The sequence below is a fragment of the Streptomyces sp. NPDC001852 genome, from assembly GCF_042891825.1.
In the GTDB taxonomy this organism is placed as follows: domain Bacteria; phylum Actinomycetota; class Actinomycetes; order Streptomycetales; family Streptomycetaceae; genus Streptomyces.
Window position 1 is genome coordinate 248,805 of sequence record NZ_JBIATN010000001.1, and the last position, 114,047, is coordinate 362,851.

Below are 114,047 nucleotides of genomic sequence, written 5' to 3' on the forward strand. Positions count from 1 at the left end.
GATTCGACGCCTGCAACCAGATCCTGCGCGACCGGAACTGGCTCGTGCCGGACTTCGCCTGGCAGCAGCGTCGGCCCGACACGGCGCGCTGGCAGGACCCGGCGACCCAGGAGATGACACGGACGCTGTCCCGCCTCAACCCGCCCGAGCACACCCTCCGGCGCCGGGCCCTGGGCAACCTCTTCGACCGCGGCACCCTCGAGGCCATGCGGCCCCGGATCGCCGCCCATGTCACCGAGCTCCTGGACCGTCTCGAGGCAACGCTGCGCGCCCACGGCGAGGCCGACTTCGTCACCACGGTCGGCGACCGGCTGCCCATCCACACCGTCGGCCACTGGCTCGGCATCCCGGCCGAGGACTACCCGCACATCCTGGACTTCACCCACCGGCAGGTGCACGCCCAGGAACTGATCCCCACCAGGAGCGAACTGGCCGTATCGGGCCAGGCCACCGTGGAGATGCGGGCCTACTTCACCGGCCTCGTCGCCCACCGGCGCGCCCACCCGGGCGACGACGTCCTCAGCGGCTGGATCCGCTACTGGGACGCCCAGTACCCCGACGACCGCGCGGCGGCCGACCAGATGCTGTACGACCTGACGATGTTCCTCACCATCGCCTCCCTGGAGACCACCGCGACCCTGCTGACCAACGCGGTGTGGTTCCTGACCCAGGACCCCGCCCGGGCCGACTGGCTGCGCCGGCACCCCGAGCACGTCGACGACGCGATCGACGAGGCGCTGCGCTACGACCCGCCGATCCACCTCAACTCCCGCTTCGCCGCCGACGACACCGTCCTCGCCGGTGTTCCCATCGCCAGGGACACCACCGTCCACGTCCTGTACGGCGCCGCCAACCACGACCCGCGCCGCAACCCGGACCCCCACCTCTTCGACATCCGCCGCAAGGGCGCCCACCTCACCTTCGGCGGCGGCGTCCACTACTGCCTCGGCTCGGGCCTGGCCCGGCTGGAGGCCCGCCTCCTGCTCACCCACCTGCTGGAACGATTCCCCACCCTGCGGCCGGCCGCGGGCCCGACCTATGCGAACCGGATGGTCTTCCGGCGCATCACCTCCCTGAAAGTGACGACATGACCGCCCTCCCCCTCACGACCCTCCCGGCCGGCGCCGTACGGCGGACCCTGCGGACCCACCGGGAGGGGCCGGTCCTCACCGTCGAGCTGGACAACCCCGAGCAGGGCAACGCCGTCACCGACGCCCTGCTGGACGACCTGCTGGCGGTCCTGCAGAACCAGGACCCGGCGGTCCGGGTGCTGGTGCTCACCGGGAGCGGCGACGACTTCTGCCTGGGCGGGGACCGCGAGGAGTCCGCCCGGCAGCTCGCCCACGACCCCGCGGGCGGCGGCATCCGCCTGTCGGGGACCAAGGCGCGGCGCGTCTGCGAGGCCCTGACCACGAACCCGGCCGTCACCATCGCGCGCGTCCACGGCAAGGCCATCGGGGCGGGCTTCGCCCTCGCGCTCGCCTGCGATCTGCGGGTCGGATCCGAGGACGCGACGTTCCGGCTGCCCGAACTCGCGCTCGGGCTGCCCACCGCGTGGGGCGGCCTCCTGCCCCGCCTCATCAGCGAGGTCGGCGCCGCCCGGGTCCGAGAGATCGTCCTCACCGGCCGGGTCGTCACCGCGGCGGAGGCCCAGTCCCTGTCCATCCTGCAGAAGGTCGTCCCCGCGTCCGAGCTGGACGCGGCCGTCGCCGCCTGGGCCAGGCCCGTCGTCCGCCGTCCCCAGGCGGCCCTGCGCGTCACCAAGACCCTGTTCAACTCGCTGTCCGCGGCCTCGCGGCTGGCCGACGTCTCCGCACTGGACGCGGAACTGATGGCAGCGGTCGTGACCGAGTCGCAGCTCGCCCGTGGCGCCGGTTGATCAGCGCCCGGCCACGTAACGGTCCAAGGAGGTGACCGCGGCCCGGAAGGCGCGCCCCAGGCCCGGCCGGGCCAGCCCGAGGGCGAACCGGAACGGCGCCGTCCCGTCGGCGGCGAAGGTCCACTGCACCCGGGTGCCCGTGCCCCGGGGAGTCAGGCGCCACTCCTCGACCAGGGCGCGCAGGCCCGGCGCGTTGGTGGCGTCGACGCGGTAGGCGTACACCTCGGGCGCCTTCGCCGCGAGCACCGTCTCCTCGAACCGCGTCCCGCCCCTGAGCCGGATCTCACGCCCGGCGCCACCGTCGGTGGCCCGGGCGAGCGTCACCGCCGAGAACCACTGCGGCCAGCCGGTCACGTCCTCCGCGAGCGTGCGGAAGACCTGCTCGGGGGAGGCGGAGACCTCCCGCGCGAAGACCAGACGTACCGGCGCGGCCCCGACGAAGCCGAGGTCCACCGGGCGCAGACGACGAGCCATGGACGTAACCCCCTTGTGCCACTCCCGCAGGGCGGTCGACCGGGCGGCCCACCATAGCTGACGGTCCCTCAGATGTCTGCGTCGTCTTCCCCTGGCTCGCCCGCCACCACCACCCGCAGGTGCTCGGAGATCTCCGCGCGTGCCTCGGCGGGCAGGCCCGCGTCGGTCACCAGCGTGTCCACCTGCTCCAGCGCGGCGAAGGAACTCAGGCCCACCGTGCCCCACTTGGTGTGGTCGGCGACCACCACCACCCGGCGCGCGGAGTGCACCAGCCTCCGGTTCGTCTCCGCCTCGGCGAGGTTCGGCGTGGACAGACCGGCCTCGACCGATATGCCGTGCACCCCGAGGAAGAGCAGATCGAAGTGGAGGGCGGCGATCGCCTGGTCGGCCACCGGCCCCACCAGCGAGTCCGACGGGGTGCGCACGCCGCCGGTCAGCACCACCGTGGCCGCGCCCTGCCGCTGGCCCGAGGTGCGCTGGGCGGCGTGGAAGACGTCGGCGACCCGCACCGAGTTCGTCACCACGGTCAGGTCGGGCACCTCCAGCAGCTGCTGGGCGAGCGCGTACGTCGTCGTGCCGCCGGACAGGGCGATCGCCGTGCCCGGGGTGACCAGCTTGGCGGCGGCGCGCGCGATGTCCTCCTTGGCGGTCAGCTCCAGACCCGACTTCGCCTCGAAGCCGGGCTCGTGCGTGCTGGCCTCGACCACCGGCACCGCGCCGCCGTGCACCTTCTCCAGCACGCCCTGGCGGGCGAGGGCGTCCAGGTCACGGCGGACGGTCATGTCCGACACACCCAGCTTGCGGGTCAGTTCGTTGACCCGTACGCCGCCCCGGCGCCGGACCTCGTCCAGGATCAGGGCGCGGCGCTGCTCCGCGAGGAGGTTCTGATTCTCGCTCACGTACGCTCCGGTCCTTTCGCCGTCATCCGTCCGACACGCCCGGCACACCACCCCCGACCAGGAGATTCCGGTCGGCCGGAGATACGCGGGCGTCCCATCCTTTCACGGGTCCGTACCGGTTGCGCCACCACGTGTCACGACGCGCACATGCCACGGCCGCCACGGCCACCCCGGCGACCGTCACACGGACCGGTGGGATTCCGCGACAAGAGGTGTACGGCCGCCCCGGACCGGAGATCCTGAGGCCCGCGTCGACACAGTCCTTCGGGTGCGTCACGGGGGGTGCGAGCACAGTGGACCGCGCACAGGAACGCCGCAGCAAGCGGCAGCCGGACAGCCGGGCCGGGGCGGACGCGGAGCTGGAGTTGCTGGTGCACGGGGTGGGCGGGACCACCCCCGAGAAGATGCTCGGCGACCCGCGCACCGTCCGGGTCACCGGCGACGACACGGCCGCCGTGTTCCGGCGCGCCGGGGACGCCGAGGCCGGGAGGGAACCCGGGGACGGGCCGGTCCGGGAGGCGTACGTCTGGTGCAACCTCACCTCCGGCGACAGCAGCCGGGCCCTGTGGCTGTTGCTGCTGCCGTTCATGGTGGTCAACCTCGCCCACTGGATGCGCCCCGCAGCGGCCGGCCGGCACCGCACGGTCCGCCTGTACGGCCTCCTCGTACGGCTGGCCGCCCTCAGCCTGACCGTGCTGCTGGTGGCCGCCGCCTGCGAGGTGGCCCTGGACCTGGTGGCCTGGCAGTGCGCCGGCGTCCGTCCTTGCGTCCGCCGTCACAGCTGGCTCAGCTTCCTCGCGCCCGGAGCGGTCGGCGCCCCCGACGCCTGGTGGAGCCTGCCCGGCCGCCGGCTCGCGCTCGCCGCACTGGTGCCGACCGCACTGACGGTCCTGCTCTGGTACCTCTCCCGCCGGACCTGGAGCGCGTACGAGTCCCACCGGCCGATGTCCCACGACCACGAGCCGGACACCGACCACAGCGCGCTGACCAGGCCCGGCTTCTGGTACGGCCGTCGCCTCGTGGCCCGGCTGCGTGCCGCGCACACCGCGGCGGCCCTGCTGACCGTGGCCGCTGCCGTCGCCGCCCCGGCGGTCCGCTTCGACCACCGGCCCGGCGGACCCGCCGCCCTGGACATCCTCGGCCGGCTGCTCGCCGCGGCCCTGTCGGCCTGGGCGGCGACGGCCGTGGGTGTCGTCTGCCGCCGGGGCCGCAGCGAGAACCGTCTCGACCAGCGGCTCGACCGGCACCTGCGCCTCCTGCCGCTCGGCGCGCTCGGCCTGCTGATGCTCACCCTGGTCTACGCCGGCTGGGCCCGGCCCGGCTGGCGGTCCGCCGGGCGGCTGCCGGGCGACCCGGCCTTCGGCGCGCTCATGCTGGCCCAGGGGCTGCTGGTCGTCGCGCTCGCCGTCGTGGCCGGGTGTCTGCACCGCCGCAGCCCCGATCCGCGCGCCGGCATGCGCGGCCTGGGCGGACCGGCCGTCGCGCTGCTCGCCTGCGCGCTGGGCGGGGTGATGTCCGGCGGGGTCGCCCAGCGCGTCGCCGACTGGCTCGACGGCACCCACGCCGCGCTCCCCGGGCCGCCGGTCCTGCTGACCTGGCAGGCGTCCACCATCCCGCCGGTCCTCGCGGTCCTGCTGCTCCTCGCCGCCCGGCTCGGGCTCGGCACCGCCCGGCTGGCCCGCGCCGAACGCGACCGGATCCGCCACGAGCATCCCGGCGAACCCGAGGATCCGGGCCGGACCCGCGACATCGCCCACGTCCGCGCCATGGCCACGCTCACCGACCGGGCCCCCCTCGTCGTCGCCGTGCTCACCGCGACCACCCTGATGCTCGGCGCCGTGGCGCTGGCCGGTGCGCTGGCCACCGGAAAGACCCCCGACGGAGCTGCCCGCCGTACCCACGACGCCGTACAGGCCGTCGCCGAGACCTCGCAGGCGCTGGGCTCCTGGCTGGTCGGCCTCGGCTTCGTGCTGTTCGTGACCTGGGGCAGGCGCGCCTACAAGGACGCCTCGGCACGGCGCACCATCGGCATCCTCTGGGACGTCGGCACCTTCTGGCCGCGCGCCGCGCACCCCTTCGCACCGCCGTGCTACGCCGAGCGGGCGGTGCCGGACCTGACCTGGCGCATGGCCACGTGGACCCGGCGCACCGGGGGCCGCCTGGTCCTCTCCGGCCACTCCCAGGGCAGTGTGCTGGCGGCGGCCGCCGCCTGGCAGCTGCCGCCGTCCGTCCGCGGCCGGATCGCGCTGCTGACCTACGGCTGCCCGCTGCAGCGCCTGTACGGCCGCTGGTTCCCGGCCCACTTCGGACCGCCCGCGCTGGCCGCCCTGCACCGCGACATCGCCTGCTGGGGCAACCTCTACCGCAGCACCGACCCCATCGGCGGCCCCGTCCGCCTCCCCGACGACGCCACGCCCGAGGTGGACCACGGCCCCCTGCAGGACCCGCTCGCCTACGGCCGCACGCCCGAGCATCCTCTCCCGGCGCCCATCCTCGGCCACTCCGACTACCAGGCGGACCCCGTCTTCGCCCAGGAACGCGCACGCCTGCTGCGCCGACTGCGCCCGCAACTTCCCGGACCGCGACCCGAACGCCGGGCCCCGCGGTGAGTCCTGGCTAGGCCGAGTGCTCGACGTACTCGATGACGACCCCGCCCGCGTGCCGCACGGTCGCGTTGCGGCCCGTGGGCACCCTGTTCGGGCCGTCGACGATCTTCCCGCCGTGGGCGGTCAGGAGCGCCTGCAGCCCGTCCAGGTCGTCCACGAGCACCGTGCTCTGCACATCACGGAACGGGGCGAGAGCCTGCTCGTCCCCCGCGACGAGCAGGAAGCCGCCGATGCTCGCGACCTCCACACCACCGTGCGAGAACCGGGTGCGGACGTCCTGGCCCGTCAGCGCGCGCAGTGCGGGCAGCGCCTCGTCCAGGTCGTCCACGTGGAGCCGGGCGAGCGTCGCCAGCGCCTTCATGACGGAATCCTCCAGGAAGTGGGTGCGGCACGTGGGTGCGACCGGGCGCTCAGGACAGCTCCGGAAGATCCTCCGCGTACAGCAGGGTCAGATCGTCGGTGCTGGGGTCCGCCAGATGGGCGACGCGGCCCGCGTGCCGCTCCACCATCGCCTCGAAGGTCTGGCGGGCGGTGCGGCCGTTGCCGAACGCCGGACCCTTCGGGATGGCCGTGAAGTACTTCAGCAGCGCCTCGGACGCGCCCGGCGTCAGCCGGTACTCGTGCTCGTCGGCCTGCTGTTCCACGATCCGCAGCAGTTCCTCGGGGCCGTAGTCGCCGAAGGTGATGGTGCGGGAGAAACGGGAGGCGACACCGGGGTTGACGGAGAGGAAGCGCTCCATCTCCGCCGTGTAACCGGCGACGATCACCACCACCGCGTCCCGGTGATCCTCCATCAGCTTCACCAGCGTGTCGATGGCCTCCTTGCCGAAGTCACGCCCGGCGTCCTGTGGGGAGAGCGCGTACGCCTCGTCGATGAACAGGACACCCCCGCGCGCCTTCTCGAACGCCTCCTGGGTGCGGATCGCCGTGGAACCGATGTGCTCGCCCACCAGGTCGACCCGGGACACCTCCACCAGGTGCCCCTTCTCCAACACGCCGAGCGAGGCGAGGATCTCGCCGTAGAGGCGGGCCACCGTCGTCTTGCCCGTGCCCGGTGAGCCGGTGAAGACCAGATGCCGTTTGACCGAGGCCGCCTTCAGGCCCGCCTGCTGCCGGCGCCGGCCCACCTCGATCATGTCGGTCAGCGCCCGCACCTCGCGCTTGACACTCTCCAGGCCCACCAGCGCGTCCAGTTCACCGAGCACGTCCTTCGACGTCCGCGCCGGTTGCACCGGCTCGGCGGCGGCGATCAGCGGCTCCTGCTCCGTGCTGCGCTGCCCGGGGATCGAGCCGAGCAGCCCGGGGGAGTGCGACACCGTCTGGACGGCGGTCTCCCGGACCGCGGGCGGCCGCATGCCGCCGCTCTCGTCGCTGGTGCAGTCCTCCACCACCGGACCCGCCCCGGACGCGGCGTCGGGGCCCCCGTCCGCGAACTCGTAACCGCCGCGTGCGCAGCGCTCCGTACGGCACTTGCGCAGGGTCGCCCGGCAGCCGTCGATCACGTGGAAGCCGTAACCGGCGCTGCCGCTGACCCGGCAGTCGAGGAAGCTGCCGCGGCCGCCCGCCGAGACGTAGAAACCCGCCTCTGCGGGGGAGTCGACCGTACAACGCTCGATGGTCGGGTCGGCGCCCTTGGTGACGATCACACCGGTCTGGGTGCCGTCCAGGGTGCAGTTGTTCAGCGTGCCGCCGCTGCCGTGGTCGCGGAACCACGCGCCGGTCGCCGCCTCCCGGATCCGGCAGTCGTCGAGCTGCGCGGTCGCCCCGTCGCTCACCGACACCGCCGTGTTGCGCACCTGGGACAGATCGCTGTCCACGACGTCCGCGCGCGAACCGCGGTCCAGCACGAACAGCGCGTCCGGTACGTCGTGCACACGGCAGGAGTCGAGGACGGCGGTGGCGCCGTCGCTGACCCACACCGCCGGATAGTCGCCGGTGCTGTCGAAGAACTCGCACTGGTGGGCGTCCACCCGGGTCCCCGGATCCCACACCGACAGGCCGTTGCGCCCGAACTGACGGACCGTCGTCCGGGTCAGCGTGAGCACCGACCGGGAGCGCAGGTCGACCGCGTTCTCCGGGATGTCGTGGATGTGGCAGTCGGCGAGCGTGAGCACCGCGTCGGTGTCCAGGGTGACCCCGTCGGCGGTGGTGCGGTGCACCTCGCAGTCGGTCAGCTGCGCCGTCGCCCGCTGGGTGACCTGCACTCCGGAGCCGCGGACCTCGTAGATCTCACAACCCACCGCTTCCAGCGCGGAGTTCTCGCCGGTCGCGGTCACCCCGGCGCCCGAGGCGTGGTGCACCCGGCAGCGCTCCAGGCGCGGATGGGCGCCGCCGCGGACGGCCACGCCCGACTGTCCGGCGGCGACGACCTCGCACTCCTCGAACACCCCGCCGCCGCCGTCGAGTACGGCGATGCCGATGCCGGCCGGGTTGTCGACGGTGCACCGGCGTACGGTCGGGCGGGCGCCGCCGCGCACCTCGATGCCCGCGGCGGACCGGGTCACGATCCGCACGTCCATCAGCTCGGGCGTGCCCTCCTCGACCAGCAGCGCGGGCGACGCCGCGTCCTGGCCCTCCACGTGCAGGTCCTGCACCACGGCCGAGGCGCGCACGGTGAGCGGCACACCGTCCGCGGGTGCGATCCGCACCGAGCCGGGGGAGCCCTCGGGGCCACGGAGCGTCACCGCCCGCTGGACCACGAGATTTTCCCGGTAGGTGCCCGGGGCGATGGTGAGGACGTCGCCGTCGGCGGCGGCCTCCAGGGCGGCGGCGAGCGATGCGTACTCGCCTGTGCGGCGCCGCCACCGCGACGTACCGGTGTGCGTCACCTGGACCGTGCCCTGTGCCATGGCGTTGCTGTGCCCCCACCTCGTCGTACTGATGGCTCGCTCCCTCGGGGGACCCGCCGCCGGTGCCGGGACCGCGACCGCGCTCAGCCCCTGGGGCTGGTGCGCGTTCGCGCTCCCGAAAACCTGCGCGGGCCCCTGCGGTTCGCTCACCCGCGGGTTGTCGCCGAAAGCGCTTCGGCCGGTCCACCGTAGCGTGTGCGTGCACGGTGGATTGACCAGAGCCGGAAGGCCGTCAGCAGCCGGTGCCCGCCTTGCCCCAGTCCGGGCCCGCCCGGTCCCAGGCCTGGTCCCAGCGTGCGTACCGTCTGCGGACCAGGCGCCACACGGCCAGCCGCCTGCCGCCTTCGACCAGGCCCGTGAGCAGAAGGGCCGCGCCGATTCCGGCGAGTACGGCGTGCGTCGTGGCGGTGGGGGAGTCCAGCGGGCGCGTCGTTATTCGGCCGTGCGGGTCCGTCCAGAGCCCGAAGTGGTCGCCCGTGCGCGGGGACTTGAGGTTCGCGAGGGCCGGGCCGTGCTGCTGGGTGCCGTCCGGCGCGGTCCAGTCCGCGAGGACACGGCTGCGGGATTCGCGCGCCGCCGTGGTGTCGGGGTCGGTCTCCAGTGGGACCTCGCCCAGGTCACGCACGACCGTGGCCGTGACGAGGTGGCGCGTGTGCCGCTGTTCGCGCACGGAGCGCTGGAGCGAGTCCTGGGCGGCGGCGCCGACCAGGCAGCCGACCAGGGGCGCGGCCAGGGCGATCAGCACCATGGCGACGAGGGCCACCCACGCCTCGGCCAGATCGGTTGCGCGGCGCAGCGGATTGTGCCGCCAGCGCCACAGACCGCTGATCGCCCGCATCTCCCCCACCCCCTTCCGCTCCGTCATAACCCCCGGCGCGGTAGTGCATCCGCAACCCGGAGCAAGAGAGAGCGACATCACGTCCACCGCGGACGGTCACGCACGCGGCTTCTCATGAACCTCTCACGCCCTCACAACGAGCGGGACCCGCCTCCGGTTCCCCGTCGCCGCGCCTTTGTCGCGCGCTAGTCCAGCACCCGCACCGGGTCCCCGACCCTGATCGTGCCGCGCGTGAGGGGCACGAGGTTCTGGCCGAAGAGCAGCCTCGATCCGGCCCTGCGGTGGCGTGCCAGGGTGCGCAGGGGCTCCCGGCCGCGTATGGCGGTGTCCTGGTCGGTGGTGGTGACGACGCAGCGTCCGCTCGCCTTCGCGACGCGGAAGACCACCTCGCCCAGGGAGATCCGTGACCAGTGGTCCTCGGCCCAGGCCTCGGTGCCGGCGACGACGGCGTTCGGCCGGAAGCGGTTCATGGGCAGCGGGCCCTCGGCGGCGTGCGCGCCCTCGGCGATCAGGGAGTTCAGGGCGTCGAGGGAGGCCGTGGTGACGACCAGCAGGGGGTAGCCGTCGGCGAAGCTGACTGTCTCGCCGGGCAGGGCGTACTCGGGATCGACGGGGCGGCGGATGGCCGGATCGTCCATGTGGACCAGGCGGACGTCGGCCTGCAGATAGGCGCTGCACCAGGCGTGCGCGGCCTCGGCGGCCGGGACCGCATCGACCTTCGTGCCGAAGATGTTCACGGGCACCGTCCCGGCCGGCTCGGGCACGGACACCGTCAAGGGAGCCCGGTCCGGTGCAGACAGACGAACGCCGCCGCCGGCTCGGGGCTCGGCGGCGGCCAGCGCGAGGCGCGGCTGTTCGCGCTGTGTGACGACCTTTCCCCCGTCGTCGATCAGCGTCCAGCGCCGGTCTCCGGCCAGGCCCCAGGGCTCCACCACAGCCTCCCGGGGCGCGTGACCCCGGAACGCCTTGACCGGATGGACGTGGATCGACTGCAGTACGGCATTTCCCATGCCGTCATGGTGCCAGCAGGCACCGACATCGACCGGTGCGCCGGTCAGTAGCCGCGGTACTGCTGGTTGTTGTACGGGTCCTGGTAGGGAGCCGGCGCGGGCCGCGGCGCGGCCGGTCGCATGGCCTCGTAACCCGTGCCCATACCCATCGGGCGCTGCTGCTGCGGGGCCTGCTGGCCGGGGTAGCCCCGCGGGGCGGCGGCCTGCTGCGGGATGTACGCCGTGGGCGCCTGCTGCAGCGGAGCGGGCTGCGGCACCTGCGGGTACCCGTAGGCCGGGGCCTGCGGGGAGGGCGCCGCCGGGAGGGCGGGCAGGGCCGACGGCAGAGCGGGCAGGCTGCTGCCCGTGTCGTAGGCGGCGGGGACCCGGATCGGGGCGATCTGCGGGGTACCGCGCTCGGCGACGAGCGAGTCGTAGATCGGGGTGTCCGGGAAGGAGGCGGAGTAGTAGCCGCCACCATAAGTGGAGCGGGGGGAGGTCATGGCACATAAGTTAAGCCCACGATGTGCTCGTTGGGGAGACCGATAAGAGGGTTGTTTTCCGTGCCCGCAGTGACTGGGGATCCCCAATCCGAGCGAACTTGGCAAAAAGGGACGTCGGGTCGCGCTTTAATCGTGTAAAGGGCGAGTTCCTGCGGGGTTACCGGCAGTTGGCCGGTGATCTTCCTGCGCCGGTCACGGGGTTCGCCATACCGGAGGACGGGCTGTGTGGGTAGAGAAGATCCGGACGACGAGGGTGTACGGAAGCCGACGCGAATGGGGGCGGGCATGTCCATGCTGAAGGGGTCGAACACGCCGGTACCGACCACGGCGCTGCGCGTCGAACTGGGCCGGCGCTCCGGACCCGGCGTGCCCGACGCGGACGCCTCCGCGCTGCTGCTCGCCACCGGCAAGGTCCGCTCCGACGACGACTTCGTCTTCTACAACCAGCCCGCCCATCCCTCCGGCGCGGTGCGGCACGAGGGCAAGAGGACGGTCGGCGCGGGCGTGGCCGACACCCTCTTCGTCGACCTCGCGCGCGTGGAGGGCGCGATCGAGCGGATCGTCCTCGCCGCCTCCGCCGACGGCGGGACCTTCGGGCAGGTCCCCGGCCTCTACATCGAGGTGACCGACGTCGCGAGCGGCCGGGTGGTCGCCCGCTTCGACAGCACCGGCGCGACCGTGGAGACGGCCTTCGTGCTCGGTGAGTTCTACCGCCGTCAAGGCGGCTGGAAGTTCCGTGCCGTCGGTCAGGGCTACGGCAGCGGACTCGAGGGCCTGGCTACGGACTTCGGCATCACGGTGGACGAACCCCGGCACGCAGCACCGCCCGCCGCGCCGCGCCCGGTGACCCCGCCCCCGCCACCCGCACCGGCCCCGGTGACAACGCCCCCGCCCTCCGCCCCGGCCCCCGCACCGCCACGCTCGACCACGGCGCCCCCGACCATGCCGCCCGCGCCTGCCTCGCCCCCGGCCATTTCGTCCGCGCCGGCGACCCCTCCGCAAGCCCGGCCCGTCCGCCTGTCCAAGGTCACCCTCACCAAGGCGGCACCCTCCGTCTCGCTCGCCAAGCAGGGCGGCACCTCCGGCGCCATGCGGGTCAACCTCAACTGGCAGATGCGCAGGCAGCTTTCCGGCTGGGGCAGCCGGTGGGGAGCCGGGCGAGGAGAGATCGACCTCGACCTGTGCGCCCTGTACGAACTCGCTGACGGCCGCAAAGGGGTCGTACAGGCCCTCGGCAACGCCTTCGGTTCGCTGCACCGCCCGCCGTACATCCACCTCGACGGCGACGACCGCACCGGTGCCGTGGCGAGCGGCGAGAACCTCACGATCAACCTGGACCACACGCGGGACTTCCGGCGCATCCTCGTCTTCGTCACCATCTACGAAGGCGCGGACTCCTTCGCCGACCTGCACGCGACCGTCACCCTCCAGCCGCAGCACGGCGCCCCGATCGACTTCTCGCTCGACGAGTGCACCGTGCCGTCCACGGTGTGCGCGCTCGCCCTGATCACCAACACCGGCGGCGATCTCCTGGTGCAGCGCGAGGCGCGGTATCTGGTGCCGGAGCGCGGGGTGAGCCCGCAGCGGACCATAGACCGCGCCTACGGATGGGGCATGAACTGGACACCCGGCCGCAAGTGACCGGGCTCAGCCCTCGTCGGGCACGGCATCGGGGCGCGCGTACGTCCGGCCCTTCCAGGCTGCCCCGCGCCCCCGGTAGTGCTGCACGGCCGAGTCGACCGTCATCAGCAGATAGAGCGACGCGGTCAACGGCAGCAGCGGAGCGAGCCACAGCGGCTGCCGGTAGTAGCGCAGCATCGGCACGTACGTCCCCGCCATCACGGACCACGCCAGGGCGCCGAGGACCGCCGTCGCCGCACCGGCGCCCGCCGCTCCGACGACCACCGCGGCGGGCGGCACCAGGTACACCAGCGCCAGCCCGGCGACCGTACCGAGGAGCAGCAGCGGGTTGTGCCGCAACTGGGCGTAGGCGCTGCGCGAGACCATCTGCCACAGGTCGTGCAGCCGCGGATACGGCCGCACGCTGTCCACCCGGTCGGCCAGCCCCAGCCAGACGTGCCCGCCGGCGCCCTTCACCGCACGCGCGAGCGCCACGTCGTCGATGACGGCGTGCCGGATGCCGTCCGGGATGCGGGCCTTCTCGGCCATCCCGGTGCGCAGCAGGACACAGCCGCCCGCCGCCGCGGCGGTCCGCGACCCCTTCCGGCCGATCCACCGGAAGGGATAGAGCTGCGCGAAGAAGTAGACGAACGCCGGGACCACCAGCCGCTCCCACACGCTCTCCACCCGCAGCCGCGCCATCTGCGACACGACGTCGAAGCCCCCGGCACGGGCCGCCGCCACCAGCGTGCGCAGGCTGTCCGGCGCGTGCGCGATGTCCGCGTCCGTCAGCAGCAGGTATTCGGGGTCACGCGCGCGTGCCAGGCCGATGCCGTGCCGGACCGCCCACAGCTTGCCCGTCCAGCCCGCCGGCGGTTCACCCGGCGCGCTCACCGTCAGCGGCAGCCCGCCGTGCCGCCGGGACAGCTCACGGGCCAGCGCCCCGGTGCCGTCGGTGCTCCCGTCGTCCACGACGAAGACCTCCGCCCGCCCCGGATAGTCCTGCGCCAGCAACGACGGCAGGCTCGCGGGCAGCACCGCTGCCTCGTCCCGGGCCGGTACGACCACACAGACCGACGGCCATGCGTCCGGTTCCCGGCGCGGCGGCAGCCGGATGTCCGTGCGCCAGAAGAAGCCCTGGCACAGCAGCAGCCAGCACCACGCGGCCAGCGACGCGACGGTGATCCACAGCAGGGCGCTCACGCCCGCAGTCTGCCCCACCGGACCGGCCCGCAAGGCCCCATCGTCTATCGTGGCCGGGTGAAGATCGCGCTCATGGACTCCGGAATCGGTCTGCTCCCCGCCGCCGCCGCGGTACGGCGGCTGCGGCCCGACGCGGATCTCGTGCTCTCCTGGGACCCGGACGGGATGCCCTGGGGGCCGCGCACCCCGGAGGACATCACCGAGCGGGCCCTCGCCGTGTGCGAGGCCGCCGCCGGCCACGGGCCCGATGTCCTGATCGTCGCCTGCAACACCGCGTCCGTGCACTCCCTGCCGGTGCTGCGGGCCCGCTTCGAACCGGATCTGCCGATCATCGGCACCGTCCCGGCGATCAAGCCGGCCGCGGCGGGCGGCGGGCACGTCGCGATCTGGGCGACCCCCGCCACCACCGGAAGCGCCTACCAGCGCAATCTGATCGAGCAGTTCGCGGACGGCGTGGCCGTCACCGAGGTGCCCTGCCCCGGCCTCGCGGACGCGGTGCACCACGCGGACGAGAGCGCGATCGACGCCGCGATCGACGCGGCCGCCGCCCGCACCCCCGAGGACGTGACCACCGTCGTCCTGGGCTGCACCAACTACGAGCTGGTCGGCGAGCGCATCCGGGCAGCCGTCCAGCGGCCCGGCCGTCCGCCGCTCGCGCTGCACGGCTCCGCCGGGGCGGTGGCCGCGCAGGCCCTGCGCCGGATCGGCGCGCAGCCGGCCCCGGCCGCCGCCGCCGACACCACCCTCACGGTGCTGCTCAGCGGCCGCGAGGCCACGCTCCCGGACACGGCGCTGTCCTACGAGGAGGGCCGTTTCCTGCAGGCGGTCAGCCCCGTCCGCTGACCGGTCGGGGGTGGCGGCCCGCCGTGGTCCACCCGGGTCAGTCACCCTCTGCCACGACCTACCCGCGCAGCGAAACCTGAGTAATCTCATAGACATGAGGGACCACCGCCACGCCGACGACGGCCCCGAGGTCTGGACGGGGCGCGCCACGAACCGGGTCCAGTGGCTGCTGGCGCTGGTCGGCGCGGCCTGCATGGCGCTCGGTATCGAGCTGGCCGTGGACTCGGCCTGGACCTCCGGCGTCGCCCCGCTGGCGATGTCCGTCGTGGGCTGCATCGCCGCCGGTCTGCTGGTCCTCTTCGGCACGCTCGCCTTCGTGCACGTCGACCTCAGGCTCGACGAGGAGTGCGTGGAGGTCCGCTGCGGTCACATGGGGCTGCCGCGCCGGCGCATCCCGCTCTCCCACGTCGCCGGTGCCGACTTCACCGCCCTCGTCACGCCCCGGCACTGGGGCGGCTGGGGCTACCGCTGGCGCCCCGAGAAGGGCACGGCCGTGGTCGTACGCCGTGGCGAGGGCATCGTGCTGCGCCTGTGGGACGGCCACACCTTCACGATCACCGTGGACAACGCCGAGTCGGCGGTCCGGGTCATCAGGGGCCGGCTGCGGACGATCACCCCGGGGTCGGGCCGCTGAGGCAGCGGGGCGCGCAGCGGCACAGGGGGAACACCTCCGCTCGCAGGGAACACGCCGGTCAGGGCCGGAGTTCCGCGCCCGCGCGCGCCCAGGGACGGGCCGTCGCCCACCCGGCCAGCAGCCCGGCGCCCACGGTCACCGCGGTGAAGCTGAGCGCGTTGCTCACCGCGGCGAACACCGTCAGTGCCGTCAGGGCCGCCCCGGCGGTCAGGGCGATCGGAGTGGAGCGGGGAGAGCGCCACAGCGAGTGCAGCAGCCAGCAGAACGCGGCGACGAACAGGAACACCCCGACGACGCCCTGCTCCGCCGCGAGCTGGAGCAGGGCGGAGTGCGGCCTGCCGTCCGGGGACAGCTGCGCGGCCGTGCCGCCCAGCTCGCCGAACCGTCCCGGGCCGATGCCCAGTCCGCGGTTGCGGGCCGACAGGTGCAGGGCGTCCTGCCACAGTGCGACCCGGTGTGCGCCCAGCCGGCCTTCGAGGACCCGGGCGAGCCCGCCCGGCAGTACGCCGGCGGCGAGAGCCCAGGCCGTGCCGGCCGCCGGCGCCGCCGACACGGCCAGGCCCAGCAGACAGACGCCCCGGCGGGACACCGAGCCCGCGGCGAGCGAACACAGCAGTACGGCAGCGCTCGCCACGCTCCCGGCCACCGACCCCAGCACGGCCGCGGTCAGCACGATCCCGACGGCCGGCAGCCGCAGCACCAGCCTCAGCTCCGGTACGGGCGTCGCCCAGGCGGCGCAGCACGCGGCAGCCGTGGCCAGCGTCAGCAGGGCCGCCGTGCCACCGGCGTGACCGAGCGGGGCGGCGTACCGGGGACCCGCGGAGAGACCGGGCAGGGCCAGGGCCAGCGCCAGTCCGGCCGCCGCGCCGGCGCACGGCGCGGCCACCGGCAGCAGTGCCCCCGAGACCCGGCCGACGGCATGACCGGCGGCCATGGCGAGCACCGCGAGCAGCATGCCCTCCGGCCGACCGTCATGCGCCGCCGCGGTGATCAGCGACCAGCCGGCGCAGGCGCCCAGCAGGACCATGCCCGCCCCGTCAGAAACGTTTCGCCTGACGTCGGCCGCGCCCGCGTCCACCCCGGCCGCGAACCCCGTCCCCCCGGCCGCAGATCTCGTCCCCGTCGACCCCACCGCTGCCCCTCGTTCCCGGTCCCCGACCCCGCGCCAGGCCACGGCCGGGTACGGCGCCGGATCCGGCCGCACTGCCGAGGCTGGGCTCACCGTAGCGGCTGATGACCGGTTTGGGCACGAGATGCGGCGGAACGTCGCGGTCGTGCGGTGGCGACGTCGTGCGCGAGGACGCGGCGTCGGGGCATTGCGCCGGCCCCGAGGACCGGGCCAGGCGCGCCGGCCGACCGGGATGCGCGGCGACCAGGGACGACCGTGCTCCGCGGTGCCGGTCCGGCCCGCGAACCGCGCTGTCGGCGGCCAGGGCAGCCGCCGTACACTCACCCGGGTGACCGTCACCGCAACTTCCGTGGACCAGCCGGACCAGCTCCAGCCGTCCCCCGCGCCCAGCGTGTTCCGCGGCCGCCTGCTGCGCCTGGTCCCGGCCGTCGCCTCCGCGCTCTGCGGAGTGCTGCTCTACGTCAGCTTCCCGCCGCGCACCCTGTGGTGGCTGGCACTGCCCGCCTTCGCCGGTTTCGGCTGGGTGCTGCGCGGCCGTGACTGGAAGGCGGCCCTCGGCCTCGGCTACCTCTTCGGGCTCGGCTTCCTGCTGCCGCTGCTGGTGTGGACCGGCGTGGAGGTCGGTGCCGGTCCCTGGCTGGCCCTCGTCGCCATCGAGGCGGTCTTCATCGCCCTCGTCGGCGTCGGCGTGGCCGCCGTCTCGAGGCTGCCGGCCTGGCCGGTGTGGGCGGCCGCCGTCTGGATCGCGGGAGAGGCGGTACGCGCGCGTGTGCCCTTCCGGGGCTTCCCCTGGGGCAAGATCGCGTTCGGGCAGGCGGACGGCGTCTTCCTGCCGCTCGCCGCGGTGGGCGGCACACCCGTGCTCGGCTTCGCGGTCGTGTTGTGCGGATTCGGCCTGTACGAGGCCGGCCGGCTGGTCGCCGAGCGGGGCCGGAGCCGGACCGTGCGGCGTGGCGCGGCGGCCGCCGCGCTGCTGAGCGTGGCCGTTCCGGTGGCGGGCGCGGTCGCCGCCCGGCCGCTGGTGAGCGACAAGGCCGAGGGCGGCACCAGGACCGTCGCGGTCATCCAGGGCAACGTGCCCCGCTCCGGGCTGGAGTTCAGTGCCCAGCGCCGGGCCGTGCTCGACTACCACGTGCGCGAGACGCTCAGGCTCGCCGCCGACATCAAGGCGGGCAGGACCCCGAAGCCCGACTACGTGCTGTGGCCGGAGAACTCCTCCGACATCGACCCCTTCGCCAACCCGGACGCGGCCGCCGTCATCGACGGGGCGGCCAAGGCGGTCGGCGTGCCCATCTCGGTCGGCGGCGTCGTGGAGCGCGACGGCAAGCTGCTCAACGAGCAGATCCTGTGGGACCCGGCCAAGGGACCGACGCAGACCTACGACAAGCGGCAGATCCAGCCGTTCGGCGAGTACCTCCCGCTGCGCGGGCTCGTCGGTGCGGTCAACAAGAACTGGACCGGTATGGTCCGCCAGGACTTCAGCCGCGGCAGCACTCCGGGCGTCTTCGACATCGACGGCGCCAAGGTCGGCCTCGCCACCTGCTACGAGGCCGCCTTCGACTGGGCCGTGCGGGACACGGTCACCCACGGCGCGGAGATGATCTCCGTGCCGAGCAACAACGCGACCTTCGACCGCAGCGAGATGACCTACCAGCAGCTCGCCATGTCCCGGATCCGCGCCGTCGAGCACAGCCGCACCGTCACCGTGCCGGTGACCAGCGGTGTCAGCGCGGTCATCATGCCGGACGGGAAGATCACCCAGCGGACCGGCATGTTCGTGCCCGCCTACCTCGTCCAGAAGGTGCCGCTGCGCACCTCCAGGACCCCCGCGACCGACCTCGGCATCCTCCCGGAGATCGCCCTGGTGCTGGTCGCCGCGGGCGGCGTCGGCTGGGCGGTCGGCTCCGGGCTGCGCCGTCGGCGCGCCGGTGGCGCATAGCCGTACGACCGGCGTACGCCCCCTGAACCGGTGCGTGCACCCGCTGAACCGACCGGAGGTCATGGGTCCGGCCCGTTAGGGTCGGGCCCATGGCTACTCCTGACTTCATCCGCACCCTCCGGGCCTCCGCCGGCCGGCAACTGCTCTGGCTCCCCGGCATCACCGCGATCGTCTTCGACGACGAGGGCAGAGTGCTCCTGGGCCGGCGGACCGACACCCGCCAGTGGTCGGTGATCGGGGGCATCCCGGAGCCAGGTGAGCAGCCCGCGGCCTGTGCCGTGCGCGAGGTCTTCGAGGAGACGGCGGTGCACTGCGTGGCCGAGCGTGTCGTCCTCGTCCAGGCCCTGGAGCCGGTCACCTACCCCAACGGCGACCAGTGCCAGTACATGGACATCACCATCCGCTGCCGCGCCGTGGGCGGCGAGGCCCGGGTCAACGACGACGAGTCCCTGGAAGTGGGCTGGTTCACGGTGGACGCGCTGCCCGAGCTCAACGATTTCGGGCGCTTCCGGATCAAGCAGGCCATGACTGAGGCACCCACATGGTTTGACCCGACGACTGTGGGCTGAAGTATGGGCGGCCACCACATGTGGTGACGAGTGGGTTCCGCTCAGGGTCGGCACATGACCTCGTCCAGCGTGCCGCCCACCGCTCACCCCGGGCCCCTCGACCTCGGCGGCCGCACCGCCCTCGTCACCGGTGCCGCGAGCGGCATCGGCCGCGCCTGCGTGCTGGGGCTGGCGGCCGCCGGAGCGAAGGTGCGGGCCGTCGACCGCGACACGGCCGGCCAGGCCGAGCCGGCCCAGCAGGCGGACCGCGCCGGTGATCTGCCGGGGGCCGTCGCACCGCAGGTCGTGGACCCACCGACCTCGACGCCGCCGGCGCCGATGCGTATGTGTCCGCCAAACACGGTCTGGAGGGCCTGTCGAAGACGGCCGCTCTGGAAGGGGCGGCCCATGGGGTGACCTCGAACTGTGTGAACCCGGCCTATGTGCGCACGCCCCTGGTGGAGAAGCAGATCGCCGACCAGGCGCAGGCGCACGGCATCCCCGAGGAACGCGTGCTGTCCGAGACCCTGCTGAAAGACAGCCCGGTCCTGCGGCTCATCGAACCGGAGGAGGTCGCCGAGGCCGTGGCCTGCCCGTGCAGCCCGCAGGCGTCCTTCGTCACCGGCACCTCACTGGTGCTCGACGGCGGGTGGACGGCCCACTGAAGCGTCCGGCGGCGCCCGGCCGCGGAGTTTTCCACAGGCCTGACGGGCCGGGCCCGCGATGCGGAATCCTGTGACCATGTCTCGCGATCACGTTCAGTCGGCACCCAGCGGCAGCGCCGAGGCCGCCTACCTCGAGCTGCTGGCCCGCGACGCCTCCGCGGAGGCGTACGAGCAGCCGGTGCTGCTCGCCCGTGCCGAGGGCCGACGGGCCGACCGGATCGCCGCGCTGGAGCGGGCCAAGCTGCTCGCCCTGCGGGTCCGGGCCGAGCTGGAAGGGCGCCGGCGCCGTGAGGCGGAGCTGTCCGCGCTGTTCGAGACCGCCCACGACCTCGCGGGACTGCGCGATCTCGACGCCGTCCTGCAGGCCATCGTGCAGCGCGCCCGCTCCCTGCTCGGCACGGACGTCGCCTACCTCACCCTGAACGACCCGGCGCGCGGCGACACCTACATGCGGGTCACGGAGGGCTCGGTCTCCGCCCGCTTCCAGCAGCTGCGCCTCGGCATGGGCGAGGGCCTCGGCGGCCTGGTCGCCCAGACGACCCGGCCGTACGTCACGGACGACTACTTCGAGGACGCCCGCTTCCAGCACACCCTCACCATCGACTCCGGCGTCCGCGACGAGGGCCTGGTCGCCATCCTCGGCGTCCCCCTCATGCTCGGCCCGCACGTCATCGGCGTCCTCTTCGCCGCCGACCGCAGGGCACGCGTCTTCGAACGCGAGCAGATCGCCCTGCTCGGCTCCTTCGCCGCGCTCGCGGCGGCCGCGATCGACTCCGCCAACCTGCTCACCGAGACCCGCGCCGCCCTGGCCGGTCTGGAGCGCGCCAACGAGATCATCCGGGACCGCAGCGCGGTCATCGAGCGCGCCTCCGACGTCCACGACCGGCTCGCCGAACTCGTCCTGCGCGGCGGCGGGGTGCACGACGTGGCCGCCGCCGTCTCCGAAGTCCTCGACGGCACCGTGGAGTTCGGCGAGGCCGACGCGGCACCGGCCGAGGCGCTCGAGGCGTCCCGCGCCGAGGGACACGCCGTACGGCACGGCGACGACTGGATCGCCGCGGTCGCCGCGGGCGGCGAACTCCTCGGCGCGCTGGTCCTGCGCGGACACCCCGGCCTGGACCCCGTCGACCAGCGCACCCTGGAGCGCGCGGCGATGGTCACCTCGCTCCTCCTGCTCGCCCGCCGCTCGGCGGCCGAGGCCGAGCAACGGGTGCGGGGCGAGCTGCTGGACGACCTGCTCGACGCGCGCGACCGCGATCCTCGCCTGCTGCGCGAACGCGCCGCCCGGCTGCGCGCCGACCTCGACGCCACCCAGGTCGTGCTCGCCGCACGCCTCGACGGCCCGGCCGCCGACGCCGACGAGGAGGCCGCGGCCCGCCGCCGGCTCTGGTCGGCCTCCTCCCACCTCGCCGCGACCCGGCACGGTCTGGCTGCGGCACGCGACGGCGGCGCCGTCCTGCTGCTGCCGCTCACCGCCGGCGACACCGCCACGGACCTGGCCCGGCGCACCGCCCGCCAGCTGGGTACGGCCGTCCACCAATCCGTCACGGTCGGCGCCTCGGCCCCGGTCACCGAGCTCACCACCCGTCCCGAGACCGTCGCCACCGCCTACGCCGAGGGCCGCCGCTGCCTGGAGGCGCTGCACCTGCTCGGCCGGGCCGGGGACGGCGCGGCGGCCGAGGACTTCGGCTTCCTCGGCCTGCTCCTCGCGGGCGAACGGGACATCGCCGGCTTCGTCGACCGCACCATCGGCCCGGTCGTGACCTACGACGAGCGACGCGGTACGGAACTGCTGCGCACCCTCGACGCCTACTTCGCCTGCGGGATGAGCCCCGCACGGACCAAGGACGCGCTGCACGTCCACGTGAACACGGTCGCCCAACGGCTGGAGCGGGTGGGCCGGCTGCTGGGCGAGGACTGGCAGACCCCGGCCCGCGCCCTGGAAATCCAACTGGCGCTGCGGCTGCACCGGTTGGCGGCCCCGGACAGACGCTGACCCCCGTACGGACGTGCCGTACGGGGGCCGGGCGTGCAGGCTCCTCTTCAGAGGCCCGTCAGACCGTCCGTGCCTCGGCGGCAGCACCCACGCCTGCGGACTCGCCGCCTTCGGCCTCGACATGGGCGAGAACCCGGTGCCGCGTCTCCCGGGCCACGCCCACCGCGACCAGGGTGAGCACCGCGGCGGCGATCACACGCGGGGCGATCGGGGTGGAGCTGCCGTGGTCGTCGAGCAGCGCGGTGGCGATGAGCGGGGCCGGCGCGCCGGCCGCCACGGAGGCGAACCGGGCGCCGATGGACGCGCCCGAGTACCGCATCCTCGCGGCGAACATCTCGGCGAAGAAGGCGGCATGGGGCGCGTACATCGCACCGTGGAACACGAGCCCGACGGTCACAGTCAGGACCAGATCGCCCAACGACCCGTGTCCACGAGGGAGAAGAAGGGGACCACCGCCCTGTGCTCCACGCGTCCCACGCCCGGCCGACGCCGGACCCACCCGGCGCAGAGCCAGCCGGTGGGCGTGCGAGTCGTGATGCTCAGGCCGGCCAACCACGGAGTCACACGCCGGCGTACGGAAGGTCGCCGGGAACCACTGACCGCGCTTGCCGCAGGCCCTCGCCGCAGTGTGTCGTCCAGCCAGTCGTGGGACCCTGGTCGATCGCTTCGAGGGCGCCGACGTGCACCGGAGCCCAGATACGGGCATTGGTAAATGGAACGGAGGAGATGCTCACGTGCACCACCAGGATTCGGCGCAGATTTATGCAACAGTGAGATGCACCCGCCTACCCCAACCTCATACGTAACATCGGAATTTCCTCTTGCGGCCCCTGCCCGGCTAACTGTAGCCTGCGGTACGCAAAGATGAGGGGCATGCCAGATGGCACACCCATCGCGTTGGAACGGTCTCGTCTCAGGCTGCTTCAAAATTTCTCGATGACGTTCAGCGAAAAGCTGCCATGAGGACTGCTGCCGAAAATTCTCTGCATCGCGCGCTTTCTTGAGAAAACGGGGGGACGAACGGATGTATTCCCTATTGACGCGATTATGGGAATGGCATCGACTCGAACATGTGATGCAGAGTGTCAGCGCAGGTCTGACGGTATTGTCGTGCGTCGCTCTCCTCGCCGCGTCCCCAGGGCGAAAAGTTGAGTCCGAGGCGATCGGTTCGCCTGCCCTCCCCGGCATGCGTGTGGCACGGACGCAGCCCCGCGGCACCGCGCGTCGCCGCGGAAGTTGCGTACAGGCACGGGTTCTGATGCTCATTCAGATCACTGCAACCGGTCGGGTCAGTGGAAGTCCCGTCGACCGGAGCGCGCCCGCGGCCCACTCAGAGGTACCGATAATTCCCGCATATCGTCCGTGTCACGGCCGTAATCTGCGCGCCAGGGGCTACCGGCAGCGATACCAACTCGCAGCCTGACACCATCGAAGTCCCCATGAACAATCTGCACCCAGGCAACTCATGGGCGCACACGGTTTCAAGCCTTTTGGGTCACACCACCAGGGCACCGACCGGATCCGATAGTCCCGTTCGAAAGACATCGGGGGAGTTCAGCATGTCCGAGCCCAACACCACGCCCGCCCGCACGAACCGGCCGGCCGACACTTCCCGAGCGCGGTCGAACATCCAGATCTCCTTTTCTCCAGAAGCGGTAGATCTGCCGTCGCTCGTGCCGACCATGTACACCTTCATGTTCCGGAACATCGCCAGTGACGGCTTCGTCTTCAGTGATCCGGAGTCGCCGGGCGACATCTCCCGGGACTCGAAGCCGGGTTGCATCATCGCCGCCCCGTCCTTCCCGGCCGACACCCCCGGCATCGACGAGGACTACGTCTTCAACTGGGTGCGTGACGGGGCCATCACGGCCATGGAGGTGGCCAAGGCCGGCTTGCCCACCCGCCCGGGCGGGACGGTGCAGACGCTCAACGACTACGTGCAGTTCGCCGACCTCTGCCACTCCAACGCCCAGCCGCCGTTGACCAAGGGTCACGCCTGCTTCAAGATCGCCGGCGACGCGCGCCCGTGGACCGAGCAGAACGACGGTCCGGCCCTGCAGACGATCACCATCCTGGCCGCCTACGACCAGCTCGATGTCGGCACCCAGAAGCGGGCGGTCGACCTGGTCAACTCGAACGTGGCCTACCTCCTCGGCGTCTACCAGGGCCCCACCACGAACCTGTGGGAGGAGCACAGCGGGTACAGCTTCTTCGCCCGCTCCGCCCAGCTGCGCTGCTTCGAGGAGATCCAGGCCTCGACCGTCGTCGGCATCGCCAAGCCGACCGGACTGCGGCCCGCCATCAAGTGGCTGCGCCAGGCCCTCGCAGGCCACTGGGACGGGAGCAAGTACGTGAGCATGCTGGCCGACCCCGGTGACGGGACCCAGCCCTCGCCCCAGAATCCGGTCGTCAGCGGTTACGACCCGAACATCGACATCGTCCAGTCGGCCGTCTACGGTGCCGTTCCCGTCACCGACACCAAGCTGCTGGCCACGGCGGCCCAGCTGCGCTCGCAGTGGGAGGAGGGCGGCATCGCCTTCTACCCGGTCAACAAGGCCGACAAGGAAGCGTTCGGTATCGGGCCGCTGTTCGGCCGCTACCCGGGTGACGTCTACGACGGTGACACCGCGCACCCGGTGCTCGGCGGCCACCCCTGGGCCCTCTCCACGTGCAACGTCGCCGAGCTGCACTACAAGCTGGCCGCCGGGATCAAGTCGAGCGGCAAGGTGCCCATGGACGACCTGTCCGCACCCTTCTTCGCCCAGTCCGGCATCGACGCCTCGACGGCCCCGGCGGCAGCCGCCGCCGCTTTGACGGCGACCGGTGACGCCATGGTGCGGGCCGTCGTCTACCACAGCGACAACTTGGAGCTCTCCGAGCAGTTCGACGGCACCACCGGCTTCGAGCGCAGTGTGCACAACCTGACGTGGAGCTATGCCGCCTTCCTGTCCGCCATGCGGGCCCGGGCCGAGGCCGAGTGACCCGTGGCCGACCGACTCGAACCACCCCCACCACGCCGGTCTGGGCCGCGCCTGGCAGCGGAGGAGTGACTGCCCCATGTACGCGAAGTTCCCCGAGGGGGCTGCGAAGCGCACCGACCCCGCGGCGGCGGCCGGGATTCTCTACGACGCCGTCATCGTCGGCGGCGGAATCGCCGGCGCCCTCATCGCCTCGCGGCTGAGCGACGCCGGCAAGAGGGTACTGATACTCGAAGCGGGCCCCGCCGAGGACCTCACCCTCAGGGGCTACGAGAGCTACCTCGACCGCTTCTACTCGGCCACCACCAAGGACAACCAGTCCCCCTACCCGGTCGTCGCCAACGCTCCGATGCCCCGCGGCACCGACGCCCGGCGCGTCTTCCCGGGCGCGCCCGACGCCTCGGCCTACATCGTCCAGAGCGGGCTCTTCGCCACCGACACCACCTATACCCGGGTCCTCGGCGGCACCACCATGCACTGGGAGGCCAAGACGCTGCGGATGCTCCCGGAGGACTTCCGTCTGCGTACGCTCTACGGCGAGGGGACCGACTGGCCCCTCACCTACGAGGACCTCGCCCCGTACTACAACGAGGCCGAACGCGAGATCGGTGTCTCCGCCGACGTGGAGGACCAGGCCTACCTCGGAATCACCTTCGACGAGGGCTACGTGTTCCCCATGAAGGGGCTGCCCCTGTCGTACCTGGACCGGATGGTCGCCAAGGACCTCGACGGGATGCCGGTCGAGCTCGACGGGGAGCGGTGCGAGCTGCGGGTCCGGCCGTTCCCGCAGGGGCGGAACGGAATACCGAACCCGGCCTTCGACGGTGGGAAGGGCTACGTGCCGCGAGGGGCGGTGAGCACGTACCAGGTCGAGGTCGGCGGGCGGTGCCAGGGCAACAACAACTGCGTGCCCATCTGCCCGGTGCAGGCCAAGTACCACGCCGGGAAGACCCTCGCGGTGGCCCTCCAGAGCGGCCGGGTCGACCTGGTGGCCCAGGCGGTGGCCCACAAGGTGCACGTCGACGAGCGGACCCGCCGGGTGACCGAGATCGAGTACCGCCGCTACGACCGGCCCGACAGCCCCGGCTTCAGCACCATGAGGGCACGGGGCCGGCTGTTCATCCTGGCGGCCAACGCGGTGGAGAACCCCCGGCTGATGCTGGCCTCCGGCCTGCGCGGCTCGAGCGGCCTGATGGGGCGGAACTTCATGGACCACGCCTACCTGCTGGCGTGGGCCCTGCTACCGGAGGTGGCCGGCACCTTCCGGGGCACGAACTGCACGGGCGGCATCACCGACCTGCGCGGCGGCCGCTTCCGACGCCACCAGGCGGCATTCAGCGTCGACATCCACAACGACGGCTGGGGCTGGGCCCGGGGGGCGCCGATGACCGACCTGATCGACCTGGTGGACGCCGGTGGCCGCTACGGCGAGTCCCTCCGCCAGGGCCTGGTGGACCAGGTGTCCCGCCAGCTGCAGTTCGCGTTCATGGTCGAGGTCCCCGCCAACCCGAGCAACCGGATCACCGTGGACCCGGCCTACACCGACCACCTGGGGAACATGCGGCCCATCCTCACCTACGACATCCCCGACTACACGATGCGGGGGGTGGCGTACGCCCGGCAGCTGTCGAAACGGATCTTCGCCCGCCTCGGAGCCGAGGACCACACCGAGTACGACCCGGACTTCTGGGGCTACGCCGTCCACGCCGGCGAGGGGTACGAGATCCGAGGGGGCAACCATCTCGCCGGCACCCACATGATGGGCCGCGACCCGTCGACCTCGGTGGTCAACCCGGATCAGCGGTGCTGGGATCACGAGAACCTCTACCTGGTCGGCGGGGGAAGCATGCCCACCGTGGGCACGTCGAACGTGACGCTCACCATCGCCGCCCTGTGCCTGCGCAGCAGCCGCGCCATGCTGGCCCAGCTCGACTCCGAGACAGCACCGATCGCCGTCACCTCGACCGGAGCCGGCCTGCGCCGCACTCAGGAGGTGGCCCGGTGACCGCGTCGACCATCAACAACCGTGACGACCTGATCAGCTATCTGCACGTGGCGATGGCGCTCGAGCACGCAACCATCCCGCCTTACCTGACCGCGTACTACTCCATCCGGTCCACCACCAACTCCGACGCCGCCCACATCATCCGGGTGGTCGCGGTGGAGGAGATGCTGCACCTGACGCTCGTCGCCAACGTCCTGAACGCCATCGGGGGGACGCCCGATCTGACCCGCCCCGGTTTCGTGCCGTCCTACCCGGCCTACCTGCCCGACGGGGAGAACGACTTCACCGTCGACCTGCGGCCCTTGTCCCCCGAGGCGGTGGAGACGTTCTGCAAGATCGAGCGGCCGGGCCAGGCCCCCAGTGCCGACGCACGGCTGCTGCGCACACCGGACAGCGGCAGTCGGGTACTGGCCTTCAGCCCGACGGCCGAGGGGATGCGCTTCTACAGCATCGGCGAGTTCTACGCAGAGATCATCGAAGGGCTCGAGAAGGTGGCGGCCGGCGACCCCAAGCTCTTCTGCGGAGATCCGGCCCTGCAGGTGGGGGCCGAGTACTTCTACTCCGGCGGCGGAGGGGTGATCGTCGTCTCAGACCTGGACTCGGCCTGCCGGGCGCTGCGCTTCATCGCCGCTCAGGGCGAGGGCCTCGATTCCGGCATCTACGACGCGGACGGGGAGCTGGCCCACTACTACCGGTTCCGGCAGCTGCAGCTCGGCCGCTATTACCAGGTGGGCGACGACCCCGATGCGCCTTCGGGGCCGCCGCTCGGCATCAGCTGGGACGATGTGTACAAGGTGAAGGTGAGCGCCCGGCTGGCCGACTTCCCGGCGGGTTCGGAACTCGCCCGTGCCGCCCGGGACTTCAACGCCCAGTACGGGGCCTTCCTCGCCCTGCTCACCAGAGCGTTCAACGGGCAGCCAGACCTTCTGCAGGACGCCGTCTGCGACATGTTCCGCCTGCGCGACGGGTTCAACCGGCTGGTACGCAACCCCCTGCCGGGCAGCGACGGCCTCCACGCCGCTCCTACCTTCGAGATCCCGACCGCGGTCGGCTCCGATCCGGAGGTCTCCCGGTCCGCCGGTGGGACAGCGCAGGCGGTGACACGGTGACCGCCCCGTCGTTCGAGGAGTTCCTCCGCCTGTCGGTCGACCTGACCGCCTTCGAGGAGACCGACCTGCTCGGCACCGGTCTGGCCCACCAGTACTGGGCCAAAGTGCGGGCCGCCTGCGGCGACGAGACCGTCACCGCCCTCCTGGACGCCCACCGGGCGGCCCGGGCCGACGCAGCCGGTGATACCGGTGGCCATGACCGGATCCCGCTCGACCGGGACCTGTTCGACCGGGCCCTGCGCCACCGGATCCTCAGCGACGAGCGCCTCGGCCCGGTGGCCCGCAACGTGATCAAACTCTGGTACGCCGGGATGTGGTACGCGCTGCCACCCGAGTGGACCGACTGCTACGGGGCTCATGCCGCGGGCGAATCCTCCACAGTCACCGCCGCTTCCTACCAGGAGGGGCTGCTGTGGCGGGCCATCGGGGCCAATCCTCCAGGCGCCAAGGGGCCCGGCTACGGCTCCTGGGCTCAGCCGCCCCGGATCGAGGACCGCTACCTGAAAGGGGCGACGAAATGACGGGATTGGCCGACCGCCTCGGCCCGGACAAGGTGAAGCTCGGCGTCTGCTGCACCCTGTGGTGGAACGACGACTTCCCCGCGATCGACGCCGACATCTCCTTCGGCCAGGCGGTGAGCGAGATGGCGCTCGCCGGCTTCCAGGGCTGCAGCATCGGGCACAAGTACCCCTCGGACGCCGCCGTTCTGAAGGCCGCCCTCGATCTCCGCGGCCTTCAGGTGTCCGAGCCCTGGACGAGCACGTACTTCACGATCAGCAAGATGCGGCAGAAGACGATCGCCGCCTTCGAGGAGACGCTGGCCCATATCAAGGCGCTGGGCGGGACCGAGCTGGTCGTGGCCGAGTTCGGAGCCTCGTCGCATCTGCTGCCCGTCGACGTGTTCGCCAACCGCCCGGTTTTCACCAACGCCCAGTGGGACGCCTTGACTTCGGGCCTGGACGAGCTCGGCAAGATCGCCGGCTCGGCCGGGATGAGGCTCAGCTATCACCATCACATGGGCACTGGCGTGATGACGCGGGCCGACATCGACCGGCTGATGGCTTCGACCGACCCGGACCTGGTCCACCTGCTGCTCGACACCGGCCACATGGCCTTTGCCGGCGACGATCCGCTGGACCTGGCCCGGACCTACGCCGACCGCATCGGCCACGTCCACATGAAGAGCGTCCGGCCCGAGGTCGTGAGCCGGGTGCGGGAAGAAGGCCTGTCGTTCCAGGAGGGCGTCGAGCTCGGCGTCTTCACCGTGCCCGGAGACGGCGCGATCGACTTCCGGCCCATCCTCGAGGCGCTGGCCGACGCCGACTACCGGGGGTGGCTGGTCGTGGAAGCCGAGCAGGATCCGAACAAGGCCACCCCGCTGGAGTACGCCAAGAAGGCCCGCGCCTACCTCGCCGACGTCTTGGGCTGGTAGTGAACGGAGGACACCGGGAATGAACGCGACATTCAAACGGGACGTGTTCTTCAGCTTCTTCATGTTCACGGCCGACTTGAGGCCGCAGGACTCACGTTACACAGCCGTCCTGATCAATCATCTGAAGGCCCTCACCGACATGGGCTACGACGGCTTCGACCTGCACATCGCCTCCCGGCCCGCGACCGTCGACCACAAGCTCGAGACCGACAGCTATGTCGCCCTCAAGAAGGCATTCGACCAGGCAGGGCTGAAGGACGTGAAGTTCACGACCAATGTCGGGACCACGCGGACCTTCGACCCGACTTCACCTTACGAGGAGCAGCGCCGGCAGGCTCTGTCCTACCTCAAGTCACGCGTCGACATCACGCGGGTCCTGGGCGGCGACTCGATCATGTCAGGGCCGTTCCTCTACCCCTACGGCGTCTTTCCGGTCACGGACGCTGACGAGCCGATATGGAGCGATGCCCTCCAAGACTGGATGGAGTCGCGCTACCACGCGGCGCGCTCCGTCTTCGAGGATCTGGCGGAGTACGCCGCCGCGCGAGACGTGAAGCTCGCCATCGAGCCCGTCAAGAGCTGGGAGACGCCCCCACCCAACATGGTGTCGGAGGCACTGGATTTCCTCGACGGCCTCGAGTACTCGCAGGCCGGCGTGACGATCGACATCGCGCAAGTCCTGATGGAAAGCCAGGGCCCGTCGGTCTTCAAGGAAAATGTCGCCAAAGCAGCCCGGCAGGATCGGCTCCACTACGTACACATATCCGCGCCCGACCGGGGTGCGGTGAAAGACAGCTGGATCCCGTGGGACATCATCCTGAACGAGATCGAGCCGGTGTATCGCGGGCCGTACCTGATCGAGGTGTTCAACGCGATCCCGCCGTTCGTCAGCTCCATGCGCATGGCACGCAGGCGCTTCTGGCGGCCAGGTGAGGACGACCCGGTGCCCGACGTCGACAGCGCCTACGACATCGCGAGGGCCGCATTGGAGGAACTGCGAGAGCAGATCATCGCTCCTTCCGCCCGAGTACCTCGGAAAGGTCCCGAATGCTAGCCCAGGTGTCAGATCCCATCATCATGGTCGTGAAGCGGACAGGCGATGTCCGTATTCACACGTTCGTGTCGTCCTTCGCATACAGCAATATTGCGAACGCCACGCACATCATCGAGACCAGGAACCAGCTCGTCCTCGTCGACGGGCAGTTTCTCGTTCCTTATGCAAGGGCGTTCAGGGACTACGCGGACAGCCTTGGCAAGCCGATCGAGAGGCTGTACCTGTCCCACCGGCACCCCGACCACTGGTTCGGTTTGGGGACGGCGTTCAGCGACATCGCGATCTACGCGCTGCCCGAGACCATGAGCTTCATCCAAGAGCACGGAGAAGCCTCGAGAAGTGACCACTGGAAACTCGGCGACCTCGCTCCGGACCAGATAGTCGTGCCCAAGCAGGCCGTCGGCCCCGGCACCGAGACGATCGACGGGGTCAGGTACGTATTCGATCGGGTGACAGAAACCGAAATCGACTTCCACCTGACCATCAGGCTTCCTGAGCTGGGTGTGTATTTCGCTCAGGACCTGATCTACAGCGGCACCCATCTGTACCTGACGACGCATATGGGCCACTGGATCAGGGTGCTCCAGGAAATGCTGCTGTCGGACTGCGATCTGTTCATGCCGGGCCACGGCCTGCCGGCCGACAAAAATGAAGTCGCTCGCAACATCGAGTACCTCTCGGCCGCTCGGCAGGCAATCGGCAACGGGCTGGCAGGCGACGCCTTCAAGGACTTCATGCTCCAGCGGTATCCCGAACGCAAGTGCCCGGGGATATTCGACATATACATGCCCCGGCTGTTCGGCGGCGCGAGCGACTACTGACCGCGGAGGTTTTCACGCCATGAACGAGACCTGCACCGTGGGACAGTACCTGGTGGACCGGCTCCGCCAACTGGGCCTGGAGCATCTGTTCGCCATCGCGGGCGACTACTCGATAGACTGGTTGAACCGCTACGTCACGCCGAGCAGCATCGAAATCATAGAAGAAGTCAACGAGGTGAATGCCGGTTATGCGGCGGACGGATACGCGAGACTGAAGGGCATCGGGGCCCTCTGTGTCACCTACTCCGCAGGTGCATTGTGTGCCGTGAACGCCGTCGCCGGTGCCTACGTCGAGAAGGTGCCGCTCGTACTGATCAACGGCACACCGAGCATAAAGAAGACCATCACCTTCGAGCAGACCGGCTTCAGCGCGCACCACTTCATCAGCGGACGCGAAACGGACATGCAGTCGTTCGAGCACATTACGGCCGCCACCGTACGCATCGACAACCCGGACCTTGCGCCGGCGCTGATGGATTATGCACTCACCCAGTGCATCACCGAACGGCGCCCGATTTACATCGAGCTGCTCCAGGACATGGTCGACATGGAATGCGAGCCGCCGAGGGGCGTTCTGAAGCCGGCCAGGACCTTGTCGGACGAGACCAGTCTGGAACAGTCGGTCGAACAGATCCGCGCAAAGCTTGAAAGCGCAGAGAACCCGCTCATCTGGGTGGGTGTGGAGGTCGACCGGCTCGGCCTGCAGGACAAGGTCATGAGTCTGATACAGCAGCTGAACATCCCGTTCGTCACGGAACTCCTCAGTAAGTCCGTGCTGTCCGAGGATGATCCGCTGTTCGTCGGCGTACTAGACGGCCAGGCATCAGCGCCGGCCGTTACAGATCTGGCCAGGACGGCTGATTTCGTCCTGGCCCTCGGCGTGTGGCTGACGGACATCAATTCGTTGGGCTGGGACCCGGACTACGACAAGACCGCATTTGCGTCGTTCGACGCGGTCAAGTTCGGAACCTACTTCGGCGCACAGGTCGCGTTGGAGCATCTGATCGACCGCATACTGGCGGAAAAGCTCACGCTCAAGGTGCGGGAGATGCCGCAGAAGCCGGCACATGACGCGCCGGTCGTACGCCCGTCGGATGTGATCACGTACCAGGGGTTCTACAACTTCATCCAGCAGTACATCGACAGGAAAACCATCGTCGGTGCCGATGCGAGCATGAACTACTTCGGGAGCCTGCTGCTGGACGTGCCGGGACCGGGCGGCTTCGTCGTTCAGTCGTCGTACTCATCGATCGGCTACAGCGCGCCGGCTGCGACGGGTATCTGCCTGGCGAAGCGGGCCGACCAGAGGGTAGTGGTCTTCACCGGTGACGGCGGCTTCCAGATGACCGCCCAATGCCTCTCGACGCAGACTCGCTTCAAGCTCAATCCGATCATCTTCGTCATCGACAACGGCGTCTACGCCGTGGAGCAGTGGCTCGCTGATGCATCGGTTTTCCATGCCGACAAACCGTTCTACAAGCCGTGCGTCCTGCACCGGTGGAATTACAGCCGTCTGGCGGAGGTGTTCGGTTGTCGGGGGTGGGAGGTCGGTACGTACGGAGAGCTGGGTGATGCCGTGATGGGTGCTCTGAAGAACTTGGACAGCCCGTCCGTCATCCAGGTCCGAGTGCCGGACAAATCGATTCCCGACAATGCGAAGTGGAAAGCGCAGTAGCGCATTCGACACAAGGAGAGAATGATGCCGACGAAGATCACTGCGATCTACGAGAACCCGAAATCTCCCGAGGCCTTCGAGGCGGGGCACCTGGAGCAGGTGGATCTGGCGCGGAAGATCCCCGGAGTCCAGCGGATCGAGAGCGCGAAGGTCTGGCCGAAGGAGGACGGCAGCGCGACCCCGGCCTATCGCGTACTCGACATGTACTTCGCCGACTACGACACGGCCAGCAGGGCCGTGACGACCGAAGAGGCATCGGCGTTCGTCGCCAAGGCTTTCGAACTGGCGACTGGCGGTGTGCGGCTCCTCTTCACAGATGTCGAGGAGGTCTGACCGCGGGCATCGCATGATGCTGCGGGGGCGTCGGGTGCCACGGGCCCGAACTGCCCTCAGAGGCCTCGGAGCGGTCGTGTAGCCCGGCGGGAGCCCGCTCTCGGACAGCCACGGCATCGCCGGCTCCAAGCCGTCCCCGTCGTCGGTGGACAGCCGCATCCGCTCGGCGGCCGTCAGTGTCCCCAGCGCGCTCTCGCCTGTCCGCCCGACGCGGGTGACCTTCCGCACCGCGCACAGACCGGGCAACGGCTGATGGAAGCAACCCGCCCCAGCCCGGTCCACCGCACGAGCGCGCGTACTCACCGTGTGGTCCTCGATCCGCTGGAGCCGGATGACCGGCGTCGAGGACGTGTCCGACGCGCGCTTGGCGGCGGCCTGGCCGACGCTGCCCGCGCAGGAGTTCCGCTGCCCCCGCGGCGGGACTTCCCGGGCCGGCAGCCTTCCACCCTCTCGGCGTCGCAGGCCGCAGGAGTACAGGAGAGGCGAGGATGGCGGGTGCGCCGCATGGCCGGCCCGCGCACTGTGGTGTCCCACCACATGTGCCCTGACCTGATTCTTCCTGCCTGTGCCGACACGTTGATCCGACGGTGCCGCTCCGGCTGACGAACTCCATTACGTTCCGGGGTGAGTCGGCTACTTTCAGTTGCCCTCGGCCGGGCCGTCGTCCGCATGCCGCGATAAGCTGTGGAAAAGTCTCTGTGCCCGCCTGCCCCTCGAGGCTCAGCCGCCCCGACGCGGCATGGCGGACAACACCTGCTGGGTCAGCGGGATCCAACAGCGCCAGGGGGCAGTTGCCTTCCCGTAGGTCCGTTCTCCCGTAGGTGGGTATTCATGGACCTGAACACCATCACCGAAGTGGTCCGGCGACCGTCCGAGCGGCCAGGCATGGACTGGCACGAAGGCGATGCCTGGCTCGCAGGTGGAACGTGGCTCTACTCCACGGAGCAGCCGGACCTGCGACGGCTGATCGACCTGACGGCGTTGCCTTGGGAGCCTCTTGTTCCGACGGACGAGGGCCTGGAGATCAGCGCCACATGCACCATTCGCGACCTGTACGCCTTCCCATGGCCGGAGAGCTGGACCGCCGGAATCCTCTTCCGGAGAAGCTGTGAGGCATTCCTGTCCTCGTTCAAGGTCTGGAACGCGGCGACCGTCGGCGGAAACATCTGCATGTCCTTGCCCGCAGGCCCGATGATCACGTTGACCGTCGCGCTGGAGGCGCAGTACGAGCTGTGGGCGCCCGACGGCTCCGTGCGCTTCGTCGACGCCCTCGATTTCGTCACGGGCGACCACCGCAACGTTCTCGTCCCCGGGGAGATCCTTCGGCGCATCACCATTCCGGAGCGCGCGCTGCGCAAACGCACCGCGCACCGTCGCTTCACGCTGACCCGCCTCGGCCGTTCGACGGTGTTCCTCGTCGGCACACAACGGCCGGGAGGGAACGACCTGGTGCTCACCGTCACCGCCGGCACCACGCGGCCGGTCCGCATCGCCTTCGACTCCCTGCCCGATGTGCGGACCCTGCGGCAGAGCATCGACGCCGTACCGGCCGACGTCTGGTTCGCCGATCCCAACGGAACCCCTGACCACCGTCGGCATCTGACACGGTACTTCGCCGAAGAGATCTGCCGCGAACTCAACGCTGGGGACCTGGCATGAGCTACATCGTCAACGGCAGGGCATTCGACCGGGAACCGGCCCCCGGCCAGTGCCTGCGCACCTTCCTGCGCGAACTCGGGCACTTCGGTGTCAAGAAGGGGTGCGACGCGGGCGACTGCGGCGCCTGCACGGTGTGGCTGGACGGCACACCGGTCCACAGCTGCATCACTCCCGCGTTCCGCGCGGACAGCCGGGAGGTGACCACCATCGAGGGCCTCGGGCGGCCCGGCGCCCCGCATCCCGTGCAGCGGCAGTTCGAGGACGCCCCGGGGTTCCAGTGCGGATTCTGCACCGCAGGGATGATCATGACGTCGGCCACCTTCACCGAGGACCAGAAGGCGGACCTGCCACGGGCGTTGAAGGGCAACCTCTGCCGCTGCACCGGATACCGGGCGATCGAGGACGCCGTGAAGGGTGTCAGTGCGGTGGAGACGGCAGCACCGGGCAAGGCCGTCGGGACGAGCGTCGGCGCGCCCGCGGGCCACGACGTGGTGACGGGTCACGCCGAGTTCACCATGGACACGCGGATCGAGGGCATGCTCCACCTCAAGGTGCTGCACTCACCCCACGCGCACGCCCGGATCCTCTCGATCGACAAGCGCGCCGCCCTCGCGGTGCCCGGCGTGCACCGGGTCTACACCTGGGAAGACGTACCCCGCAGACGCTTCACCACGGCGATCCACACCGACCACCTGGTCGACCCGGACGACACCTACATCCTCGACGACACGGTCCGCTTCGCCGGCCAGCGCGTCGCCGCGGTCCTGGCCGACACGGTCGGGGCGGCCGAGGAAGGGTGCCGGCGTCTCGCGGTCGAGTACGAGGTGCTGCCGGCGGTGTTCGATCCAGAGGCGGCGATGGCCGACGGCGCACCCCAGCTGCACGGCTCCCACGATCCGTTCATCCGCGATCCCGCCCACAACATCCTGGTCGAAATCCACTCGCGCATCGGCGACATCGACGCGGGATTCGCCGCGGCCGACGTGATCCACGAAGGCACGTACTTCTCACCGCGGGTGCAGCACGCCCATCTGGAGACCCATGGTTCCATCGCCTGGATGGAGGACGGCCGGCTGAACGTCCGTACCAGTTCGCAGTCACCGTCGATCGCGAAGGTCAAACTGGAGTACCTGTTCGCGCTGCGCCCGGACCAGGTGAGGGTGTTCTGCAAGCGCGTCGGCGGGGGCTTCGGCGGCAAGCAGGAGGTGATCGCGGAGGACCTGGTCGCGCTCGCCACCCTGGACACCGGGCGGCCCACCTGTCTCGAGTACACCCGTGAGGAGGAGTTCACCACGGCCTCGCCGCGGCATCCGATGACCCTGACGATCAAGCTAGGCGCGAAGGCCGACGGAACGCTCACCGCGTTCCAGGTCCGCAACGTGTCGAACACGGGCGCCTACGGCAACCACGGCGGCGAGACGCTGTACGCGGGCGGGGCCGCCGTCATGATCTACCGCTGCCCCAACAAGAGGTACGACGCGTACTCCGTCTACACGAACACCGTGCCGAGCGGGGCGCTGCGCGGTTACGGGATGACACAGCCGGCGTTCGCCGTGGAGTCGGCGATGGACGAACTGGCCCGCGCCCTGCACCTCGACCCGCTGGAACTGCGCCGACGCAACATCGTGCGGCCGGGTGAGCCCCTGGTCGCCATGGACGACGGCCCCGACGACGTGATCTTCACCGAGGACGGGCTCGCCCAGTGCATCGACCTGGTGGCCGACGCCCTGGCGCGTACGGCCGGCGGGCCGCCTCCCGGCCCCGAGTGGCTGGTCGGCACCGGCGTGGCGAGTTCCCTGCACGAGACCGCGCCCCCGACGGAGCACATCTCCGAGGCCTGGGTCACGCTGGGCGACGATCTCATCTACGAACTGGCCGTCGGGACCCCCGAGTTCGGGGAGGGAACCTCCACGGCACACGTCCAGATCGCGGCCAACCAGTTGGGCACGACGCCGTCGCGGATCCGTCTGGTGCAGTCCGACACGGACCGCACGGGATTCGACACGGGTGCCTTCGCGAGCGCGGGCCTCTTCGTGGCGGGCAACGCGGTCCTGCGGGCGGCCAATGCCGTGCGCGACCGCATCCTGGACTTCGCCGCGGCACATACGGGCGTCCATGTCGTGATGTGCACGATGGACGACGACGGTGTCGTCTGCGGGGACCGGCGGGTGTCGCTGGCCGAACTCGTCGCGCTCGCCCGGGCGCGTGGGATCCGTTTCACCGCCGCACGCAAGGCGTACGGCTCGCCCCGCAGCGTCACCTCCAACACGCAGGGGTTCCGGGTCGCCGTGCACCGGGTGACGGGTGAGATACGGATCCTGTACAGCGTGCAGGCGGCGGACGCCGGCGTGATCATCAACCCGGCGCAGGTCCGAGGACAGGTGGAGGGGGGTGTCGCCCAGGGAATCGGCTTCGCGCTGACCGAGAATCACCACGTCGACGACAGCGGCGTCATGGTCAACCCGAACCTCCGGAACTACCGCATCCCCACCTACGCCGACATCCCCCGTACCGAGGTCCTCCTGGTGGGTTCGGCGGATTCGGTGGGACCCATGAGGGCGAAGGGGATGGCCGAGTGCTGCATCAATCCGGTGGCCCCCGCGCTCGCGAACGCGGTGCATGACGCCACGGGCGTCTGCTACCGTGCGTTGCCGCTGACTCCGGAACGCATTTACGGCCGGCTCCCTGCGGAGCAGTCGGTGTCGACAGGTTGAGTCACCATGAACACCGCAAAGAACGTAGCCGCCGCGGCGACGGCGATCATCGGCCAGAAGGTCCTGCCCGGGATGGAGCGGGAGTTCGAGACATGGCAGGAGGACCTCAACGCCGCGGCCGCCTACTACCCAGGTTTCCTCGGCGCCGAGATCTCCCCGCCGACACCGCTGCAACCCGACTGGGTCGTCGTGTACCGCTTCGACTCGGTGGCGCATCTGCAGGCGTGGATCAACAGCGCGACCAGGCAGACGTATCTCGACGCCGGCGCCAAGTACTTCGACGGTCCGGCGACCCAGCAGGTGGTCAGCAGTGGCACGCAGTCACTGGATCCGCTGGTCACGGTGGTGGTCACCCACCGCGTCTCCCCGGACCAGGTCGACGACTTCCTCGCCTGGCAGCACCGCATGGTCCAGGAGGAGAGCAAGTTCGAGGGGTTTCGCGGTACCGAGCTCTTCCGCCCCATCGCCGGGCTTCAGGAGGAATGGACCACGCTGTACCGCTACGACAGCGCCGAGCACCTCGACGCCTGGCTGACGTCGCCCCAACGGCAGGCGATCCTGGCCGAGGGCGACAAGTTCAGCGACTTCAAACTGCGTACGATCGACAACTCGTTCGGCAGCTGGTTCGCCTTCGAGGGCAACGGGAAGGAGGCACCGCCGCCGCCCTCCGAGACCAGGACCTCCCTCGCGGTCTGGGTCGGCCTGTACCCGACTGTCGTGCTGCTGACGCTCGCTCTGTCCCCGCTGCACATGCCGCTCTGGATCGGCCTGCTCGTGGGCAACCTGCTGTCGAGTTTCCTCATGAGCTTCCTGACCATGCCCTACTACGTGAACCCGTTGCTCGGGCGATGGCTGCGGCCGTCGCCGGACGAACCGGCGGCAAGGACCAACCTCCGTGGCCTCGGTGTCGTCGCGGTGGCGATGGCCTTCTGGGCTGCCGTCTTCTACCTGGTCACGGTCCGGTTCTGGACGCTGCCGTGACCGGTGACCGCCCGGACGGTCGAAGGTCACCTGCTGCCGCAGTCGCGGCCGGTTCGAGACCGACTCCGCCGCGGCCGGCCACGGACAGCGGGGCATGACCCTGTCCGGGCCGTCACCGTCATTCGGTCCGCCCTCCCTTCGCACGCACCCCCACGAACGTCGAGACCTCTTTCCGCCACCTCCCACAACCTCACCGCGCCGTGCGCTGGAGCGTGCCTGTGCCCAGAACGTGGCGCGGTGTGCCCGTCGTACCCTCTCGTCGGCCCCGGAGACGGCACGGCGCCGCACGAGCACCACATGAGTGTGGCCGAATCGGCCATCTGACGTCTGTTCGGACACGGCCATACTCAGGGCTGGGCAATCCGCCCCATCCCTATGTCCGGAGGCCATCCATGCCCCAGACCCGTGTGTCCCACACCGCCGTGATCGAGGCCTGGCTGTCGGGCGCCGAGAGCGCGTACGGCCGGTCCAACCCCGCAGGGCCCCTGTATGTCGGCGGCACGGCTGCCGAGGCCGCACTCACCGACCCGAGCGACTCCCTCTACGGCTTCTGTTCCAGCCCGAGCGGTTCGCACGGCAGTTGGTGCTGCTGACAAGCCCGCCTCGCCCCTCGAGGCATGCGGTGCCCTGTGAGGGACTCCGATTGCGGAGAGCCTTCGCGGAGTGAGGATCTACGAGCAGGAGCGTGGGGAACCGGCCTGGTGAAACGATTCCCCATGCTCCGTCCGGGCGCCTTCGACGGCGCGACGCGGTGGGACGGGAAAGGTGGACGGTGGGCGGTTCGGGGCTGGAGACGCGAGACCAGGCGGAATGGTTCATCCAACCGGTACGGGGCATCGCCCGGCCCTGGCGGGACGAGCTGGCCCGGCGGCTGGCCGACGTGGACTCACTTGGCCGGGAAGAACGGGACGCCGTGGTGGAGGCCGGGCACACCGCCCTGCTCAGGTCCTTGCACGCCAAGCTCTCCCGCCTGTTCCTGATCGAGTTGCACGCACTGCGCCTGACGGCAGGTGAGGTGGGAACCGCGGGTGGCGGGGAAGCCGCCGCCGACAGGGAGACATGGTCCGCGTTCATCGAGCAGGCCGGCGAACCGGGCTACCTCGACCGGCTGGCCGGCCGGTACCCGAGCCTCGGCCGGCGGATCGCGTGCGTGGCGCGGCTCTCGGTGGCGGCAACGGCGGCGTTCGCGACACGGCTCGCCGCGGACCGTGCGTCGCTGGCGCCGTTGCTGGGCCGAGAGCCGGGAGAGATGCGCGCCGTCACCTTCGGTGCGGGGGACAGCCACCGGGGCGGACTGAGCGTCAGCCGGGTCGACTTCGCGGGTGGAAGGGTCATGTACAAGCCCCGGGCGTCCGGGATCGACGTGGCACTGGGCGCCCTGCTGGACGAGCTGTTCGCGGACTTCCCCGGTGCCCCGGCGGCGGACGAGCGCATCCGTGTGCCGCGAACCCTGACGCGTGAGGGCTACGGCTGGGCCGAGTTCGTCCCCCACCGGTACTGCGTGGACGACACCGAACTCGCCGCGTTCTACCGCGGGGTCGGACACTGGCTGGCCGTCCTCCGGTTCACCGGCGGCACCGACATGCACGCCGAGAACATGATCGCCGCCGGTCCGGTGCCGGTGATCGTGGACGCCGAGACACTCTTCGACGCCCCGGCGCCGTTCCCGCCCGGTGACCGGGGCGACGCGGTGGACGTGGCCGCGGCGGCGATCCGCCGTACGGTGCTGCGGACCGGACTGCTGCCCGTGCGCGGCACCGGTTTCGCCCTCGGCGGAGTGGACATCTCCGGAGTCGGGGCGCTGCCCGGTCAGCAGCCGCTGATCCCGAACCCGGTGATCGCGGACGGCGGCACCGCGGCGGCCCGCTTCCAGGTGGACCTGGTGGCAGTGCCCGCCACCGGCAACCACCCCAGCCCCACACCGGTCCTGAGCACGTACTGGGACCGGATCCTGGCCGGCTTCCGCGAGATGACCGCGCACCTGCACCGGCCCGGCCGGGACCCCTACCGGCTGCTGCACCGCTTCGAGGGCACCCAGGCGCGGCGTATCCGGCGGCCGACGCAGGCGTACGTCGACATCGGGCGGATGCTGTGGCATCCGGCGTCGTTGCACGACGAGGCGGCTGCCGTGGAGCGGGCCAGGGACATCCTGCGGCGCAACGCCGAGGTGCTGCCCGGCGCGCCCACCGACCGTGCGACCATCGACGGCGAGATCGCGGACCTGCTGGCCGGCGACGTACCGATGTTCACCTTCGCCGTGGACGAGACCGCCGTACGCGAAACGGTCGGGGACTGGCGCACCGCCGATCTGGCGCTCGAGGAGGCGGTGATCCAGGACGCGCTGGTGGGCGCCTACCTCAACGAGCGTTCGCTGCCCGCCCGGGTGCAGGCCGCCGCCCGCGACCCGCACGCCCACGACCGGGAGCGGCGCCGCCGGGACCTGGCCGCGCAGATGGTACGGCGGCTGTGCGACGGTGCGGTGCGCGGCGCGGACGGCACGGTCACCTGGATCAGCCCGGTCTTCACTCCCGCCGGATGGTCCATCCGGGTGCTGCCCGCCGACCTCTACACCGGGCAGGGCGGGGTCGTGCTGACGCTCGCGGAGTACCTGACCGAGGTACGGGCGGGCCGGGCCGACGCCGTGCCGGGCGTGGCCGAGACGTTCGAGGGCGCCCTGCGCGTGCTGCTCGGCACCGAGGACCTCACGCCGACACCGTCGGCCGGGGCGTTCAGCGGTGCCGCTTCCCAGGTGTGGACGTGGCTGGCACTGCACCGGGTGCTCGGCGAGGACTGGCTGCTGGAGCGGGCCGGCGAGCGGGCCCGGCTGCTCGCCGAGGACGCTCCACTTATCGAGGAGGACATCGAGGTGGACCTCCTCAACGGGGCCGCCGGCGCGATCGTCCCCCTGCTCGACCTGGCCACCGCGACCGGGCAGGACCGGTGGCTCGGCGCCGCCGCGCACATCGGGCGCCGGCTGGCCGGGCTGGCCACGCCCGACGCGAGCGGCGCCCGCTGGACGACCCGGCTCAACCCCGAGGGCATCGGAGGCTTCGCCCACGGCGCCACCGGCATCGGCTGGGCGCTGGCCCGGCTCGCCCTCAGCGATGCCGGCTCGATGGCCGAACGCTGCGGCTGGAGGCGCCTTTCTCAGCAGGCCTTCGCCTTCCAGGAATCCCTCTGGCAGCCCGGACAGGGCAACTGGCTCGACGCCCGGATCGGCGCCGAGGAGGACTTCTTCACCAGTTGGTGCCACGGCAGCGCGGGGATCGGCATCGGCATGTTCGACCTGCACCGGCGCACCGGCGATCCCGACCAGCTCGACATGGCCCAGCGCGCCGCACGAGCCTGTGCCGCCGAGGGCTTCGGCTGGAGCCACACCCTCTGCCACGGCGACCTCGGCCTCTGGGAGTTCCTCACCTCCCTGGGCTTCGGCGACCCGATGGACCTCGACGCGGAGATCCTCACCGGTCTCGAACAGCGCGGCCCCGTCGGCGGCCTGGCCCGTGAGGCGTTCTCACCCAGCCTCATGTCCGGTCTCGCCGGCGTCCTGCACACGCTCCTGCGCATGGATCCCGCGGCGGACCTGCCCAATCCGTTGCTCCTGGACTGAAGCCGGAACAGCCGCCAGGGACCGGGCGGTTCGACAGCGCGTTCCTCGGCCGGTCCGGGCGGCGGGGGCCGGGCGGCCCTCCGTGCAAATCCTGGAGTGATATCGGGCGCAAAGCTCAGCATCGGCGTCCACGACGGCCACGACACCTCCGGATTTTCGCGTCTCTCCGTGATTGGGTGTGAGCGCAGCGCGATCGAAGTGACGCGAAGTCCTCTTGAGGCGACCCGGGACCGGGAAAGACTGCTGCGGCAGCAAGGCCGCGCTTGCTTCGCGGGACCCGCGGCACAGCAGTCACGATCGCAATGTGAGGAGAACGTCGATGCCCGACGCCCGCCGTCGAGACGACGCACACTCGATCACACTGACCGACGGAACCGCCACCAGGACCCGGCAGGCGGCTCCCGTCGACCTGGTGCCGGTCCAGGAACTGCACCGCCGTTGCTCGCCGGGCAGCCGAGCCCTGCGATACCACGCGGGCAAGTCCGGCCTGACGCCCGCCGAATGGCGCCGGTTGTCCAGCCCGGAGCGCGGCACCACGCTGGTGACCGCTCCGGCCGGGCGTGCGGACCACATCATCGCCATGACGAACGTCATGCGCACCGATCAGCAAGGGGTGGGGGAACTCGCGATCCTGGTCGAGGACGGGTGGCAGGCCAGGGGGCTCGGCGCAGCGCTGGCCGAGCATGCGGCGGCTGTTGCCCGCCGCGAGGGACACCACGCGCTGGCCGCCGTGGTGACGGCGGGCAACAGGTCGATGCTCCATGTCCTGGAGAAACTGGACGCGAGGCCGGTCGCAGCCACCGGGTCCGTGGTCGACCTCCGCATTCTGCTCTAGATCCGGCCCGCTGGTGGGGATTCCTGTGTGAACCATCGAGATATTGAAGGCTCTACAGCGGCCGAAATACGCCCGCTGCGGGCGCACACGATGTTTTGACGGGCAGTGCTGTGAAACAGTCGGGCGAGGTCGACTCATACCCGTGAGTAACACCTTTGAAAGGGAAACGAGTTGTCGCCCAGTACGACGCCCGGACACCGACCCCTGAACGTTCTCACACCGGCCAGTGACCATTCCCTGATGGCCGCATGGGCCGGCGGAAAGGGGAAGAACCTCCACACCCTGACCACGTCCGGCTTTCACGTACCGAGCTGGTCCGTACTCGGCTTGGACGTCTTCGCGGAATTCCGCCGTGCCAGTGGACTGGACGAGCGGATGACACGACTGCTCACCGACGGCTGGCAGTCGAAGGCCAGGCAGGTCGCCGAGGAGATCGCGCTCCTGATCGAGGCCGCGCCGCTTCCCGGGCGCATCGCCGAGGTCATCGCCCGGGCCTATCGGCACGCCGGCGGCGGCGCGGTGGCCGTCCGTTCCTCCGGCGCGGAGGAGGACGGCGCCCGGCACTCCTTCGCCGGCCAGTTCGACAGCTTCCTCAACATCCGCGGCCTCGACGAGGTCACCGCCCATGTCCGCCGCTGCTGGGCCTCCGGGTTCTCCGAGCGGTCCCTGTGCTACCGCGCCCAGCGCCGGCTGCCACCCGGTGCCGGGGGCGTCGCCGTGATCGTCCAGCGCATGGTCCCGGCCGAGTGCAGCGGCGTGCTGTTCAGTGCCGACCCGGCGACCGGCCGTACCGACCGCCATGTGGTCAGCGCGGTGTACGGGCTGGGGGAGGGGCTGGTCTCAGGCGCGGTCGACGCGGACACCGTCGTCCTGGACGCGGCCACCGGCGAGCCGCTCACCACGGTGATCGGCGACAAGCGGGAACGCTACGAGGCCGGACCCGGACCCGGCTGCCGGGTGCGGCCCGTCGCCGGCGAGCACCGGTCGGCGCCGGTTCTGACCGCCGCCGGTCTGGCCCGGCTGCACGAGGCGGGGGTTCGCATCACCGCGTGCTACGGCACCCCTCAGGACATCGAGTGGGCCACGGCCGAGGGCACCCTGTGGATTCTGCAGAGCCGCCCGGTCACCGCCCCGGCCCCCGTGCCCGAACCCGAGGGCGAACTGCGGGTCTGGGACAACTCCAACATCATCGAGAGCTTCAGCGGCGTCGTCTCCCCGCTCACCTTCAGTTTCGCCGCCGACACCTACGCCAAGGTGTACGACAGCTACGCCCGCGCCCTGGGCGTCCGCGGCGAGCAACTGCGCGAGGTGCGCGAGTGGACCCCGCACCTGCTCGGCTATGTCCACGGACGGGTCTACTACAACCTGTTCCACTGGTACCGAATGGTGCGCCTCGCCCCGCTGTACCCGCTCAGCCGGCGGGTATTGGAGAAATCGCTCGGGGTCGCGGAGAGCATTCCGGACGAGATCGCCGACACACTCCATCCGTTCACACCGCGACCGGGGCTGCGCGGCCGGCTCTCGCGCATGGCCCGCACGACGATCTTCGCCACGAGGTTCCTGACCATCCGGAAATCCGTGGAGACCTTCCACCGGGATTTCTACCGGGCATACGCGATGTTCAACAATGTCGACTACGACAGCCTGCCCGGTGAGGAGACCTACCGCCGTTTCCGCCGGCTGCAGCGCGAACTCATCGAAAAATGGGGCCCGATGCAGGCCCTGGACGCCACGATCCTGCTCTCGGTGGGGCTGCTGGCGCTGCTCACCCGCAGCTGGCTGCCGGAGGCACCCGAATGGTTCACCTGGGCCGCCGCCGCCCCCGGCGGCACGGTGGAGTCCGCCGAACCGGTGCGGGCACTGCGCGAGCTGGCCGACCGGGCACGCGCCGACAAAGAGGTCCTGCACGTGCTGGAACACACACCCGATCCCGATTCCTACCGGGCGCTGCGCGAGGCCGGGCACCCCCGGTTCCTGGCCGCCGTCGACGCGTACATCGCCGACTACGGCTACCGCAGCCCCGACGAACTCAAGCTGGAGGTCCCCGACCTGTACGAGAACCCGGCAGGGCTGTTCGCCCTGCTGCGTGACGCGCTGTCGGACACCGGGGGAGACGGCGCGCCGGAGCGTGGCGGCGAGGCCGACGCCTATCTCGACGAGCACCTGCGCGGCCCGCGCCGCGTGCTGTACGAGCGGGTGCGGCACAAGGCCCGGACGGCGCTCGCCGACCGGGAACGGCTCAGGTTCTGCCGCACCCGGGCCTTCGGCGCGGCCAAGCGCATGCTGCGCGCCCTGGGCCGCGACCTGGCGCGCGCCGGCGCCATCGACGCCTGGGACGACGTGTTCCTGCTGCGCCTGGAGGAGATCAGCGGCGCGTACGAGGGAATGATCGTCCACACCGAGCTGCGGGAGCTGGTCGCGCTGCGTCGCAGGCAACTGGCCGTCGACACCGGCCTGCACGCCCCGTCCCGCTTCACCACCCGTGGCGCCCCGTACTGGTCGGGCAACCTGGACCGGGCGGGCTGGACCTGCGGCCCGGCCGCCCGCAGCGGCACCCGGGAACTGCGCGGCACCGCCTGCTGCCCCGGCGTCGCCGAAGGGCCCGCCGTGGTCACCGACAGCCCCCGCGACATCGGCGGCGGCATCCTGGTCACCTACCGCACCGACCCCGGCTGGGTCGCCGCACTGCCCTCGGCCGCCGCCCTCGTCATCGAGCGCGGCAGCCCGCTCACCCATGTCGCCGTCGTGGCACGCGAGTTGGGAATTCCGACAGTGGTCCAGGTCAGTAACCTGACCACCGAGATCCGCACCGGCACCCGCCTCCGCGTCGACGGCGCCGCCGGGACGGTCACCGTACTCGCCGACCCTCCCGACGACGGTACGACCGCCACGCAGGACGGCCCCGGAACGGAGACCCACCCGTGATCCTCACCGAGGAGCAGCTGCAGGACCTGCTCGACACGTCCCTCGACTCCCTCGCCGAACCGCCCCACGGCACCGAGTGGGCCGTAGTCCTCGAAGGCTCCATCGCGGAAGGGTTCGGCAACCCGTCCTCCGACATCGACTTCCTGCTCATCGGCCGCACCGAGGACGACCTGCCGACCATGCCGTCGCTGCTGTTCCTGGAGGGCCGGCGGGTGGAGATCCGCACCCGGTCGGTGCGCCAACTCACCGGCCAGTTCCAGGCGCTGGAGGAGGGAGCCGAGCGGCCCGGCCGGCTGTCCGAGGACCTCCTCAACCGCTGCCAGCGGCTGCTGCACAGCCACCCGCTGCGCGGCCACGCCCTGGTGGAGGAGGTGAAGGCGGTGCTGCCCGTCGAGCGGTTCCGCCGGATCACCGCCGACTGGTGGGCGCACCGGGCCCGCCAGTCCCTGCGGCATGCGATGGCGCTGCTGTGCCTCGGCGAGAGCGACGAGGCGGTCGACTGGACCCGCGCCGGACTCGTCCAGACCGTCAAGTCCTGGGCGGCCGGCCTGGGCGAGACCTACCTCGAACCCAAGTGGCTGTCCCTGCAACTGGACCGGGCCGGGCGGCCGGACGTACGTGACCGCTACTGGGAGCTGGAGGCCACGGCCCCCGCGTCCGCGGACGCCGACGCCGCCCGCGGCCACCTGACCGCCTGTCTCGCCTTCGCCATGGATCTCGGGCTGACCGGCGTCCCCTGGCGGCCCGAGCGGCTCACCGTCGAACGCGTGGCCGGGGTGACCACCTGGCAGACCGGCGAACGGGTCCACGTCGTCCGCGCCCGGCGGGAGCTGTTCGCCCTGGGCGACGACGCCGGTGCCCTGTGGCGCTCCCTCGTCCTCGGGCGGCCGTTGCCCCGCGTGCTGGAGGCGGCCGCGGACACCGGTGTCACCGGCCCCGGCCCGCTGCTGGCCGTCTTCCTGCGCTACGGGCTGATCCGCCTCGCCTGGAAGGGCGGCGGCACCGTCACCCCGTCGCTGCCGCTCGCCGCGCCGCCCGGCCCCGTCACCCCGCCGCCCTCCACCGCACAGCCGGTGCTGTCGGTGCGCGGCGCCGCTGTCACCGGCCCCCGAGCCGTCGATCTGATGCCCTTGCCCGCCGACCGGTTCGCCGCCGCTGCCATGGCCCTGGTGTGGTCCAACGTGGTCGTCGAGAACGCCGTCGAGGATCTGACCGGCGCCGTGCGACGCGGCCAGTGGCGGGTCGCCGAACTCAGCGTGCGGCGCGCCGTGCACGCCGCACTGCGCGGACTGTTCAGCTCCCACGGCGTGCATCCGCTGCCCGCCGACTGCGACCTCGTACGCCGCCTCGACCTGCTGCCGTCCGGCACCCGGCCGATCGGGGCACACGCCGGCGAACTGCTGCAGTGCACCGCCGGCCCGACGACGAACGGCGATGCCCTGCTCGCCGAGCTGCGTGGCTTCGTCGCCCAGGTCCGCGCCGCCGTGGGCGCCCACACCTTCCCGCTCTCCTTCGACTCCGCGGACACCTGGCGGGCCACCCTGCAACTCGGCCACGACTGGCTGCGCATCGGCGCCCACCTCGACGCGCAACTTCCCATAGAGGAAGCCCGCGACCTGCTGGCCGGCAACGGTGCCCAGCCCCACCAGGCCCGGTGACCGCACCAGGCCCCCTGCACGCACTCCCACCGACCCACCGCCCGGAGGACCCACCGATGCCCGACCCGATGACGGTGCTCGTGACCGGCGCCGGCGGTTTCGTGGGCGCGGAGGTGACCGCCCGGCTCACCACCGCGGGCCACACCGTGCTGGCACTGCTGCACCGCACGCCCGAGATCGTCCGCAACGACGGCAGCGAACTCACCCCCGGACCGGGCGTGTTGACCCCGCTCACCGGCGACATCACCCGCCCCGGCCTCGGCCTCACCCAGGAAGGCCGGCGGCTCGCCGCCACCGCCGACCGGATCGTGCACTGCGCCGCCGTCACCGACTTCGGACTGCCGGACGACCGCTACGACCGCATCAACGTGGCCGGCACCCGGCACGTCCTGGACCTCGCCCTGGCCGGCCGCATCCCGCTCGTGCACGTCAGCACCGCCTATGTGTGCGGGGAACGCGACGGCACCGCCCGGGAGGACGAACTCGACGTCGGCCAGCGTCCCGGCAACGGCTACGAGAGGAGCAAGCTCACCGCCGAGACCATGGTCCGCAAGGCCGCGGCGGACGGCCTGCCGGCGACCGTGGTGCGCCCCAGCATCGTCACCGGGGCCACCCGCACCGGCCGCATCCGCGACTTCAAGACCATCTACCCCGTGCTCCGGGTCCTCACCAGGGGCCTGGTGCGGACCGTGCCCGGCCACTACGACGGCGTCCTCGACCTGGTCCCGGTCGACCGCGTCGCCGACCTGGTCACCGAGGCCGCCCTCCGCTTCGAGGAGGCCCAGGGCAGCACCCTGCACGCCGTCGGCCACGAGCTGACCCTGCGGGACTTCTCCGACGTCCTGGCCGAGTACCCCTGCTTCCACGTACCCCGGTTCGTTCCGCCGTCCGCGTTCTGCGCCGGGTCCCTGACCGACCGCGAGCGCCCCTACTACGACCGCGTCGTCTCCCTGTACGACACCTACTTCCGGCGGCGCGTCCACTTCGACGACGCCCACGCGGCGGTCCTCCGGGGCCGTCCCGCAGCCACGGGCGCACGGCCGTACCTGCGCCGCCTCCTCGACCACTGCCTCACGACCGGCTACCTGGGCCCGGCACCGCGCCGGGAGCCGGCCACCGCCCGACCCGACGGGAGCCCACACCGATGACCCCCGACCATCTCGCGGACCCCTCGCTCGGCATACCCGTCTCCCCGCGGCTGACGTGCCACCCCGCCAAACAGCGGCTGTACGGCGCGGACACCTACTACCAGGAGGCCCACGAACAACTCGCCTCCCTCACCGACGACGTCACCGGCTTCGCCCACCGGCACGCCGCGCTGCTGCTCAAGCCCGACGCCGTGGTGTCCCGCAGGCTCGAGGCGGCGGTGGACTGGCTGACCGGGCTGGGGTTCGGGATCGTCGGCGCGGCGGTCACCCGGCTGACCCGCACCATGATCCGCTCCCTCTGGTACTTCCAGTGGAACCTCGCCACCCCCTACCGCAGGAAGCTCGCCGCCCTGTTCCTGGAGGACGCCGACGCCCTCGTCCTGCTCGTCCGCCACGCCCACGACACGGGCGTCCCGGCATCGGTCGAACTCACCCGGCTCAAGGGGCCCACGGACCCCGACGCCCGGCGGCCGGGCCAGCTGCGCCATCTCCTCGGTCGCCACAGCTATCTGCTGAACCTCGTGCACACCCCCGACGAACCCGCCGACGTCCTGCGGGAGCTGGCCGTCCACTTCGACGAGACCACGCGCGGCCGCCTCTTGCGCTCCGCCCTCGCCGACGAGGACCGCACCGTGGACGCCCTGGAGCTGACCGGCCGGCTGTACGCGGCCACCAAGCCACGGGACCTGGACTTCGAACCCGCCGTCGGCCGGCTGCGCGACGCGGTCTCCCGGCACACCGGCACCGACCCGACGGCCACCGCGCGCACGCTGCTGGAGACCGCGTGGGAGGAGGGGATCGCCCTCGACCCGTGGGACACCGTCATCGTCGGCTCGAAGGTGCTCCCCATGCGCGTGCCCGGCCGCGCCCCCGTGCTCGACGGGGCCGACGCCGGGACCTGGCGCCGCCACCTGGACACCCTCCGCGCCAACCCGACCTGAGGAGCGGCCCATGCAGTTCAGCCGGACACTCCCGAAGGAGCTGGTGCACCGCGCCGCGGTCGCCGAGGTCTTCCTGACCGACGCGGAGCGGCACAGCGAGGACGAACTGCTGCTCGCCGCGCAGCTTCCCCGCCGCCACGCCTTCTACCACGACACCCTCGGCCCCCGCACCCACCACGATCCACTGCTGCTCCTGGAAGCGTGCAGGCAGGGCATCTTCGTCGTGGCCCATCGGTATCTGGACGTCCCGACGGGATGGAAGTTCCTGCTCCGCGCGGTCGAGTTCAAGGTGCTGGACCACGCGGCCCTGACCTGCGACGACCGTCCCACCGAGGCCGTGATCACCACCCGGATCGAGCACCGGTTCCGCAGCCGGGCCACGGTGACGGGCCTGCGGCTGCGCTGCACCGTGACCATCGGCACCGGGGAAGCACTGCTGGCCCGCATCACCTACTGCTGGATGCCCCACGGGGACTGGACGCGGCTGCGGGCCGGACAGCGCGGTGCGCTGGGCCTGTCCGATGTGCCCGTCGCCCTGCCCGGAGCAGGCGTCGACCCCGCCCTCGTCGGCCGGCGCGACCCGGCCAACACCGTCATCTCCCCACCGCGCACCACCGGCGACGGCACGCGCACGGCACGGCTGATCGTCGACACCGCGCATCCGACCCTGTACGACCACTGGGTCGACCACGTCCCCGGCATGCTGGAGCTGGAGGCCTTCCGTCAACTCGCCCTCACCGCGGCCGTCTCCGCCGGCGCCGTCCGCACACCCACGGCGCTGCCCGTCGGCCTGGCCGCACGGTTCCGCTGCTTCGCGGAGATGGACCTTCCGCTGCGCTGCCGGACCGCCCCGGTCCTGCCCGGCGCCGACATCGAGTGCACCCTGCACCAGCCGGGCGCCGTCGCCGCCGAGGCCCGGATCAGGCTCGCCGACCCCGACCCGGAGGCCACGGCGGCCGCTCCCGGGACCTTCGCGGCCCACGGAGCCGCATGACCCCGGCCGCACTCATCCGAACAGGAGAGCCCCGCAGTGACCACCGTCGCCGTCCCTCAGGTACCCGCCCGACTGGGCCGATTCGTGCTGCGCATGTTCCGGCCGCACATCTACGTCACCTACGGAGTGCTGTGGGTGCTCGCCCTGGAGAGTTCGGCGGTCGCCGCCACCGGCGCGGCCTGGCGGCCGTCCGGCGCCACCTGGCTGCGGGCCGCGAGTGTCGTACTGGCGCTGCTGTTCCTGCGGATGCTGGACGAGCAGAAGGACCTCGCCCACGACCGTGTGCACCATCCGGACCGGCCGCTCGTCACCGGCGCGATCACCAAGGCCGAACTGCGCGGCGCCATGGCGGCGATCACCGTCGTGGCGACCGCCCTGAACGCCACCCTCTCGGCCACGGCCACCCTGCTGTTGCTCGCGACGCTCGGGTACGCGCTGCTCCTCGCCGCGCCGGCACGGCCGGCACCCGCGCTCCGCGACCGCCGGCTGCTCGAACTCGCGGTCACCTACCCGGTGCAGGTGCTGCTCGGCATCTACGTGTACGGCTCGCTCGTCGCCGCCGGGAACGTCACCGCCGACTGGCGCGGCGCGGCGCTGCTCGCGCTGTCCGCCTGCGTCTTCCTGCACTTCGAGTTCGCCCGCAAGACGACCTGGGAGCCGCAGCCCGGTGAACGCCTGTACTCGGCGGACCTCGGCCCCCGGCGCAGCGCGGTGGTCACCGCGGGCTGTGCGGCCGGTGCGGTCGGCTGCCAGGTGCTGCTGTTCGCGCCGGCCGGCCTGCTCGGACTGTCGCCCTGTCTGGCGGCGGTTCTGCCCGCATGGGGCACATGGCGGTTCCTGGCCGTCCGCCGCGGCGGGTGGCCGATGCCGGCCGCGACGGGATTCGTCGTGGCCACCTACCTCGCGCTGGTCGTCCGGGCGGTGCTGGGACCATGACGCATGGACCTGGGCTGTCGTGCACGGAGTTGCTGACCACCACGCGGAGCGTGCGGCGGGGCCTGGACCTGGATCGGGTGGTGGACCCGGAACTGGTCAAGGACTGCCTGCGCATCGCCCTGCAGGCGCCCAACGGCAACAACCGGCAGAGCTGGCGCTGGATCCTGCTCACCGACCCGCGGATCCGCGCCGACGTCGCCGAGGTGTACCGGGCCGCCTTCTACGACCGCAACGCCGACGCGCTCGACCGCCCGGCGGAGCTTCCCGAGGCCACGCGCTCCGTGCTCACCGCCGCCCGGGCGCTGGCCGACCGGCTGCACCGGGTACCCGTCCTGGTCCTCCCGTGCCTCGAAGTGGCCGACGGGCGGCTGCCGGAGGGCAACCAGGCCGGCCTGTGGGCCTCGTTGCTGCCCGCGGCCTGGAGTTATGCGCTGGCGGCCCGCAGCCGCGGTCTGGTCACCGCCTGGACGGCGGTCCATCTGGACCGTGAGCAGGAGGTCGCCGACCTGCTGGGCCTGCCGCCCACCGTCCGCCAGGGCGCACTGCTGCCGACGGCGTACCCCGTGCGCGACACGTTCCGGCCGGGCCCGCGGCTGCCGCTGGAGCAGGTCCTGCACCACAACGGCTGGCATGACGCCTGACCGGCGTACGGGATGCAGCGGGCCGCGCGCCACGGGCTTCCCCGGTTCCGGCTTCCTGCGGAGCGGTTGCTCCCCTGCAGGTCCTCGGGAGCCCGGCCCGCCCCGGAGGGCCCGCGGGCGGCGGAGCCGGCCGGCGCCACGTGCTCAGACGGCGCTCAGGCCTCCGTCGACCACCAAGCTCTGTCCGGTGATGTAGGAGGCGCGATCGGAGAGCAGGAAGGCGACGGCTTCGGCCACCTCCCAGGCGGTGCCCTGGCGCCCGAGCGGTATGCGGGCGAACGAGGTGGTGCGCGATGCCCGCCGGGCCGAGGCCTCGCGGCCCATCGGGGTGTCGACGAGACCCGGCACGACCAGGTTGGCGCGGATCCCGCGCGGCGCGCCCTCCTTGGCGACATGGCGGGTGAGACCGAACAGGCCGGCCTTGGAACTGTCGTAGGCGGGCGAGTCGGTGGCCGCGCGCAGTCCCGCGACGGAACCGACGAAGACGATCGATCCTCCGCCGGCGATCGCGGGCAGCCCGTACTTGGCGGCGAGGAAGGGAGCGCTCAGGTTGAGCGACAGCACGCGGTCCCACTGCTCCGGTGAGGTGTCCGCCAGGCCCGCGCCGAGTCCGATGCCGACGTTGACCACCAACGCGTCGAGCGAGCCGAGTCGGTGAACGGCCTCGGCGACCATGGCCGAGGACTGGCCGGGATCCGTGGCGTCACCCACCACGGGCACACCACGGGTACCCGACTCATCGACCAGGTCGGCGGTGGCCGCCGCGGCGGAGGGGGAGACGTCGGCGCAGGCCACGCAGGCCCCCTCGCGGGCGGCGAGCACAGCGACCGCCCGCCCGTTGCCGACCGGGGCCTTCGGATCGTCGCTGGGGCGGGTGCCCGCGCCGATGACCAGTACGTTCCGGCCGGTGAGGAGGCCGACCGGGCGGGTCGCGGGGTGCCGGGTCTCAGGCATCGCCGTGTGTCCCTTCCGCCGTGTCCGCGCCGGCTCGGGTGGGCGCGGGCAGGGTCTCGGTGTCGTAGCCGGGCTCGAGCGGGGTAGCGGCGGAATTCAGGAAGAACGCGACCATGTGGTACTGACCGACGAGCATGGTGATCTCGATCAGCTGTGCCTCGTCGTGGTCGGTGGCGAGCGCGGACCAGGTGGCAGCGGACAGGCGTGCGTTCCGGTGCAGTTCGTCGGCGGCACGCAGCAGGTGGGCGTCGGCCGGCGCCCACGCGGGGTCGTCCGGGCCCGCGCCGACCCGCCGGATCTCCTGATCGGTGACCCCGGCCGCCCTGGCCAGCGGTACGTGCCGTCCCCATTCGTAACCGGCCCGAGTGTTGTACGCGGTACGCAGGATCAGCAGTTCCCGGGTCCGGTCCGGAAGACGGCCGTCGCGCAGCAGATGGCTGCCGAACGGCAGGAAGTGCCGGAAGAGACCGGGGTGCCGCACCAAGGTGGTGAAGACGTTGGCGAGACGGCCGTCGGCGTCCCGGGGGATCGCGGCGAGCAACTCCCGGGTGGACGGGTCCCACTCGTGCTCGGGCAGTGGCGCGAGGCGCGGGCCGGTGTCGTCGGCGGCGTGGTGGGGTCGGTGATGGTGCTCGTCGGTCATGGCGGTCTCCGCACGGTGCGTCAGGGTGGTGGACGGTACGAGGGCGGGGCTGAGCACCGCCGATCGGCGCCTTGCCGGGTGCGCGCCGCTGTGCTCCCTCCGCCGCCGCATGCCACTGTGCTTTCGGCGGCGGGGTGTTGTCGACGGCCCGTCGGCCAAGGCCGGAACGCGGCATATTGTTCAGTCGTACAACGGCCGGCGCCAGGAGGGGCGGAGGTGAGGACCATGCCCGGACAGCCGTGCGCGGCGGCGCCTCTCGAACGGGTCATCGCCGCGATGGCCGCGCAGCAGGGACAGGTCGGCGGGCGGTTGCACGCGGAACTGACGGACCACATCCCGTCCTACCGCGCGGTCCCGCGGGAACTCCTGGACCAGATCTGGCGCCGGCACTTCCAGCGGGCTCTCGGCGTGGTGCGCGAGGGGGCGGTGCCCGCGCCGGAGGACTTCGGCGAGGCCGAGGTGGCCCGGGACCGGGTCGCCCGGGGCGTGCCGCTCGCCGACGGGCTCCGCGCCTTCCGCCGGGCACTGAGCGCGATACGGGATCTGTTCATCGCCGAGGCGACCGAACGCGGCCTGGATCCCCGCCTCATCGTCGACCGCACCACGTGCCTGTGGGAGCTGGCGGACGTCGCGAGCCTGCGGATCGCCGCCGTCCACCGGCAGGCGGAGGTCGAGTCCGCCCTGTTCGACGCCCGCCGCCGCGCCGACTTCCTGCGCGGACTGCTCCACGGAACCCTGAGCGCCGCGGCGATCCACAGCGGCGCGGCGATCTACGGGCTGGACCCCTCGTGGCCGTACCGGGCCATCAGAGCCGTCCCGCAGGGCAACGTCGGTCCGGACGCCCTGGAACGCTCCCTTGAGGCCCACGGCCGCAGGAACGGCCGAGCCGCGCTGTTCGCCGTGCTGGACGAGGCTGTCGCAGGAGTCGTCGAGGCCAAGCCGGAGACCGGTGACCTGGAGGTGACGGCGGGGCTCGGCCCGCCGACGGACCTGGCCGCGGTGCACCGCTCCTTCCGCACCGCCGGCCGGATGCTGGAGGCCGCCCGTGCGTACGGTCTGCGCGGCGTGTACGACCTGGGCGACCTGTCCTGGCGGGTGGCGGTCGTCGCCGAACCGGAACTCGCCGAGCTGCTGCTCGACCGCTATCTGCGCCCGCTGGAGGCGGAGGGGGAGTTCGGCGCGCTCATCGAGGAGTCGGTGCGGGCATACCTGGCGACGGGACGGCACATCCGCGAGGTCGCCCGCAGCGCACACGTCCACGTCAACACCGTCCGCTACCGTCTGCGCCGTTTCGAGGAGCTCACCGGCACGAGCCTGGACGCCCCGGACACCGCGGTGGAACTCAGCTGGGCTCTGGCCGCACGCGAGTCGAGGACACCAGGGCGGGCTACGGCGGCGGCACCGAGGCCGCTCGCGTAACCCGCCCGCGACGCAGTGGTCACTCGGCTGCGGCGAGGAGCCGTGCCTCGCTCTCCTCGTACATCCGACGGCTCTCGAGGCCGTCGGCGGCGCGGCGCCGGTGCTCCCAGCGGCTGCCGAGCCAGCCCGCCAGGTAGCCGAACGGAACGGAGACCAGTCCGGTGGACTGCATGGGGAACCAGTGGAAGTCCGCGTTCGGGAAGACCGCCGACGGCGTGCCCGAGACGGCCTTGGAGAAGACCATCAGCACCAGCGCACAGGCCGCACCACCGTAGAGGCTCGCGAGCAGGCCCGTGCGCGTGAAGCCTCGCCAGAACAGGGAGTACGTCAACGCCGGGGCCACGGCCGAGGCCCCGATGCAGATCGCCAGCGTGGTCAGTACGGCGACGTCCCAGTTCTGGACCAGGGTGGAGAGTGCGATGGCCACGATTCCCACGGCCACGCTCGTCCACGCCGCCACCGTCATCTCCGTACGCGGCGCCGCCCGTCCCCGCCGCACGGCGTGGGCGAACAGGTCGTGGGCGAGCGACGAGGCCGCGGCCAGGGTCATTCCCGCGACCGACGACAGCAGCGTGATGAACACCGTGCCCGCCATGGCCGCGTAGAGAACCGTGGTGCCCACCGAGCCGGTGCCACCGCCGAGCACCCGGGACAGCATCAGCACCGACGTCCTTCCGTGGGGGTCGGCCGCGGTGATGTACTGCGATCCCACCAGCGCCGCCGCACCCGTGCCCATGATGATCACGAGCAGGCAGAAGGTCGTGACCGTACCGACCGCCCACGACATGGAGCGACGAATGGCGGGCACGTCCTGCGCGGAGTACAGACGCATCGTGATGTGGGGCAGACAGGCGGCGCCGAGGATCACGGTGATCTGGAGACTGGCGAAGTCCAGCCGGTCGAGGGCCGAGGTGCCCAGCTGAAGGCCCTGCCGGAAGAAGGCGGGGCCCGCTCCGCTGCCGTGCCGGGCGGCCTGGAGCACGGCGTCGGGGCTCCAGTCGAAGCGGTTCAGGACGAGGACGGCGACGGTGGCGCTGGTACCGAGCAGGAACACGATCTTGATCATCTGGATGAGCGCGGTTCCCCTCATACCGCCGAGCGCCGCGTAGATGATCATCAGGCTGCCGACGAGGACGATGCACGTCGTCCTCGCGCCGGCCACGTGCGGGATGCCCAGGATGAAGGTGAGGAGCGACCCGGCTCCGGACAGTTGGACGACCAGGAAGGGCAGGGTCGCGCTGAGCGTCACCGCACAGGAGGCGATACGGGTCGCACGCCCCGGCATGTTGCGGGCCAGAACGTCGCCCATGGTGAAACTGCCGGCGTTGCGCAACGGTTCGGCCAGCAGGAACATCAGCAGCACCAGCGACAGGGCGGTGCTGACCGCCAGGACGTATCCGTCGTACCCGGCGAGCGCGATGATGCCGGTGGTGCTCAGTACCGTGGCCGCCGAGATGTAGTCGCCCGCGATCGCCAGGCCGTTCTTGAGGGGCGTGAGCGAGCGGTAGCCGGTGTAGAAGTTCGTCAGATCGTCGCGGTCCGGTCCCGCCATCACGCACATCAGCAGGGTGAGGGTCACCAGGGTGGTGAACAGGACCAGGACGACGGCCTGGGTCCCCGTACCGAAGTCGTTCATCTCGCCACCCCGGCATCCTGGGCCGGCCGCCGGACCGCCCGCTCTCGCACGGCCTGCGCCAGCGGGTCCACGGAGCGTTGGGCGCTGCGTCCGTACCAGAGGACCGCCGCGAAGGTGACGACCAGTTGGAGGACCCCCAGGGCCATGCCCAGGCTCAGTTCACCGGTGATCTTGGATCCCATCAGGTCCGGCACACAGCAGGACAGCACGACGTACACCACGAAGGAGCCGAGCGCGGTGAGCGTGGAGACCCGGCGGAGCACGCGGTAGGCCGAGCGCAGGGCGGCCAGGTCGCCACCGTGCCGGTCGGTCTCGGGCGCGGACGGTTCGTGCCGGGCCATCCGGCCGTACGGCTCGTACGGCTCGTACGAGAAGACATGGGGCTCGGCATGCTGCTGCGGCCACCCGGAGAGCACGGGTGGCGGGGGCGGGTACGGGGTGTCGTCGGGGAGTGTCATCGCCTGGCCTTCCGGTGCGGCTCGGATGCTGGGACGTGGGTGGTGAAGGTCGGGTGAGCGGCGCACGATACCGACTGGTTGGAATGCCTGATAAGCCCGCTGAGCGTCACGTTTCGAGTTCGATGTGGCATCCGATCAGTGACCGCTCGACGGGTGGCGACCTCCGGACCGTAGCCCCCCGGGCGCGTGGATAACCTGTGGGGAATGTCACACCTGCAGGCGTACCTACTGGTCGGTATGGTCACGGGGAGCCGTGAACGACAGGAGGCGCGATGTCCGCGACCAACCGGCAGATCCGTCTGGCAGCCCGTCCCGTGGGCGAAGTGAAACCCGAAGACTGGGAGCACCATGGCGAGCCCCTCGAGGAACCGGGCCCGGGCCGGTTCGTGGGCCGGACGCGCGTCATCTCCCTGGATCCGGCCATGCGGGGCTGGCTGGACGACCGGCCCTCCTATCTGCCGCCGGTGGGCATCGGGGAGGTGATGCGCGCCGGGTCGGTCGTCGAGGTCACCGCCTCCGACCACCCCGGCTTTCAACCGGGTGATCACGTGGTCGGCACCTTCGGCGTCCAGGAGTACGTGGTCTCCGACGGCCGGGGAGCCATGAAGATCGACACTTCGCTCGCCCCGCCCTCCACGTATCTGGGAGCGCTGGGCATGCCCGGCATGACCGCCTACTTCGGTCTCCTGGACGTCGGGGCGCTGAAGGACGGCGAGACCGTTGTGGTGTCCGGGGCCGCCGGCGCCGTCGGCAGCATCGCGGGGCAGATCGCGAAGGCCAAGGGCTGCCGGGTCGTCGGCATCGCCGGGGGGCCGGAGAAGTGCGCGTTGCTCACCGGTGAACTCGGATTCGACGCGGCGATCGACTACCGGGCCGACGACGTCAGAAAGGCGCTGCGCGAGCACGCGCCCGACGGCATCGACGTCTACTTCGACAACGTCGGAGGGGACGTCCTCGACGCCGCGCTGACCCGGCTGGCGATGCACGCGCGCGTCGTGGTCTGCGGGGCGATCAGTCAGTACAACAACGCCACGCCGGTCAAGGGCCCGTCGAACTACCTCTCGCTGCTGGTGCGCCGCGCCCGCATGGAGGGCTTCGTCGTCTTCGACTACGCCAAGCGCTACGCGGAGGCGGCACAGCAGATCTCCGCCTGGATCGGTGCCGGCCGCATCAAGGTCAAGGAACACGTGGTGAGGGGCACCGTGGACGACTTCCCCGAGACGTTTCAGATGCTCTTCCGGGGCGAGAACGTCGGCAAGCTCGTGCTGGAGCTGGCGTGACCGCCGCCGAGGGCGGGGCCGCCGCCCCGCAGGAGGAACAGAACACCGCGCTCCAGGGGAAGGTGGCGATCGTCACCGGCGCCGCCAGCGGGCTGGGCCGGGCCACGGCGCTGGCACTGGCGCGGGCGGGGGCGCGTGTGGTCGTCGCGGACCTCGACGCGCGGGGCGGCCGGGACGTGGCCGACATGGCCGGCGGCCACTTCCGTGCCTGCGACGTCTCCGACCTCGAAGCCAACCGCGCGCTGGTGGAGTTCACCCAGGAGACGTACGGCGGGGTCGACATCGCGCTGCTCAACGCGGGGGTGGCGACCGGATGCGGCGTCGGTGAGGACTTCGACCCCGCGCGCTACCGCCGGGCCATGGGCGCCAACCTCGACGGCGTGGTCTTCGGCACCCACGCGGTGCTGCCCGCGCTGCGGGCCCGCGGCGGAGGATCGATCGTGGCGACCGCGTCCCTGGCGGGCCTGGCGGCCGTGCCACTCGATCCGCTGTACGGCGCCAACAAGCACGCGGTCGTGGGACTCGCACGCTCCCTGGGGCCGGCGCTCGCGCCGGAGAACGTGCGCTTCAACGCGGTCTGCCCGGGATTCGCCGAATCGCGGATCATCGACCCCCTGCGCGGCATGCTCTCCGAGCAGGGCCTGCCGGTCATCCCGGCCGAGACCGTCGCCGACACGGTGCTGCGGATCCTCACCGGCGACGGCACCGGGGAGTGCTGGTTCATCCAGGCCGGCCGCGAACCGGAGCCGTTCCGCTTCCGCAACGTTCCCGGGCCGGGCAGACCCGTCGGCGTCTGAGGCGTTTTTGGGGGTGGGTCCTGAGGACGATCGGGCCCACCTCGTCGCCGTGAGGAACCGACTCGGCCCACTACGCTGCTCGGTACACGTTGTGCGTAGTGGAGCACGGTCGGTTCCCGGCGCTTCGGCGGTCGGCCGGTGAGGGGCGATGCATGGACTATTACGATCTCGGCACCTACAGCCGCTCCGTGACGACGTCCTCGCCCGAGGCGCAACTCTGGTTCGACCGCGGACTGGTCTGGACGTACGCCTTCAACCACGAGGAAGCCGTCTCCTGCTTCGAAGCCGCCGCGGCGGCCGACCCCGGCTGTGCCATGGCCTACTGGGGCATCGCGTACGCACTCGGCCCCAACTACAACAAGCCGTGGGAGTTCTTCGACGAGCAGGACCTCGCCAGTACCGTCCGACGCACCCACGCCGCCGTGGAACTCGCCCACGAGAAGGGGCAAGCCCGCGCCACCGCCGTCGAGCGAGCCCTGATCGGCGCGTTGCGTGCCCGCTATCCGCAGACGCAGGCCGTCGAGAACTGTTCCGTGTGGAACGGGGCTTACGCGGACAGCATGCGCGCCGTCTACGAACTGGCCCCGGACGACCCCGACATCGCCACCCTGTACGCCGACGCGCTGATGAACCTCACTCCTTGGCGGCTGTGGAACCTGCGGACCGGTGAGCCGGCCGAAGGCGCCCGTACGCTGGAGGCCAAGGCGGTCCTGGACCGGGCGGTCGTGAGCGATGCCGGGGCCGGACACGTCGGCGTCCTGCACATGTACATCCACCTGATGGAGATGTCCCCGACGCCCGAGGTCGCCCTGCCCGTCGCCGACCGGCTGCGCGGCCTGGTGCCCGACGCCGGCCACCTGCAGCACATGCCCTCACACATCGAGGTGCTCTGCGGCGACTACCGGCGCGTGGTGTCGGACAACGCCGAAGCGATCGTCGCCGACGAGAAGTTCCACGCGCGGGCCGGAGCCATGAACTTCTACACGCTGTACCGGTCGCACAACCACCACTTCAAGATCTACGGCGCGATGTTCCTCGGCCGGTTCCGGACCGCTCTGGAGGCCGCCGCCCAGCTGGAGGCCTCGATCCCCGAGGAACTGCTGCGCGTGCAGAGCCCGCCCATGGCCGACTGGCTGGAGGGCTTCCTCGCCATGCGGGTCCACGTACTGATCCGCTTCGGCCGCTGGAGCGACATCCTGCGCATGCCCATGCCCGCCGACCCGGAGCTCTACAGCGTGAGCACGGCGATGCTGCACTACGCCCGAGGCGTCGCGTTCGCGGCCACCGGCCGCGTCTGCGAGGCCGAGGCCGAACGACGGCTGTTCGGCCGGGCGGTCACCCGGGTGCCGGAGACGCGCATGCTGTTCAACAACACCTGTGCCGACATCCTGGCGATCGCGTCGGCCATGCTCGACGGTGAACTCGCCTACCGCAAGGGCGACCATGACGCCGCCTTCGCCGCGCTCGAGCGGTCGATCGAACTGGACGACAACCTCCCCTACGACGAGCCGTGGGGATGGATGCAGCCCACCCGCCATGCGTACGGCGCCCTGCTCCTGGAACGGGGGCGTGTCGCGGAGGCCGAGGCGGTCTACCGGGCCGACCTGGGACTCGACGACACCCTTCCACGCGCTGGGCAGCACCCCGGCAATGTCTGGGCCCTGCACGGGCTGCACGAGTGTCTGGTCCGGCGGGGCAGGACGGGGGAGGCGCAGATCGTGGCTCAGCAGTTGAAGATCGCCGTCGCGATGGCGGACGTGCCGGTCCGGGCGTCCTGCTTCTGTCGCCTCGACGCCCTCTCGGACGCCGCCGGCGGAGACGGTTGCTGCACAGGAAGTGCGGTCGGCTCTGATACCGGTGCGAGTGGCGCCTCAGCGCAACACTGCCCTCCAGGATGAGGCAGGAGATCGAACTTGGCATATTCTGGGACGAGTTGGGACAGCTGCTGATCCGGCCCGGCTGGGCGCGGGCGGCGTGGCTCTGTGCGGGAGCCGAGTTCCACCGTCGAGGACCTGCCGACTTCGGGCCGCCCACCGGTCCAGGACTCAGGTCGGCTCACCCGGCCGGCAGGTTGACGGTGAAGCGTGCCCCGGGGGTGTGGACGGGGTCGTAGGACACCTCACCGCCGACGGCGCGGGCCAGGCGGCGTGCGAGTGGCAGCCCGAGGCCCGCGCCGTCGTGTCCGTCACCGGGGTCCGCGCGGCGGCCGGGCTGGAACAGTTCGGCGGCGAACGCGCCCGGCACGCCGGCACCGTCGTCGACGACGTCGATCCGCACGGCTCCGGGCAGGCGCCGAGCCGACACGGTCACGCTGGAGCGTGCGTAACGGGCCGCGTTGGTGAGGAGGGGACTGATGATGCGTTCGAGGAGAGCGGGCGCGGCTCCGGTCTCCAGCGTCGGCGCTTCGCTCTCGACCGTGGCCTCGACCCCCTGCGGTGTGTCGAGGTGGTGGATCAGCCGATCGAGGACGGGCACGACGTCGGTCGTCCCGGGTGCGGTGGCCGGCGGGTGGAGCGCGTTGTCCCGGGCGTCGTTCAGCAGCGTGTCGCAGATGGTGCGCATGGACTGGGCGGCCTCGCTGATCACCTCGTGGGTGGCGCGGGTCTCGGCCTCCGAGCGGGGGCGGGCACGCCACCAGTCCAGCTCGATGATGATCCGGGTGAGGGGGGTGCGCAGTTCGTGGGACAGTTCGCCGGTCAGCTGCTGTTCGTGGCGCAGTACCGTGCGGATGCGGTCCAGGAGCGCGTCCAGGGAGGTGCCGAGGCGTGCGAGCTCGGCCGGGTGCTCCTCGTCCCCGAAGCGGTCGTCGGAGCCCACGGCGCTCCACTCGGTGGCCTGGTCGGTCATCGTCCGCACCGGCCGCAGGGCCCGGCCGACGGCCAGACGCGTGAGCACGTACGTGCAGCCGAGCATGACCGCGTCCAGGATCAGCGATCCCAGGAGCAGGGTGCCGGCCGAACTGCGGTAGGGGCTGAGATCCAGTGCGGTGACGACGGTGGCGTTGACATGGCGGCCGCGCTCAGGCCGTGAGCACAGCCGGACGGGTTCGTCACCGTCGGCGTGGACGGTGGCGCAGGCATGCCGGTGCCGCGCGGCCAGCCGGTCGGCGGCCCGGGTCAGCGGGCTGTCGGCCGTGGCCGACGGGGGCTTTTCGAGCAGCCGAGTGCCGGCGTAGATCCACACGTTCGCATCGAGGAAACGGTCGTTGACGGTCTCCAGGACGCGCACTCGTGGCCCGCTGGTGTCGACGGTCGTGGCGACCGCGGCGGCCCGGTTGCGCAGTTCGTCGTCCGCCTGATGTTGCAGATGGCGGTCCATCACGGCGTTGAAGACGACGGTCAGCACGGTCATCAGCAGAGCCGCGGTGGTCACTGCCACGAGGGAGAGCCGACCGCGCAGGGTGCGGGGGGCCGGACGGCGCAGGACACGGCGAAGGTTCATGACATGTGCGGTCCGTCACGCAGAGGGCGGTCCTCGCCGGACAGGATCGTGTGACGCTTGGTTCTCCAGCAGCGCTCCGACCCCGGCACGCCGAGCGCGACCGGCCGTGACTGGGCGTCCAGTACGTCGACGGCCGACTGAGCGGCGAGGTGCAGCGGTGCGCTCATCGGGCTCGGGCCTTCCTGGAGAGTGACTACAGACATGTCGACGAGTCACGAACTCTAGACGAATGGCCGACGCGGTGGCTTCCCGGTGGTCCCACTGCAGGTCAGCGCACTGGCGCCAGAGGTGGGTCGTGGCGGTGCCGGCGGAACCGTTCCTCAGTAGCCGCCCAGGAGGGCCCGTACCCGGCGCAGGGTCTCCGGTCCGGCGGAGCTGTGCCACCGGTTCGGGTCGGCGGGGCGCCGTCCCCACAGCAGCAGCACTCGTACGGCCGCGTCGCTCTCGATCGTCGCGGGCCCCTCGGGGGCGGCGAGCCGGATGCTGCCGCCGCCGGCGTCGGCGGACACCACGACGTCGTCCATGCCCGGCGTGCGCAAGCGGCCCTCGACCCGTCCGTCGGGGCCCAGTTCCAGCCCGGAGCGTCCCTTTTCCAGCAGGGGGCGGCCGACCGACACCACGCTGTGCTCGGTCATCCACGGCTCGTTGAGGGCCTGCACCGCGGTCCGGTCGTCACCGGTCAGGTCCCAGCGGTGCAGGATCAGCTCCTCACGCATGTGCTCGGCGAAGAACGGGACCGTCACGGACCGGCCGGTCCACATCACCTCCGTGTCCGGTGCCAGGTCCTGCTCGGCGGCCGCGGCGACCTCCGTGAGCTGCTCGCAGCGGTTCAGGAACGTCGCCCACAGCTCGGAGTCGGACATCCGCCGGAAGGGCGTCTCACGGTCGAAACCCCTGGTCTCCACCGGCGCTCCCGCGTGGAACGCGCGGAGCACGCGGGCGAGTTCCTCGGCGTTGCCCGTCTGGTGGATCAGGACGTCCCGTACCGTCCACGCCTCACACCACGTGCCGTCGTCGCGCCTCCGCCCCTGCACCGCGTGCACGAAGGGCGCCAGCTCCGGCAGGGTCTCTTCGACCTTGGAGGGAATCATGCGGCATGGGTAGCCCGAACGGGGCATCGGTCAAACCAGCGTACGTCCGACAGTGGCCACGCAGGCCGAGCCGGCCGCAAGGAGCAACCGCAGCGCCACCATCCGGCGCGGGAACACCGGGTGACGCAACGTGGCGGGGCCCGGGAGTCGTATCCAGCTCCCGGGCCCCTGGGGATGCCACCCAATTGCGCACGCCGGCGGCGTTTAAGAGGACGGATCAGTCATCATGCCGTCGTGTTCTTCCTTTGAACTACCGCAGCACGAAAGAGCTGCAGGCGAGAGTCGAACTCGCATCCGACGGCGTTCGTCCGTCCTCGGTCGATCCGGCGATCGGCGGCGATGCTGAGACTGGAGCGAGAGTCTGAGACTGACCGCGGCTGCCTCTGCCATGTTGGGCTACCCCGGCCCGTTGCGAATGTGTGCCGGGGGAAGGACTCGAACCTTCACTGTCACCGTGTCTTCAGGCTGAACTTCAGTGTCAGCTTGCGCTCATCGCGCGAACCGGTCCTCAATCCGGCCCGCGCCTGTTGCGCACCCCCGCGCTCGCACGCGGGGGCGATCGTGGATGCTACCCGTGGCCGGCGTCAGCCGAGCAGGTAGCCGAACACCGCCTCGCCGACCCGCTGGTCGGTGACCTCCGCGCCGTTGGCCTCCTCGCGGGCGAACTTCACCGCCTGCTGGAGCTTCTCGACCCGCTCCACCAGCTCGTTCACCCGCCGCGCGGGGAGCGCTCCGGAGAACTTCACGGTCGTCCAGTACCCGATGGGCACGTCCTCGTAGTACACCTCGACCTGCGCCGGGTGCTTCTCGGTCGCCTCCGCCTTGACATGGTTGCGCGGGACCTTCTTCGTGCGGATCGTACGCACGGGGTCCGTCTTCCACCAGTCCGTGGACGGGTCGTGCGACCAGGACTCGGCGGCGTCGAGGGTGGGGAGCTTCCTGACGAACGTGTGCAGGTCGGTGAGCTGCTTCTCCAGGAAGAGCAGATAGCTGACCGGGACGTCGGTGAGGATCGTCCGGCCGTCGACCGTGACGTCCGCGCGGGCCGCGCAGTTAGCCCAGTCCTTGGTGGCGGTCACGTCGAAGAGCCGGGTGAGCGACGCGGACATCTCCCGCAGCACGTCCTCGGCCTGCACCTGTACCCGCGTGGACTCGGGCGGCAGTTGCTCGCCCTCCTCGTCCTTCGGCTGGTACGTACGCGAGATGCCGGCCAGCAGCGCCGGCTTCTGCACCTTGTGGTGCGCCGCGGTGATGTCCTGGAGCGACTTGCTCTTGACACCCTTCTCGACAGCGATGATCTGGTTCAGTTTCGCCACTTCGGGTCCCCCTTCGAACAGGCAGGAACGTACCTCGCCGGCTCGAACACGCGCACTTCCTTTTCCGGCGCGGCCCCGCCCGCGTCAGAGGTCCGCGCCGGTGCGTGGTGCGATGCGGAAGTCGAACGCGAGGGTTCCGGGATCCAGGGCCGTCGCCCCGCCGTCGACCGTGAGCACCGCACCGTTGACATAGGACGCCGCCGGGGAGATCAACCAGCCGATCGTCTCGGCCACTTCACGCGGGTCGCCCGGCCGGCCCATGGGCAGCGGCCTGGTCGCCTCCGCGTAGGCGGACTCCACACCGCCGCCCTCCAGGTCCGCCTCCCGGGCGAAACGCGCCATGCGCCGGTCGGCCATCTCGGTCCTCACCCAGCCGGGGCACACGACGTTGGCGCGCACCCCCGCGCGGCCGTAGTCGACGGCCACGGAACGGCACAGCGACAGCAGGGCGGCCTTGGACACGGCGTACGGGGCGTTGCCCGGGCCGGCCAGCAGGGCGGAGACCGACGCGACGGCCACGACCGCTCCGCGGGCCCGGACCAGGTGGGGGATCGCGGCACGCAGGAGCAGCAGCGGACCGGTGAGGTTGGTGCGCATCACCTCGTCCCAGTCCGCCGGCGACAGGTCCCCGACCGTGCCGCCGCGTCCGATGCCCGCGTTGAGCACGACACCGTCCAGCCGGCCGTGGGCGTCCAGGGCCGCACGGACAAGGCCTTCGGCGGCGTCGGGGTCGCCCGCATCGGACGGATACGCCAGTACGCCGGTCTCCTGCTCCAGCCGCCGCAGCGGTTCCACCCGGCGACCGGAGACCACCACCTGGTGCCCCTGCTCGCGCAGCAGCCGGGCGGTGGCCTCGCCGATGCCGGAGCCGGCGCCGGTCACGATGACAACTCGCTTGTCCATCACAGCGGTTCAGCTTTCTGTTCCGGGAAGGTGCGGAAAGCCGATCGTAGAAGGGGCCGCGCGCGGGACGTCCGGCCACCGGCGATCTTGAGACACCTTGGCCGCGGAACTCGGCCCCGGTGTGGGCGCGGTGGCGGAGGCCGGCTCAGTCCGGCGTGCCGTGCGCGGCGTACGAGCCCGGCCGCCCGCTCAGGCGTACGGCCTCCAGGGCGATGTAGAGCTCGGCGGAGGCCTCCGCGTCGGTGGTGCGGCGGCCGGTCAGTTCCGCGATGCGGTTGAGGCGGTACAGGACCGTGTTCCGGTGGCAGTGCAGCCGGCCCGCGGCCGCCGTCGTCGATCCGCCGCCGGCGAACCAGGCGTGCAGGGTCTCCAGCAGGGTGGCCTGTTCCTGCGGGGGCAGGGCGAGGAGGGGCCCGAGGACGGTCCGGGCGACTTCCTGCGCCGTGTCGGGGGAGGCGGCCGCCAGGAGCGACACCGGCGCGCTGCCGTACAGGTGGGTGCCGCCCGCGCCGTGGGGCAGGCACTGCAGGGCCAGTTGGGCCTGCCGCCAGGCCGCCGGGGCGTTCACGGGCGAGGTGAAGGCGCGGCTGACCCCGACCCGGGACAGCGCGATGTCGGACAGCCGGCCGACCGCATGCGCGATGGCCTGTTCGTCGGGGAGGGACAGCAGGCCCACCCAGGCTCCTATCGGCTGGATCCACTCGGAGCCGATTCCGGCGGCCCGCAGGCGGCCGCGCACGCTGGGCAGTGGCTCGACCTCGTCGTGGACCTCGGCGCAGACCACCAGAAAGGGGCCCTGCCGGTCGAGGTCCAGGACCCGTGCGATCTCCCATGCGCTCGCACTGGTGCCGGCCCTGCCGTCGAGCAGGGTGGTGAGCATCATGCTGCGGGCCGTGGTGTCGCGACGCGACTGTTCCTCGACGGTGGACCGGTAGGCGTCGGCGGCCGCGCTGGAGTAGTCGTCGATGGCCACCCAGATGTCGGAGGCCATGTGCAGCAGCTGGACGGTGCTCTCCTCGGCCACGGCGGTCGCGAGCAGCCGGTCCCAGACGAAGCGGCCGGCCAGCCGGTAGGCGTGCAGGAGCGCGGCCAGCGGGATGCCCTGTGCGGCCTTCAGCCGCCCGGCCGCCCGGGGCGCCTCGAGCGTCGTGGGCCGCCCCTGCAGCGCCGCGAACATCGTGGTCAGGTTGTCGCGCACCATGGCGCGCAGCTGCTCCCGGCCGAGCAGTGTGTTCTCGGCGTACGAGTGCTCGCCGCCGAGGATCTCGTCGGTGAGGTCCTCCGCGAGCCGGTCCACCTCGGTCAGCAGGCGGCCGACCAGTTCGACGACCCGGTCGGCGGCCATCGGCTGCGTCGTCACGGGCGCAGTGTAGTGCGGCGCGACTGTGCGCCGGCACAGTCCCGCGTCGCCTTTTCCCGCCCCCTGCCTATGGCCGAAACCGGTGGTGAGCGGTGGAATCACCGGCGATGTGTCTTGCCGTGGTCGCACGGGTCGGGCATGTGCACAAGTCGTGGCGGATCGAAGGAGATCGCATGGACAGCTGGGGACACGTACCCGGGACGGCCGGGATGGGGCGGCGCCGATTCCTCGGGTATGTGCTGGCCGCCTCGACGCTGACCGTGGCCGCCGAACTCGGCGAGGCCGTGCTCGCGCCGGAGGAGGCGGCGGCCGTCGTCCCCTCCGCGCCGGGTCCGGCGGAGATCTACGACCTCAACGACATGCTCACCGACGCGGCACTGCCGACCGCGAACCTGATCACGATCCGGATCGACTCCGACGGCACGGCCTCCTTCGCGCTGCCCCGGGCGGAGGTCGGGCAGGGCATCACGACGTCCAGCGCCATGCTGATCGCCGAGGAACTGGACCTGCCGCTGGAGCGGATCCGGGTCACGCTCGCGGACGCGCGGCCCGAGCTGCTGTTCAACCAGCTCACCGGTGGATCCAACACCACGATCTCGACCTTCACACCGATCCGGGTGGCCGCCGCGGTGGCGCGGGGCCGGCTGCTCAGGGCGGCGGCCCTGGAACTCGGGGCGGCCGTGGACACCCTGACCACCAGGGCCGGGGTCATCACCTCGACGGCCACCGGCCGCAGTCTCACCTATGGCGAACTCGCCGAAAAGGCAGCGTCGGTGACCACGGGTCAGGTGTCCGTCGCGCTCAAGGCGGCCGCGGAGTTCGAGGTCATCGGCACTGCGCAGCCGCGTATCGACGCCCGGGAAGCGGTGACGGGACGCAAGAAGTTCGCGATGGACCTGCACATCCCCGACGCCCTGCCGACGATGGTGTGCCGGCCGCCCACCGTCAACGGCACCGTGCGCTCGGTGGAGAACCTCGCCGAGGTGCGGGCGATGCCCGGCGTCACGGACGTCGTGGCCGTCTCCACCGGCGTCGCCGTCCGCGGCCGTACCTTCGGGCAGTGCATCGACGCCGTGCGCGCACTGAAGGTGTCCTGGGGCCCCGGAACGGCCGATGCGAAGAGCGACGACACCGTCCGCGACGAACTGAACAGGGCGGAACTCCCGCTCCCCGCACTGGACTTGCTGACCAAGTCGGTCGACACCCGGTTCACCTTCCACTTCGCGAGCAACAGCGCACTGGAGACCAACTGCGCCATCGCCGACGTACGGGACGACTCGGCCGAGATCTGGGGAAGCCTGAAGTCCCCGATCGTCGCCCAGGAGCAGATCGCGCTGAAACTGGGGCTGCCGGTGGCCGCGGTGAAGGTCCATGTCACGGAGGGCGGTGGCTCCTTCGGGCGGAAGCTCTTCTACGACGCCGCCGCCGAGGCCGCCGAGATCTCCAGGGCCATGGGCAAACCGGTCAAGCTGATGTGGCACCGCACCGACGACTTCCGGCAAGGCCGCACCCACCCGATGGCCACCTCGCGCGTGCGCGCCACGTACGCGCTCGGCCAGGTGCTCACCTACGACCAGCGGCACACCTCCGTCGCCACCGACTTCGGCCACGGCGTCGGTGAGATCATCACCGCACAGGCCGCCCGGCTGCCCGTCGGCGACCTGACCTTCTCCGAGACGATCTTCGCGCTCAGCCAGCAGACCCCGTACGACTTCGGTGTCGTCACCCAGTTGCTCGGCGAGGCCGACAAGGGCTTCAACACCGGCTCCATGCGCAACATCTACTCGCCCAATGTGCGCTGTGCCCAGGAGCTGGTCGTGGACGAGCTGGCCGGGCGGATGGGCAAGGACCCGTACCGGTTCCGCCGGGAGTTCCTGAAGGACGAGCGGGCGCGGGCCGTTCTCGACAAGGTGGCCGCCGTCGGGGCATGGGGCCGGAGCATGCCCGCCGGGACCGCCCAGGGCATCGCGCTCCATCCCGAATACCACGCGTACGTCGCCGTCCTCGCCGAGATCGACTGCCGGCCGGAGACCACCGGACGCACGGTCCGCGACGCCTACACCGGCCCCCGCGTCACCAAGGTGGTGTGCGCCGTCGACGTGGGTCTCGCGGTCAACCCGCGGGGCCTCGAGGCGCAGATGATGGGCGGCATCATGGACGGCATCGCGATCACCCTCAGCTCCGGCCTCCATCTGGACAACGGCCACTTCCTGGAAGGAAGTTGGGACAACTACTTCTACACCCGGCAGTGGAACACCCCGCCGGAGCTGGAGATCGTCGTCATGCCGCCCACCAGCGGGCAGCCCGGCGGTGCGGGCGAGCTGGCCGTGGCGGGTGCGGCCGCCGCCGTGGCCTGCGCCTACGGCCGCGCCACCGGCACCATGCCGACCAGCTTCCCGCTCAACCACGCCGGACCGCTCGGCTTCGAGCCGCTGCCCACCTCGCCGCCCATCCCCGCGTCCCCCACCGACGGACTCGACCGCACCTACTAGGAGACCACGTGCCCGAACACACCTTCATCCTCAACGGCAACCGGGTCACCGTCGACATCGAGGACGACGTCCGGCTGCTGTGGGTGCTCAGAGACGTCCTCGGCGTCACCGGACCGAAGTACGGCTGCGGTCTCGGCGTGTGCCAGGCCTGCACGAGCCACATCAACGGCAAGGCGTTCAATCCGTGTTCGGTGCCGGTGAAGGACGTCGGTGCCGACGACGAGATCACCACCATCGAGGGCCTGCCCGGCACCGTCGGCCGTGACCTGCATCCGATGCAGGAGGCCTGGCTGGAGTACGACGTCGCGCAGTGCGGCTACTGCCAGCCCGGCCAGATCATGGCCGCCGTCGCGAAGGTCCGCCAGGCCCGCGAGGAGGGCCGGGAGATCACCGAGGCCGACCTCGACGAGATCCGCAACGTGTGCCGGTGCGGCACCTACCACCGCATCCGGCAGGCCATCACGGCGGGCGCGAAGAAGTACTGACCGGCCGCGACGGCGCTATGCGTCACCGGCGGGCTTCAGCTGCAGTGCGTTCTCCCAGAGCTTGTTGAGTGTGGTCACCAGCCGTTCGAAGGGTATGCGCTGACCGAGCACGAACACGCCGTAGGCCATGCGGCTCACCATGCCGGACAGGGCGTGGGCCGTCACGAGCGGATCGAGCGTGGGGTCGGCCTCGCCGTTGTCCTGCAGAGTGCGGATCATCCTGGCGTTGCGTCGCGCGAAGGCGTTGCCGCGTTCGAGGCGCAGGGCCAGGAAGGTGTCGTCGATGTGGGCGACCTGCTCGAAGAGGGCCATCAGGCGCGCGTTCTTCTTGTACGAGCGCAGATAGTCACGGTTGGCCGCGTCGATGAGCTGCCGGGTGTCGGTGATGCCGGTGCGCCGGCGCAGGTGCGGGTGGAGCATCTCCTCCTGCACCATGTCCACCAGCGCCCGGAAGACATCCTCCTTGTCGTTGAAGTAGGTGTAGAACGAGCCCGACGCGACATGGGCGGCCGCGGTGATGTCGGTGATCCGGGCGTCGAGATAGCCATCCCGCTCGAAGACCTCGCGCGCCGCGGCGATGAGCGCGTTGCGCGTGCGCTCGCCCCGCGGGCTGCGCGGGGCGAGCGGCTGCCGGGAACCGCCATGAGCCGGGGCCTGGCGGCCCGTGCCCGTGCGTGGCGCCGGGTTCATCGTCCCAGACCGAGGGAGCCGAGGAAGCGGAGGAGCGCGGCGTTGACCTCCTCGGGGCGCTCCTGCTGGACCCAGTGGCCGGCGCCGTCCAGGACGACGTGCTCGCGCAGGTCGGTGAGGACGTCACCGAGGTTCTCGGCGGGCATGAACATGGCCACGGGATCCCTGGAGCCGGTGAGGAAGAGGGACGGCTGCGTGATGGGGCGGCCTTCGAGCTCGCGGGTGAGCTCCCAGTTGCGGTCCATGTTGCGGTAGTAGTTGAGCCCGCCCGTGAAGCCGGTCTCCTCGAACGTCTTGACGTAATGGGCCAGTTCGGCCTCGCCGAGCCAGGGCGGGGGCGCGAGTTCCGCCTCGTCGCGGGAGGCCCACTCGGCGGAGTAGATCTCCCGTGCCACCAGTGTCCTGCGCACGTTGCGGGCCAGCGCCTCGTCCGCGACTCCGGGCTCCTGGAACCACACGATGTAGAAGTCGTCGCCCAGACGCGAACGAAGGACGGGCAGCGGCGGGGCGGGGGAGCGCGGGGTGACGGGGACGCTCAGGCCGGCCACGGCGCGCACCCGTTCGGGGTGCAGCCAGGCCATGTGCCACACGACGTTCGCTCCCCAGTCGTGCCCCACGAAGACCGCGTCCTCGGCGCCCACGTCGTCCAGGAGGCCCGCGAGGTCCGCGCACAGGCTCAGTACGTCGTAGGCCTCGACGTCCCGCGGCCGTGAGCTGCCTCCGTAACCGCGCATGTCGGGCGCGAGGACCCGGTGTCCGGCCTCGGCCAGGGCGAAGACCTGGTGCCGCCAGGAGAAGGCGAGCTCGGGAAAACCATGGCACAGCACGACCGGCGGTGTGCCGGGCCTGTGCTCGCCGTGCTCGAAGACGCGCAGAGTGATGCCGTTCGTCGCGACGTCACGCGCCTCCAGGCGCTCCCAGCCCGCGAGTGAACCCTTCGTCGTCATGTGCCACCGCACCGCCCATCGGCCGGTCCCTTCGACCAACGCACCTGGTCGACGGGCCTTCTGAGTATTGAACTTGACGTTGGATTCAACTATACAGGGGCTGTGGCCCGCCCAGCGCGCCGACGCGCCGACGCCACGAGGAGGTCACTCAGGTGATGCGAACCACCCCGCCCGGGACCCGTGGTGCCGTCCTGTTCGACTTCGGAGGGGTGCTCACCACCAGCGTCCTCGCGGCCTTCGAGCAGCTGGGGTCCGACCTGGGCTGCGATCCACGGCTGCCGCTGCGGCTCCTGGCCGGGGACAGGGCGAGCGGCGCCCTGCTCGTGGCACACGAGGAAGGCAGGATCGGCGAGTTGCAGTTCGAACAGGGCTTCGCCGAGCGGCTCCGTGCCCACGGAGTGGACATCGACCCTGCCCGGCCGGGCATCGTGCGCCGCATACAGAGCGCGCTGGAACCGGACCGCGCCATGGTCGACCTGGTCGCCCGGGTGCGCGCGGCCGGGTACCGCGTCGGGCTGCTGTCCAACTCGCTCGGCGACGACTGCTACGCCGGGTTCGACCTGCCGGCCATGTTCGACGCCGTCACCATCTCCGCAGAGGTGGGCGTCCGCAAGCCCGCCCGCCGGGCCTACGAGATCGCCTGCGAACGGCTGGGTGTCCGCCCGCAGGACGCGGTGATGGTGGACGACCTGCAGCAGAACATCACCGCGGCCGAACGCGCGGGTCTCGCGGGCATCGTGCACACCCACGCGCCCGCGACGGCCGCGGCACTGAAGTCCGTACTCGACCCTCGCGCACAGCGTGAGGGCCCGGGCACGCCGGAGCCCACCGGGTGAGGGGCATCGCCGGGTACGGACGGTTCGGCCCAGCGTTCGCGATTCCGGCCGGACGGGGATCTTGATCTCGTGCCGGACCTGCGCGGGGTGAAGGCCGAGGTCGCGGCCGGCGCCGGCTTCGCCGTGCTGCCCCGCTGTCCGTGGTCCGCCGAGCCGGCCTCCGCGCCCTCGTTCCGCGACCACTGCCGCAGGCCCTCCGCGGCACCGGCACGCCTACCGGGGCAGGGCAGGACGGGTGCTTCCGCCGGGGGTCTCCTCGGCGACCGGGACCGGCTGCCGGTAGCGCGTGGAGGTGTCGATCCTCGGGGAGCTCCGGATGAGCCGCTGGGCCGTGGCCCGCGCCTCGGCGTCGTCCGGCACGGACACGGCGAGGAGCCGGAAGGGAGCCGAGGGCCGCAGCTCGACGACCACGACGGGCCTGCCGGGCCGCAGCGCCACGAAGTCCGTGCCGCCGGGGTGGCCGCGCGTGCCGACGGACCAGCCGCCCGGAATCCAGACGCCGCGCCGTCGCACTCCGCGCAGGGCCCGCCACCAGGCCGCTTCCACCGTCACCCGGCACACCGCCGTCAGCGGTGCACGCACGTCACTCCGGCTCGCGGCCGCCCTCTGCCACCACGACAGGCGGACGACCACGTCGTCCCCGTCGACGAGAATGCGTGCCATCGCCCAGTTCCTCCGTTCCATACTCCTCGCTCCCCGGGCGGCTGCCCGTGTCGCGGAGGTGTTGACCGGGTACCCGGCCGGGGCGCCGGAGGGAGGTGCCGTCACGTCCGTCCGGATCGTCCGAGTGCGCGCAGGCGCATCCGCCGGGCGCGAGGCGTCGTACGACCGCACGCCGTGGCCCGGTGACGGGCGCGGCGGAGGTGTGGGAAGGAGTCGACTGGGCATGCGGTTTCATGATCGCGTCCACGCCGGCCGGGAGCTGGCCGAGCGGCTGCGCATCCGGCAGGAGGCGGGGGCGCTGACGCATCCGGTCGTGCTGGCCCTGCCGCGCGGCGGGGTGACGGTGGCCCGCGAGGTCGCGCGGGCGCTGGAGGCACCGCTCGACGTGCTGGTCGCACGCAAGATCGGCGCGCCCTTCCAGGAGGAGCTCGGCGTCGGGGCGCTCGCGGGTGACGATCCTCCGCTCTTCGACGAGCGGACCCTGGACGAACTCGGTCTGGACGAGGCGGCCCTGGACGACGTGGTGGAACGGGAGCGGGCGGAGCTGCACCGCCGTGAGGAGCGGTACCGGGAGGGCCGTCCCGCGCCCGAGCTGCGGGACCGTACCGTCATCCTGGTGGACGACGGGGTGGCCACCGGGGCGACCGCGCGGGCGGCGCTGCGCTGGCTGCGCCGGCAGGCGCCGGAGCGGCTGGTGCTGGCGGTGCCGGTGTGCTCTCCGCAGGCGGCCGACCTGCTGCGCGGCGAGGCCGACGAGGTGCTCTGCCTGCAACGGCCGACCGTCTTCCTGGCCGTGGGGGAGTGGTACGAGGACTTCGAGCAGCTGACGGACGACGACGTGCTCGCCGCGCTGCACGGGCAGTGAGCCCCGGGCGCGCCGGGCCGGAGCGGAGGCCGCGATGGAGTTGGTCGAGGAACGTTCCTTCCGCTACCGCATCGAGCCGCACGCGGGCATGCGCGTGCCCGGGGTCGTCTTCGCGTCCCGGGATCTGCTCCGGGACGCCGAGCAGTCCCTGGAACAGGTCGTGCACGTGGCCACGCTGCCCGGCATCGTCGCCGCCTCGTACGCCATGCCGGACATCCACTGGGGGTACGGCTTCCCCATCGGCGGAGTCGCCGCCACCGACGTGGACGCCGGCGGGGTGGTCTCGCCGGGCGGCGTCGGCTTCGACATCTCCTGCGGGGTGCGGCTGCTGGCCGCCGACTGCGACGGCGACACCTTCCGGCCCGCGCTGACGGCGGTGATGGACGGCCTGGACCGGGCGATACCGCGGGGCGCCGGGCCCGGTGGCGTATGGCGGCCGGACGGCCCGGGCGAGCTGGAACGGCTGCTGGCCGAGGGCTCCCGCTACGCCGTGGAGCGGGGCCACGGGGAGGAACGCGACCTGCTGCGCTGCGAGGACGGCGGCGCCGTCGCCGACGCGGACGTGACCCAGGTCGGGCAGCGGGCCCGGGAGCGGGGCCTGGGCCAGGTGGGCAGCCTCGGCTCCGCCAACCACTTCCTGGAGGTGCAACAGGTCGCCGAGGTGTACGACGGCCCGGCCGCCACCGCCTTCGGGATCGGGCCGGGCCAGGTCTGCGTGATGATCCACTGCGGCTCGCGCGGCCTGGGACACCAGATCTGCACCGACCACGTACGGCTCATGGACCGTGCGATGGCCCGCTACGGCATCTCCGTGCCCGACCGACAGCTCGCCTGCACACCGGTCGACTCGCCCGAGGGGCAGGCCTATCTCGGGGCCATGGCCGCCGCCGCCAACTACGGCCGGGCGAACCGTCAGCTGCTGTCCGACGCGGCCCGCCGCGTGTTCCGGCGCACCGCCGGTAGCGGGCTGGCGCTGGTGTACGACGTCTCGCACAACCTCGCCAAGATCGAGACCCATCCGGTGGACGGTCAGCGGCGGCGGCTGTGCGTGCACCGCAAGGGCGCCACCCGTGCCTTCCCGCCCGGACATCCCGAACTGCCCGACGACATCAGCGAGTTCGGGCAGCCGGTGCTGATCCCCGGCACCCTGGGGACGGCGTCGTACGTGCTGGCCGGCGTGTCCCGGGGCGACGCCTTCCACTCCACCTGCCATGGTGCGGGCCGCACCATGAGCCGCCACCAGGCCGCGCGCAGCATCACCGGCAGCGAGCTGCGGGCGCGGCTGCGGCACGCCGGCATCGCCGCCCGCCCGAAGTCCTGGCGCGGCCTGACGGAGGAGACGCCGGAGGCGTACAAGGACGTGGACGCCGTCGTCGCCGCGAGCGAGGGGGCGGGGCTGTGCCGGAAGGTCGCCCGGCTGGTGCCGCTCGGGGTGGTGAAGGGATGACGCGGGCGCGGGCCCGCGCCGGCCCTGCCCGCACGGTCACACATCCATGATCCGGATGTCACACATCCACGATCACCGAGCAGGACCAGCCGTACGCGTCCGGGCCGATGTGCAGGTCCTGCCAGGAGACACCCTTGGGCACGGCACCGACGACGGCGACGTCGGCGAGGTCCGTGAGCGACAGCCGTACCGCCAGCCCACCGTCGTCGGCGGGCTCCGCCTCCACGTCGACGGGGATCCGGCCCGCCACCTCGAGCCGGTAGACCACCTCGTCCAGCAGCGCGACCAGCAGGTCCGCGTCGTCGCCGGGGGCGAGACGGATCCGTTCCATGGTGGTGGGGTGTGCCTCGGACGCGTCGGCGAAGGCCTCGACCATGGCGCGCACGGCCTCGGCCAGGCACTGCTCCCGGGTGGTGCCCCAGGCCTGCAGACGCGTGTCGGCCGTGTGCGGCATCGACCGGTGGCCGTTCTCGCCCTCGCGCCGTGCGCGTAGCTCGTCGCTGATGTCACCGACCATGGCTGCCCTGATCCCTTCTCCGGGCCCCCTTCGCTTCCGATTGTCCCGCCTCGGGCCCGATGGCGCCGACCGGATCGATAGCATGGCGGCGGTGGCGGATCGGGGGGAGTCCAGTGGAACCGTTGGCAGGCATGGTGCTCACCGCTGTCGGTACGGTCGCCTCCGGGGCCTTGTCCGGAGCGGGCGGCGAGATGGGCCGCCGCACCTCGGAGAGGCTGTGCGGGCTCCTCGGCCGCGCACGCGCCGAGCAGCAGGACGCGAGCGGCGACGCCGACGGGGGCGGCCGGCAGGCTCCCACCTTGCCGGGGACCGACTCCGAGCGCAGGCAGGCCGCGTTATGGCTGACCGAAGTGGCCGAACGCTCCCCCGGCTTCGCGCAGGAGCTCCAGGACTGGCTCCGTGAGGCGTCCTGGCTGGCACCGCGCGCCGTGCCCGCTGTGGCGCACGACGCCGCTCGTCCGCGGATGCTGCCGGCGACGACCGGCCTGTTCACCGACCGCGAGGACGTGACGGCCGCGGTCGTCGCCCTGCTGGACGAGCGGGGCCGCGCACCGGGCGCACCGGCCGTCGTCGCACTCACCGGGCCCGGCGGCATCGGCAAGACCGCCACCGCCGTCCACACCGCCCATGTGCTGCGGGAGCGGTTCCCGGACGGGACGCTGTACGTGGATCTGGCCGGAGCGTCCGCCGCCACGGCACTGTCGCCTTCCGAGGCGCTCGTGCGTTTCCTGGAGCGCCTCGGGGTCCGGCCGGCCGCGGTGCCGGGCGACGAGAGACGCCAGCGGGATCTCTACCTCGACTGCACGGCCGACCGGCGCATGGTGATCGTGCTGGACAACGCTCATTCCGACGCCCAGATCATGCCGCTGCTCCCGGCGGCGCCGCACTCCCTCGTGCTGGTGACGAGCCGGCACCGGCTCGACCGGCTCGTGGCCGAGACGGGGGCCCGGCACCACACCCTGCCGCCGCTGTCCACCGCCGACTCCGTCGTGCTGCTCAAACGCGTCGTGGGGCGCGGACGCGGGCGCCCGGAGGCACCCGAGGACGTCGTCCGCGCCGTGGCCGAAGCGACCGGCGGCATCCCGCTCGCCGTGTGCACCACGGGCGCGGGCCTCGCCGTGCGCGAGCATCTGCCTTGGCAGCGGGTGGCGGAACAACTGGCCGAACGGGTCCGTGCCCACGGGCGGGAAGGGGCCGGCGTGCCGGACGAAAACCGCGTCACCCCGGCAGGCGCGGACGACCCCGTGCACCGCGCGTACGACGTCTCGTACCGCGAACTGACCCCGCAGTGCGCCGCGTTCTACCGCTCGCTCGCGGTCTGGCCATGGCCGACCCTCACCGTCATGAGCGCGGCGCACGCCGCCGACGTGAGCCGGGAAGCATCCCGTGCGCTGCTCGAAGAGCTGGCCCGGGTGCACCTGTTGGAGGAGGTCGGCGAGGAGCGGTACCGGCTGCACGACCTCTCGCGCGCGTACGCCCACGAACTCGCGGTCACCGAGGACGGACACGGGCGCATGGCCGCCGCCGTCCGCCGGGTCGCCGTCGGGTATCTGCGCTTCGGTGCGGCCGCCGACTTCCGGGTGATGCCGCTGCGCTGGCGACTCGGTCCCGCCTACGCCGGCCTCCGCCTGCCGGAGCACCGCGCCGCTTCGGACGGCAAGGACGCGCTGGAGGACCTGCGCCGGGAACGCGAGAACCTGGCAGCGGTCGTCCGGGCGGCCGAGCACCACGGCTTCGACGACCTCGTGTGGCAGCTCTGCGAGGCGATGTGGGGTCTGCATCTGCTGCTCGGCTTTCACGTCCAGTGGATCGAAACCCACCGGCGGGGAGCCGAGGCCGCCCGCCGGAGCGCGGCCGAGTTCGGCGACCCCCGGTCCGTGGGCCGCATGCTGGTCCAGCTGGCCTTCGGCCACATGGGCGCGGGGCAGGCGGAGGACGCCGCTGCCGCCCTGGCCGGGGCCGCGGCCGCGGACGAGGCGTGCGGTCACCACCGCGGGCACGCCAGCGCGGTCGAGGCGCTCGGCCTGCTCCGCCTGAAGCAGTGGAGATACGCCGAGGCGGAGCGCTGCTTCGAGGAGGTACGGGAGATCCTCGAACGCATCGGGCCGGGCGACGACGGATGGGACGACCTGCCCCGGGCCCGCGCGCTGGTGGAACACCACGTCGGACGCGCGCTGGGGCGCCGGCAGCACGTCGCCGCCGCCCTGGAGCGGCTCAACGACGCGCTGGCACGCTTCCGTGCCCTCCCCGGCGGCGACCCCTACAACGTGGGCCGCGTCTACATGAGCCTGGGCGAGACCCATCTGGAGGCGGCGGACCCGGACCTCGCCCGGGTGTGCCTGGACCAGGCCGTCGAGGCCATGGAGACCGCCGGAGCCGGCCTCCAGCTCGCCGACGCCCTGGAACTGCGGGCCCGCTGTCACCGTTCGGCGGACCGCGCCGCGGACGAGGCGGCCGATCTGCGCACCGCCGCCCTCTGCCACGAGCGGAACGGGGACGCCTCAGGAGCGGCGCGGGTACGCGCCCGGCTGGCGGAACTGGAGCCGTGAGCGGTCCTCACCGTGGTGCGAGGTGCTCGACGGTGACGCGGTGCACGGCGGTTCCCGTGCGCACGGTCAGCTCGCGGCCGGCCTGGCGCAGGGGCCGTCCGGCGGAGACCCAGGCGTGGACGGCGGAGGCGTAGGCGGCGGGATCGCACAGGTCGGGCCGCCCGCTCGCATCCGGGGCCGCGGCAAGCCGTACCAGGTCTCCGGCCCGGGTGCGCACGACGCAGCGGTCCGGCCCGTCGACGTAGGCGGCCAGCCCGCAGTACGGATACCTGTCGAGCGTCTCCGCCGTCCAGGCACCCGGCGGACCGACCCGCGGGTCGTCCTCGGAGCCGTACCGGATGACGACGTCCGCGATGTGCAGCCGGTCGAGCTCCCCGGTGTCCTCGTTCACCGCCGTGTGGCACGCCTCGGCGTCGCCCTGGCTGCCGCCCGGCGGCCCGGGTTCGCCCGCGTCGGCGTACCGGACCACCGAGACCTCCGGCCGGTCCACGCCGACCACGCGGGTCAGGGCACGGACCGGCGCCGTACGGCGGGCCGGCTCGAAGCGCGGCAGCGGCAGCGGATCGAGCCGGGCCCGTCCGCCCGTGGGCTCGGCGATTCCCATGAGCCGGTAGAACAGGCGGCGCAGGAGTACGGCCGACTCGCCCGGGGACGAACTGGTCTGCTCCGCCAGTTCCTTGTACCGCTCGGGCCGATGCGCCGCGATCGCGTGGTCGATCTGGGCCCGGAGGCTGCCCCTGGCGGCGAGGACGGGCGCGGTACGGCCGAGGGACGCGACGGGGGAGAGCGGGTCGAGGTCCTGCTGCGGGAAGCCGCGGACGAGGACCGGGACGCCGATGGACGCCGCGTAGTAGGTGACGCTGCCGTGGTCCCCCACCACACAGTCCGCCGCGACCAGGGCCTGCCGCCAGCCGTCGAGCGGCGGGATCAGAGTGAGTCCGGCGCGTCGGGCGCCGTCCAGCCAGGCCCGGACCTGACCGGGACCGTGGCCGTGCCAGATGTTGGGATGCAGGACGGCGGCGGTCCGGTACTCGTCGGCGGGAAGCTCGGCGGCCAGGCGGGACAGCAGCCAGGTCAGCAGCTCACCGGCGCCGTCGTCCTGCTCGGTGGCATCGCCGCCGAAGAGCGAGCGCGGGGACCAGGTCGAGCTGATGACGATCAGCCGCCGGTCCGGCCCGACACCCAGGGCGCGCCGGAAGCGGTCGCGATGGGGCAGCGCCGCGAGGATCCGGTCGTAGCAGGGATCTCCGGCGAGGACGGCGGTGGGTACCGCCTCCGGGCAGGACGCGCGCAGCCTGCCCAGCTGTTCGGGGTGGGACAGCACGGTGGCGGCCGCGAGCGGCCGACCGTCCTCGAGGAGCCATTCCGGCGACATCCCGAAAACGGGTGTCCGGGTGTCCGGGTGTCCGGGTGTCCGGGTGTCCGGGTGTCCGGGTGTCCAGGTGTCCGGTCGCGAGCCTTTTATTGTAGCCGACGCCGTGCGACAAGATCGCCAAGTCGCCCTGGAGCCTTCCCAGTTCACCGCCGTAGCTCGCGGCGATCACCAGGTCGAACTCGAGCTCCCTGGCCTGTTCCCAGGGCAGTACCGGAAGGCCTGCCTGCGCCAGCAGCTCGGGCACCCCGGCCAGGAACGGGGACGACCCGGTGCACGTGGCGAACGACTGGACCCGCAGATCGCCGTGCAGCAGGGGCAGCACATCCAGCAGGCGCGTCGCGGAGGTCACGTTGTGCACGACGAACAGGACACGGCGGCAGCCGGCCCGCGTGACCCAGCGCTCGGCGTCCACCCCCGCCGGTACCCGCAAGCGCGTCGCCCCGCCCATAACCGCCGCCCCGTTTCCCCTGCTTGACCGACCCCGTGTGCCATTGCCGCAGGTCGATGCTATCGAGGCGGCCGCCGTGGCCGCGGGGACGGGGCGGGACCCGGTCAGGGCGCGAGCACCCGGGCGCGGCAGGCCGACGGTGTGCCCCAGGAGGAGCGCAGGGCGCGGGCCTTGCGGATCCAGAGGGACAGGTCCAGTTCCCCGGTGTAGCCGAGGGCGCCGTGCAGCTGCAGGGCGGTGCGCGCGGCGCCGTACGCGGCCTCGCAGGCGGTGACCTTCGCCGCGGCGATCTCGCGCCCGGACCCGGCGTCACCTCGCTCCAGCGCCAACGCGGCGGCGTGGACCAGCGGTTGGGTGAACTCCAGCGCGATCAGCGTGTCGGCCAGCCGGTGCTTGACCGCCTGGAAGGAGCCGATGGCAACCCCGAACTGCCTCCGGCGCCGGACGTGTTCGACGGTCCGGTCCAGCAGGGCGCGGCCCAGCCCGAGGGCCTGCGCGGCGGTGGCCAGCGCCGCGACCTCGGCGGCGTGCGCCGCCGCGGCGGCGACGGCCGGACCCTGGGCCAGGACGGTGCCCCCGAGCGGGCGGGCCGGCCGCCGGGCCGGGTCGAACGAGTGCTGCACGGGGCCGTGTGTCCGGGCCAGGCGCAGGGTGTCGCCCTCGACGGCGAACACCGCGTCGGCGGTGTCCGCGTCCAGGGCGTAGGGGCTGTCTGGGGAGAGCAGGCACACCGAGGCGACGACCTTGCCCGCGGCGATCCCCGGCAGCCAGGCCGCGGCCGTCGTCGCATCGCCCAGACGGTCCAGGAGGGCCGCCGCCGCGGCCGTCTCCGCCAGCGGTCCCGGCACCGCGTGACGGCCCAACTCCGCGAAGGCCACGGTCAGTTCGACCGGCCGTGCGCCCAGGCCGGCGTACCGCTCCGGTATCCCGAGCGCGAACACCCCGGCCTCGGCCAGCCTGGTCCACAGCGCGCGGCCGGGCCCGGTGTCCCCGGCTGCCCAGGACCGTACGACGCCCGGTGTGCCCGCCGCCGTCAGCATGGCGTCCAGGGAGCGGGCGAAGTCGCGCTGCTCGGCGTCGAGGAGGAAGCGCATCACCGGCGTCCCTTCGGCAGGCCGAGCAGCCGCTCGGCGATGATGTCGCGCTGGATCTCGTTGGTGCCCGCGTAGACGGGCCCGGCCAGGGAGAAGACGTATCCCTCGGCCCAGCCCCCGTGCGCGGGTGCGTCCGTGGCGTCGTCGGCGAGGTCGCCGTAGGGGCCGAGGAGATCGAGGGCGGTCTCGTGCAGGGCGATGTCCAGCTCGGACCAGAAGACCTTGTTGAGGCTCGACTCCGCGCCGATCGACCCCCCTGCCGCCAGGCGCGAGGCGGCCGCGTAGGCGAACAGCTGGTAGGCGCGGGCGCCGATCACCGCGTCGGCGACCCGGTCGCGCAGGGAGGTGTCGGAGGGGTCCGCGGCGGAGCGCCACAGCGCGGTGAGCCGGTCGGCGGCGGCCGTGAACCGGCCGGGGCTGCGCAGGGTGAGCCCGCGCTCGTTGCCCGCCGTGCTCATCGCCACCTGCCAGCCCTGCCCGGGCTCGCCGATGACGTCCTCGTCGGGCACGAACACCTCGTCGAGGAAGATCTCGGCGAAGGCGGGCTTGCCGTCGAGCCGCCCGATGGGCCGAACCGTCACCCCTTCGGCGTCCAGCGGGAACATCAGGTAGGTCAGGCCCTGGTGGGGCCGTCCGGCGTCCGGGTCGCTGCGGAACAGTCCGAAGGCGCGGTCGGCGAACGCCGCCCGCGACGACCAGGTCTTCTGGCCGTTCAGGCGCCAGCCGCCGGAGGTGCGTACGGCCGTGGAGCGCAGCGAGGCGAGGTCGGAGCCCGACTCCGGCTCGGACCAGGCCTGGGCCCAGATCACCTCGCCGCTCGCCATGTCCGGCAGGACGCGGGCGCGCTGTTCCGGCGTGCCGTGCTCGAAGAGGGTGGGCGCGAGGAGGCTGATGCCGTTCTGGCCGACCCGGCCGGGCGCACCGGCCGCGTAGTACTCCTCCTCGAAGATCAGCCACCGGAGGAGCGAGGCGCCCCGGCCGCCGTACACCTCGGGCCAGGAGACCACCGACCAGCGGTCGGCGAACAGGGTGCGTTCCCAGTCCCGGTGGGCCGCGAACCCCTCCGCCGTCTCCAGTGACGGCAAGGGGGAGCCGGGCACATGGCCGCAGAGCCAGGCGCGGGCCTCGGTGCGGAAGGCGTCGTCCGCGGCGGAGAGGTCGAGGTCCATCAGGTGCCCTCCTTGGCGCCCGTCCCGGTTCCCTAACAAGTGTTTGGTAGGCTACCGTGACGGACCGTCAGCCGTCGAGAGCCGTCCGGAGTCGCCCATGCCCGGGACCACGCCCCCGCCGCCCTACGTCCCCGGGCACGCCCTTCTCCAGGGCCGTACCGCCGTGGTCACCGCCGCCGCGGGCGCCGGCATCGGCGGGGCGACCGCCCGCCGGATGCTGGAGGAAGGCGCCCGCGTCGTGCTCTCCGACGCCCACGCACGCCGGCTCAAGGAGTCCGAGGCGGCGCTGGCCGCGGAGTTCGGCGCGGACCGGGTCGCGGCACTGCCCTGCGACGTCACCGACGGGGACCAGATCGCCGCGCTCCTCGACTTCGTGGCGGAGCGGCACGGACGCCTGGACGTCGTCGTCAACAACGCCGGACTGGGTGGCACCGCCGACCTGGTCGAGATGACCGACGCACAGTGGGACAAGGTCCTCGACGTCACCCTGGGCGGCACCTTCCGCTGCACCCGCGCCGCCCTGCGCCGGATGAAGGCGGCGGGCACCGGGGGCGTCGTCGTGAACAACGCCTCGGTGATCGGCTGGCGGGCACAGCATGGCCAGGCACACTACGCCGCCGCCAAGGCCGGGGTCATGGCCCTCACCCGCTGCGCCGCCGTGGAGGCCGCGGAGTACGGGGTGCGGGTGAACGCCGTCTCGCCCAGCCTCGCCATGCACCCGCACCTGGTGAAGGTCACCACGCCGGAACTGCTGGAGGAACTGACCGCACGCGAGGCCTTCGGCCGCTGGGCCGAGCCGTGGGAGGTGGCCAACGTCATCGTCTTCCTGGCCAGCGGCTACTCCTCGTACCTGACGGGCGAGGTCCTGTCCGTCAGCAGCCAGCACGCCTGAGCCGGGACCGCCCCGGGTGCCGCAGGGGGCCCCAGCATGAAGACGACGGCTCCCAGGAGGAGCAGCATGAAGACGACCGGGGGTCGAACCCGTAGTCGGATGCGGCCGCTGCCCGCGCGCATCAGGCGTCGCCCGGGATCCGGCGCCGCCCGTGCGCCACTCCTCGGAAGCCGCCGACGGCAAGCAACCATCAGCCACAACCGGCCCTCCCGGGCCGCCTGACAACGTACGGAGGGGCCATGGCCGAGGCATACATCGTCGAAGCGGTTCGCACCCCGGTCGGCAGGCGCGGCGGCGGGCTCGCCGCCGTCCACCCGGCCGATCTGGGCGCCCATGTACTGACGGCACTGATGGAGCGCTCGGGCGTCGACCCGGCCGCCGTCGAGGACGTCGTCCTCGGCTGCCTGGACACCGTCGGCCCGCAGGCCGGCGACATCGCCCGAACCTGCTGGCTCGCCGCCGGGCTGCCCGAGGAGGTGCCCGGGGTGACGGTGGACCGCCAGTGCGGCTCCTCCCAGCAGGCCCTGCACTTCGCCGCGCAGGGAGTGCTCTCCGGCACCCAGGACCTGGTGGTCGCGGGCGGCGTGCAGAACATGTCGATGATCCCGATCGCCTTCGCCACCCGCCAGGCCGCCGAACCCCTCGGGCTCACCCAGGGCCCCTACGCCGGCTCCGAGGGCTGGCGGGCCCGCTATGGCGACCGGCCGGTCAACCAGTTCACCGGCGCCGAGATGATCGCCGAGAAGTGGGGCATCTCCCGGCGGGACATGGAGGAGTTCGCGCTGCACTCCCACCAGCGGGCCGTCCGGGCCGTCGACGAGGGCCGCTTCGAGCGCGAACTCGTCCCCTACGGCGAGGTGACCTGCGACGAGGGCCCGCGCCGCGACACCACGCTGGAGAAGATGGCGGGGCTGAAGCCGGTGGTCGAGGGCGGCCGGATCACCGCCGCCGTCTCCTCCCAGGTCTCCGACGGCGCCTCCGCCCTGCTGATCGCGAGCGAACGGGCCGTACGGGAGCACGGTCTCACGCCCCGCGCCCGCATCCACCATCTCTCGGTGCGCGGCGAGGACCCCATCCGCATGCTGTCCGCAGTGATCCCGGCCACGGCCTACGCCCTGAAGAAGGCCGGGATGACCCTCGACGAGATCGACCTCGTGGAGATCAACGAGGCCTTCGCCTCCGTGGTGCTCGCCTGGCTGAAGGAGACCGGGGCCGATCCGGAGAAGGTCAACGTCAATGGCGGCGCCATCGCCCTCGGCCACCCCCTGGGCGCCACCGGCACCCGGCTCATGACCACCCTGCTGCACGAACTGGAGCGCACCGGCGGACGCTACGGCCTGCAGACCATGTGCGAGGGCGGCGGCCAGGCCAACGTCACCGTCGTCGAGCGCCTCTGACCGTTGCCGAGACCGTAGTCAGGTCTCAGCAATCCGGACGTTTCCGCCCGGAAGGTCCGTCTCGTCACCAGAGCGTGAGGGCTTCGGCTTGAGTACGGTCTCTCGCTTCCGTCTGCCGCTGGTGCGGCAGGGTTGCGCCACCAGCCCGCCCCGCCTCCGCCTTGCGGCGGGGGCGGGTGGTGCGGGTCTTGTGGTCGGCTCCACGAGGCTTCGACACCGCTTGGGTGTCCTGGTCTCCGGCCACTCCGGTACCAGTTGTTGCGGCTGCCGCGAGCGCGGCGAGGTTGAGTGCGGCGTTGTCGTCCCGGTCGATGACCAGGCCGCAGGCATCGCACTGGTAGGTCCTCACGTGCAGCGGCAGTTTGGCTTTCACCGCGCCGCACCCGGAACAGGTCTTCGAGGAGGGGTACCAGCGGTCCGCCGCGATGGTGCGGGTGGCGTGGCGCTGGCGGGTCTTGCAGGTGAGCTGGCGGCGGATCTCCCCGAGGCCGGCGTCGGCGATCCTTCGCGCGAGACGCCGGTTACGGAGCATCCCGGCGACATTGAGGTCTTCGACCACGACCGTGCCGTACTCGGCCGCCACGGCGGTGGTGAGCTTGTGCAGAGCGTCCGCGCGGAGGTTGGCCACCCGGTGATGCACCTTGTTGCGGGCGGCGTTGGCCTTCTCCCACCGCTTCGACGACTTCTGCCCGGTCCGCCGGTCGGGGCCCTGGCGTCGGGAGACGACGCGGGAGGCGCGGCGCAGCTGCTTGCGTGCACGGTCGTAGTGCCCGGGATTCGCGATGGTGCGGATCTCGCCGGTGCTGTCGGCCATGACCGCGAGGGTCTTCACCCCCAGGTCGATGCCGACCGCCACCTTAGGCCGCGCCACGCGTTCGAGGTCCCGCTTGACCTCGGCCTGGAACGAGACGAACCAGCGTCCGTGCTCGTGCCGCACGGTCGCGGACAGGATCCGGGCCGTCCCGGCCTGGGCGCGGGCGAGGAGTTTCACCGTGGGCTCGTGGGTGCGGAGCGTGCCCAGCCGGGGCAGGGTGACGTGACGGCCGTCAGCGTCCACGCGGATCACGCCGGTGGTGAACCGGCAGGCAAGGCGCGCCTTGCGCTTCGACCTGAACTGCGGCGCACCCATCCGCTTGCCGCGCCGCTTGCCGTTCTTGGACTTCGCGTAGTTGTCGAACGCGGCCGACGCGTTCGCCAGGCCGGTGGAGTACGCCTCCTTGGAGTTCTCCTCCCACCAGGCGGCGAACCTCGGATCGGTTTGCTTGGCCTCGTTGAACGCCTTCCGCAGCGCAGGCAGCGACCACGGCCGCCACTTGGTCAGCCCGGCCTCGCCGATGCCGTAGGACTCCTCCGCGCGGCGCTGCCACCAGGAGGCGGTCACCCAGCCGACGGCCCAGTTGTAGGCGGCACGCGCCGCGCCGCAGTGCGAGCGCAGAGCATGCTCCTGGGTGGCGTTCGGGTCCAGTGCGAAGCGATACGCCTGCACCACGAACCCGGGCTGCGGCTGAAACTTCTTCACTCGGCGGCCTCGCCGGTCGCCACGGCCACCGCGCGGGCGGCCCGGTTCTTCGCCGCCCGCCGCCCGTACAGGCGGGCGCACATGGAGGTGAGCACCTCGGTGATGTCGCGTACCAGGTCATCGGTGGTCTCGGTGGGGTCGAGGACGACCAGGCGCCGCCCGGATGCCGACAGCGCGGCTTCCAGGTGCTCGACGCCGAACCGGGCCAACCGGTGGCGGTGCTCGACCACGATCACCGCCGACTGCGGGTCGGACAGCAGCCGGTGCAGCTTGCGGCGGCGCCCGTTCAACCCGGATCCCACCTCGGTGACGACCTCCGCGACGGCCAGGCCCAGCCCGTTCGCGCCGGACACGACCCGGGCGGCCTGCCGCTCAAGATCGGCTTTCTGGTCAACGGACGACACACGGCAGTACGCCACCACACGCCCGGACGGCTGGATGGCGACCTCGTCGACCAACCACGTCCCGGACGGCGCCTGGCGAACGCGGACGGGCATCTTCCCGTCCTTCACCCACCGCCAGGCGGTCTGGTAGCTCACACCCTGCTGACGGGCCCACCCCGAAAGCTTCACGAGACCAAGGTACGTGAGACACACGACTAGGAATGACTATAAATGACCAGAAAATCTGTAGCAGCTTTCACCCCACTCGTGCGTTACTCGGCCGCGGGCAGCCCCCGGAGCGTGGCCCGGGCCTCCGTCATGATCCGGTCGACGAGCTCGGCGCAGGACGGCAGATCGTCGATCAGTCCGGCGACCTGACCGGAGGCCATCACACCGAGGTCGGTCCGCCCCTCGACCATGGACGCCCGCAGCAGCATGGGGGTGTTGGCGGCCAGCAGGACCTGACTCCACGACAAGTCCCTGCCGTGCCGCATGGCCAGGCCGTCGCGGACCATCCCTGCCCAACTCGTGCCGGACAGCGCTCGGAAGGACGCCGCATGACGTACGGCGCGCAGCAGCGCCCCCGCCCGGCCCGAGCGTTCGAGGGAGTCGACGAGTTCGGTGCGCAGCATGCGGTGGGGCAGCCCGTCGACCTTGGTCGTGACGGTGACGTCGTCCACCGTGGCGGCCAGGTACCGGGCCTTGACCGCGTCGGGGACGGTGCTGTCGGAGGTGAGCAGGAAGCGGGTGCCCATGGCGATCCCGGCGGCACCGTAGGCGAGCGCGGCGACCAGGCCGCGGCCGTCGTGGAAGCCGCCGGCCGCGACGACCGGGATGCCGACCGTGTCGACCACCTGCGGGAGCAGGACGGTGGTGGCGACCTTCCCGGTGTGTCCGCCGCCCTCCCCGCCCTGCACCACCACCGCGTCGGCGCCCCACGCGGCGACCTTCTCGGCGTGCCGCCGGGCGCCGATGGACGGGACGACGACCACGCCCGCGTCCTTGAGCCGGGCGATCAGCTCCCGGGAGGGCGCGAGGGCGAACGAGGCGACCCTCACCCCCTCCTCGATGATGATCCGCACCCGCTCGGCCGCGTCCGAGGCGTCCGCCCGCAGATTGACCCCGAAGGGCGCGTCGGTATGGGACCTGACCTCGCGGACGGCCGCGCGGAGCTGCTCGGTCGTCATGGTGGCCGAGGCGAGGATCCCGAGCGCTCCGGCGTTGGCGGTGGCCGACACCAGTCGGGGACCGGCCACCCAGCCCATCCCGGTCTGCACGATGGGGTGCCGTACCCCGACGAGTTCGGTCAGCGGGGTCGCGATCGCGATGTCGCTCACGCGGGCACCTCGCGGTCGCGCAGCGCCCCGGGGTCGATGACCTCGCGGATCAGCCGCAGCTCCACGGCGCTGGGTTCCCGGGTGTACGGCACCTCGTCCGGGACCGCGAGCGGGAAGCCGGTGGCCTCGAGGACCTGCCCGAGCGTGACCCCCGGGTGCAGCGAGCGCAGTCGCATCGTCCGGTCGGGCGTCCGGAAGTCGAAGACGCCCAGGTCGCTGACGACGTCCGCGATCCGGTGGTGGCGGGACGCGGAGGGGCCGGCCGCGGCGGCACGGTCGTAGCCGACGCCGCAGACCATGTCCACCCGCTCGACGAACACCCGCTTCGAGTGCCGCGGCACCCAGTAACTGGTCGGATGGTTGAGGGTGTTGGCGGGGGCACCGCGCACCCCCAGCAGCTGACGGGTGGGCCGGGCCCAGTCGCCGATGCAGGAGATGTTCTGGTTGCCGTACCGGTCGAGCTGGCTCGCGCCCATCATCACGTGCCGCCGCCCGGTCGCGACCAGGGCCAGGTGCTGCCGGAACGGCAGCCAGCCCTCGATCACCCCGGGGCCGGCGCCGAGGGCCGGGACGTCACGGATCAGCAGTGCCTCGCCGTCGGTCAGCAGCAGGTCGGGGGAGAAGGCCAGCTTCGCCAGCCGGGCCCCGATCGTCGGGACGGTGCCCATCGGGCTCGCCAGGACCTCCCCCGCACCCCGCCAGACCTCGGCGCAGGCCACCACGCAGTACTCGGCGCGCGTCGCCGCCGTGGTCGTACGAGTGTCATTCATGCGCCGCTTCCTCCTCGTGGAACGCCGCCACCGCCGCCTGGTACGCGTTCTCGTCGCCGGACAGGAACCGCTCGGCGAAGGCCCGCCAGGACTCCGGCTCCCGGGCGGCCCGGACGTAGGCCCGCTGGAACGCCTCGTCACGGTCGTGGTCGGGGGCGCAGGAGGTGAAGTGGGCGCCGTTCGGCGTCTCCACGACGCCGTTCACGAACGCGCGCTTGACCAGGAGGGTCTGCGGCCCGGCATCCTTGAGCAGGTCGGCGCTGTCCACGATCCGCTCGCAGGAGACGTACGCGGCGTCGGCGGCCTCGCAGAACAGGTCGTCGAAGTAGGGGTCCGGGCCCAGGTACTGGGCGTTGCCGTGCACGTCCGCCCGGTTGAGGTGCACCAGCGCGGCGTCCAGGCGCAGGGCCGGTACGGCGACGAGCTCCTCGCCGTCCTCGTACGGCGAACGCACCGTGCGCAGACGGGGGTTGACCCTCATCACGTCGGATCCGAGACCGGCCCGGACCGGCATGAAGGGCAGCCGGTGCGCGGCCGCCGTCAGCCCCCACATGAACATGGCCTCGTCCAGCTCGACCAGTTCCAGCGCGCCCCGCTGCCGGGCTGCCGTGAAGTGCGGCTCCAGGGGGACGGAGTCGAGGGTGGCGAAGGCCGCGACCAGCGTGCGGATCCTTCCCGCCGCCGCGAGCAGGCCGACGTCCGGGCCGCCGTAGGACACCACGGTCAGATCGGTGACGTCCGAGCGCAGCAGCGCCCGCACCAGTGCCATCGGCTTGCGCCGCGAACCCCAGCCGCCGATGCCGATCGTCATGCCGCTGTCCAGCCGGCCGACGACCTCCTCGGCGGTCATCGTCTTGTCCCTGCTCATGCCGCTCACGACCGCCGCTCCCGGTCCGTGCCGACGGATTCCCGGTCCTTGCCGAAGCTGTCGCGGACCCGGTCTGCGACGCCGCTGAGATTGGCCTCGAAGGTGAAGCCCTGCTCGAAGCGGTAGCTGCGGCGCACGTCGACCGGGTCGATGCCGTTGATCGCCGCCTTGGCCAGACGGATCAGGGACCCGTCCTTGGCGGCGATCTCCCGCGCCAACTCCACGGCTGCACGGGGGAGTTGATCACGCGGGACCACGCGCCACACCGAGCCGTGCCGGTGCAGCTCCGCGGCGGTGACGGTGCGCGAGGTGTAGTACAGGGTGCGCATCAGGTGCTGGGGCACCAGCCGGGCGAGATGGGTGGCCGCGCCCAGGGCCCCGCGGTCCAGCTCGGGCAGGCCGAAGACCGCGTCGTCGGCGGCGACGATCGCGTCGGCGTTCCCGGCCAGCCCGATGCCGCCGCCCAGACAGAAGCCCTGTACGGCGGCGACCACCGGGACCTCGCAGTCGTACACCGCGGCGAACGCCTCGTAGCAGCCGCGGTTGGCGCCGATGAGCGCCTCGTGCCCGGCCGTGCGCTGCATCTCCTTGATGTCGACGCCGGCGTTGAAGCCGCGGCCCTCGGCTGCGAGCACCACGCACCGGACCTTCGGGTCGGCGCCGGCGGCGCGCACCCGGGCGGCCAGTTCGTACCAGCCCCGCACGGGAAGGGCGTTGACCGGCGGGAAGTCCACGGTGACGACGGCGACGCCCTCTTCGGGGACGGAGGTGGAGACACCCATGAGCAGATCAGCTACCTTTCCACCAAACGTTTGTTAGGCGACGGTAGCAGCGGAGTGCGCGCTGCGGGAGGTGTCCTTTGGCGGCGGTTATCGATCTCACCGGGCGCGTCACGGTGGTCACCGGCGGAACCCGGGGCGTCGGCGCCGGTATCGCCCGGGCGTTCCTTCAGGCCGGCGCGGACGTCGTGACCTGCGCCCGCCGGCCCCCGGAGCAACCCGTCGGGGCGGCCGGCCGCACCGCCCGCTTCATCCCCGTGGACCTGCGCGACACCGACGCGGTGGACGCCTTCTTCGAGCGGGTGCGCAGGGAGTACGGCCGCCTCGACACCCTCGTCAACAACGCCGGGGGCACCCCCTTCCGGATGCTCGGCGAGGGCGGAGCCGGACGGCACGCCCGGGTCGTGGAGCTGAACCTGCTCACCCCCCTCACCGCGTCGCTCGCCGGGTACGAGGTGATGCGAGGTCAGCAGGGCGGCGGGTCGATCGTGATGATCGGCAGCGTCAGCGGGACGCGCCCCTCACCGGGAACCGCCGCGTACGGCGCGGCCAAGGCCGGCCTGGACAGCCTCGCCCGCTGCATGGCCGTGGAATGGGCGCCGCTGGTGCGGGTCAACACGGTCGTCCCCGGCATGGTCCGCACCGAACTGTCGCACCTGCACTACGGGGACGAGGACGGCATCGCCGCCGTCGGCCGCACCGTCCCGCTCGGTCGCCTCGCCGCACCCGCCGACATCGGCGACGCCTGCGTCTTCCTCGCCTCCGACCGGGCCGCCTACATCAGCGGGGCGAGCCTGCACGTCCACGGCGGAGGGGAGCGCCCCGCCTTCCTCGATGCGGCAGGCGTCAACAAGTGACCCGCTCCCGACCCGCTCTTCGACCCCACGAGAGGACTCTTCCCATGACCGGACTGTGCACCGGACGCGTGGCCGTCGTCACCGGCGCGGGCCGCGGCCTGGGCCGCGCCCACGCGCTCGCCTTCGCCGCCGAGGGAGCCAGGGTCGTCGTCAACGACCTCGGCGTCGGCCTCGACGGCACGGGCGGGACCGCCGGACCGGCTCAGCGGGTCGCCGACGAGATCCGCGCGCTCGGCGGCGAGGCGGTGGCGCACGGAGGCGACATCACCACCGACGCGGGCGCGGCCTCCCTCGTCACCACCGCGCTGGAGACGTACGGCCGCCTGGACGCCCTCGTCAACAACGCCGGGTTCCTGCGGGACCGCATGCTCGTCAACCTGGAGGAGGACGCCTGGGACACGGTCGTGCGCGTCCACCTCAAGGGCCACTTCCTGCCGCTCAAGCACGCCGCCGCACACTGGCGTGCCGAGGCGAAGGAGGGCCGTGTGCCCGAGGCCCGCGTGATCAACACCAGCTCCGGAGCGGGCCTGCTGGGCAGCGTCGGCCAGGGCAACTACTCCGCCGCCAAGGCCGGGATCATCGCGTTGACCCTCGTCGCCGCCGCCGAACTGGGCCGCTACGGCGTTCAGGTCAACGCCATCGCCCCGGCCGCCCGGACCCGGATGACCGAGCGGACCTTCGCCGAGACCATGAGCGCCCCGGAGGACGGCGGCTTCGACGCGATGGCCCCGGAGAACGTATCCCCGCTCGTGGTCTGGCTCGGCTCCGCCGCCTCCGCGGGGGTCACGGGCCGGGTCTTCGCGTCCGAGGGCGGCCGCATCACCGTCATGGAGGGCTGGCGCCCGGGACCCACCATCGACAAGGGCGCCCGCTGGACCCCGGCGGAGGCGGGCGAGGCAGCCCTGAAACTGCTCGCCGCGGCAGCGGCCCCACAGCCGGTCTACGGCGCGCGGTAGCACCCCGCCGGTCCGAAATTCCCATGGTGCCGGTCCGCGGCGTGACGGCGCGAGCGCGGCGCACCACCCGGGGAGGAGAGGTGCGCCGCGCGCGGTGGGCCCGGGTGCTGCCTAGCCCAGGGTGAAGTCGTCCGCGTGGACGTCGGACTGGCCGTACCAGCCGTGGACGTAGACGGTGACGGTTCCACTGCTTCCCGTGGTGAAGTTGACCGTCAGCTGGTTCCAACTCGTGTTGTCGGACCACGTACTGGCGGTGGCACCGCCGCTGACCCCGATGTAGGCGTAGGGGCCCTGGACCCAACCGGTGAGCGAGTAGCTGTGGTTGGGGGACAGGGTGACGGTCTGGTCGCATTCGCCGGTGCTGCTGGAGCTCGGGGTGACCTGGAGGGCGTGGCTGCCGCTGTGGACCGGGCTGGAGACCACCGAGCTGCCGCCCGCGCAGGTCCAGGGGGTCAGGCCGCCGGTTTCGAAGCCGGCGTTGGTCAGCGACCCCCCGCCGCCTCCGCCTCCGCCGCCACTGGAGGTGACGGTGAGCGTGTAGGTGGCGCTGTGCCTGCCACCGGCCGCGGTGCCGGTGACCGTGATCGGATAGGTGCCCGCGGCGACGGAGGAGCCGACCGTCGCCGTCAGTGTCGAGGTGCCGCCGGACGTCACGGAGCCGGGGCTGAAGGAGACGCTGACGCCGGAGGGCGCGCCGGAGGCGGCGAGGGCGACGGACTCGGCGCTGCCGGAGGTGACGGCCGTGGCGACGGTCGCGGTCGCGGAACCACCCTGGGCGACCGAGGCCGAGCCCGGTGACAGGGACAGGGAGAAGTCGCTCGTCGTGCCTCCGCCTCCGCCGCCCGAACTGCCCTCGTACGGCACGAACGCATCGGTGAACGCCAGGCTGTTCTGGCTGATCTCGCTGCACGTGGGCAGCGAGTTGGCGCTTCCGCTGCACGGCTGGTCCCGGGTGACGGCCCAGAAGGCGAGCCGTCCGACGCCGTTCTGCGCGGCGAAGTTCTCCACGGCCTGGGCGTCGGCCAGGGTGAACGTCGAACCGTCGTCGTTCTTGCCGATCATCGGGGTGATCCCGAGGTTGGCGTAGGAATATCCGGAGTCGACCGACTGCATCTGCGCCAGTGTGGCCTTGGCCGCGTCGACCGCGCCCTGGCCCATCTCGGTGCCCGTGCCGGCGTAGTAGTCCATGGCCATGATGTTGACCACGTCGATCCTGATGCCCGCGTTCTTGGCGGCCTTGAGGATGTTGACGCCGTCGTTGGTCAGGCCGCTGGTCAGGACCGGCAGGGTCATGGAGAACTGCAGGCCGGGATCGGCCGCCTTGAGGTCCTTCATCGCCTGCATCTGGCGGGCCGCGGCCGCGGTGTCCGCGACGGCGGCGCCCTCCACGTCGAAGTCGAGCTGCGTGACGCCGTAGTCGTTGATGATCGCCTGGTATCCGGCGTCGATGCTGCTCTGGGCGGAGCAGGTCCAGGCGAGCGGTTCGCCGCTCGCACCGCCGGAGGAAATGATGACGGAGGCGCCCTCGGACTTCGCCTTGGCGATCTCCGGGTCGGTGTAGGAGTCGTTGCCGATGGGGAGCGTGTCGCCCCAGATCTGGTTGCAGCCTTCGCCGAGCACGAACGCCGCGGTGTAGGCCTTGAGTTGGTGTCCGGTGACGGCGGTGTCGAGCAGTCCTTCCTGACTGTTGGACATGTCGACGTAGGGAGCGACGGAGTAGACGCTGCTCGCCGCCGCGGCGCTGCCGGACGGTGCCAGGGCGACGACGGCGCCGGTGGCCGCGAGCGCGAGCGCGCATGCGGAAGCCGCAAATCTTGCCAGGTGCATGACAGTGCCCCTTCTGGGGATGCCTCGGGCGTGGAGTGGTGGGGTGGTGCCGTGCGAGCCGAGTTGGTACATACCAAAGCGCCGGCGCGTCGGTCCGTCAAGAGGACTAGACCAAGGAGATCCATCCGGATCTCCGATGCCCGCAACCGCGTGAACCGCGTGCGGAGCCGGCCGAAGTCCGGTCGCCTGCGGGCCGTATTAGGCTGGGTGACCGATCAACCGGCACGTCGACGAGCGCGCCGGGCCCGAGCTTCAGGGAGTACCGATGACCGTGGGAACCGAGCGGGCCGTCCTGGCGGGCGGTTGTTTCTGGGGCATGCAGGATCTGATCCGCAAGCAGCCGGGTGTGGTGTCCACGCGCGTCGGCTACAGCGGCGGTGACACGCCGAACGCCACGTACCGCAACCACGGCGACCACGCCGAGGCGATCGAGATCCTCTTCGATCCCACGGTGACGAGCTACCGCGACATCCTGGAGTTCTTCTTCCAGATCCACGATCCGACCACGCGCGACCGCCAGGGCAACGACATCGGACGCAGCTACCGGTCCGCCATCTTCTACGCCGACGCGGAGCAGCACCGCGTCGCCGTGGACACCATCGCCGACGTCGAGGCGAGCGGGCTGTGGCCGGGGAAGGTGGTCACGGAGGTGGAGCCCGTGGGCGACTTCTGGGAGGCGGAGCCCGAGCACCAGGACTACCTGGAGCGCTACCCCAACGGCTACACGTGCCACTTCCCCCGGCCGAACTGGAAGCTGCCGAAGCGGGACTCGTCCACGACGGACTGAGGCGGCGGGTGACGACAGCGCCGGTGCTGACGGGTTGACCGGCGATCGGACACGGCAGCGCGGCGAGCACGGGGCGGCCGACGGACTGCCCATGGCTCTCAGGACAGCCGGTGCCCGACCTCGGGAGCCGGAGGCAGCGCGAGGTGGGCCAGGTCGTCCGGGCGGGGCGTGGTCACCGGCCACAGGGGAGGGGCCGCCCCGTCGGCGAGCGCGGCGGGCGCGTCGGTGAGGTTCATCCGCTCGCGCAGCCGGCCGTAGAAGTCCGTCGGGCCCAGCCGGACGGCCTTCAGCCGGCGGGGTGCGGCGTACACGCCGATCCAGTCCCCGGGGCTCAGCACTCCGCGCAGCTGGCCGTCGATGCTGACGGCAGCCTGGCCCGACCCTTCGAGGATCCGCAGCGCGACGGGCTCGTCCGGGGCGGCCACGACCGAGCGGTTGAACACCATGTGGGGCGCGACCGGCGTGAAGACCAGGGCCTCCGCGCGCGGCGAGACCACCGGGCCGCCGGCGGCGAAGCTGTACGCGGTGGAACCCGTGGGCGTGGCCACCAGCAGTGCGTCGGCCGAGTAGCAGGCCAGGAGCCGGCCGGCCAGATAGACACCGACCGACACCTGCCGGTCCCTGGCGAGCTTCTCCACGACGACGTCGTTCAGGGCGGTGACGTTCAGCGCCACGCCCCAGTCGTCGCCGACCTCGCACTCCGCCCGCACCCGGGGCGGCGGCAGCATGGGCCCGCGGCCGTACCGCAACAGTGCCTCCATCTGCGCGGGTACCTCCAGCCGGCACGATGCCCGCATGGTGAGGAGCATCCTGCTCTCCACGGTGATCCGCTCGGACCGGACCGCGTCCAGCGCCGCGCGCACGGCCGAGGCCGGGACCTCGGTGAGGAAGCCGACGCGGCCGAGGTCGACGCCGAGGACCAGGGCGTCGTGCACGGCCGCCAGCCGGGCGCCGCGCAGAAAGGTGCCGTCCCCGCCGAGGGTGACGATGAGGTCGGGATCGCCCGCCGCGTCGACCTCCTCCCGAGCACTGTGCCGCGCCCCTTCCTGCCACACGTCGATGTCCGTGCATCCCACGGCGTGCTCCGCGCACCACTCGCGCACGACACGCGCGGTGGCCACGGCCTCGGCACGGCCGCCGTGCACCACCAGGCCGATACGGCTCACCGTCATACCCACCTCCCAGCCGGCTGCTCCCGTTCGCCATCCTCACCACGAACCGCTCCGGAGCCGCACGCGCCACGCCGCCGACGCGGCTCTCCGGGCGGGCGTGCGGGGGAACGTGGAGCACGGCGCTCCCACGGCGCGTCGGTCCGCCGGCACCTGCTCGACCCCGATGCGCCACCGTCGTGACCGGTGTTCCCTCCGCCGGCAGGACCAGGGCGTGGTACAGCCGCACACGTCGGCTCCGCTCCCGTGACCAGCGGCGATCGACCGCATCCTGTCAGTCGTCGTAAAGGAGGCGAAACAGCGGAGCAATGACGTGGCGCGAACCTTCCCTGCAACGCCCCGGGACCCACCGAGGCGGACCACAGGAAGAGGGAGCAGCCGTGACGGAGACCGTCGACAAGCAGGCGCCGCCGGCCCCGCCGTCCTCCTCGGGCGGCCGGACGCACAACGGCCGTACCTACAACGGGTGGACGCGCAACGACACGCTGGAGGACTACTCGCTGCGCTACGCGCCCAAGTCCTTCCGCCGCTGGACGCCGTACGTCGTGGCCACCACCGCACTCGGCGGCATCGCCTACCTCGCGGACTTCGCCATCGGCGGCTCGATCGCCGTCTCCCACGGCTTCTCCAGCGCCATGGTGGCGATCCTGACCGCCGCGGTGGTCATCTTCCTCACCGGCATCCCGATCTCGTACTACTCGGCGAAGTACTCCATCGACATGGACCTGCTGACCCGCGGCGCCGGATTCGGGTATCTGGGCTCGACGCTGACCTCGGTGATCTACGCGAGCTTCACCTTCATCTTCTTCGCCCTCGAAGGCTCGATCATGGCCCAGGCCCTCGAACTGGGCCTGCACATACCGCTCGCGGTCGGCTACCTCATCTGCTCCCTGATCATCCTGCCGCTCGTCGTGTACGGCATGACCGCGCTGTCCAGGCTGCAGGTGTGGACCCAGCCGGTCTGGCTGGTCCTGATGGTCGCGCCGTTCGTGTCCATCGCGGTCCAGGATCCCGGGAAGTTCGGGGAGTTCACGCACTTCGCGGGTGACTCGCCCAGCGGATCGAGCATCAGCATGCTGGGGGTCGGGGCCGGCGCGGGTGTCGCCCTGTCGCTGATCGCGCAGATCGGGGAGCAGGTCGACTATCTGCGGTTCATGCCCGACAGGACGGACGGTAACGGCAGGCGGTGGTGGGCCGCGGTCCTCGGCGCCGGACCGGGCTGGGTGGTCCTGGGCGCGCTGAAGCAGATGGGCGGCGCCTTCCTCGCCTTCTGCATCGCGGCAAGTGTGGGACTGGCCAAGGCCGACGAGCCGATCCAGCAGTACGTCCACGGGTTCCGGACCTTCGCCGCGCCCGTCGCCCTGGGACTGGCCACCTTCTTCGTCATCCTGTCCCAGGTGAAGATCAACTCGACGAACGCGTACTCCGGTTCGCTGTCCTGGTCGAACTTCTTCTCCCGGCTGACCCACCGTCACCCCGGCCGCGTCGTCTACATCTTCCTCAACGTGGGCATCGCCCTCGCCCTGATGGAGGGCGGCGTCTTCGGCTTCCTCAACACCGTCCTCGGGTTCTACTCCAACGTGGCGATCGCCTGGATCGGCGCGGTCGTCGCCGACCTGGTCGTCAACAAGCCGCTGAGGCTGAGCCCGTCGTACATCGAGTTCAAGCGGGCCCATCTCCACCACTTCAACCCCGTCGGTTTCGGCTCCATGCTGATCGCGTCGGCGGTCTCCATCGCCGCGTACTTCGACGCATTCGGCGCCTACGGCAAGGCGTTCTCCCCCTTCATCGCGCTGTTCCTGGCCATGGTGCTCTCGCCGCTGTTCGCCGTGCTCACGAAGGGCAGGTACTACATCGCCCGCGTGGACGCCCTGGACGAGCCGCTGCTCGGACCCGACGGCCTGCCCTCGGCGGTCACCCTGACCTGCTCGGTGTGCACGACCGACTTCGAACGGCCCGACATGGCCGGCTGCTCCTTCCACCAGGGCGCGATCTGCTCGCTGTGCTGCAGCCTGGAGAGGGACTGCCACGACACGTGCAAGAAGGGCGGCCCCGTCGAGCTGGGCCTGCCCGCCGTTCGCACCGCGGAATGAGCCCAGTGGGGGGGCGACCTTCTTGAGCTGCTCCGTGTCGGCCGGGTATGCGGCGCCGGACAGGGCCTTCCGCAGGTCAGGGGCCGACTCCCGCCTTCCCGCCAAGGCTCCGCCAGGCGGTGTGACGGTGCCCGGCCCGTGCGCCGAGGATTCCACCCGGTCATGGGGCACGCGACGGACGGGTACTCGGGGTTTCCGGAACCGGTACGGACGGGGGTGGGAGGCCCCGATGAGCGAGAGCACCCCTTCGCAGGCCGAGGGCGAGCGGGAGCCGGGCGCCGCGGAGGCCGAGCAGCCCCCGCGTACGACTCCGTCCCAGGCAGAGGGCGAGGACACCGCGGACGAGAACACCGAGGAAGGCGACGCATGAGGAGGCGCCATGAGCACGGCACACACCAGCGTCCCCGAGGTGCTGGCCGCGCTGAAGGACGTGTCGTACCCGGCCGACAAGGACCGCCTGGTCACGGCCGCGCGTGAGGCGGGCGCGTCCGACGGGGTCGTCAAGGCCCTGCGCGGCATCCCCGCCGAGCAGTACACCGGGCGCGAGGACGTGGCGAGGTCGGTGCGGGCGGACCCGGACCTCGGCCGCACCGCCGCGCAGCGCGCGGAACAGGCACGGGAGGGCGGCAAGCCCGGGCTCTCCCTGCATCTGCGGGAGGAACCGAGGACACCGATCCAGGAGGAGTTCGACCGCTGAACCGTGAGCACCGGCCGGGCCGTTGCCAGCGGAGAGGTGCCTCGTTGACGGCCCGGAGTGGTGGCTCTACCGTGCCTGGACACGTCTGGACAGGTGGGGCAGGTGGCTCGGCGATGACGCAACCGCAGGATCCGCTCGGCACCACCGGCGGCAGATCCACCGCCCGCCCGATGCGGGTGGAGACGCACGGACTCGACGTCATCGGGGAGGCGGAGCGCAAGGGCACCCCGCGCACCCTGTTCTGGCCCTGGTTCGGCGCCAATGTCTCCGTCCTCGGACTGAGCTACGGCGCGTTCGCGTTCGGCTTCGGGATCTCCTTCTGGCAGGCCCTCGCCGCCGGCGGGCTCGGCATCGTCGTCTCGTTCCTGCTGTGCGGGTCCATCGCGGTCGCCGGAAAGCGCGGCTCGGCGCCCACGATGGTGCTCAGCCGGGCGGCGTACGGAGTGCGCGGCAACCGGCTGCCGTCGGTGATCTCCTGGATGCTCACCGTCGGCTGGGAGACCGTCCTCACCGCACTCGCCACGATGGCCACCGCGACCGTCCTCGGCCGCCTCGGCTGGGGCGGCGGTACCGAGACCAGGATCGCCGCCCTCGTGGTCGTGGCCGCGCTGACCGTCGTCGGCGGAGTCATGGGCTTCGACCTGATCATGCGGCTGCAGACGGCGATCACCGTGATCACCGGCGTCCTCACCGTCGTCTACGTCGGTCTCGTCGCCGGCCACATCCACTGGAGCACGGTCAGCGCCGTCCCGTCGGGTTCCGCGCAGGCGTTCATCGGCGCGCTGGTGTTCATGATGACCGGCTTCGGCCTGGGCTGGGTGAACGCCGCCGCCGACTACTCCCGCTATCTGCCCCGGAGTTCATCCGGGCGAGGAGTCATCGGCTGGACCACCTTCGGCGCCTCGGTGGCCCCGCTGCTCCTGCTGGTCTTCGGCCTGCTGCTGGCCGGTTCCTCGCAAGCGCTGAGCAAGGCCGTCGCGGCCGACCCGATCGGCGCGCTCACCATGATCCTGCCCACCTGGTTCCTGGTGCCGTTCGCCGTGGTCGCCGTCCTCGGCCTGGTCGGCGGCGCCGTCCTCGACATCTACTCCTCGGGCCTCGCCCTGCTCTCCGCGGGCCTGCCGGTGCCCCGCTTTCTGGCCGCCTTCCTCGACGGCGTCCTGATGATCGCCGGCTCGGTCTACATCGTGTTCTTCGCCGGCGACTTCCTCGGCCAGTTCATGGGATTCCTCACCACGCTCGGCGTCCCCATCGCCGCCTGGTGCGGCATCATGCTCGCCGACCTCGCCCTGCGCCGCCGCGACTACGACGACGGCGACCTCCACCGCCCCCGCGGCCGCTACGGCGACATTCCCCTGCCGCCCGTCCTCCTCACCCTCGCCGCCACGGCCGTCGGCTGGGGCCTGGTCACCAACACCGCGGCGAGCTGGCTGACCTGGCAGGGGTACCTCCTCGGCCCGTTCGGTCTCGGGGGCAGGACCGGGGCCTGGGCGTACGCCAACCTCGGCGTCCTGGTGGCGCTGGCCCTCGCCTTCCTCGGCACGCTGCTGACCGGCCGGGGCCGGGTCCGCGCCCAGGAGGCGCGGGCACCCGGTCCGGTCGGCGACGAGAGGGTGCTGAACCCATGACCGCCGGGCATCTCGCCGTCATCGACATGCAGCGCGTCTTCGCCGACCCGGCGAGCCCCTGGGCCACACCCCGGTACGCCGACGCGGCCGCGGGCGTGCGCAGCCTGCTGCCGGCCTTCGCCGGCCGCGCCACCTTCACCCGCTTCCTGGCCCCCGCGGAACCGGCCGGGGCCTGGCGCGCCTACTACGCCGTGTGGCCCTTCGCCCGGCAGCCCCCGGACGCCGGACTCTGGCACCTGTCCGACGAGTTCGCCGCCCTGGCCGGCCATGTCGTGGACGCCACCACCTTCGGCAAGTGGACTCCCGAACTCGCGGCCCGCGTCGGACCGGACGACCGTCTGGTCCTGGCCGGTGTCAGCACCGAGTGCTGTGTGCTCTCCACCGCCCTGGCCGCCGCCGACGCCGGCACCGAGGTGCTGGTGGTCGCGGACGCCTGCGCGGGCGTGGACGACGACTCCCACCTCAAGGCCCTGCAGATCATGGAGCTCTACCGGCCGCTGGTCCGCGTCACCACGGTCGACGACCTGCTCGCGGAGGACGGGCCGTGACGGGCGTCCCGCTCAGCACCAGCGGATCAGCCGGATCCTCGCCCAGGAGATCCGCTAGGGCAGCCGCCGGGCCGGTGGGCGGCCGCCCGGCGAACACGCCCTCGCCGAGCGGTTCGGCGTCAGCCGTACGACCGTCCGCGCGGCCCTGGCCGAACCGTCCGAGGAGGGCCTGATCGCCACCCGCACCGGCAAGGGCTCGTACGTCGCCCTCGACGGCCGTCCGCCGGGCGACCGGCTCGGCTGGGCCCGCGCCCGGGCCGCGCGGGGCGGGGACACCGCCGTGCGGACCCTCGCCGTACGCGAGACGCACGAGGGCACCCTTGCGCCGAACTCGGCCTGGAAGCGAACGAGTTCGTGTGCGTGGAGCGGATCCGGGAGCCGGCCGCGAACGGGACCGTGGTGTCGTACGAGCGCCGATACCCGCCGCCCGTGCCGGTGATCCGCGGGCTGCCCGCCCGCGGCCTCGGCGAGGAGGCGCTCACCGGATTGCTGCTGCGGGCCGGGCTGCGCCCCGACCACGGGGAACAGCGGGTCTCGGGACGGCCGGTCGACGCCCGGGAGGCGGAGCTGCCGCGGCGCGCGCCGGGGGACTGGTTCCTCGAGACACGGCGGACCCGCCGCGCGGCCGACGGCTTCCTTGGTCGAGCATGTCGTCGGCCTGCTCGACCCCGGCCACTACGAGCTGACCCGCACCTTCGGCTGATCCACCACGCGAGGCCCTGGCACACGGCCCGGCCCAGGCGACCGGAGCCGGGCCACCACCCGATCTCCCGATGATCCTCACGCATGTCCCGCGGCCCACCGGGTACGCGAGGCGGAGCACGCCGGGCGCGGTTCCGCCCCGGGGTGGCCTGTACGACCGTCGCTACCTGGGGATCTGCCATGGAGACACCCGCACACAACGACCTGCCGACGCCCGCCCAGCAGGCGCTGGACGCGTTGACCGTGAACGCCGAGGACCAGGCCGCGCTGGACGTCCTCGCCCACAGTGACGTGCTCGTCCCCGTGCCGGACGACGCGGTCGACGGGGAGGGCGCCGACGCCACGACCGTGGCCCTGCCCGTCCTGGAACAGCCCGGAGGCGACCCGGTCGTCCCCGTCTTCACCACCGAGGGCGAGATGGCCGAGCTCCTGCCCTTCGTCTCCCGCTACCGCCTTATCCCCCTCGGCGCCCTGGCCTCCCAGTGGCCCGACGAGGACCTCTCCCTGGCCATAGACGGCAACTCCACCCACGCACTGACGCTCACGTCACAGGGGGTACGCACTCTGCTGGTCCGGTGATCCAGCGCCCCTGAGCGAACACTCCGCCTCCTCAGGCGACACAACGCCCGCGCCCCGGCCGAGGACGGCCGGATCTGTCCCCTGCCAAGGGGTGGTCACACGTCTCCGTAAGGGGAAGATCCCCGGCGAGAGACAGAACGCGGCGCGCGAAGGGGTAGGGGTCGTGAGGGTGGTCCTCCTGGGCACCGCCGCCGGTGGCGGCTTCCCGCAGTGGAACTGCGCCTGCCCCCTGTGTACGGCGGCAAGGGACGGCAAGCTGCCCTCCCGCACCCAGGAGTGCGCCGCCGTCACCGGCAACGGCCGCGACTGGTGGCTGCTGAACGCCTCGCCCGATCTGCGCACCCAGCTCACCGCCACACCGGCGCTGTGGCCCGGCCCCGGCTCCCGCGACACCCCGATCCGTGGCGTCCTGCTCACCGACGCCGAGGCCGACCACGTCACCGGGCTGGGCGAGCTGCGCGGAGCGTCGGGCCTGAAGGTCTACGCCGCCCCGCCGGTCCGCGCCGTGCTGGCCCCCGCCCGCGCCGCCCTGGACCGCTACGCCCCCTGGGAGTGGGCGGACAGCCTCGCGGCCGGCGGGTTCGTGCTGGCCGGCGGGCTGGTGGTCACGGCCCATCCGGTGGGCGCGAAGATCCCGAAGTACGTGCCGGTGCAAGGGCCGGAACCGGCCGGCCCGTGGGTGACGGCGTACCGCGTCGAGGACCTGGCCAGCGGGGGAGTGCTGGTGTACGCCCCCTGTGTGGGCGCCTGGAGTCCGGAGCTGGACGAGCTGTGTGCCGAGGCCGACTGCGTGCTGCTGGACGGCACCTTCCACGCGGCCGACGAGATGGGCACGACGGTACGGTCCGGCGCCCGTCAGGCCGCCATGGGGCACCTGCCCGTCACCGGCCCGGACGGCACTCTCGCCGCCCTGGCCCGGCACCCCGGCGCACGCCGGATCTACACCCACCTCAACAACACGAACCCACTGCTCGACCCCGCGTCACCGGCACGCGCGCGTGTCGCCGAGGAGGGCGTGGAGGTCCTGCCCGACGGGGCCGAGCTGGTGCTCTAGTGGTCCTGACCGCTGCTCCGGCACTCCTGCCCCGTCAGCATCCGCTCCAGAACGGCCCGCTGCAGCGGCAGCACCTCGGCGTGCAGCGCGCGGCCCCTGGCGGTCAGCGCCACCCACACCCCGCGGCGGTCCTCCGCGCACACCGAGCGCTCCACCAGGCCGTCCTTCTCCAGCCGGCCGATCAGCCGGGACAGCGCGCTCTGGCTGAGGTGAACCCGGCCGACCAGGTTCTGCACCCGGCACTGGTCGCCCGTCGCGGGAGACTCGGCCGCCAGGATGTCCAGCACCTCGAAGTCGCTGGCGCCCAGCCCGTGCGGATGCAGGGCCCGGTCGATCTCGCACATCGTGCGCGCGTGCACGGCGAGGATGTCCCGCCACCGTTCCTCGAGCCGGGCGTCGGCCGTGTTGACTGCCATACCCGCACCGTAGCACCGATCCGGCCAATCGTTGAGTGTGCAACTAGTGCGGGTGCATGGGAAGGCGCGCGCTCAGGCGACCGGGTCCTGGAGGAGGCCGATCAGGTTGCCGTCGGGGTCCTTCACCGAGGCGATCAGCCGGCCGTTGCCGACGTCCCGCACGTCCTGGACCACCTCGGCGCCCGCCGCCAGCAGGGCAGCGAGGCGCTCCCGGAGATCGGTGACGTGCCAGAACGGCACGGGCCCGGTCAGGCCCTGGGCATGCCCGTTCGGGTCGAGGCCGACGTCCTGGCCCTCGGCCTTGAAACCGACGTAGTAGGGCTGGTCCGCGTACGGCTCGACACCCAGGAGTGCGGTGAACAGGGCCTTGGCACGGTCCTTGTCCTTGACGGGGTAGATGATCGTCTGCACGCCGGCGGTCATGGGACTCTCCTTCTGAGGTGCGTGGCCCGACGGGTTTTCCGTCGGTGCACTTCACGCTAGGCCCGGGGAGACCGCTGCGGCTTCTTCGATCCTGACCGGTTGCGGGCTCCCCGGCGGCGCTATTCGTTGTGCAGCACCTCGGCGACGGTCAGGCGGGCCGCGCGCCGCGCGGGGACCAGCGCGCCCACCACGGCGATCACAAGACCGGCCAGCGCCAGTTCCGCCAGCTGCGGCGCGTGCCAGACGTCCGTCATGTACGACGGCAGGGTGATGTCGACCCCCGCGGCCATCCGCGGGACGACCACCTCGTAGGCGGCGATGCCCAGCGGCACGCCCAGCACCGACCCGAGCACGCCGAGCACCGCCATCGACGTCACCGTCATCACCGTCACCTGGCATGGGGTCATCCCGATCGACTTCAGCATGCCGAGGTCGCGGCGCCGGTCGTGGGTGTTGAGCACGGCCGTGTTGAAGACACCGAGGGAGGCGACCAGGGCCAGCAGCAGGGTGAGGGCGGTCGCCGAGCCGCTGATGGTCTGGGTGACGGTGTCTGGGCCTTTCAGCTCCGTACTGAGCCCCTTGTCAAGGTCCCGGGCGGCGCGCGCGTACGCCTTCGCGTCGGTGGCCTTGTGCAGTTTGACGCGATAGGTGAACGCCTTTCCGCCAGGGTCCAGGGCGGCGAACGTCGGCCACGTCCCCGCGACCACCCAGTCGTTCTGCGACATCAGCTCGCCGACCACGGTGACCTCCTCCTCGTGGCCCTGCTTGCGGAGCCTCAGATGATCCCCGATGCTCACTCCCCTGCGGCGCAGGAAGGCCGAGCCGACCACGACCTCTCCCGGACGGTGCATCCACCGCCCTTGTACGAGCACGTCGTTCAGGGGCAGGTCCGGCCCACGCCTGCCTTCGATCCAGACCTTCTGCGTGGAACCCACGAGCTGTGCGTCCTCGTCCGCAAGTGCCGTCACCCGGGCCGCACCCCGCAACGAGCTCAGCAGCGACTGGAGTTCCCGGTCGCCGTGCACCGGCAGCAGCTGCTTGCCGTGCACGTAGTTGCTCGCGTACACCGAAACGTCGAACGCGCCCTTGCCGGCGTCCCCGAAGAGGGTCATCGTGGCCCCCAGACCTGTCGCGAACGTCACGGTCGTCACACCCAGGACGACGGCCGCCAACGTGAGCGCGCTGCGTGCGGGCCGGGCGAAAGGAAGCCCCACCCCGAGGCTCACCGATCGCGGCAAACGCAGCCCCGCGAGCCGCCGTTGAACGCCGAGCGCCCGCCCGGCCCGGGGCGCGGTGCCCGCGCTGATCGCCCGGGCCGCCGACAGCCGCTGTGCCCGCACGGAAGGGCCGAGCGCGGCCAGTACACAGACGAGCGGCATGCCTGCCAGGGCCAGCGCGTTCACCCAGGGCGCGATGCCCGTCTGGTCGTGCAGCATCCCGGAATCCGGTCCCGTGAACACGAACCGGAAGAACGGCCCGGCCAGCAGGTTGCCGATGAGCGTGCCGAGCGCACAGCCGAGAACGGCCGGCAGGGAGGTCATCACCAGGTAGACACCCAGTACCTGCCCCGGGGAGAACCCGAGGGCCTTGAGGATGCCGATGTGCCGGAAGCCGGACACCACGGCACCACCGACCACGTTGGCGACGATCAGCACCGACACCAGAATGCCGAGGATGCCGAAGGCCATGAGGTAGGGAGCGTAGGCGCGGGCGTTGCTGCCGACTTGGTGCTTGAGCGACAGATAGGTGTGCGATCCGGTGAGCGCGCCCTTCGGCAGTCCCGCGGTGACCCCGGCGAGTCCTGCGCGCAGTGCGCTCTGCGACGAAGCGTTCCGGAACCGGTACAGCATCTGCGTGGCGTCCGGGTGCAGAGCCGCGATCTGGCCCGGTGCGACCCACACGTCGGCCGTGTGGCTCAGGCCGAAGGCGAACCCGACGATGGTCAGCGTGGGCCCGGACGGCACATGGAACTTCTTGCCGAGATCGTCGGCGGTCCAGGCCGATGGCCGGTTCATGACCATCTCGCCCGGCCGGGTGGCCCAGCGGCCCGCCCAGACGTTCACCCGGTCCACGGCGCCGCCGGGTCCGGCACGCCCCACGAACCTGACGTCGCCGCCGAGACCGAGGTCCTGCGCGGCGCGCGGAATCTCCACCGTCGCCTGCGGGAACGGCCCGGCCACCGCCTCCACACCCGGCTTCCGAGCCGCATCGGTCAGTTGCGCGTCTGCCACCTTGCCCCGATCGAACTCGGCGACCACATGCGGCCCGTGCTGCTTGCCGAAGATCCGGTCGAACGGTGCCGACGCCGCGTCCACGAGCCCGAGCGCGACCACGATCGACCCCGTCGACACCAGCGTGACCAGCCAGATCACCAGCGTCTGAAGTCTCCGCCTGCGTACGGCCGCCCGCGCGGCCTTCCACACCGCCCTCATGCCGAGTGCTCCAGGGTGTGCTCACCGGTGATCCGGCCGTCGGCCAGCTGCACCAGCCGGCTCGCACAGCGCTGCGCAAGACGCTCGTCGTGCGTGACGATGACGAGGGTCTGCCCGATCTGGTTCAGGTCGATCAGCAGATCCATCACCTGCTCCCCGGCCCGGCTGTCCAGCGCGCCGGTCGGCTCGTCGGCCAGCAACAGCGCGGGCCGGTTCATCAACGCCCGTGCGACGGCGACCCGTTGCCGCTCACCACCGCTGAGCACCGCGGGGTAGGCGTTGCGCCGGTCCGCGATGCCGAGTTCCTCGAACAGCTCCAGGGCCCGCCGCCGCGCCTGCCGGGCCGGAGTGCCGGTCAACTGGGCGGCCAGCGCCACGTTGTCCAGGGCCGACAGGTCGTCGATGAGGTTGAAGAACTGGAAGATCATGCCGATCCGGCGCCGCCGGTACAGCGCGAGCCCCTTCTCGCTCAACTCCCCGACGTTCTCGCCGTGTACGACGACACGGCCGGCCGTCGGCCGGTCGAGGCCGGCGATCATGTTGAGCAGCGTGGACTTGCCGCACCCCGAGGGCCCCATCACCGCGACCGCGTCCCCGGCCCGGATCCCCAGCGACACCCCGTCGAGCGCGACCGTCTCGCCGTACTCCTTGCGCACACCGTCGAGCCGAACGACGGTGTCTTCCGTTCTCACCTCGGTGACCATGGTCAGGACGCTAGACCTGGGACGACGCCCCTGGCATCCCTCTCCCGATGGCACTCCGCCGCCGGACTCATCCTCCGGATGCAGACGGCTGAATCCCCAGGTCGATGCGGATGTCAGTGCCGTCTGCGACCATGAACGGCATGGGGGAGTACGACGTGCTGACGGCGGCGCTCGCGGTGGCGTGCGCGGCCGTTCTCGGGCTGACGGCGGCGCTGGTGCGCACCCGGCGCCGCTGGCAGGCGGCGGTCGGGGAGCGCGGCTGGCTGCTGGAGCGCGAGCGGGAGAGCGCCGCGGAGGCCGCCATCGCGGCCGAACGGGACCGGATCGCCCGCGAGTTGCACGACATCGTCAGCCACAACGTCAGCCTCATGGTGGTCCAGGCGAGCGCCGCCCGTGAGGTGCTGGGCACGATGCCGGACGAGGCGGCGACGGCCCTGAGAGCCGTGGAGGACGCCGGACGGGGCGCGATGACCGACCTCAGACATCTGCTGGGACTGCTGGCCCCCGCACCGGACGGCACCGACGGGGACACCGACCCGGGAGCGGGAGCGGGCGCGGGCGCCGTGAGCACGCCGCTCGCCCCGCAGCCCGGCCTCGACCGGATCGGCCCGCTCGTGGACCGGATATCGTTCGCCGGGCTGCCGGTCGAGGTCCGCATCTCCGGCGAACCGCGCCCGCTGCCCCAGGGGATCGACGTGACCGCGTACCGCATCATCCAGGAGTCCCTGACCAATGCGCTCCGGCACGGCGACGGCGGCAAGGCGGAGGTGACCGTGCGGTACGCCGACCACGCCCTGCGCGTCGAGGTCCTCAACACCGGCCCCAGCGTGCTGACCGGCACCGCCCCGGCCGCCCCGAGACCGACGGCCGGCGGCACCGGCCGAGGCCTGCTGGGGCTGCGCGAGCGGGTCGCCGTCTACGGTGGTGACCTCGACGCCCGCCGCAGACTCGGCGGCGGCTATCGCGTCCGCGCCCGGCTGCCCCTGGACCGCCCGTGACGCCGGACGCGCCCGAGCGGGCGCCCCGGGTGCTGATCGCCGACGACCAGACACTGATCCGGACCGGCTTCCGGCTGATCCTCACCGCCCGCGGTATCGAGGTGGTCGGCGAGGCCGCCGACGGCGCCCAGGCGGTCGCCGCGACCCGCGAGCTGCGCCCGGACGTCGTCCTCATGGACATCCGCATGCCGGCCATGGACGGCCTGGAGGCCACCCGCCGCATCCTGGAGCAGACACCCGGCTGCCGGGTGCTCATGCTGACCACGTTCGACCTGGACCGGTACGTGTACGAGGCGATCTCCATCGGGGCCAGTGGCTTCCTGCTCAAGGACGTCACCCCGGAGCACCTGGCGGCGGCCGTACGACTCGTCGGCACCGGCGACGCCCTCCTCGCACCGCAGATCACCCGGCGCCTGGTGGAGCGGTACGCGGCCGAGGCCGAGCGGACGGCCCAGACCGCCGTGCCCGCCGACCTGGCCGCGCTCACGCCCCGCGAGCGCGAGGTCCTGACCCTGCTGGGCCGCGGCCTGTCCAACACGGAGCTGGCCACCGAACTGACTTTGAGCGAGGCCACGGTCAAGTCCCACGTGGCCCGCATCTTCGCCAAGCTGGGGCTACGCGACCGTGCCCAGGCGGTGGTCCTGGCCTATGAGACGGGACTGGTCCGCCCCGGGGCGGGTCAGCGCCAAAGGGGCGCAGGGCTGTAGTGAATCCGCGGCTCCGCCGCGTGGGCGCGACCAGCCCCGACGCCGCAGACGCCTGACAACCTTTCCCGGCACCCCGGTGGGCGCCCCCGCTCACGCGGAAGCGCGCGGCACCAGCTCCGTAGGCAGAATCACCGCGGCCGTGTCCTCCCCGGCGATCTGCCTCCGCCCGCGTGTGCCACGACAGCCGTGGGCGGAGGGGTTCTCCTCCGGCCCCACCGGAGGACCCCTCCCCGTTCACCTCGAAGGGACGACGGACGATGAAGTTCCATCCCAGACGCACCCTCAGGGTCCTGCTGCTGCCGCTCACGGCCGGGCTCGCCCTCACCTTCCTGCCCGCGCAGGCCGCGCACGCCGCGAGCACCCCCACCAACGGCGGCTTCGAGTCCGACGGCACCGGCACGGCCACCCCCGCCGGCTGGTCCGAGTACGGCGACACCGGCGCCTCGTACACCGAGGCCGGTGGCCACAGCGGGAGTTACCGCCTGACCCAGTACTCGTCCTCGGCCTACAAGGTCGAGACGTACCAGTACCTGTCGGGGCTGACCAACGGCGTCTACTGGGAGGCGACGTGGACCGCCGTCTCCGGCAACGGCTGGGACCCGACCGATGCCACCTCCGGCAACGGCTGGGAGAACCAGGCCCTGTTCGGCTACGACGACAAGGCGCTCTCCTCCATGACGTGGTTCAGCCACCGCTGAACCACCGGTGACGGGCCCGGCCGTCTGGGGCGGCCGGGCCTTCGCCGATTTTCCGGGGTCATATGCCCTCGCCTCGGTCGCACGGCCGTTCGGTACCGGACAACGACCGCCGAGTCCCGGACGCGACGGAGTCGGCCGCGGGACAGTGGGAACACTGCGTACGAGGAGGTCGGGGACGGAGGCGGACGGATGATGGGAACCCCCTCGGGCCGGATGCGGCAGACGATTCTGGAATGGCTCAAGGACCCTGCGGCCCACTTCCCGGCGCCCCGTCGCCGTGACCTCGCCGAGACGGGAGTCACCGCGCGCGCCGTGGCCGCCAAGCTGGGCGTGCCCCGCCGGACCGCCGAAGCCCACCTGGACTTTCTCACCCGGCTCGGCCTGCTGCGCACCCGCCGCAGCTGCTGGGGCACCTGCTACCGGCGCGACGAGATCCGCATCGCCGAGGTGGCCCGTGTTTTCGAGAAGGGCTGGTGAGGGGACGACACAGGGGGCACGGTCGGCCGGTGACGGGCCGCCGGCCCGCCGAGCGGGACGAGGGCCGCCGGTCGCACCGGGCGACCGGACCGGGCCCGGACACCGTACCGCCGGCCGCAGGACGGACCGGCCGACCGCGAAGGGCACCTGCATGGACCGACCCACGGCACTCGTTCCGCTGCACTACGTCTCCCTCGGCGCCCGCGGTCCCGAGGACGTGGTGGTGGACGCGCACGGGCGTGTGCTGACCGGCGTGGAGGACGGCAGGATCCTGGGCGTCCACGACCTCGGCGACCCGCGCACGGCCCGGGTGGAGGTGCTGGCCGAGACCGGCGGCCGTCCGCTGGGACTCGAACCGCTGCCGGACGGCGGCCTGCTGGTGTGCGACGCGGAACGCGGCCTGCTGCGCGTCGATCCCGTCGCGGGCGCCGCCGGGACCGTCCGCGTGCTCGCGGACTCGGTGGCGGGGGAGCGGCTCCGCTTCTGCAGCAACGTCGTCGCCCTGCCGGACGGCAGTGTGTACTTCACCGTCTCCAGCCGGCGCTACCCACTGGAGCAGTGGATCGGCGACATCGTCGAACACACCGGCACGGGACGGCTGCTGCGCCTTCCACCCGCGGGCGGCGACCCCGAAGTCCTGCTGGACGGGCTGCAGTTCGCCAACGGCCTGGCGGCCGGCGCCGACGGCTCCTTCCTCGTGATCGCGGAGACCGGCGCCTGCCGCCTCACCCGCTACCACCTCACCGGCCCGCGCGCCGGCCACGCCGACCTCTTCGCCGCGCTGCCCGGAATGCCGGACAACCTCTGGCGCGAGGGCACCGACGGCCCGCTCTGGGTCGCGCTCGCCAGTCCCCGGGTTCCGCCGCTGGACCTCCTGCACCGCACCCCGCCCGCCGTGCGCGGTGCCGCCGCGCGGGCCGCCGTACACGCGCCGTACCGCCCGAGCGGGGCGACCGGGGTCATGGCCCTCGACGACACGGGACGGACCGTCCGGCACCTCGCCCGCCGTCGCTCCGGCTTCCGCATGGTCACCAGCGTCTGCGCGACCGCGGATCACCTCGTCCTGGGTAGCCTGTGGGAGCCCGGCGTCGCGGTCTGCGCGCGGACCTGGGCCCGCTGACGCGGCGGTACCCTGGTGCCCGGCCGTGATCACCCGTCGGGGCAGGCCGAACAGGAGACGCAACCGCATGACAGCCCCGGAAGCCCAGAGCCTCCGTGTCCGCCCCACCCCACGGCGGCGGTCCGAGTGGCGTGCCCAGACACCCGTCGTCGCGGTGGTCGCCCTCGGCGGCGCGCTCGGCGCGTGCGCCCGCTACGGCCTCGCGCTCGCCTGGCCCACGCCACCCGGCGGATTCCCCTGGGCGACCTTCATCACCAACGTCACCGGCTGCGCGGTGATCGGTGTCTTCATGGTGCTCATCACCGATGTATGGGCCGCCCACCGCCTGGTACGCCCCTTCTTCGGCACCGGCGTGCTCGGCGGCTTCACCACCTTCTCCACCCACGCCGTCGACATCCGCAACCTGGTCGACGCGGGCCGCCCGGGCCTCGGGCTCGCCTATCTCGCCGCGACACTGTGCGCCGCCCTCGCCGCGGTGTGGCTCGCCTCGGCCGCCGCCCGGCGGGTGCTGATCGGGAGGAAGCGATGACGTCACTCACGGGCCGGGCCCTCAGGCTGACCGTCTACATCGGCGAGGACGACACCTGGCACCACAGGCCCCTCTACTCCGAGATCGTGCACCGTGCGCACGCGGCGGGACTCGCCGGGGCGAGCGTCTTCCGGGGCGTCGAGGGCTTCGGCGCATCCTCCCGCATCCACACCTCCCGCCTGCTGTCCCTGAGCGAGGACCTGCCCGTGGCGGTCGTCGTCGTGGACACCGAGGAGCGGGTACGGGCGTTCCTGCCGCAACTCGACGAACTCGTCGGCGAAGGGCTCGTGACCCTGGAGGAGTGCGAGGTCGTCCGGTACGTGGGGCGCACGGGCGGCCCGGCCGGCACGGATCCGAAGGGCAGGGGTTCATCGTGAACTGGCTGCTCGTCATCGCGGGCGCCGTGGTCGGTGCCCCCTTGCGCTACCTGACCGACCGTGCGGTGCAGGCCCGTCACGACTCGGTCTTCCCCTGGGGCACCTTCGTGGTGAACGTCACCGGCTGTCTGGTCCTCGGGCTGCTCACCGGAGCGGCCTCCGCGGGGGCCGCCGGACCCCATCTGCAGCTTCTGCTGGGCACGGGGCTGTGCGGCGCCCTGACGACGTACTCGACCTTCTCCTACGAGACCCTGCGGCTGACCGAGGCCGGCTCCGGACTGTACGCCGCGCTCAACATCGTGGCGAGCCTGGTGGCGGGGCTCGTGGCGGCCTTCGCCGGGGTCTCGCTCGCCGCCGCCGTGTGGGCGTAGGCGTTTGCCAGAGCGCCGGGCGCAGCAAGTACTGTCTACAACAATGTCGACCAACTCTCCTCAGAACTGGATCCCATGAGCGCCATCTCCGTCGGTCAAGCCGTCGTCCTCGGCATCGTCGAGGGGGTGACCGAGTTCCTCCCGGTGTCCTCCACCGGTCACCTCAAGATCACCGAGGGGCTCATGCACATCCCCGTCGACGACAAGTCCGTCGTCGGGTTCTCCGCCGTCATCCAGGTCGGTGCCATCGCCGCCGTGCTCGTGTACTTCTTCAAGGACATCAAGCGGATCGTCTCCGCCTGGTTCCGCGGTCTGACCAACCGCGAGGAGCGCTACCACCACGACTACAGGTTCGCCTGGTGGGTGATCGCCGCCACCATCCCGATCGTCCTGGTGGGCCTTGCCGCCAAGCCCCTGATCGACGGCGCGCTCGGCTCCCTCTGGGTGGTCGCCGGTTCCCTGATTGTCGGCTCCGCCGTGATGTGGTGCGCGGACCAGATGGGCCGGCACAAGCGCGGTGAGGACGACACCTCGTTCAAGGACGCGATGTGGGTCGGCTGCTCGCAGATCCTCGCCCTGCTCTTCCCCGGCTTCTCCCGCTCCGGCGCCACCATGTCCACCGCGCTCATCCTGGACCTGGACCGCGTCGCCGCCACCCGTCTGTCGTTCTTCCTCGGCATCCCGGCCCTGACCGGCGCCGGCATCTACGAGCTCAAGGACGCCCTCGGCGCGGGCGTGGGGGCCGCCCCGCTGGCCGTCGGCACGATCGTCTCCTTCGTGGTCGCCTACGCCTCCATCGCCTGGCTGCTGAAGTTCGTCGCCAAGCACTCCTTCAACGCCTTCGTGATCTACCGGATCGTCATCGGCGTGGGCCTGCTCGGCCTGCTCGCCACGGGCGTGCTGAGCGCCTGACCGAACCGTCCTGATCACCCACGGGGTGCGGATGCCTGCATTCAGGCGCCGCACCCCGTGAATGTTTGTTTACGGGACGCCTTGACAGTCCCGGCGCGCAACC

Annotated in this window: 101 protein-coding genes and 5 pseudogenes (1 of these 106 only partly in view); 66 read left to right on the top strand and 40 right to left on the bottom strand. The window is 71.9% G+C overall.

Annotated features, from left to right (window positions below; all coding sequences use genetic code 11):
- Both ACFYZB_RS01065 and ACFYZB_RS01070 read left to right on the top strand, forming a co-directional pair.
- Positions 1–1,091: the 3' portion of a cytochrome P450 gene (locus ACFYZB_RS01065; RefSeq protein ID WP_388752753.1), read on the top strand. The gene continues 175 nt to the left of window position 1, outside the view; only the last 1,091 of its 1,266 coding nucleotides appear in the window; its start codon lies beyond the left edge, outside the window; the stop codon is at positions 1,089–1,091.
- A complete protein-coding gene (locus tag ACFYZB_RS01070; RefSeq protein ID WP_388752755.1) occupies positions 1,088–1,879 on the top strand; it encodes an enoyl-CoA hydratase/isomerase family protein in 792 nt (263 codons plus the stop codon). The genes ACFYZB_RS01065 and ACFYZB_RS01070 overlap by 4 nt, the downstream gene beginning before the upstream one ends.
- On the opposite strand, the gene ACFYZB_RS01075 is transcribed toward ACFYZB_RS01070, so the two are convergent.
- Positions 1,880–2,353 (bottom strand): SRPBCC family protein, encoded by a 474-nt coding sequence (locus ACFYZB_RS01075; protein WP_388752757.1) that lies wholly within the window; start codon positions 2,351–2,353, stop codon positions 1,880–1,882.
- Positions 2,354–2,421: 68 nt separating this feature from the next.
- Entirely contained in the window at positions 2,422–3,252 is an 831-nt protein-coding gene (locus tag ACFYZB_RS01080) for a DeoR/GlpR family DNA-binding transcription regulator (protein WP_055705365.1), read from the bottom strand.
- 293 nt (positions 3,253–3,545) lie between these two features.
- On the opposite strand from ACFYZB_RS01080, the gene ACFYZB_RS01085 reads away from it, so the two are divergent.
- Positions 3,546–5,861: a hypothetical protein gene (locus ACFYZB_RS01085; protein ID WP_388752760.1), complete on the top strand. Its 2,316-nt coding sequence runs from the start codon at positions 3,546–3,548 to the stop codon at positions 5,859–5,861.
- A gap of 7 nt (positions 5,862–5,868) precedes the next feature.
- On the opposite strand, the gene ACFYZB_RS01090 is transcribed toward ACFYZB_RS01085, so the two are convergent.
- The 5 genes from ACFYZB_RS01090 to ACFYZB_RS01110 form a co-directional block, all read right to left on the bottom strand.
- On the bottom strand, positions 5,869–6,219 hold the full coding sequence (locus ACFYZB_RS01090) for a VOC family protein (RefSeq protein ID WP_388752762.1): 351 nt from the start codon (positions 6,217–6,219) through the stop codon (positions 5,869–5,871).
- A gap of 49 nt (positions 6,220–6,268) precedes the next feature.
- Positions 6,269–8,707 carry a right-handed parallel beta-helix repeat-containing protein gene (locus ACFYZB_RS01095; protein ID WP_388752764.1) on the bottom strand — a complete coding sequence of 813 codons (2,439 nt, stop codon included), beginning with the start codon at positions 8,705–8,707 and terminating at the stop codon, positions 6,269–6,271.
- Between the two features lie 232 nt (positions 8,708–8,939).
- Positions 8,940–9,545 (bottom strand): hypothetical protein, encoded by a 606-nt coding sequence (locus tag ACFYZB_RS01100; RefSeq protein ID WP_388753471.1) that lies wholly within the window; start codon positions 9,543–9,545, stop codon positions 8,940–8,942.
- A gap of 185 nt (positions 9,546–9,730) precedes the next feature.
- Positions 9,731–10,555, bottom strand: coding sequence for an MOSC domain-containing protein (locus ACFYZB_RS01105; RefSeq protein WP_388752767.1), 825 nt, complete (start codon positions 10,553–10,555; stop codon positions 9,731–9,733).
- Positions 10,556–10,599: 44 nt separating this feature from the next.
- Positions 10,600–11,037 carry a DUF6643 family protein gene (locus ACFYZB_RS01110; RefSeq protein WP_351205493.1) on the bottom strand — a complete coding sequence of 146 codons (438 nt, stop codon included), beginning with the start codon at positions 11,035–11,037 and terminating at the stop codon, positions 10,600–10,602.
- 291 nt (positions 11,038–11,328) lie between these two features.
- Between ACFYZB_RS01110 and ACFYZB_RS01115 the strand changes: the two genes are divergently transcribed.
- Positions 11,329–12,678, top strand: coding sequence for a TerD family protein (locus ACFYZB_RS01115; protein ID WP_388753474.1), 1,350 nt, complete (start codon positions 11,329–11,331; stop codon positions 12,676–12,678).
- A 6-nt stretch (positions 12,679–12,684) separates the two neighbouring features.
- Here the strand turns inward: ACFYZB_RS01115 and ACFYZB_RS01120 are convergent, their stop codons facing one another.
- Positions 12,685–13,860, bottom strand: coding sequence for a glycosyltransferase (locus tag ACFYZB_RS01120; RefSeq protein WP_388752771.1), 1,176 nt, complete (start codon positions 13,858–13,860; stop codon positions 12,685–12,687).
- Between the two features lie 57 nt (positions 13,861–13,917).
- Between ACFYZB_RS01120 and ACFYZB_RS01125 the strand changes: the two genes are divergently transcribed.
- Entirely contained in the window at positions 13,918–14,703 is a 786-nt protein-coding gene (locus tag ACFYZB_RS01125; protein ID WP_388752774.1) for a glutamate racemase, read from the top strand.
- A gap of 94 nt (positions 14,704–14,797) precedes the next feature.
- Entirely contained in the window at positions 14,798–15,337 is a 540-nt protein-coding gene (locus ACFYZB_RS01130; RefSeq protein ID WP_388752777.1) for a hypothetical protein, read from the top strand.
- Between the two features lie 58 nt (positions 15,338–15,395).
- Here the strand turns inward: ACFYZB_RS01130 and ACFYZB_RS01135 are convergent, their stop codons facing one another.
- Positions 15,396–16,364, bottom strand: coding sequence for an O-antigen ligase family protein (locus ACFYZB_RS01135; protein WP_388752780.1), 969 nt, complete (start codon positions 16,362–16,364; stop codon positions 15,396–15,398).
- 430 nt (positions 16,365–16,794) lie between these two features.
- Between ACFYZB_RS01135 and lnt the strand changes: the two genes are divergently transcribed.
- The 4 genes and pseudogenes from lnt (at position 16,795) to ACFYZB_RS01155 (ending at position 21,614) form a co-directional block, all read left to right on the top strand.
- Positions 16,795–18,405 (top strand): apolipoprotein N-acyltransferase, encoded by a 1,611-nt coding sequence (gene lnt, locus ACFYZB_RS01140; RefSeq protein ID WP_388752782.1) that lies wholly within the window; start codon positions 16,795–16,797, stop codon positions 18,403–18,405.
- Positions 18,406–18,494: 89 nt separating this feature from the next.
- Positions 18,495–18,974 carry an NUDIX domain-containing protein gene (locus ACFYZB_RS01145; protein WP_351205506.1) on the top strand — a complete coding sequence of 160 codons (480 nt, stop codon included), beginning with the start codon at positions 18,495–18,497 and terminating at the stop codon, positions 18,972–18,974.
- A gap of 54 nt (positions 18,975–19,028) precedes the next feature.
- Positions 19,029–19,618, top strand: a pseudogene (locus ACFYZB_RS01150) (SDR family oxidoreductase).
- A gap of 76 nt (positions 19,619–19,694) precedes the next feature.
- Positions 19,695–21,614 (top strand): helix-turn-helix domain-containing protein, encoded by a 1,920-nt coding sequence (locus ACFYZB_RS01155; protein WP_388752785.1) that lies wholly within the window; start codon positions 19,695–19,697, stop codon positions 21,612–21,614.
- 58 nt (positions 21,615–21,672) lie between these two features.
- On the opposite strand, the pseudogene ACFYZB_RS01160 reads toward ACFYZB_RS01155, so the two are convergent.
- Positions 21,673–22,061 (bottom strand): annotated as a pseudogene (locus tag ACFYZB_RS01160) (MFS transporter); the annotation flags it as partial.
- A 1,048-nt stretch (positions 22,062–23,109) separates the two neighbouring features.
- Positions 23,110–23,310, bottom strand: coding sequence for a hypothetical protein (locus ACFYZB_RS01165; RefSeq protein WP_351205510.1), 201 nt, complete (start codon positions 23,308–23,310; stop codon positions 23,110–23,112).
- Here ACFYZB_RS01165 and ACFYZB_RS01170 point away from each other — a divergent pair.
- The 22 genes from ACFYZB_RS01170 to ACFYZB_RS01275 all read left to right on the top strand — a co-directional run bounded on the left by ACFYZB_RS01170 (position 23,309) and on the right by ACFYZB_RS01275 (position 52,063).
- Positions 23,309–24,595 (top strand): glycoside hydrolase family 15 protein, encoded by a 1,287-nt coding sequence (locus ACFYZB_RS01170; protein ID WP_388752787.1) that lies wholly within the window; start codon positions 23,309–23,311, stop codon positions 24,593–24,595. The two genes, ACFYZB_RS01165 and ACFYZB_RS01170, sit on opposite strands and share 2 nt — an antisense overlap.
- 76 nt (positions 24,596–24,671) lie before the next feature.
- Positions 24,672–26,597, top strand: coding sequence for a GMC family oxidoreductase (locus tag ACFYZB_RS01175; protein ID WP_388752789.1), 1,926 nt, complete (start codon positions 24,672–24,674; stop codon positions 26,595–26,597).
- A complete protein-coding gene (locus ACFYZB_RS01180; protein WP_388752792.1) occupies positions 26,594–27,706 on the top strand; it encodes a ferritin-like protein in 1,113 nt (370 codons plus the stop codon). The genes ACFYZB_RS01175 and ACFYZB_RS01180 overlap by 4 nt, the downstream gene beginning before the upstream one ends.
- Positions 27,703–28,227: a hypothetical protein gene (locus ACFYZB_RS01185; protein WP_388752794.1), complete on the top strand. Its 525-nt coding sequence runs from the start codon at positions 27,703–27,705 to the stop codon at positions 28,225–28,227. Before ACFYZB_RS01180 ends, ACFYZB_RS01185 begins: the two co-directional genes overlap by 4 nt.
- Positions 28,224–29,138 (top strand): myo-inosose-2 dehydratase, encoded by a 915-nt coding sequence (gene iolE / locus ACFYZB_RS01190; protein ID WP_388752797.1) that lies wholly within the window; start codon positions 28,224–28,226, stop codon positions 29,136–29,138. The genes ACFYZB_RS01185 and iolE overlap by 4 nt, the downstream gene beginning before the upstream one ends.
- A 19-nt stretch (positions 29,139–29,157) precedes the next feature.
- On the top strand, positions 29,158–30,192 hold the full coding sequence (locus ACFYZB_RS01195; protein WP_388752800.1) for a sugar phosphate isomerase/epimerase family protein: 1,035 nt from the start codon (positions 29,158–29,160) through the stop codon (positions 30,190–30,192).
- 5 nt (positions 30,193–30,197) lie between these two features.
- Entirely contained in the window at positions 30,198–31,013 is an 816-nt protein-coding gene (locus ACFYZB_RS01200) for a hypothetical protein (protein WP_388752803.1), read from the top strand.
- 19 nt (positions 31,014–31,032) lie between these two features.
- Complete coding sequence (locus ACFYZB_RS01205; RefSeq protein WP_388752806.1) at positions 31,033–32,688, top strand: alpha-keto acid decarboxylase family protein; 1,656 nt, start codon at positions 31,033–31,035, stop codon at positions 32,686–32,688.
- Between the two features lie 24 nt (positions 32,689–32,712).
- A complete protein-coding gene (locus ACFYZB_RS01210) occupies positions 32,713–33,021 on the top strand; it encodes an EthD family reductase (RefSeq protein WP_351205528.1) in 309 nt (102 codons plus the stop codon).
- Positions 33,022–33,852: 831 nt separating this feature from the next.
- Positions 33,853–34,680, top strand: a complete 828-nt coding sequence (locus ACFYZB_RS01215; protein WP_388752809.1) for an FAD binding domain-containing protein — start codon at positions 33,853–33,855, stop codon at positions 34,678–34,680.
- Positions 34,677–37,394, top strand: coding sequence for a molybdopterin-dependent oxidoreductase (locus ACFYZB_RS01220; RefSeq protein WP_388752811.1), 2,718 nt, complete (start codon positions 34,677–34,679; stop codon positions 37,392–37,394). Before ACFYZB_RS01215 ends, ACFYZB_RS01220 begins: the two co-directional genes overlap by 4 nt.
- A gap of 6 nt (positions 37,395–37,400) precedes the next feature.
- Positions 37,401–38,375 (top strand): antibiotic biosynthesis monooxygenase, encoded by a 975-nt coding sequence (locus ACFYZB_RS01225; protein ID WP_388752814.1) that lies wholly within the window; start codon positions 37,401–37,403, stop codon positions 38,373–38,375.
- Positions 38,376–38,767: 392 nt separating this feature from the next.
- Positions 38,768–38,968, top strand: a complete 201-nt coding sequence (locus ACFYZB_RS01230) for a DUF6229 family protein (protein WP_388752816.1) — start codon at positions 38,768–38,770, stop codon at positions 38,966–38,968.
- 179 nt (positions 38,969–39,147) lie between these two features.
- Positions 39,148–41,985, top strand: coding sequence for a type 2 lanthipeptide synthetase LanM family protein (locus tag ACFYZB_RS01235; protein ID WP_388752819.1), 2,838 nt, complete (start codon positions 39,148–39,150; stop codon positions 41,983–41,985).
- A 319-nt stretch (positions 41,986–42,304) separates the two neighbouring features.
- Complete coding sequence (locus tag ACFYZB_RS01240; protein ID WP_388752821.1) at positions 42,305–42,820, top strand: GNAT family N-acetyltransferase; 516 nt, start codon at positions 42,305–42,307, stop codon at positions 42,818–42,820.
- Between the two features lie 171 nt (positions 42,821–42,991).
- The gene (locus tag ACFYZB_RS01245) at positions 42,992–45,745 is read left to right on the top strand and encodes a phosphoenolpyruvate synthase (RefSeq protein WP_388752824.1); all 2,754 of its coding nucleotides are present in this window, start codon (positions 42,992–42,994) and stop codon (positions 45,743–45,745) included.
- On the top strand, positions 45,742–47,403 hold the full coding sequence (locus tag ACFYZB_RS01250) for a hypothetical protein (protein ID WP_388752826.1): 1,662 nt from the start codon (positions 45,742–45,744) through the stop codon (positions 47,401–47,403). The genes ACFYZB_RS01245 and ACFYZB_RS01250 overlap by 4 nt, the downstream gene beginning before the upstream one ends.
- Before the next feature lie 56 nt (positions 47,404–47,459).
- Positions 47,460–48,551 carry an SDR family oxidoreductase gene (locus tag ACFYZB_RS01255; protein ID WP_388752828.1) on the top strand — a complete coding sequence of 364 codons (1,092 nt, stop codon included), beginning with the start codon at positions 47,460–47,462 and terminating at the stop codon, positions 48,549–48,551.
- Entirely contained in the window at positions 48,548–49,492 is a 945-nt protein-coding gene (locus tag ACFYZB_RS01260; protein WP_388752831.1) for a nucleoside-diphosphate kinase, read from the top strand. Before ACFYZB_RS01255 ends, ACFYZB_RS01260 begins: the two co-directional genes overlap by 4 nt.
- A 10-nt stretch (positions 49,493–49,502) precedes the next feature.
- A complete protein-coding gene (locus ACFYZB_RS01265; RefSeq protein ID WP_388752834.1) occupies positions 49,503–50,486 on the top strand; it encodes a ScbA/BarX family gamma-butyrolactone biosynthesis protein in 984 nt (327 codons plus the stop codon).
- A gap of 36 nt (positions 50,487–50,522) precedes the next feature.
- Positions 50,523–51,422, top strand: coding sequence for a hypothetical protein (locus ACFYZB_RS01270; RefSeq protein WP_388752837.1), 900 nt, complete (start codon positions 50,523–50,525; stop codon positions 51,420–51,422).
- Positions 51,419–52,063 carry a nitroreductase family protein gene (locus tag ACFYZB_RS01275; protein WP_388752839.1) on the top strand — a complete coding sequence of 215 codons (645 nt, stop codon included), beginning with the start codon at positions 51,419–51,421 and terminating at the stop codon, positions 52,061–52,063. The genes ACFYZB_RS01270 and ACFYZB_RS01275 overlap by 4 nt, the downstream gene beginning before the upstream one ends.
- 144 nt (positions 52,064–52,207) lie before the next feature.
- On the opposite strand, the gene ACFYZB_RS01280 is transcribed toward ACFYZB_RS01275, so the two are convergent.
- On the bottom strand, positions 52,208–53,017 hold the full coding sequence (locus ACFYZB_RS01280) for an SDR family NAD(P)-dependent oxidoreductase (protein WP_388752842.1): 810 nt from the start codon (positions 53,015–53,017) through the stop codon (positions 52,208–52,210).
- The gene (locus tag ACFYZB_RS01285) at positions 53,010–53,660 is read right to left on the bottom strand and encodes a carboxymuconolactone decarboxylase family protein (protein WP_388752845.1); all 651 of its coding nucleotides are present in this window, start codon (positions 53,658–53,660) and stop codon (positions 53,010–53,012) included. Before ACFYZB_RS01285 ends, ACFYZB_RS01280 begins: the two co-directional genes overlap by 8 nt.
- A gap of 225 nt (positions 53,661–53,885) precedes the next feature.
- On the opposite strand from ACFYZB_RS01285, the gene ACFYZB_RS01290 reads away from it, so the two are divergent.
- The gene (locus ACFYZB_RS01290; RefSeq protein WP_388752847.1) at positions 53,886–55,079 is read left to right on the top strand and encodes a PucR family transcriptional regulator; all 1,194 of its coding nucleotides are present in this window, start codon (positions 53,886–53,888) and stop codon (positions 55,077–55,079) included.
- A gap of 19 nt (positions 55,080–55,098) precedes the next feature.
- Here ACFYZB_RS01290 and ACFYZB_RS01295 read toward each other — a convergent pair whose 3' ends face one another.
- Both ACFYZB_RS01295 and ACFYZB_RS01300 read right to left on the bottom strand, forming a co-directional pair.
- Complete coding sequence (locus ACFYZB_RS01295) at positions 55,099–56,715, bottom strand: cation acetate symporter (RefSeq protein WP_388752850.1); 1,617 nt, start codon at positions 56,713–56,715, stop codon at positions 55,099–55,101.
- Positions 56,712–57,173 (bottom strand): DUF485 domain-containing protein, encoded by a 462-nt coding sequence (locus tag ACFYZB_RS01300; protein WP_388752852.1) that lies wholly within the window; start codon positions 57,171–57,173, stop codon positions 56,712–56,714. The genes ACFYZB_RS01295 and ACFYZB_RS01300 overlap by 4 nt, the downstream gene beginning before the upstream one ends.
- A gap of 272 nt (positions 57,174–57,445) precedes the next feature.
- Here ACFYZB_RS01300 and ACFYZB_RS01305 point away from each other — a divergent pair, with 272 nt between their 5' ends.
- The 3 genes from ACFYZB_RS01305 to ACFYZB_RS01315 all read left to right on the top strand — a co-directional run bounded on the left by ACFYZB_RS01305 (position 57,446) and on the right by ACFYZB_RS01315 (position 61,148).
- On the top strand, positions 57,446–58,453 hold the full coding sequence (locus tag ACFYZB_RS01305; protein WP_388752854.1) for an NADP-dependent oxidoreductase: 1,008 nt from the start codon (positions 57,446–57,448) through the stop codon (positions 58,451–58,453).
- The gene (locus ACFYZB_RS01310) at positions 58,450–59,250 is read left to right on the top strand and encodes an SDR family NAD(P)-dependent oxidoreductase (RefSeq protein WP_388752857.1); all 801 of its coding nucleotides are present in this window, start codon (positions 58,450–58,452) and stop codon (positions 59,248–59,250) included. Before ACFYZB_RS01305 ends, ACFYZB_RS01310 begins: the two co-directional genes overlap by 4 nt.
- Before the next feature lie 152 nt (positions 59,251–59,402).
- The gene (locus ACFYZB_RS01315) at positions 59,403–61,148 is read left to right on the top strand and encodes a tetratricopeptide repeat protein (RefSeq protein ID WP_388752859.1); all 1,746 of its coding nucleotides are present in this window, start codon (positions 59,403–59,405) and stop codon (positions 61,146–61,148) included.
- Between the two features lie 157 nt (positions 61,149–61,305).
- On the opposite strand, the gene ACFYZB_RS01320 is transcribed toward ACFYZB_RS01315, so the two are convergent.
- The 6 genes from ACFYZB_RS01320 to ACFYZB_RS01345 all read right to left on the bottom strand — a co-directional run bounded on the left by ACFYZB_RS01320 (position 61,306) and on the right by ACFYZB_RS01345 (position 67,361).
- Positions 61,306–62,691, bottom strand: a complete 1,386-nt coding sequence (locus tag ACFYZB_RS01320) for a sensor histidine kinase (RefSeq protein ID WP_388752862.1) — start codon at positions 62,689–62,691, stop codon at positions 61,306–61,308.
- Positions 62,688–62,858 carry a hypothetical protein gene (locus ACFYZB_RS01325; protein ID WP_388752864.1) on the bottom strand — a complete coding sequence of 57 codons (171 nt, stop codon included), beginning with the start codon at positions 62,856–62,858 and terminating at the stop codon, positions 62,688–62,690. The genes ACFYZB_RS01320 and ACFYZB_RS01325 overlap by 4 nt, the downstream gene beginning before the upstream one ends.
- Positions 62,859–63,011: 153 nt before the next feature.
- Positions 63,012–63,782, bottom strand: coding sequence for a maleylpyruvate isomerase N-terminal domain-containing protein (locus ACFYZB_RS01330; RefSeq protein WP_388752867.1), 771 nt, complete (start codon positions 63,780–63,782; stop codon positions 63,012–63,014).
- Positions 63,783–64,366: 584 nt separating this feature from the next.
- Positions 64,367–65,098 (bottom strand): hypothetical protein, encoded by a 732-nt coding sequence (locus tag ACFYZB_RS01335; RefSeq protein WP_388752869.1) that lies wholly within the window; start codon positions 65,096–65,098, stop codon positions 64,367–64,369.
- Between the two features lie 84 nt (positions 65,099–65,182).
- A complete protein-coding gene (locus ACFYZB_RS01340; protein WP_388752872.1) occupies positions 65,183–66,004 on the bottom strand; it encodes an SDR family NAD(P)-dependent oxidoreductase in 822 nt (273 codons plus the stop codon).
- A gap of 142 nt (positions 66,005–66,146) precedes the next feature.
- The gene (locus ACFYZB_RS01345) at positions 66,147–67,361 is read right to left on the bottom strand and encodes a PucR family transcriptional regulator (protein ID WP_388752874.1); all 1,215 of its coding nucleotides are present in this window, start codon (positions 67,359–67,361) and stop codon (positions 66,147–66,149) included.
- A gap of 173 nt (positions 67,362–67,534) precedes the next feature.
- On the opposite strand from ACFYZB_RS01345, the gene ACFYZB_RS01350 reads away from it, so the two are divergent.
- Positions 67,535–69,853 (top strand): molybdopterin cofactor-binding domain-containing protein, encoded by a 2,319-nt coding sequence (locus ACFYZB_RS01350; protein WP_388752877.1) that lies wholly within the window; start codon positions 67,535–67,537, stop codon positions 69,851–69,853.
- 8 nt (positions 69,854–69,861) lie between these two features.
- Complete coding sequence (locus tag ACFYZB_RS01355; RefSeq protein ID WP_351205577.1) at positions 69,862–70,338, top strand: (2Fe-2S)-binding protein; 477 nt, start codon at positions 69,862–69,864, stop codon at positions 70,336–70,338.
- Between the two features lie 15 nt (positions 70,339–70,353).
- On the opposite strand, the gene ACFYZB_RS01360 is transcribed toward ACFYZB_RS01355, so the two are convergent.
- A complete protein-coding gene (locus ACFYZB_RS01360) occupies positions 70,354–71,028 on the bottom strand; it encodes a TetR/AcrR family transcriptional regulator (RefSeq protein ID WP_388752881.1) in 675 nt (224 codons plus the stop codon).
- Positions 71,025–71,975, bottom strand: a complete 951-nt coding sequence (locus tag ACFYZB_RS01365; protein WP_388752883.1) for an alpha/beta fold hydrolase — start codon at positions 71,973–71,975, stop codon at positions 71,025–71,027. The genes ACFYZB_RS01360 and ACFYZB_RS01365 overlap by 4 nt, the downstream gene beginning before the upstream one ends.
- A gap of 155 nt (positions 71,976–72,130) precedes the next feature.
- Here ACFYZB_RS01365 and ACFYZB_RS01370 point away from each other — a divergent pair, with 155 nt between their 5' ends.
- Positions 72,131–72,811: an HAD family hydrolase gene (locus ACFYZB_RS01370; protein ID WP_388752886.1), complete on the top strand. Its 681-nt coding sequence runs from the start codon at positions 72,131–72,133 to the stop codon at positions 72,809–72,811.
- 213 nt (positions 72,812–73,024) lie between these two features.
- Here the strand turns inward: ACFYZB_RS01370 and ACFYZB_RS01375 are convergent, their stop codons facing one another.
- Positions 73,025–73,474 carry a hypothetical protein gene (locus ACFYZB_RS01375; RefSeq protein WP_388752889.1) on the bottom strand — a complete coding sequence of 150 codons (450 nt, stop codon included), beginning with the start codon at positions 73,472–73,474 and terminating at the stop codon, positions 73,025–73,027.
- Between the two features lie 223 nt (positions 73,475–73,697).
- Between ACFYZB_RS01375 and ACFYZB_RS01380 the strand changes: the two genes are divergently transcribed.
- Both ACFYZB_RS01380 and ACFYZB_RS01385 read left to right on the top strand, forming a co-directional pair.
- Entirely contained in the window at positions 73,698–74,339 is a 642-nt protein-coding gene (locus tag ACFYZB_RS01380) for a phosphoribosyltransferase (protein WP_388752891.1), read from the top strand.
- A 34-nt stretch (positions 74,340–74,373) separates the two neighbouring features.
- A complete protein-coding gene (locus tag ACFYZB_RS01385) occupies positions 74,374–75,786 on the top strand; it encodes an RtcB family protein (protein ID WP_388752894.1) in 1,413 nt (470 codons plus the stop codon).
- Between the two features lie 58 nt (positions 75,787–75,844).
- On the opposite strand, the gene ACFYZB_RS01390 is transcribed toward ACFYZB_RS01385, so the two are convergent.
- Positions 75,845–76,303: an archease gene (locus ACFYZB_RS01390; RefSeq protein WP_351205591.1), complete on the bottom strand. Its 459-nt coding sequence runs from the start codon at positions 76,301–76,303 to the stop codon at positions 75,845–75,847.
- A gap of 131 nt (positions 76,304–76,434) precedes the next feature.
- Here ACFYZB_RS01390 and ACFYZB_RS01395 point away from each other — a divergent pair, with 131 nt between their 5' ends.
- Positions 76,435–78,852 carry an ATP-binding protein gene (locus tag ACFYZB_RS01395; RefSeq protein ID WP_388752897.1) on the top strand — a complete coding sequence of 806 codons (2,418 nt, stop codon included), beginning with the start codon at positions 76,435–76,437 and terminating at the stop codon, positions 78,850–78,852.
- Between the two features lie 7 nt (positions 78,853–78,859).
- Here the strand turns inward: ACFYZB_RS01395 and ACFYZB_RS01400 are convergent, their stop codons facing one another.
- The 3 genes from ACFYZB_RS01400 to ACFYZB_RS01410 form a co-directional block, all read right to left on the bottom strand.
- Positions 78,860–80,227, bottom strand: a complete 1,368-nt coding sequence (locus ACFYZB_RS01400; RefSeq protein WP_388752900.1) for a hypothetical protein — start codon at positions 80,225–80,227, stop codon at positions 78,860–78,862.
- A gap of 552 nt (positions 80,228–80,779) precedes the next feature.
- Positions 80,780–81,769: an acyl-CoA dehydrogenase family protein gene (locus ACFYZB_RS01405; protein WP_388752903.1), complete on the bottom strand. Its 990-nt coding sequence runs from the start codon at positions 81,767–81,769 to the stop codon at positions 80,780–80,782.
- The gene (locus tag ACFYZB_RS01410; RefSeq protein WP_388752906.1) at positions 81,769–82,938 is read right to left on the bottom strand and encodes an acyl-CoA dehydrogenase family protein; all 1,170 of its coding nucleotides are present in this window, start codon (positions 82,936–82,938) and stop codon (positions 81,769–81,771) included. Before ACFYZB_RS01410 ends, ACFYZB_RS01405 begins: the two co-directional genes overlap by 1 nt.
- 97 nt (positions 82,939–83,035) lie before the next feature.
- Here ACFYZB_RS01410 and ACFYZB_RS01415 point away from each other — a divergent pair, with 97 nt between their 5' ends.
- Both ACFYZB_RS01415 and ACFYZB_RS01420 read left to right on the top strand, forming a co-directional pair.
- A complete protein-coding gene (locus tag ACFYZB_RS01415) occupies positions 83,036–83,830 on the top strand; it encodes an SDR family oxidoreductase (RefSeq protein ID WP_388752909.1) in 795 nt (264 codons plus the stop codon).
- Positions 83,831–84,069: 239 nt separating this feature from the next.
- Positions 84,070–85,227 (top strand): acetyl-CoA C-acetyltransferase, encoded by a 1,158-nt coding sequence (locus ACFYZB_RS01420; protein ID WP_388752912.1) that lies wholly within the window; start codon positions 84,070–84,072, stop codon positions 85,225–85,227.
- 64 nt (positions 85,228–85,291) lie between these two features.
- Here the strand turns inward: ACFYZB_RS01420 and tnpB are convergent, their stop codons facing one another.
- From tnpB to ACFYZB_RS01450, 6 genes are all read right to left on the bottom strand, one after another.
- The gene (gene tnpB / locus ACFYZB_RS01425; RefSeq protein ID WP_388752915.1) at positions 85,292–86,746 is read right to left on the bottom strand and encodes an IS607 family element RNA-guided endonuclease TnpB; all 1,455 of its coding nucleotides are present in this window, start codon (positions 86,744–86,746) and stop codon (positions 85,292–85,294) included.
- Complete coding sequence (locus ACFYZB_RS01430; RefSeq protein ID WP_388752918.1) at positions 86,743–87,318, bottom strand: IS607 family transposase; 576 nt, start codon at positions 87,316–87,318, stop codon at positions 86,743–86,745. The genes tnpB and ACFYZB_RS01430 overlap by 4 nt, the downstream gene beginning before the upstream one ends.
- 83 nt (positions 87,319–87,401) lie before the next feature.
- Positions 87,402–88,451, bottom strand: coding sequence for an NAD(P)H-dependent flavin oxidoreductase (locus ACFYZB_RS01435; RefSeq protein ID WP_388753477.1), 1,050 nt, complete (start codon positions 88,449–88,451; stop codon positions 87,402–87,404).
- 11 nt (positions 88,452–88,462) lie between these two features.
- Positions 88,463–89,236, bottom strand: coding sequence for a CoA-transferase subunit beta (locus ACFYZB_RS01440; RefSeq protein WP_388752920.1), 774 nt, complete (start codon positions 89,234–89,236; stop codon positions 88,463–88,465).
- Positions 89,229–90,104, bottom strand: coding sequence for a CoA transferase subunit A (locus tag ACFYZB_RS01445; RefSeq protein WP_388752922.1), 876 nt, complete (start codon positions 90,102–90,104; stop codon positions 89,229–89,231). Before ACFYZB_RS01445 ends, ACFYZB_RS01440 begins: the two co-directional genes overlap by 8 nt.
- 5 nt (positions 90,105–90,109) lie before the next feature.
- On the bottom strand, positions 90,110–90,886 hold the full coding sequence (locus ACFYZB_RS01450; protein WP_388752925.1) for an enoyl-CoA hydratase family protein: 777 nt from the start codon (positions 90,884–90,886) through the stop codon (positions 90,110–90,112).
- A 77-nt stretch (positions 90,887–90,963) separates the two neighbouring features.
- On the opposite strand from ACFYZB_RS01450, the gene ACFYZB_RS01455 reads away from it, so the two are divergent.
- Together ACFYZB_RS01455 and ACFYZB_RS01460 are read left to right on the top strand one after the other, a co-directional pair.
- Complete coding sequence (locus ACFYZB_RS01455; protein ID WP_388752928.1) at positions 90,964–91,740, top strand: SDR family oxidoreductase; 777 nt, start codon at positions 90,964–90,966, stop codon at positions 91,738–91,740.
- A gap of 44 nt (positions 91,741–91,784) precedes the next feature.
- Positions 91,785–92,696, top strand: a complete 912-nt coding sequence (locus ACFYZB_RS01460; RefSeq protein WP_388752931.1) for an SDR family oxidoreductase — start codon at positions 91,785–91,787, stop codon at positions 92,694–92,696.
- Between the two features lie 111 nt (positions 92,697–92,807).
- Here ACFYZB_RS01460 and ACFYZB_RS01465 read toward each other — a convergent pair whose 3' ends face one another.
- On the bottom strand, positions 92,808–94,523 hold the full coding sequence (locus tag ACFYZB_RS01465; protein WP_388752934.1) for a carbohydrate binding domain-containing protein: 1,716 nt from the start codon (positions 94,521–94,523) through the stop codon (positions 92,808–92,810).
- Between the two features lie 265 nt (positions 94,524–94,788).
- On the opposite strand from ACFYZB_RS01465, the gene msrA reads away from it, so the two are divergent.
- Positions 94,789–95,310 (top strand): peptide-methionine (S)-S-oxide reductase MsrA, encoded by a 522-nt coding sequence (gene msrA, locus ACFYZB_RS01470; protein ID WP_351205617.1) that lies wholly within the window; start codon positions 94,789–94,791, stop codon positions 95,308–95,310.
- 98 nt (positions 95,311–95,408) lie between these two features.
- Here msrA and ACFYZB_RS01475 read toward each other — a convergent pair whose 3' ends face one another.
- Complete coding sequence (locus tag ACFYZB_RS01475) at positions 95,409–96,482, bottom strand: NAD(+)/NADH kinase (RefSeq protein ID WP_388752937.1); 1,074 nt, start codon at positions 96,480–96,482, stop codon at positions 95,409–95,411.
- Between the two features lie 377 nt (positions 96,483–96,859).
- Between ACFYZB_RS01475 and ACFYZB_RS01480 the strand changes: the two genes are divergently transcribed.
- The 9 genes and pseudogenes from ACFYZB_RS01480 (at position 96,860) to pqqB (ending at position 103,780) form a co-directional block, all read left to right on the top strand.
- Positions 96,860–98,572 (top strand): purine-cytosine permease family protein, encoded by a 1,713-nt coding sequence (locus ACFYZB_RS01480; RefSeq protein WP_388752940.1) that lies wholly within the window; start codon positions 96,860–96,862, stop codon positions 98,570–98,572.
- 229 nt (positions 98,573–98,801) lie between these two features.
- Positions 98,802–98,942 (top strand): hypothetical protein, encoded by a 141-nt coding sequence (locus tag ACFYZB_RS01485; protein ID WP_388752943.1) that lies wholly within the window; start codon positions 98,802–98,804, stop codon positions 98,940–98,942.
- 9 nt (positions 98,943–98,951) lie between these two features.
- Positions 98,952–99,269 (top strand): DUF2795 domain-containing protein, encoded by a 318-nt coding sequence (locus ACFYZB_RS01490; protein WP_351205625.1) that lies wholly within the window; start codon positions 98,952–98,954, stop codon positions 99,267–99,269.
- A gap of 113 nt (positions 99,270–99,382) precedes the next feature.
- Positions 99,383–100,897, top strand: coding sequence for a purine-cytosine permease family protein (locus ACFYZB_RS01495; RefSeq protein ID WP_388752946.1), 1,515 nt, complete (start codon positions 99,383–99,385; stop codon positions 100,895–100,897).
- Positions 100,894–101,445, top strand: coding sequence for a cysteine hydrolase family protein (locus ACFYZB_RS01500; RefSeq protein WP_388752949.1), 552 nt, complete (start codon positions 100,894–100,896; stop codon positions 101,443–101,445). The genes ACFYZB_RS01495 and ACFYZB_RS01500 overlap by 4 nt, the downstream gene beginning before the upstream one ends.
- Positions 101,446–101,524: 79 nt before the next feature.
- Positions 101,525–101,884: pseudogene (locus tag ACFYZB_RS01505) on the top strand (GntR family transcriptional regulator); the annotation flags it as partial.
- A complete protein-coding gene (locus ACFYZB_RS01510) occupies positions 101,800–102,222 on the top strand; it encodes a UTRA domain-containing protein (RefSeq protein WP_388752952.1) in 423 nt (140 codons plus the stop codon). The pseudogene ACFYZB_RS01505 and the gene ACFYZB_RS01510, both read left to right, overlap by 85 nt.
- A 105-nt stretch (positions 102,223–102,327) precedes the next feature.
- Positions 102,328–102,726 (top strand): SseB family protein, encoded by a 399-nt coding sequence (locus tag ACFYZB_RS01515; RefSeq protein WP_351205633.1) that lies wholly within the window; start codon positions 102,328–102,330, stop codon positions 102,724–102,726.
- Positions 102,727–102,889: 163 nt separating this feature from the next.
- On the top strand, positions 102,890–103,780 hold the full coding sequence (gene pqqB / locus ACFYZB_RS01520) for a pyrroloquinoline quinone biosynthesis protein PqqB (protein ID WP_388752955.1): 891 nt from the start codon (positions 102,890–102,892) through the stop codon (positions 103,778–103,780).
- On the opposite strand, the gene ACFYZB_RS01525 is transcribed toward pqqB, so the two are convergent.
- The 4 genes from ACFYZB_RS01525 to ACFYZB_RS01540 form a co-directional block, all read right to left on the bottom strand.
- A complete protein-coding gene (locus ACFYZB_RS01525) occupies positions 103,777–104,196 on the bottom strand; it encodes a MarR family winged helix-turn-helix transcriptional regulator (protein ID WP_388752958.1) in 420 nt (139 codons plus the stop codon). The genes pqqB and ACFYZB_RS01525 overlap by 4 nt on opposite strands.
- A gap of 72 nt (positions 104,197–104,268) precedes the next feature.
- On the bottom strand, positions 104,269–104,619 hold the full coding sequence (locus ACFYZB_RS01530) for a VOC family protein (protein ID WP_351205639.1): 351 nt from the start codon (positions 104,617–104,619) through the stop codon (positions 104,269–104,271).
- Between the two features lie 119 nt (positions 104,620–104,738).
- Positions 104,739–107,051, bottom strand: coding sequence for an FtsX-like permease family protein (locus tag ACFYZB_RS01535; RefSeq protein WP_388752960.1), 2,313 nt, complete (start codon positions 107,049–107,051; stop codon positions 104,739–104,741).
- Complete coding sequence (locus ACFYZB_RS01540) at positions 107,048–107,755, bottom strand: ABC transporter ATP-binding protein (RefSeq protein ID WP_388752962.1); 708 nt, start codon at positions 107,753–107,755, stop codon at positions 107,048–107,050. Before ACFYZB_RS01540 ends, ACFYZB_RS01535 begins: the two co-directional genes overlap by 4 nt.
- Before the next feature lie 140 nt (positions 107,756–107,895).
- Between ACFYZB_RS01540 and ACFYZB_RS01545 the strand changes: the two genes are divergently transcribed.
- From ACFYZB_RS01545 to ACFYZB_RS01590, 10 genes and pseudogenes are all read left to right on the top strand, one after another.
- A complete protein-coding gene (locus tag ACFYZB_RS01545) occupies positions 107,896–108,753 on the top strand; it encodes a sensor histidine kinase (RefSeq protein ID WP_388752965.1) in 858 nt (285 codons plus the stop codon).
- Entirely contained in the window at positions 108,750–109,460 is a 711-nt protein-coding gene (locus ACFYZB_RS01550; RefSeq protein ID WP_388752968.1) for a response regulator, read from the top strand. Before ACFYZB_RS01545 ends, ACFYZB_RS01550 begins: the two co-directional genes overlap by 4 nt.
- A gap of 257 nt (positions 109,461–109,717) precedes the next feature.
- Positions 109,718–110,047 (top strand): annotated as a pseudogene (locus ACFYZB_RS01555) (arabinogalactan endo-1,4-beta-galactosidase); the annotation flags it as partial.
- Between the two features lie 24 nt (positions 110,048–110,071).
- A pseudogene (locus ACFYZB_RS01560) lies at positions 110,072–110,158 on the top strand (hypothetical protein); the annotation flags it as partial.
- A 189-nt stretch (positions 110,159–110,347) separates the two neighbouring features.
- Positions 110,348–110,635, top strand: coding sequence for a helix-turn-helix domain-containing protein (locus tag ACFYZB_RS01565; RefSeq protein ID WP_208902416.1), 288 nt, complete (start codon positions 110,348–110,350; stop codon positions 110,633–110,635).
- Between the two features lie 151 nt (positions 110,636–110,786).
- Positions 110,787–111,755, top strand: a complete 969-nt coding sequence (locus ACFYZB_RS01570; RefSeq protein WP_388752971.1) for an SMP-30/gluconolactonase/LRE family protein — start codon at positions 110,787–110,789, stop codon at positions 111,753–111,755.
- A 67-nt stretch (positions 111,756–111,822) separates the two neighbouring features.
- On the top strand, positions 111,823–112,284 hold the full coding sequence (locus ACFYZB_RS01575) for a CrcB family protein (protein ID WP_351205652.1): 462 nt from the start codon (positions 111,823–111,825) through the stop codon (positions 112,282–112,284).
- Positions 112,281–112,661, top strand: a complete 381-nt coding sequence (locus ACFYZB_RS01580; protein WP_351205654.1) for a DUF190 domain-containing protein — start codon at positions 112,281–112,283, stop codon at positions 112,659–112,661. Before ACFYZB_RS01575 ends, ACFYZB_RS01580 begins: the two co-directional genes overlap by 4 nt.
- Complete coding sequence (gene crcB / locus ACFYZB_RS01585; RefSeq protein ID WP_351205656.1) at positions 112,658–113,032, top strand: fluoride efflux transporter CrcB; 375 nt, start codon at positions 112,658–112,660, stop codon at positions 113,030–113,032. The genes ACFYZB_RS01580 and crcB overlap by 4 nt, the downstream gene beginning before the upstream one ends.
- 75 nt (positions 113,033–113,107) lie before the next feature.
- Positions 113,108–113,944, top strand: coding sequence for an undecaprenyl-diphosphate phosphatase (locus ACFYZB_RS01590; protein ID WP_388752975.1), 837 nt, complete (start codon positions 113,108–113,110; stop codon positions 113,942–113,944).
- Positions 113,945–114,047 lie beyond the last annotated feature (103 nt).

Excerpts from the sequence above, each read along its gene's own strand:
- ACFYZB_RS01105 (WP_388752767.1), bottom strand. The coding sequence starts at position 10,555 with ATGGGAAATGCCGTACTGCAGTCGATCCACGTCCATCCGGTCAAGGCG.
- ACFYZB_RS01495 (WP_388752946.1), top strand. The coding sequence starts at position 99,383 with ATGACGCAACCGCAGGATCCGCTCGGCACCACCGGCGGCAGATCCACC.
- ACFYZB_RS01475 (WP_388752937.1), bottom strand. The coding sequence starts at position 96,482 with ATGACGGTGAGCCGTATCGGCCTGGTGGTGCACGGCGGCCGTGCCGAG.
- ACFYZB_RS01580 (WP_351205654.1), top strand. The coding sequence starts at position 112,281 with ATGACGTCACTCACGGGCCGGGCCCTCAGGCTGACCGTCTACATCGGC.
- ACFYZB_RS01325 (WP_388752864.1), bottom strand. The coding sequence starts at position 62,858 with ATGAGCGCACCGCTGCACCTCGCCGCTCAGTCGGCCGTCGACGTACTG.
- ACFYZB_RS01260 (WP_388752831.1), top strand. The coding sequence starts at position 48,548 with ATGACCCCCGACCATCTCGCGGACCCCTCGCTCGGCATACCCGTCTCC.
- ACFYZB_RS01290 (WP_388752847.1), top strand. The coding sequence starts at position 53,886 with ATGCCCGGACAGCCGTGCGCGGCGGCGCCTCTCGAACGGGTCATCGCC.
- ACFYZB_RS01240 (WP_388752821.1), top strand. The coding sequence starts at position 42,305 with ATGCCCGACGCCCGCCGTCGAGACGACGCACACTCGATCACACTGACC.
- ACFYZB_RS01205 (WP_388752806.1), top strand. The coding sequence starts at position 31,033 with ATGAACGAGACCTGCACCGTGGGACAGTACCTGGTGGACCGGCTCCGC.
- ACFYZB_RS01135 (WP_388752780.1), bottom strand. The coding sequence starts at position 16,364 with ATGGTCCTGCTGGGCGCCTGCGCCGGCTGGTCGCTGATCACCGCGGCG.
- ACFYZB_RS01175 (WP_388752789.1), top strand. The coding sequence starts at position 24,672 with ATGTACGCGAAGTTCCCCGAGGGGGCTGCGAAGCGCACCGACCCCGCG.
- ACFYZB_RS01265 (WP_388752834.1), top strand. The coding sequence starts at position 49,503 with ATGCAGTTCAGCCGGACACTCCCGAAGGAGCTGGTGCACCGCGCCGCG.
- ACFYZB_RS01210 (WP_351205528.1), top strand. The coding sequence starts at position 32,713 with ATGCCGACGAAGATCACTGCGATCTACGAGAACCCGAAATCTCCCGAG.
- ACFYZB_RS01445 (WP_388752922.1), bottom strand. The coding sequence starts at position 90,104 with ATGAGCAGGGACAAGACGATGACCGCCGAGGAGGTCGTCGGCCGGCTG.
- ACFYZB_RS01485 (WP_388752943.1), top strand. The coding sequence starts at position 98,802 with ATGAGCGAGAGCACCCCTTCGCAGGCCGAGGGCGAGCGGGAGCCGGGC.
- ACFYZB_RS01515 (WP_351205633.1), top strand. The coding sequence starts at position 102,328 with ATGGAGACACCCGCACACAACGACCTGCCGACGCCCGCCCAGCAGGCG.
- ACFYZB_RS01465 (WP_388752934.1), bottom strand. The coding sequence starts at position 94,523 with ATGCACCTGGCAAGATTTGCGGCTTCCGCATGCGCGCTCGCGCTCGCG.
- ACFYZB_RS01300 (WP_388752852.1), bottom strand. The coding sequence starts at position 57,173 with ATGACACTCCCCGACGACACCCCGTACCCGCCCCCGCCACCCGTGCTC.
- ACFYZB_RS01395 (WP_388752897.1), top strand. The coding sequence starts at position 76,435 with ATGGTGCTCACCGCTGTCGGTACGGTCGCCTCCGGGGCCTTGTCCGGA.
- ACFYZB_RS01115 (WP_388753474.1), top strand. The coding sequence starts at position 11,329 with ATGCTGAAGGGGTCGAACACGCCGGTACCGACCACGGCGCTGCGCGTC.
- ACFYZB_RS01535 (WP_388752960.1), bottom strand. The coding sequence starts at position 107,051 with ATGAGGGCGGTGTGGAAGGCCGCGCGGGCGGCCGTACGCAGGCGGAGA.
- ACFYZB_RS01075 (WP_388752757.1), bottom strand. The coding sequence starts at position 2,353 with ATGGCTCGTCGTCTGCGCCCGGTGGACCTCGGCTTCGTCGGGGCCGCG.
- ACFYZB_RS01530 (WP_351205639.1), bottom strand. The coding sequence starts at position 104,619 with ATGACCGCCGGCGTGCAGACGATCATCTACCCCGTCAAGGACAAGGAC.
- ACFYZB_RS01155 (WP_388752785.1), top strand. The coding sequence starts at position 19,695 with ATGTCTCGCGATCACGTTCAGTCGGCACCCAGCGGCAGCGCCGAGGCC.
- ACFYZB_RS01350 (WP_388752877.1), top strand. The coding sequence starts at position 67,535 with ATGGACAGCTGGGGACACGTACCCGGGACGGCCGGGATGGGGCGGCGC.
- ACFYZB_RS01110 (WP_351205493.1), bottom strand. The coding sequence starts at position 11,037 with ATGACCTCCCCCCGCTCCACTTATGGTGGCGGCTACTACTCCGCCTCC.
- ACFYZB_RS01285 (WP_388752845.1), bottom strand. The coding sequence starts at position 53,660 with ATGACCGACGAGCACCATCACCGACCCCACCACGCCGCCGACGACACC.
- ACFYZB_RS01295 (WP_388752850.1), bottom strand. The coding sequence starts at position 56,715 with ATGAACGACTTCGGTACGGGGACCCAGGCCGTCGTCCTGGTCCTGTTC.
- ACFYZB_RS01255 (WP_388752828.1), top strand. The coding sequence starts at position 47,460 with ATGCCCGACCCGATGACGGTGCTCGTGACCGGCGCCGGCGGTTTCGTG.
- ACFYZB_RS01540 (WP_388752962.1), bottom strand. The coding sequence starts at position 107,755 with ATGGTCACCGAGGTGAGAACGGAAGACACCGTCGTTCGGCTCGACGGT.
- ACFYZB_RS01460 (WP_388752931.1), top strand. The coding sequence starts at position 91,785 with ATGACCGGACTGTGCACCGGACGCGTGGCCGTCGTCACCGGCGCGGGC.
- ACFYZB_RS01090 (WP_388752762.1), bottom strand. The coding sequence starts at position 6,219 with ATGAAGGCGCTGGCGACGCTCGCCCGGCTCCACGTGGACGACCTGGAC.
- ACFYZB_RS01070 (WP_388752755.1), top strand. The coding sequence starts at position 1,088 with ATGACCGCCCTCCCCCTCACGACCCTCCCGGCCGGCGCCGTACGGCGG.
- ACFYZB_RS01280 (WP_388752842.1), bottom strand. The coding sequence starts at position 53,017 with ATGCCTGAGACCCGGCACCCCGCGACCCGCCCGGTCGGCCTCCTCACC.
- ACFYZB_RS01220 (WP_388752811.1), top strand. The coding sequence starts at position 34,677 with ATGAGCTACATCGTCAACGGCAGGGCATTCGACCGGGAACCGGCCCCC.
- ACFYZB_RS01315 (WP_388752859.1), top strand. The coding sequence starts at position 59,403 with ATGGACTATTACGATCTCGGCACCTACAGCCGCTCCGTGACGACGTCC.
- ACFYZB_RS01370 (WP_388752886.1), top strand. The coding sequence starts at position 72,131 with ATGCGAACCACCCCGCCCGGGACCCGTGGTGCCGTCCTGTTCGACTTC.
- ACFYZB_RS01405 (WP_388752903.1), bottom strand. The coding sequence starts at position 81,769 with ATGCGCTTCCTCCTCGACGCCGAGCAGCGCGACTTCGCCCGCTCCCTG.
- ACFYZB_RS01575 (WP_351205652.1), top strand. The coding sequence starts at position 111,823 with ATGACAGCCCCGGAAGCCCAGAGCCTCCGTGTCCGCCCCACCCCACGG.
- ACFYZB_RS01230 (WP_388752816.1), top strand. The coding sequence starts at position 38,768 with ATGCCCCAGACCCGTGTGTCCCACACCGCCGTGATCGAGGCCTGGCTG.
- ACFYZB_RS01305 (WP_388752854.1), top strand. The coding sequence starts at position 57,446 with ATGTCCGCGACCAACCGGCAGATCCGTCTGGCAGCCCGTCCCGTGGGC.
- ACFYZB_RS01100 (WP_388753471.1), bottom strand. The coding sequence starts at position 9,545 with ATGCGGGCGATCAGCGGTCTGTGGCGCTGGCGGCACAATCCGCTGCGC.
- ACFYZB_RS01165 (WP_351205510.1), bottom strand. The coding sequence starts at position 23,310 with ATGAAGGTGTACATGGTCGGCACGAGCGACGGCAGATCTACCGCTTCT.
- ACFYZB_RS01450 (WP_388752925.1), bottom strand. The coding sequence starts at position 90,886 with ATGGGTGTCTCCACCTCCGTCCCCGAAGAGGGCGTCGCCGTCGTCACC.
- ACFYZB_RS01130 (WP_388752777.1), top strand. The coding sequence starts at position 14,798 with ATGAGGGACCACCGCCACGCCGACGACGGCCCCGAGGTCTGGACGGGG.
- ACFYZB_RS01565 (WP_208902416.1), top strand. The coding sequence starts at position 110,348 with ATGATGGGAACCCCCTCGGGCCGGATGCGGCAGACGATTCTGGAATGG.
- ACFYZB_RS01500 (WP_388752949.1), top strand. The coding sequence starts at position 100,894 with ATGACCGCCGGGCATCTCGCCGTCATCGACATGCAGCGCGTCTTCGCC.
- ACFYZB_RS01385 (WP_388752894.1), top strand. The coding sequence starts at position 74,374 with ATGGAGTTGGTCGAGGAACGTTCCTTCCGCTACCGCATCGAGCCGCAC.
- ACFYZB_RS01365 (WP_388752883.1), bottom strand. The coding sequence starts at position 71,975 with ATGACGACGAAGGGTTCACTCGCGGGCTGGGAGCGCCTGGAGGCGCGT.
- ACFYZB_RS01145 (WP_351205506.1), top strand. The coding sequence starts at position 18,495 with ATGGCTACTCCTGACTTCATCCGCACCCTCCGGGCCTCCGCCGGCCGG.
- ACFYZB_RS01225 (WP_388752814.1), top strand. The coding sequence starts at position 37,401 with ATGAACACCGCAAAGAACGTAGCCGCCGCGGCGACGGCGATCATCGGC.
- ACFYZB_RS01170 (WP_388752787.1), top strand. The coding sequence starts at position 23,309 with ATGTTCCGGAACATCGCCAGTGACGGCTTCGTCTTCAGTGATCCGGAG.
- ACFYZB_RS01525 (WP_388752958.1), bottom strand. The coding sequence starts at position 104,196 with ATGGCAGTCAACACGGCCGACGCCCGGCTCGAGGAACGGTGGCGGGAC.
- ACFYZB_RS01490 (WP_351205625.1), top strand. The coding sequence starts at position 98,952 with ATGAGCACGGCACACACCAGCGTCCCCGAGGTGCTGGCCGCGCTGAAG.
- ACFYZB_RS01095 (WP_388752764.1), bottom strand. The coding sequence starts at position 8,707 with ATGGCACAGGGCACGGTCCAGGTGACGCACACCGGTACGTCGCGGTGG.
- ACFYZB_RS01360 (WP_388752881.1), bottom strand. The coding sequence starts at position 71,028 with ATGAACCCGGCGCCACGCACGGGCACGGGCCGCCAGGCCCCGGCTCAT.
- ACFYZB_RS01390 (WP_351205591.1), bottom strand. The coding sequence starts at position 76,303 with ATGGTCGGTGACATCAGCGACGAGCTACGCGCACGGCGCGAGGGCGAG.
- ACFYZB_RS01415 (WP_388752909.1), top strand. The coding sequence starts at position 83,036 with ATGCCCGGGACCACGCCCCCGCCGCCCTACGTCCCCGGGCACGCCCTT.
- ACFYZB_RS01275 (WP_388752839.1), top strand. The coding sequence starts at position 51,419 with ATGACGCATGGACCTGGGCTGTCGTGCACGGAGTTGCTGACCACCACG.
- ACFYZB_RS01380 (WP_388752891.1), top strand. The coding sequence starts at position 73,698 with ATGCGGTTTCATGATCGCGTCCACGCCGGCCGGGAGCTGGCCGAGCGG.
- ACFYZB_RS01215 (WP_388752809.1), top strand. The coding sequence starts at position 33,853 with ATGGACCTGAACACCATCACCGAAGTGGTCCGGCGACCGTCCGAGCGG.
- ACFYZB_RS01195 (WP_388752800.1), top strand. The coding sequence starts at position 29,158 with ATGAACGCGACATTCAAACGGGACGTGTTCTTCAGCTTCTTCATGTTC.
- ACFYZB_RS01570 (WP_388752971.1), top strand. The coding sequence starts at position 110,787 with ATGGACCGACCCACGGCACTCGTTCCGCTGCACTACGTCTCCCTCGGC.
- ACFYZB_RS01440 (WP_388752920.1), bottom strand. The coding sequence starts at position 89,236 with ATGAATGACACTCGTACGACCACGGCGGCGACGCGCGCCGAGTACTGC.
- msrA (WP_351205617.1), top strand. The coding sequence starts at position 94,789 with ATGACCGTGGGAACCGAGCGGGCCGTCCTGGCGGGCGGTTGTTTCTGG.
- ACFYZB_RS01410 (WP_388752906.1), bottom strand. The coding sequence starts at position 82,938 with ATGGACCTCGACCTCTCCGCCGCGGACGACGCCTTCCGCACCGAGGCC.
- iolE (WP_388752797.1), top strand. The coding sequence starts at position 28,224 with ATGACGGGATTGGCCGACCGCCTCGGCCCGGACAAGGTGAAGCTCGGC.
- ACFYZB_RS01400 (WP_388752900.1), bottom strand. The coding sequence starts at position 80,227 with ATGTCGCCGGAATGGCTCCTCGAGGACGGTCGGCCGCTCGCGGCCGCC.
- ACFYZB_RS01590 (WP_388752975.1), top strand. The coding sequence starts at position 113,108 with ATGAGCGCCATCTCCGTCGGTCAAGCCGTCGTCCTCGGCATCGTCGAG.
- ACFYZB_RS01420 (WP_388752912.1), top strand. The coding sequence starts at position 84,070 with ATGGCCGAGGCATACATCGTCGAAGCGGTTCGCACCCCGGTCGGCAGG.
- ACFYZB_RS01375 (WP_388752889.1), bottom strand. The coding sequence starts at position 73,474 with ATGGCACGCATTCTCGTCGACGGGGACGACGTGGTCGTCCGCCTGTCG.
- ACFYZB_RS01320 (WP_388752862.1), bottom strand. The coding sequence starts at position 62,691 with ATGAACCTTCGCCGTGTCCTGCGCCGTCCGGCCCCCCGCACCCTGCGC.
- ACFYZB_RS01330 (WP_388752867.1), bottom strand. The coding sequence starts at position 63,782 with ATGATTCCCTCCAAGGTCGAAGAGACCCTGCCGGAGCTGGCGCCCTTC.
- ACFYZB_RS01545 (WP_388752965.1), top strand. The coding sequence starts at position 107,896 with ATGGGGGAGTACGACGTGCTGACGGCGGCGCTCGCGGTGGCGTGCGCG.